This window comes from Streptomyces sp. NRRL WC-3742 (genome assembly GCF_000720635.1).
Taxonomy (GTDB): Bacteria; Actinomycetota; Actinomycetes; order Streptomycetales; family Streptomycetaceae; genus Kitasatospora.
In genome coordinates this window covers 56,589-143,122 of record NZ_JOCF01000009.1, presented here as the reverse complement: position 1 = coordinate 143,122, position 86,534 = coordinate 56,589, and the positions used below count along the sequence as shown (strand labels likewise).

98 protein-coding genes, 2 pseudogenes and 1 riboswitch (1 of these 101 only partly in view) are annotated in these 86,534 nt (G+C 71.9%); of the genes and pseudogenes, 41 read left to right on the top strand and 59 right to left on the bottom strand.

The window, feature by feature from the left end:
* Positions 1–174 precede the first annotated feature (174 nt).
* A complete protein-coding gene (locus IH61_RS0108220; RefSeq protein ID WP_031067182.1) occupies positions 175–738 on the top strand; it encodes an EF-hand domain-containing protein in 564 nt (187 codons plus the stop codon).
* A 344-nt stretch (positions 739–1,082) separates the two neighbouring features.
* On the opposite strand, the gene IH61_RS0108215 is transcribed toward IH61_RS0108220, so the two are convergent.
* On the bottom strand, positions 1,083–1,658 hold the full coding sequence (locus IH61_RS0108215; protein ID WP_031067180.1) for a TetR/AcrR family transcriptional regulator: 576 nt from the start codon (positions 1,656–1,658) through the stop codon (positions 1,083–1,085).
* Positions 1,659–1,823: 165 nt separating this feature from the next.
* Between IH61_RS0108215 and IH61_RS0108210 the strand changes: the two genes are divergently transcribed.
* The 7 genes from IH61_RS0108210 (at position 1,824) to IH61_RS46835 (ending at position 9,914) form a co-directional block, all read left to right on the top strand.
* Positions 1,824–2,417, top strand: coding sequence for a dihydrofolate reductase family protein (locus IH61_RS0108210; protein ID WP_031067177.1), 594 nt, complete (start codon positions 1,824–1,826; stop codon positions 2,415–2,417).
* Between the two features lie 105 nt (positions 2,418–2,522).
* Positions 2,523–2,972, top strand: coding sequence for a gamma-glutamylcyclotransferase family protein (locus tag IH61_RS0108205; RefSeq protein ID WP_031067174.1), 450 nt, complete (start codon positions 2,523–2,525; stop codon positions 2,970–2,972).
* Positions 2,973–3,161: 189 nt separating this feature from the next.
* Positions 3,162–4,463, top strand: coding sequence for a bifunctional cobalt-precorrin-7 (C(5))-methyltransferase/cobalt-precorrin-6B (C(15))-methyltransferase (locus IH61_RS0108200; protein ID WP_031067171.1), 1,302 nt, complete (start codon positions 3,162–3,164; stop codon positions 4,461–4,463).
* Positions 4,460–5,221, top strand: a complete 762-nt coding sequence (gene cobM, locus IH61_RS0108195; protein WP_031067169.1) for a precorrin-4 C(11)-methyltransferase — start codon at positions 4,460–4,462, stop codon at positions 5,219–5,221. The genes IH61_RS0108200 and cobM overlap by 4 nt, the downstream gene beginning before the upstream one ends.
* Positions 5,218–5,958, top strand: coding sequence for a cobalt-precorrin-6A reductase (locus IH61_RS0108190; protein ID WP_031067166.1), 741 nt, complete (start codon positions 5,218–5,220; stop codon positions 5,956–5,958). Before cobM ends, IH61_RS0108190 begins: the two co-directional genes overlap by 4 nt.
* Before the next feature lie 81 nt (positions 5,959–6,039).
* Complete coding sequence (locus IH61_RS0108185) at positions 6,040–9,396, top strand: S1 family peptidase (RefSeq protein ID WP_031067163.1); 3,357 nt, start codon at positions 6,040–6,042, stop codon at positions 9,394–9,396.
* Entirely contained in the window at positions 9,393–9,914 is a 522-nt protein-coding gene (locus IH61_RS46835) for a DUF4913 domain-containing protein (protein WP_063763160.1), read from the top strand. Before IH61_RS0108185 ends, IH61_RS46835 begins: the two co-directional genes overlap by 4 nt.
* Positions 9,915–9,999: 85 nt before the next feature.
* Here the strand turns inward: IH61_RS46835 and IH61_RS0108175 are convergent, their stop codons facing one another.
* Together IH61_RS0108175 and IH61_RS0108170 are read right to left on the bottom strand one after the other, a co-directional pair.
* On the bottom strand, positions 10,000–11,529 hold the full coding sequence (locus IH61_RS0108175) for a UDP-N-acetylglucosamine 1-carboxyvinyltransferase (RefSeq protein WP_031067157.1): 1,530 nt from the start codon (positions 11,527–11,529) through the stop codon (positions 10,000–10,002).
* 161 nt (positions 11,530–11,690) lie between these two features.
* Positions 11,691–12,875, bottom strand: coding sequence for a cobalt-precorrin-5B (C(1))-methyltransferase (locus IH61_RS0108170; protein ID WP_031067154.1), 1,185 nt, complete (start codon positions 12,873–12,875; stop codon positions 11,691–11,693).
* 290 nt (positions 12,876–13,165) lie between these two features.
* Between IH61_RS0108170 and IH61_RS0108165 the strand changes: the two genes are divergently transcribed.
* Positions 13,166–14,914 (top strand): TIGR03767 family metallophosphoesterase, encoded by a 1,749-nt coding sequence (locus IH61_RS0108165; protein WP_031067151.1) that lies wholly within the window; start codon positions 13,166–13,168, stop codon positions 14,912–14,914.
* Positions 14,915–15,007: 93 nt separating this feature from the next.
* Here the strand turns inward: IH61_RS0108165 and IH61_RS0108160 are convergent, their stop codons facing one another.
* The 3 genes from IH61_RS0108160 to IH61_RS0108150 are packed head-to-tail and all read right to left on the bottom strand — an operon-like array spanning position 15,008 to position 18,437.
* Complete coding sequence (locus IH61_RS0108160; protein ID WP_031067148.1) at positions 15,008–16,528, bottom strand: precorrin-2 C(20)-methyltransferase; 1,521 nt, start codon at positions 16,526–16,528, stop codon at positions 15,008–15,010.
* A complete protein-coding gene (locus IH61_RS0108155) occupies positions 16,525–17,151 on the bottom strand; it encodes a precorrin-8X methylmutase (RefSeq protein WP_031067141.1) in 627 nt (208 codons plus the stop codon). The genes IH61_RS0108160 and IH61_RS0108155 overlap by 4 nt, the downstream gene beginning before the upstream one ends.
* Positions 17,148–18,437: a hypothetical protein gene (locus IH61_RS0108150; protein WP_234327073.1), complete on the bottom strand. Its 1,290-nt coding sequence runs from the start codon at positions 18,435–18,437 to the stop codon at positions 17,148–17,150. The genes IH61_RS0108155 and IH61_RS0108150 overlap by 4 nt, the downstream gene beginning before the upstream one ends.
* Positions 18,438–18,626: 189 nt before the next feature.
* Positions 18,627–18,711, top strand: a riboswitch (cobalamin riboswitch).
* A 47-nt stretch (positions 18,712–18,758) separates the two neighbouring features.
* Between IH61_RS0108150 and IH61_RS0108145 the strand changes: the two genes are divergently transcribed.
* The 3 genes from IH61_RS0108145 to lnt all read left to right on the top strand — a co-directional run bounded on the left by IH61_RS0108145 (position 18,759) and on the right by lnt (position 24,341).
* Positions 18,759–18,959 carry a hypothetical protein gene (locus IH61_RS0108145; protein ID WP_031067136.1) on the top strand — a complete coding sequence of 67 codons (201 nt, stop codon included), beginning with the start codon at positions 18,759–18,761 and terminating at the stop codon, positions 18,957–18,959.
* Positions 18,956–22,594 carry a cobaltochelatase subunit CobN gene (gene cobN, locus IH61_RS0108140; protein ID WP_031067133.1) on the top strand — a complete coding sequence of 1,213 codons (3,639 nt, stop codon included), beginning with the start codon at positions 18,956–18,958 and terminating at the stop codon, positions 22,592–22,594. The genes IH61_RS0108145 and cobN overlap by 4 nt, the downstream gene beginning before the upstream one ends.
* A gap of 118 nt (positions 22,595–22,712) precedes the next feature.
* Complete coding sequence (lnt, locus tag IH61_RS0108135; protein ID WP_078910926.1) at positions 22,713–24,341, top strand: apolipoprotein N-acyltransferase; 1,629 nt, start codon at positions 22,713–22,715, stop codon at positions 24,339–24,341.
* Here lnt and IH61_RS0108130 read toward each other — a convergent pair.
* The 4 genes from IH61_RS0108130 to gdhA form a co-directional block, all read right to left on the bottom strand.
* A complete protein-coding gene (locus IH61_RS0108130; protein ID WP_031067126.1) occupies positions 24,317–25,081 on the bottom strand; it encodes a VOC family protein in 765 nt (254 codons plus the stop codon). The two genes, lnt and IH61_RS0108130, sit on opposite strands and share 25 nt — an antisense overlap.
* A gap of 46 nt (positions 25,082–25,127) precedes the next feature.
* On the bottom strand, positions 25,128–26,036 hold the full coding sequence (locus IH61_RS0108125) for an NADP-dependent oxidoreductase (RefSeq protein ID WP_031067125.1): 909 nt from the start codon (positions 26,034–26,036) through the stop codon (positions 25,128–25,130).
* 245 nt (positions 26,037–26,281) lie between these two features.
* Complete coding sequence (locus IH61_RS0108120) at positions 26,282–27,157, bottom strand: AraC family transcriptional regulator (RefSeq protein WP_031067123.1); 876 nt, start codon at positions 27,155–27,157, stop codon at positions 26,282–26,284.
* Between the two features lie 144 nt (positions 27,158–27,301).
* Complete coding sequence (gene gdhA / locus IH61_RS0108115; protein ID WP_031067122.1) at positions 27,302–28,693, bottom strand: NADP-specific glutamate dehydrogenase; 1,392 nt, start codon at positions 28,691–28,693, stop codon at positions 27,302–27,304.
* A 243-nt stretch (positions 28,694–28,936) separates the two neighbouring features.
* On the opposite strand from gdhA, the pseudogene ribA reads away from it, so the two are divergent.
* Both ribA and IH61_RS40545 read left to right on the top strand, forming a co-directional pair.
* Positions 28,937–29,284 (top strand): annotated as a pseudogene (gene ribA / locus IH61_RS0108110) (GTP cyclohydrolase II RibA); the annotation flags it as partial.
* A 64-nt stretch (positions 29,285–29,348) separates the two neighbouring features.
* On the top strand, positions 29,349–30,938 hold the full coding sequence (locus IH61_RS40545) for a recombinase family protein (RefSeq protein WP_037971900.1): 1,590 nt from the start codon (positions 29,349–29,351) through the stop codon (positions 30,936–30,938).
* Between the two features lie 74 nt (positions 30,939–31,012).
* Here IH61_RS40545 and IH61_RS0108100 read toward each other — a convergent pair whose 3' ends face one another.
* The 43 genes from IH61_RS0108100 to IH61_RS46815 all read right to left on the bottom strand — a co-directional run bounded on the left by IH61_RS0108100 (position 31,013) and on the right by IH61_RS46815 (position 63,007).
* Complete coding sequence (locus IH61_RS0108100) at positions 31,013–31,207, bottom strand: hypothetical protein (RefSeq protein WP_031067116.1); 195 nt, start codon at positions 31,205–31,207, stop codon at positions 31,013–31,015.
* Complete coding sequence (locus IH61_RS0108095) at positions 31,204–31,788, bottom strand: hypothetical protein (RefSeq protein WP_031067115.1); 585 nt, start codon at positions 31,786–31,788, stop codon at positions 31,204–31,206. The genes IH61_RS0108100 and IH61_RS0108095 overlap by 4 nt, the downstream gene beginning before the upstream one ends.
* Positions 31,772–31,942, bottom strand: a complete 171-nt coding sequence (locus tag IH61_RS46830; RefSeq protein WP_158844800.1) for a hypothetical protein — start codon at positions 31,940–31,942, stop codon at positions 31,772–31,774. The genes IH61_RS0108095 and IH61_RS46830 overlap by 17 nt, the downstream gene beginning before the upstream one ends.
* A complete protein-coding gene (locus tag IH61_RS0108085) occupies positions 31,939–32,247 on the bottom strand; it encodes a hypothetical protein (protein WP_031067111.1) in 309 nt (102 codons plus the stop codon). The genes IH61_RS46830 and IH61_RS0108085 overlap by 4 nt, the downstream gene beginning before the upstream one ends.
* 15 nt (positions 32,248–32,262) lie before the next feature.
* The gene (locus tag IH61_RS46825; protein ID WP_158844796.1) at positions 32,263–32,439 is read right to left on the bottom strand and encodes a hypothetical protein; all 177 of its coding nucleotides are present in this window, start codon (positions 32,437–32,439) and stop codon (positions 32,263–32,265) included.
* A 64-nt stretch (positions 32,440–32,503) separates the two neighbouring features.
* Entirely contained in the window at positions 32,504–33,559 is a 1,056-nt protein-coding gene (locus IH61_RS0108075) for a sigma-70 family RNA polymerase sigma factor (RefSeq protein WP_031067109.1), read from the bottom strand.
* 769 nt (positions 33,560–34,328) lie between these two features.
* Complete coding sequence (locus IH61_RS40540) at positions 34,329–34,775, bottom strand: endonuclease domain-containing protein (protein WP_051836534.1); 447 nt, start codon at positions 34,773–34,775, stop codon at positions 34,329–34,331.
* A complete protein-coding gene (locus IH61_RS0108065) occupies positions 34,765–36,624 on the bottom strand; it encodes a DNA polymerase (RefSeq protein WP_031067104.1) in 1,860 nt (619 codons plus the stop codon). Before IH61_RS0108065 ends, IH61_RS40540 begins: the two co-directional genes overlap by 11 nt.
* 11 nt (positions 36,625–36,635) lie before the next feature.
* Entirely contained in the window at positions 36,636–38,186 is a 1,551-nt protein-coding gene (locus IH61_RS47670) for a DNA primase family protein (RefSeq protein WP_199823284.1), read from the bottom strand.
* Complete coding sequence (locus IH61_RS47665; protein ID WP_051836527.1) at positions 38,168–39,070, bottom strand: toprim domain-containing protein; 903 nt, start codon at positions 39,068–39,070, stop codon at positions 38,168–38,170. The genes IH61_RS47670 and IH61_RS47665 overlap by 19 nt, the downstream gene beginning before the upstream one ends.
* Positions 39,071–39,090: 20 nt before the next feature.
* Positions 39,091–39,495, bottom strand: a complete 405-nt coding sequence (locus tag IH61_RS0108055) for a hypothetical protein (protein ID WP_051836525.1) — start codon at positions 39,493–39,495, stop codon at positions 39,091–39,093.
* Entirely contained in the window at positions 39,495–39,674 is a 180-nt protein-coding gene (locus IH61_RS0108050; RefSeq protein WP_031067098.1) for a hypothetical protein, read from the bottom strand. Before IH61_RS0108050 ends, IH61_RS0108055 begins: the two co-directional genes overlap by 1 nt.
* Positions 39,671–39,850, bottom strand: coding sequence for a hypothetical protein (locus tag IH61_RS40530; RefSeq protein ID WP_037971897.1), 180 nt, complete (start codon positions 39,848–39,850; stop codon positions 39,671–39,673). The genes IH61_RS0108050 and IH61_RS40530 overlap by 4 nt, the downstream gene beginning before the upstream one ends.
* Before the next feature lie 3 nt (positions 39,851–39,853).
* The gene (locus IH61_RS0108040; protein ID WP_031067095.1) at positions 39,854–40,150 is read right to left on the bottom strand and encodes a hypothetical protein; all 297 of its coding nucleotides are present in this window, start codon (positions 40,148–40,150) and stop codon (positions 39,854–39,856) included.
* An 85-nt stretch (positions 40,151–40,235) separates the two neighbouring features.
* The gene (locus tag IH61_RS0108035) at positions 40,236–40,988 is read right to left on the bottom strand and encodes a hypothetical protein (RefSeq protein ID WP_051836523.1); all 753 of its coding nucleotides are present in this window, start codon (positions 40,986–40,988) and stop codon (positions 40,236–40,238) included.
* Between the two features lie 79 nt (positions 40,989–41,067).
* On the bottom strand, positions 41,068–41,865 hold the full coding sequence (locus IH61_RS0108030) for a hypothetical protein (RefSeq protein WP_031067088.1): 798 nt from the start codon (positions 41,863–41,865) through the stop codon (positions 41,068–41,070).
* A 107-nt stretch (positions 41,866–41,972) separates the two neighbouring features.
* Positions 41,973–42,161 carry a hypothetical protein gene (locus IH61_RS46820; protein WP_158844793.1) on the bottom strand — a complete coding sequence of 63 codons (189 nt, stop codon included), beginning with the start codon at positions 42,159–42,161 and terminating at the stop codon, positions 41,973–41,975.
* Between the two features lie 479 nt (positions 42,162–42,640).
* Positions 42,641–42,829: a hypothetical protein gene (locus IH61_RS0108020; RefSeq protein WP_031067087.1), complete on the bottom strand. Its 189-nt coding sequence runs from the start codon at positions 42,827–42,829 to the stop codon at positions 42,641–42,643.
* Positions 42,826–43,326 carry a hypothetical protein gene (locus tag IH61_RS0108015; protein ID WP_051836521.1) on the bottom strand — a complete coding sequence of 167 codons (501 nt, stop codon included), beginning with the start codon at positions 43,324–43,326 and terminating at the stop codon, positions 42,826–42,828. The genes IH61_RS0108020 and IH61_RS0108015 overlap by 4 nt, the downstream gene beginning before the upstream one ends.
* 182 nt (positions 43,327–43,508) lie before the next feature.
* Positions 43,509–44,204 carry a hypothetical protein gene (locus IH61_RS0108010; protein WP_031067080.1) on the bottom strand — a complete coding sequence of 232 codons (696 nt, stop codon included), beginning with the start codon at positions 44,202–44,204 and terminating at the stop codon, positions 43,509–43,511.
* 128 nt (positions 44,205–44,332) lie between these two features.
* On the bottom strand, positions 44,333–44,617 hold the full coding sequence (locus IH61_RS0108005) for a hypothetical protein (RefSeq protein ID WP_031067078.1): 285 nt from the start codon (positions 44,615–44,617) through the stop codon (positions 44,333–44,335).
* A gap of 41 nt (positions 44,618–44,658) precedes the next feature.
* Positions 44,659–44,901: a hypothetical protein gene (locus IH61_RS0108000; RefSeq protein WP_031067075.1), complete on the bottom strand. Its 243-nt coding sequence runs from the start codon at positions 44,899–44,901 to the stop codon at positions 44,659–44,661.
* On the bottom strand, positions 44,901–46,550 hold the full coding sequence (locus tag IH61_RS42685; RefSeq protein ID WP_051836515.1) for a LysM peptidoglycan-binding domain-containing protein: 1,650 nt from the start codon (positions 46,548–46,550) through the stop codon (positions 44,901–44,903). The genes IH61_RS0108000 and IH61_RS42685 overlap by 1 nt, the downstream gene beginning before the upstream one ends.
* Positions 46,551–46,640: 90 nt before the next feature.
* Positions 46,641–47,162 carry a hypothetical protein gene (locus IH61_RS0107990; protein ID WP_031067069.1) on the bottom strand — a complete coding sequence of 174 codons (522 nt, stop codon included), beginning with the start codon at positions 47,160–47,162 and terminating at the stop codon, positions 46,641–46,643.
* Positions 47,159–48,328, bottom strand: coding sequence for a hypothetical protein (locus IH61_RS0107985; RefSeq protein WP_031067066.1), 1,170 nt, complete (start codon positions 48,326–48,328; stop codon positions 47,159–47,161). The genes IH61_RS0107990 and IH61_RS0107985 overlap by 4 nt, the downstream gene beginning before the upstream one ends.
* On the bottom strand, positions 48,328–49,479 hold the full coding sequence (locus IH61_RS0107980) for a hypothetical protein (RefSeq protein WP_031067064.1): 1,152 nt from the start codon (positions 49,477–49,479) through the stop codon (positions 48,328–48,330). The genes IH61_RS0107985 and IH61_RS0107980 overlap by 1 nt, the downstream gene beginning before the upstream one ends.
* A gap of 14 nt (positions 49,480–49,493) precedes the next feature.
* On the bottom strand, positions 49,494–50,288 hold the full coding sequence (locus IH61_RS42680; protein ID WP_051836514.1) for a phage distal tail protein: 795 nt from the start codon (positions 50,286–50,288) through the stop codon (positions 49,494–49,496).
* A gap of 418 nt (positions 50,289–50,706) precedes the next feature.
* Entirely contained in the window at positions 50,707–52,941 is a 2,235-nt protein-coding gene (locus IH61_RS0107970; protein WP_031067060.1) for a phage tail protein, read from the bottom strand.
* 11 nt (positions 52,942–52,952) lie between these two features.
* Complete coding sequence (locus IH61_RS0107965) at positions 52,953–53,492, bottom strand: hypothetical protein (RefSeq protein ID WP_051836512.1); 540 nt, start codon at positions 53,490–53,492, stop codon at positions 52,953–52,955.
* Positions 53,453–53,650 (bottom strand): hypothetical protein, encoded by a 198-nt coding sequence (locus tag IH61_RS0107960; protein WP_031067055.1) that lies wholly within the window; start codon positions 53,648–53,650, stop codon positions 53,453–53,455. The genes IH61_RS0107965 and IH61_RS0107960 overlap by 40 nt, the downstream gene beginning before the upstream one ends.
* Before the next feature lie 707 nt (positions 53,651–54,357).
* Positions 54,358–54,954 (bottom strand): hypothetical protein, encoded by a 597-nt coding sequence (locus IH61_RS40520; protein ID WP_051836510.1) that lies wholly within the window; start codon positions 54,952–54,954, stop codon positions 54,358–54,360.
* Between the two features lie 20 nt (positions 54,955–54,974).
* Entirely contained in the window at positions 54,975–55,403 is a 429-nt protein-coding gene (locus IH61_RS0107945; RefSeq protein WP_158844789.1) for a hypothetical protein, read from the bottom strand.
* Entirely contained in the window at positions 55,400–55,687 is a 288-nt protein-coding gene (locus tag IH61_RS0107940) for a DUF5403 family protein (RefSeq protein WP_031067047.1), read from the bottom strand. Before IH61_RS0107940 ends, IH61_RS0107945 begins: the two co-directional genes overlap by 4 nt.
* On the bottom strand, positions 55,668–56,021 hold the full coding sequence (locus IH61_RS0107935) for a hypothetical protein (RefSeq protein ID WP_158844785.1): 354 nt from the start codon (positions 56,019–56,021) through the stop codon (positions 55,668–55,670). Before IH61_RS0107935 ends, IH61_RS0107940 begins: the two co-directional genes overlap by 20 nt.
* A gap of 26 nt (positions 56,022–56,047) precedes the next feature.
* Complete coding sequence (locus IH61_RS40515; protein WP_051836507.1) at positions 56,048–56,482, bottom strand: hypothetical protein; 435 nt, start codon at positions 56,480–56,482, stop codon at positions 56,048–56,050.
* 3 nt (positions 56,483–56,485) lie between these two features.
* Positions 56,486–57,463 carry a P22 phage major capsid protein family protein gene (locus IH61_RS0107925; protein ID WP_267884001.1) on the bottom strand — a complete coding sequence of 326 codons (978 nt, stop codon included), beginning with the start codon at positions 57,461–57,463 and terminating at the stop codon, positions 56,486–56,488.
* 116 nt (positions 57,464–57,579) lie between these two features.
* The gene (locus tag IH61_RS0107915) at positions 57,580–58,080 is read right to left on the bottom strand and encodes a hypothetical protein (protein WP_031067035.1); all 501 of its coding nucleotides are present in this window, start codon (positions 58,078–58,080) and stop codon (positions 57,580–57,582) included.
* 7 nt (positions 58,081–58,087) lie between these two features.
* Positions 58,088–58,939: a hypothetical protein gene (locus IH61_RS42675; protein WP_158844782.1), complete on the bottom strand. Its 852-nt coding sequence runs from the start codon at positions 58,937–58,939 to the stop codon at positions 58,088–58,090.
* Positions 58,899–60,359: a phage portal protein gene (locus IH61_RS42670; RefSeq protein WP_031067031.1), complete on the bottom strand. Its 1,461-nt coding sequence runs from the start codon at positions 60,357–60,359 to the stop codon at positions 58,899–58,901. Before IH61_RS42670 ends, IH61_RS42675 begins: the two co-directional genes overlap by 41 nt.
* Positions 60,359–61,837: a hypothetical protein gene (locus tag IH61_RS0107900; protein WP_051836502.1), complete on the bottom strand. Its 1,479-nt coding sequence runs from the start codon at positions 61,835–61,837 to the stop codon at positions 60,359–60,361. Before IH61_RS0107900 ends, IH61_RS42670 begins: the two co-directional genes overlap by 1 nt.
* 327 nt (positions 61,838–62,164) lie before the next feature.
* Positions 62,165–62,389 carry a hypothetical protein gene (locus tag IH61_RS0107895; RefSeq protein ID WP_031067025.1) on the bottom strand — a complete coding sequence of 75 codons (225 nt, stop codon included), beginning with the start codon at positions 62,387–62,389 and terminating at the stop codon, positions 62,165–62,167.
* A gap of 13 nt (positions 62,390–62,402) precedes the next feature.
* Positions 62,403–62,753 carry a hypothetical protein gene (locus IH61_RS0107890; protein WP_031067023.1) on the bottom strand — a complete coding sequence of 117 codons (351 nt, stop codon included), beginning with the start codon at positions 62,751–62,753 and terminating at the stop codon, positions 62,403–62,405.
* Entirely contained in the window at positions 62,750–63,007 is a 258-nt protein-coding gene (locus IH61_RS46815; RefSeq protein WP_051836500.1) for an HNH endonuclease, read from the bottom strand. Before IH61_RS46815 ends, IH61_RS0107890 begins: the two co-directional genes overlap by 4 nt.
* Positions 63,008–63,644: 637 nt before the next feature.
* Between IH61_RS46815 and IH61_RS0107880 the strand changes: the two genes are divergently transcribed.
* The 15 genes from IH61_RS0107880 to IH61_RS0107805 all read left to right on the top strand — a co-directional run bounded on the left by IH61_RS0107880 (position 63,645) and on the right by IH61_RS0107805 (position 70,566).
* A complete protein-coding gene (locus tag IH61_RS0107880; protein WP_031067018.1) occupies positions 63,645–63,923 on the top strand; it encodes a hypothetical protein in 279 nt (92 codons plus the stop codon).
* Between the two features lie 30 nt (positions 63,924–63,953).
* Positions 63,954–64,160, top strand: a complete 207-nt coding sequence (locus tag IH61_RS0107875) for a hypothetical protein (protein ID WP_031067015.1) — start codon at positions 63,954–63,956, stop codon at positions 64,158–64,160.
* Positions 64,161–64,191: 31 nt separating this feature from the next.
* Positions 64,192–65,025: a hypothetical protein gene (locus IH61_RS0107870; protein WP_031067011.1), complete on the top strand. Its 834-nt coding sequence runs from the start codon at positions 64,192–64,194 to the stop codon at positions 65,023–65,025.
* 53 nt (positions 65,026–65,078) lie between these two features.
* The gene (locus tag IH61_RS0107865) at positions 65,079–65,258 is read left to right on the top strand and encodes a hypothetical protein (RefSeq protein WP_031067009.1); all 180 of its coding nucleotides are present in this window, start codon (positions 65,079–65,081) and stop codon (positions 65,256–65,258) included.
* 47 nt (positions 65,259–65,305) lie between these two features.
* Positions 65,306–65,614: an antirestriction protein ArdA gene (locus tag IH61_RS0107860; protein WP_031067002.1), complete on the top strand. Its 309-nt coding sequence runs from the start codon at positions 65,306–65,308 to the stop codon at positions 65,612–65,614.
* Positions 65,615–65,722: 108 nt separating this feature from the next.
* Positions 65,723–66,055 (top strand): hypothetical protein, encoded by a 333-nt coding sequence (locus IH61_RS0107855; RefSeq protein ID WP_031066998.1) that lies wholly within the window; start codon positions 65,723–65,725, stop codon positions 66,053–66,055.
* Positions 66,056–66,148: 93 nt separating this feature from the next.
* Positions 66,149–66,568, top strand: a complete 420-nt coding sequence (locus IH61_RS0107850; protein ID WP_031066996.1) for a hypothetical protein — start codon at positions 66,149–66,151, stop codon at positions 66,566–66,568.
* A gap of 59 nt (positions 66,569–66,627) precedes the next feature.
* The gene (locus IH61_RS0107845) at positions 66,628–66,873 is read left to right on the top strand and encodes a hypothetical protein (RefSeq protein WP_031066992.1); all 246 of its coding nucleotides are present in this window, start codon (positions 66,628–66,630) and stop codon (positions 66,871–66,873) included.
* On the top strand, positions 66,870–67,124 hold the full coding sequence (locus tag IH61_RS0107840) for a hypothetical protein (protein ID WP_031066989.1): 255 nt from the start codon (positions 66,870–66,872) through the stop codon (positions 67,122–67,124). The genes IH61_RS0107845 and IH61_RS0107840 overlap by 4 nt, the downstream gene beginning before the upstream one ends.
* An 81-nt stretch (positions 67,125–67,205) precedes the next feature.
* Positions 67,206–67,676 carry a hypothetical protein gene (locus IH61_RS0107835; RefSeq protein ID WP_031066986.1) on the top strand — a complete coding sequence of 157 codons (471 nt, stop codon included), beginning with the start codon at positions 67,206–67,208 and terminating at the stop codon, positions 67,674–67,676.
* An 83-nt stretch (positions 67,677–67,759) separates the two neighbouring features.
* Positions 67,760–67,954 carry a hypothetical protein gene (locus IH61_RS0107830; protein WP_031066985.1) on the top strand — a complete coding sequence of 65 codons (195 nt, stop codon included), beginning with the start codon at positions 67,760–67,762 and terminating at the stop codon, positions 67,952–67,954.
* A 58-nt stretch (positions 67,955–68,012) separates the two neighbouring features.
* On the top strand, positions 68,013–68,519 hold the full coding sequence (locus IH61_RS0107825) for a hypothetical protein (protein WP_031066983.1): 507 nt from the start codon (positions 68,013–68,015) through the stop codon (positions 68,517–68,519).
* A gap of 94 nt (positions 68,520–68,613) precedes the next feature.
* Complete coding sequence (locus IH61_RS0107820; RefSeq protein WP_031066980.1) at positions 68,614–69,297, top strand: hypothetical protein; 684 nt, start codon at positions 68,614–68,616, stop codon at positions 69,295–69,297.
* A 128-nt stretch (positions 69,298–69,425) separates the two neighbouring features.
* Positions 69,426–69,596, top strand: coding sequence for a hypothetical protein (locus tag IH61_RS0107815; RefSeq protein WP_158844779.1), 171 nt, complete (start codon positions 69,426–69,428; stop codon positions 69,594–69,596).
* Between the two features lie 190 nt (positions 69,597–69,786).
* Positions 69,787–70,566, top strand: a complete 780-nt coding sequence (locus tag IH61_RS0107805; protein WP_420713859.1) for a DNA methylase — start codon at positions 69,787–69,789, stop codon at positions 70,564–70,566.
* Between the two features lie 164 nt (positions 70,567–70,730).
* Here the strand turns inward: IH61_RS0107805 and IH61_RS48280 are convergent, their stop codons facing one another.
* From IH61_RS48280 to IH61_RS44300, 3 genes are all read right to left on the bottom strand, one after another.
* On the bottom strand, positions 70,731–71,843 hold the full coding sequence (locus IH61_RS48280) for a hypothetical protein (protein WP_078910922.1): 1,113 nt from the start codon (positions 71,841–71,843) through the stop codon (positions 70,731–70,733).
* A gap of 106 nt (positions 71,844–71,949) precedes the next feature.
* A complete protein-coding gene (locus IH61_RS48275; protein ID WP_078910921.1) occupies positions 71,950–72,309 on the bottom strand; it encodes a hypothetical protein in 360 nt (119 codons plus the stop codon).
* Positions 72,310–72,323: 14 nt separating this feature from the next.
* The gene (locus IH61_RS44300) at positions 72,324–73,580 is read right to left on the bottom strand and encodes a helix-turn-helix domain-containing protein (RefSeq protein ID WP_031066967.1); all 1,257 of its coding nucleotides are present in this window, start codon (positions 73,578–73,580) and stop codon (positions 72,324–72,326) included.
* A gap of 149 nt (positions 73,581–73,729) precedes the next feature.
* Between IH61_RS44300 and IH61_RS0107790 the strand changes: the two genes are divergently transcribed.
* The 10 genes and pseudogenes from IH61_RS0107790 to IH61_RS0107750 form a co-directional block, all read left to right on the top strand.
* Positions 73,730–73,954 carry a hypothetical protein gene (locus tag IH61_RS0107790; protein WP_031066963.1) on the top strand — a complete coding sequence of 75 codons (225 nt, stop codon included), beginning with the start codon at positions 73,730–73,732 and terminating at the stop codon, positions 73,952–73,954.
* A 54-nt stretch (positions 73,955–74,008) separates the two neighbouring features.
* On the top strand, positions 74,009–74,179 hold the full coding sequence (locus tag IH61_RS46810; protein WP_158844776.1) for a hypothetical protein: 171 nt from the start codon (positions 74,009–74,011) through the stop codon (positions 74,177–74,179).
* Between the two features lie 134 nt (positions 74,180–74,313).
* Positions 74,314–74,454 carry a hypothetical protein gene (locus IH61_RS46805; RefSeq protein ID WP_158844773.1) on the top strand — a complete coding sequence of 47 codons (141 nt, stop codon included), beginning with the start codon at positions 74,314–74,316 and terminating at the stop codon, positions 74,452–74,454.
* Between the two features lie 132 nt (positions 74,455–74,586).
* Positions 74,587–74,787 (top strand): DUF397 domain-containing protein, encoded by a 201-nt coding sequence (locus IH61_RS0107780; protein ID WP_031066961.1) that lies wholly within the window; start codon positions 74,587–74,589, stop codon positions 74,785–74,787.
* Between the two features lie 466 nt (positions 74,788–75,253).
* Positions 75,254–75,433: a hypothetical protein gene (locus IH61_RS0107775; RefSeq protein ID WP_031066958.1), complete on the top strand. Its 180-nt coding sequence runs from the start codon at positions 75,254–75,256 to the stop codon at positions 75,431–75,433.
* Between the two features lie 122 nt (positions 75,434–75,555).
* Positions 75,556–76,482 carry a hypothetical protein gene (locus tag IH61_RS0107770; RefSeq protein ID WP_031066956.1) on the top strand — a complete coding sequence of 309 codons (927 nt, stop codon included), beginning with the start codon at positions 75,556–75,558 and terminating at the stop codon, positions 76,480–76,482.
* Between the two features lie 35 nt (positions 76,483–76,517).
* The gene (locus tag IH61_RS42665; RefSeq protein WP_031066954.1) at positions 76,518–77,771 is read left to right on the top strand and encodes a tetratricopeptide repeat protein; all 1,254 of its coding nucleotides are present in this window, start codon (positions 76,518–76,520) and stop codon (positions 77,769–77,771) included.
* A 58-nt stretch (positions 77,772–77,829) separates the two neighbouring features.
* Positions 77,830–78,015, top strand: a complete 186-nt coding sequence (locus IH61_RS0107760) for a hypothetical protein (protein ID WP_031066952.1) — start codon at positions 77,830–77,832, stop codon at positions 78,013–78,015.
* Between the two features lie 132 nt (positions 78,016–78,147).
* Positions 78,148–78,339 carry a hypothetical protein gene (locus IH61_RS0107755; RefSeq protein ID WP_031066950.1) on the top strand — a complete coding sequence of 64 codons (192 nt, stop codon included), beginning with the start codon at positions 78,148–78,150 and terminating at the stop codon, positions 78,337–78,339.
* 72 nt (positions 78,340–78,411) lie between these two features.
* Positions 78,412–78,696 (top strand): annotated as a pseudogene (locus IH61_RS0107750) (GTP cyclohydrolase); the annotation flags it as partial.
* Positions 78,697–78,869: 173 nt separating this feature from the next.
* Here the strand turns inward: IH61_RS0107750 and IH61_RS49510 are convergent.
* The 3 genes from IH61_RS49510 to IH61_RS0107735 all read right to left on the bottom strand — a co-directional run bounded on the left by IH61_RS49510 (position 78,870) and on the right by IH61_RS0107735 (position 85,414).
* Positions 78,870–82,199 carry a protein kinase domain-containing protein gene (locus IH61_RS49510; protein WP_158844771.1) on the bottom strand — a complete coding sequence of 1,110 codons (3,330 nt, stop codon included), beginning with the start codon at positions 82,197–82,199 and terminating at the stop codon, positions 78,870–78,872.
* Positions 82,200–82,416: 217 nt separating this feature from the next.
* Complete coding sequence (locus IH61_RS0107740) at positions 82,417–84,558, bottom strand: putative bifunctional diguanylate cyclase/phosphodiesterase (protein ID WP_051836499.1); 2,142 nt, start codon at positions 84,556–84,558, stop codon at positions 82,417–82,419.
* 49 nt (positions 84,559–84,607) lie between these two features.
* Positions 84,608–85,414, bottom strand: coding sequence for an SAM-dependent methyltransferase (locus IH61_RS0107735; protein ID WP_031066938.1), 807 nt, complete (start codon positions 85,412–85,414; stop codon positions 84,608–84,610).
* Positions 85,415–85,633: 219 nt separating this feature from the next.
* Between IH61_RS0107735 and IH61_RS0107730 the strand changes: the two genes are divergently transcribed.
* Positions 85,634–86,155 carry an SRPBCC family protein gene (locus IH61_RS0107730; protein ID WP_063763158.1) on the top strand — a complete coding sequence of 174 codons (522 nt, stop codon included), beginning with the start codon at positions 85,634–85,636 and terminating at the stop codon, positions 86,153–86,155.
* A 115-nt stretch (positions 86,156–86,270) separates the two neighbouring features.
* A protein-coding gene (locus tag IH61_RS0107725) for a MalY/PatB family protein (RefSeq protein WP_031066930.1) crosses the window boundary here: on the top strand, positions 86,271–86,534 show its 5' end (the start). Its footprint extends 888 nt past the window's final position; the window shows 264 of its 1,152 coding nt (coding positions 1–264); its start codon is at positions 86,271–86,273; its stop codon lies off the right edge, out of view.

Genomic DNA, 86,534 nt, shown 5'->3' with positions numbered 1-86,534 from the left:
GGGCCGGGCCGGGCGGGGCCGGGCGGGGCCGGGCGGGGCCGGGCGAGCAGGAACGAGTGGTGCACCCGTTCACTCGTCGTTCTGCTGCGCGGGGGCGGGCCCGCAGGTTAGCGTGCTGGCGATGTGGCGCACGCGCGACGGCGCGTGAGCAGTGGTCACCGCCAAGGAGGCACATTGTCGGACGATCTGCTCATCGCGAAGATCAACCACGGCTTCGACCACCTCGACGCCGACGGGGACGGGCTGATCACCGAACGGGACCACATGCTGATGGGCCAGTCGGTGGCCCGTTCGCTCGGCCACCGCGAGGGGTCGGAGGCCGAGGCCGTCATCGTCCGGGCCTATCTGACAATCTGGCAGGACCTTCACCTGTCCCGCCTGCCCGTCGGCACGGAGGAGGTCACCCGCGAGCAGTTCCTGCGCACGACCGCCGCCGTCGCGGACGACCCGGAGGCCGCCCGGAACTGCTACGGCGCCCTCGCCACGGCCTTCCTGACCGTCGCGGACGCCGACCGCAGCGGGACAATCGACGCCGGCGAGTTCTTCGTCTTCCAGCGCGGCCACTTCGCGGGCCTCTCGCGCGACGACGCCGACGAGGCGTTCCGCCACCTGGACCTGGACGGCGACGGCGTGCTCTCCGCGGCCGAGTTCCAGCGCGCGATCATCGAGTACTGGACCAGCCGCGACCCGGACGCGCCCGGCAACTGGTGGACGGGAGTGGCTCCCTCCGAGCTCTGAGCCGGTCTTCCTTCCCGGTCCGCGGGGCGGCGCGACGGCGGGGGGCGACAGCGGCGACCGGCCCGGGGCAGTCGGGCCGGATGTCCGAATTGCGGCTATGGTTCCGGCCATGTGCACTCGCGTCCCGTGGCAACGGGACGCCCAGCCGGTGCCGGTCGGCCGGAACACGGGCCGGAAGCAGAGCCTCGGCACCAGCCTGTGGGTGCTCCCGCGCGGCATCGAACGCACCGGGATCGGAGCCGAGGACCCCAACCCGCTGACGTGGACGGCCCGTTACGGCGGCCTGGTGGCCGCCGCCCACGACACGGCCGGTCGGCCGGGCGGGCGGTCAGGCGGCCGGTCGGTCAGGCGGCCGGGACGATCCGCTCGACGATCGCGTCGATCAGCGCCGTGAGGCCGTCCGTCCCGAGCACCTCGGGGAGGGTGAGGTGTTCGAGGATCAGGCCGGTCATCGCGAGGTAGAGCACGACGACGGTCTCCCGGTCGCCCGGCAGGCCCTGGCCGAGGTGGTAGCCGACGTTGGCGTCCAGCTCCTCCCGGACCGCCTCGGTGAGCCGGGCGCGCAGTTCGGGGCGGCGGGTGGCCTCCAGGCGCAGCTCCAGCAGGGCGACGTAGCCCGCGCGGTCCTCGGAGATGCGGCGGAAGATGTCGCGCACCAGGGCCTTGACCAGGTCGCGGTCGTGGGGGGCCAGCAGCAGCTCGGCGATCATCACCGGGTCCGGGGTGAGCCGGTGGTGGATGTGCCGGGCGGTCTGGTTGAGCAGGTGGTCGCGGTTGGTGAAGTAGTTGGAGGCGGTGCCGTTGGGCACGCCCGCCTGCACGTCGACCGCGCGGAAGGTGAGGCCGCGGGCGCCCTCGCGGGCGAGGACCTCGATGGCGGCGTCGGCTAGGGCGGTGCGGCGGGCGGGGTTCTGGACCATGGGCCGATTCTCTCTTCCACGGGTTCGGGGGCTCTTCCCGGCCCCGGAGTTTCGTGCGGCTGGACAACCACTACAGATGGAGTACTCTAACTGGAGTGGTTGGCGCGGCGGGCCGAAACGCCCTGCCCGGCCGACCGATTCGCGTCCCCGACCCCAAGGACCTGTATGCGCAAGCTCACCTACCTCATCGGCGCCACCATCGACGGCTTCATCGCGGACCCGAACGGCGGCTTCGACTTCTTCAACCCCTTCGTCACCGAGGACTACGCCCCCACGCTGTTCGGCGAGTACCCGGAGACCATCCCGACCCCCGCGCGCGCCGCGGTCGGTATCGCGGAGGCGCCCAACAAGCGCTTCGACACCGTCCTGATGGGGCGCGGCACCTACGAGCCCGGGCTGGCCGTCGGCCTCACCAGCCCGTACGGGCACCTGCGGCAGATCGTGCTCTCGCGCACCCTCGACCCGGCCCTGGAGCCGGAGGTGGAGATCACCTCGGAGGACCCGCTCGGGCTGGTACGCCGGCTCAAGCGGGAGGAGGGCGGGCTCGGGATCTGGCTCTGCGGCGGCGCCGACCTCGCGGGGCAGCTGCTGCCCGAGATCGACGAGCTGATCGTCAAGCAGTACCCGGTGGTGGCCGGGGAAGGCGTCCCCCTGTTCCGCGCGGGCTTCGAGCCGCGGGCCTTCACGCTCACGGACAGCCGGATCTTCGAGCGGGGGAACGTGGTGCTCACGTACGAGCGCGCGGCCGCGCAGTCGTGACGGGCGGCGGGACCTGCCGGCACCGCCGACACCGCCCGGACCGCCCGTACCGCCGGACGGGTGCGGGGCGTACCGTGGACGGCCCCGCCCTGGAGGTCCGCACCCGTGTCCCGTGTCGCGTCCGTCTCCGGTGACGCCCTGCCGTTCTTCGTCTACGGCACCCTGCGCAGCGGCGGGCACAACCACGCCGCCCACCTCGCCGGGCGCTGCGCGGACGTCCGGCCGGCGGTACTGGACGGAGCCGCCCTGCACGAGGGCCCCGGGTACCCGTTCGCGGTGCCGGACTCCACGCCCGGACGCCGGGTGCTCGGCGAGCTGATCACCGTCCGCCCCGGCGCGTACGCGCAGGCGCTCGCCTCGCTGGACCGGCTGGAGGACTGCCGCGAGGACGGCACGGGCCTGTACGTGCGGCGGCGGCTCGCGGTGCGGATCGGGAGCGGGACGGGCGAGACGCGGGAGGCGTGGGTGTACCTCGCCGGGCCGGTGGTCGCGGCGCGGCTGCACGAGCGGCCGGCGCTGATCGCCTCGGGGGACTGGTCGGCGGCGAACGGCTGACGCCTGACGAATGACAGCCGACGGATAACAGCCGACGGATGACAACCGACGGATAACAGCTGACAGATCACAACCGACAGATGTCAGCGAACAGCTTTCACCTTTCGTTCGCTGAACTCTGTCCGCCAGGTAGGCTGCCCCGACCAGCAGGAATGCGGGAACACAGGACCGATCGACGAGGAGCCCCCGGTGCCCGAGCAGCCACCCCCGATCACCGTCGTCGGGATCGGGGCCGACGGCTGGCCCGGCCTGGCACCCACCTCCCGGGACGCCCTGCGCGAGGCCGAGGTGGTCCTCGGCGCCACCCGGCAACTGGACCTCCTCCCCGCAGGCGAGGTCGAGGCCGAGCGCATCGCCTGGCCCTCCCCCCTGCGCCCCGCCGTCCCCGGCCTGCTCGCCCAACACCACGGCCGCCGGATCGCCGTCCTGGGCAGCGGCGACCCGATGTTCTACGGCATCGGCCGCACCCTCACCGAGGTCGTCGACACCCCCGACCGGCTGCGCTTCCTGCCGCACCCCTCCTCCGTCTCCTACGCCTGCGCCCGCCTCGGCTGGCCGCTGGAGTCCACCGAGGTCGTCAGCCTGGTCGGCCGCCCCCTGGACACCCTCACCCTGGCCCTGCACCCCGGCCGCCGCCTGCTCGTGCTCAGCGCCGACGCCACCACCCCGGCCGCCGTCGCCGCGCTGCTCACCGAACGCGGCCACGGCGCCGCCCGCCTGACCGTGCTGGAGAAGCTCGGCCACGCCTCCGAACGCCGCCTCCTCGGCCGCGCCGACGACTGGCCGCACACCCCCGGCGACCCGCTGAACGTCATCGCCGTCCAGCTCGGCGAAGGACCGCACAACTCCCTCGTGCCGGGCCTGCCCGACACCGCGTACGAGAGCGACGGCCAGCTCACCAAGCGCCATGTGCGCGCCGCCACCCTCGCCGTCCTCGCCCCCTCCCCCGGCGAACTGCTGTGGGACGTCGGCGGCGGCTCCGGCTCGATCGCCGTCGAGTGGCTGCGCGCCCACCGCGACTGCCAGGCCGTCAGCGTCGAGCGCGACCCCGTCCGCGCCGAGCGGATCAGCCGCAACGCCGCCACCCTGGGAGTCCCCCGCCTGCGCGTGGTCTCCGGCCGCGCCCCCGCCGCGCTCGCCGAACTCCCCGCCCCCGACGCCGTGTTCATCGGCGGTGGCCTCACCGCACCCGGCCTGCTGGAGAGTTGCTGGTCGGCGCTGCGCCCCGGCGGCCGGCTGGTCGCCAACACCGTGACGCTGGAGTCCGAGGCACTGCTCGCCGAGTGGTACCGGCGCCACGGCGGGGACCTCGTCAGGCTCGCCGTCGCCCACGCCGTCCCGGTCGGCGGCTTCACCGGGTGGCGCCAGGCGATGCCCGTCACCCAGTGGTCCGTCGTCAAGCCCCGAACCCCGGCCGAAACCCCGCCCGAAACCCCGGCCGGCGCCCGAGCCGACGCGCCGTCCGACACCCCTCAGGAGAACGCCTCGTGACCGTCCACTTCATCGGAGCCGGCCCGGGCGCCGCCGACCTGATCACCCTGCGCGGCCAGCGCATCCTGGCCCGCGCCGAGGTCTGCCTGTACGCGGGCAGCCTGGTGCCGCGCGAGCTGCTCGACGAGTGCCCGCCCGGCGCCCGCCTGATCGACACCGCGCAGCTCAACCTCGACCAGATCACCGCCGAGCTCGTCGCCGCACACCGCGCCGGCCAGGACGTCGCCCGGCTCCACTCGGGCGACCCGTCCGTCTTCTCCGCCGTCGCCGAGCAGATGCGCCGCCTCGACGCGGCCGGTATCCCCTACGAGGTGGTCCCCGGCGTGCCCGCCTTCGCCGCCGCCGCGGCCGCGCTCAAGCGGGAGCTGACGGTGCCGACCGTCGGCCAGACCGTCATCCTCACCCGGATCTCCAAGCGCGCCACCCCCATGCCCGAGGGCGAGGACCTCGCCACCCTCGGCCGCAGCGGCGCCCTGCTGGTGCTGCACCTGGCCGCCGGCTACGTGGACGACGTCGTCGAGCAGCTCCTGCCCCACTACGGCGCCGACTGCCCCGCCGCCGTGGTCGCGATGGCCAGCCGCCCCGAGGAGCTGGTGCTGCGCGGCACGCTCGCCGACATCGCCGGGCAGGTCAAGGAGGCGGGCGTGGTGCGCACCGCCGTCATCATCGTCGGCCGCACCCTGGCCGCCGAGCAGTTCCGCGACAGCCACCTCTACTCGACGGAGCGCGAACGCCCGCACGAGCCCTGCGGCGCATGACGCGGCACATCCTGGTCCTCGGCGGGACGACGGAGGGACGGGCGCTGGCCGCCGCGCTCGCCCCCTCCGGGCACCGGGTCACCAGCTCACTCGCCGGGCGCGTCGCCCAACCCCGCCTGCCCGCCGGGGAGGTGAGGATCGGCGGCTTCGGCGGCCCCGAGGGCCTGGCGGACTGGCTGCGCGCCGAACACGTCGACGCCGTCGTGGACGCCACCCACCCCTTCGCCGCCGGGATCTCCCGCAACGCCTCCCTCGCGGCTGCCGCCACCGGCGTCCCCCTGCTCGTGCTGCGCCGCCCCGGCTTCGCCCCCGCCCCCGGCGACCGCTGGCACCGGGCCGTCTCCCTCGCCGAGGCGGCGGACCTGCTGCCCGGCCTCGGCCACCGCGTCTTCCTCACCACCGGCCGCCAGGGCATCGCCGCCTTCGCCCACCTCCACGACCTGCACTTCCTCGCCCGCTCGGTCGACCCGCCCGAGCCGCCGATGCCGCCCTCGCTCGAGGTCCTCCTGGACCGGGGCCCGTTCACCCTCGACGACGAACGCGCGCTGCTGCGCACCCACCGCGTCGACGTCCTCGTCACCAAGGACAGCGGCGGCGCCGCCACCGCCCCCAAACTCACCGCCGCCCGCGAACTCGCCCTGCCCGTCGTCCTCGTGGAACGCCCCCCGGTCCCGGAGGGCCTGCCCGTCGCCCCCGACGTGGAGGGCGCCCTGCACTGGCTGGAGCGCCTCGGGTAGTTTCGGCCGCGCCCGTCCGGGGATGACGCCTGCACGCACGAAGTCACGTACGCGGCAGAGCCGTTCGGCCCAGGGGGACGTGTGGCAGACAGGCGGCTCGCCTTCGTCCGGGTCAGGTTCGCCAACGGGGTGAGGAAGCGCGCCTCCGGGTACCTGGTCGCGCCCGACCTGGTACTGACGGCCGCCCATGCGCTCACCGCGACGGGCGGCCCGGACCTCGAGTCGGTCACCGTCCGCTTCCCCCACGCCGGGAACGACCCGGTCGCCGCCGAGACCCTCTGGCAGCGCCGGGACGAGCAGGTGGACGCCGCCCTGCTCCGCACCGCCGGCCGCCCCTTCCTCGGGGCCTCGGACCTGCCGCCGCTGCGCTGGGGCGTCTTCGTCACCGACCGGCCCGGCTGCCCGGTCACCGCGATCGGCTTCCCGCGGGTCGACGCCACCGAAAGCACCTACGACACCCGGCAGTTGTCCGGGGTGATCGACCCCGGCACCGGAGCGCTGACCCACCGCTACGAGGTCCGCAGCGCCCAGCCCCTGCCCCCGCAGCGGTTCCCGGCACCGGGCGCCACCCCCTGGTCGGGCATGTCGGGAGCCGTCCTCTTCCACCAGGACCAGGACCTTCTCCTCGGCGTCGTGCGCACCGACCGCCGCCCCGCGCACGGCAGCCTGCTCACCGCCACCCCCGCCCAGGCCCTCCTCGCCGACGACGGCTTCCGCGCGCTCCTCGAGGCCCGTGCCGGCGCCCCCCTCCTCCCGGAACCCATCGAGATCGCCCACCTGCTCGCTCCCCTCGCCCCGGACCACCGCCCGCTCTCCCCGGCCGGCCTGCTGAACGCCGAGTTCGAGGTGGTCCCCCTCCACGGGCGCGAACCCGAGCAGCGCGAACTGCGCGACTGGTGCCGCCCGGACGGCCCGGACGTCTCCGTGCGCATCCTCGCCGGTACCGGCGGCACCGGGAAGACCCGCCTCGCCCGCTGGCTCGTCGCCCACATGCGCCGGGAGGGCTGGACGGCGGGGCAACTGCGCCAGAACGCGCTCGCCGACGACACCGGGCGGGCCCTGAGCCGCGTCGAGGGCCCGCTGCTGCTCGTGACGGACTACGCCGAGGCCGAGGCGTCGCAGATCCGCGGCTTCGTCGAGGCGGTCCTCGCCCGGCGCAGGCAGCGGCCCACGATCCGTCTGCTGCTGGTCGCCCGCGCCGCCGGCGCCTGGCGCACCGACCCGCTGCTGTCCGGCTCCTGGGCCGACGAGCTGGTCCGCGGCGCGCCCGTCCGCGAACTCCAGCCGATCAGGGACGGCCTCGCCACCCGCCGCGCCCACTACCGGCAGGTGCTCCGCGCCCTCGCCCCGCAGCTCGAACGGCTGCCGGGCCATCCCCTGCCCGTCGACGAAACCAGCCGCCCCGCGCACTGGCAGGCCGTCGCCGAGATCGTCCAGCCGCCCGAGGACCTCGCCGACGACGCGTACGGCGTCCCGTTCAACCTCCAGCTGAGCGCCCTGGTCGCGCTGCTGCGCCACGCGCCGCTCCCCTCGGCCGACACCGTCCGGCAGTTCTCCCCCGCCACCCTGGAGGACGCCCTGCTCGACCACGAGAGCCGATACTGGGCCCAGGCCGCCAGGCGCAACGGGATCGCCGTCTCCCGGGAACTGCTCAGCCTCGCCGTCGCGGTCGCCACCCTCTGCGGCGCGCCCGGCCGGCGGGAGGCCGTCGACACGTTCGCCCGCCTGAGCGTGCTCCCCGCCCACCTCCACGTCGAACTGGCGCTGCTCGTCAGGAGCCTGTACCCGTCGCCGAGCGAGTACTGGGGCCGCGTCCAGCCCGACCGCCTCTCCGAGCACCTCGGGGCGAGGATGGTCCTGGACGACGAGGACCTCCTCCCCGAGATCCTGGCCGTCGCCTCCCCCGCCCAGCAGAAGCAGGCGCTCATCGACCTGATGCGCGCCGTGCTGGCCCACACCCTGGCGGGGCGTACGGCCACGGCCAGGCGGCTGCTCGACCTGCTGGGCGGGGCCGTCGAGGAGGACCGCGCCTGCCTGGAGGCCCTCACCGCGCTGTACCTGGCGATGCCCCCGGGGATTCCGGTCCTCACCGGATTCGAGATCACCCTGTCCCGCAAGCTCGTCCGGTACCACCGGGCCCGGGCCGCGGACGCCCCCGAGCACCGGGCCGACCTCGCCTGGGCGCTGAAGCAGCAGTGGGCCTGCTCCCTCACCCCGAGCCGTCCCTCGGGCGACCTCGCGCCCCTGGAGGAGGCCGAGCTCATCCTGCGCCGGCTGGCCGTCCAGGACCCGGAGGAGTACCTCCCGCCGCTCGCGCGCTGCCTGACCAGCCTCGCCCACGCCCTCCGGCGCTCCGGGACCGCCGAGAAGGCGATGGAGGCCGCCCGCAACGCCGTCCACCTCAACACCTCGCTGATGACCTGGGGCACCGGCCCGACCGAGGAGGTCCGGGCGGCCCATCTCGGCGACCTGGCCGACGCCGTCCACTCCCTGGCACTCGCCGCCCACGTCTCCGGGGACCGGGCCACCGCCCGGCGGCTGCTGGAGGAGGCGGGCAGGCACTACACCGAGCTGATGCGCCAGGACGGGGACCGCTACCGCGGCGACGTCGCCGCCGTCCTGATGGACCTGGCCGAGGACTACGCCCTGGCCGGCTACCACCGCCTCGCCCTCGCGGCCGCCCACTTCGCCGTCCGCCACCACCGCGACCGCGCCCGGCACGATCCGCTCGCCTCGGAGGCGTTCCTGGCGGACGCCCTCGACGTCCTGATGGAGCGGCAACTGGACTCGGCGCGCTGCATCGACCTGGCCAGGGGCTGGACGGCACGGAGCCACGGACGGGCCGAGCCCGCGAGCACGGCATGGGTGTACCGGACGAACGGGTCGACCCCCGCCCAGGCCGCCGTGCTGCGACGGCGCATCGGCGAGCAGTACCCCGAGGAGTACCTGATCGTCCGGGCCCGCTCGCTGGCGTTCCTCACGAGGTACGAACTGGGCCTGAACCACGTCGAGGCCGCGGTGCGCCACGCCCGGGAGGGCGTACGGGTGTGGAGGCTCCTGGCCGACCGCGCCCCCAAAGGCGGCGACACCGACCTGGCCTACGTGCCCGACCTCTCCGTTGCGCTCCAACTGCTCGCCCGGGTCCACCTTGTGACAGGGGACCTCCCCCGGGCCGTCGCCGCGGCGCGCAAGGCCGTGTCGATCCTGCGCCGCCTGCCCGGCGGCCGGGCCGCGCTGGTGCGGGCCGAACTGGCCGACGCACTGCTGACCCTGTCGGAGATCCGGCGGGGCGCGGCCCCGCGCGGGGACCGACGGGTCCACGGCGTCCGGCCGGCGCAGGAAGCGCTCCGCGTCGCCCACCGGCTCCATCGGGAGCCCCAGATCCTCAACCGGTCTCTGTACGATGCGGCGTTCGCCGTGAACAGGGGTGGAACATGAGCAACGACGAGTCCGCGCAGCGCGACCTCGACGACTGGCTGGAGCCCGAACCGGAGGAGGCCGTACAGACGCTGCTGTTCACCAGTCTCGACTCCTTCGTCCGCGAGTACCTCGTCGTGATGCTGGCCGAGCACCACGACGGACGACGGGGCACCTGGTGCCGCCAGTGGTGGCGGCACCCCGACGCGGTCGCCCGGCTGGCGACGATGTGGCGGTCGTTCGAGTACCTGAGCGCCGACGCGGCCCTGGGCCTGTCCACCTGGTGGACCCAGCACGCCGACCCCCACCTGGCCGTCCTGCGGGACCCCGACACGGGCGCCTTCGCCGGCTGCGCCGGCGGCCACGTCGACCCCGAACCCCTCCCGGTCGACCCCGCCCCGGACGAGCTGATGAGCCACCCGGCGTTCTCCCTCATCGCCGACCGCTCCGCCCTGACCCCCGAAGCCATCCGCCACTCCCAGAACCCCTGGCTCGACTGGATCGCCTACACCCACCCCAACCCCCCACCCCTGCCCTGAACACCGGGATGGATGCGACGAAGCTGCCCCTCCGGCCTCAACAGGTGGGGCGGGAGGGGCAGCTGACGGTTGATCAGACCTCTGCTCAGATGTCGCGGAAGGTCTCGATCTGGGCGCCGATGGAGTTGAGGCGCTCGGCGAGGTCCTCGTAGCCGCGGTTGATGACGTACACGTTGCGCAGCACGGAGGTGCCCTGGGCGGCGAGCATCGCGAGCAGGATGACCACGGCCGGGCGGAGCGCGGGCGGGCAGATCATCTCGGCGGCGCGCCAGCGGGTGGGGCCCTGGACGAGGACGCGGTGGGGGTCGAGGAGCTTGACGTCCGCGCCGAGCCGGGTGAGCTCGGTGAGGTAGATGGCGCGGTTGTCGTAGACCCAGTCGTGGATCATCGTGGTGCCGTGCGCGGCCGCGGCGATGGCGGCGAAGAACGGCACGTTGTCGATGTTGATGCCGGGGAAGGGCATCGGGTGGATGGTGTCGATCGGCGCCGTCAGCTTGGAGGGCCGCACAGTGAGGTCGACGAGCCGGGTGTGGCCGTTGTGGGCGGGGTACTCGGGGGTGCGGTCGTAGTCGAGGCCCATGCCCTCCAGCACCGCGAGTTCGATCTCCAGGAACTCGATCGGCACCCGGCGGATCGTCAGCTCGGAGGAGGTGACGACGGCGGCGGCGAGCAGGCTCATCGCCTCCACCGGGTCCTCGGCCGGGGTGTAGTCGACGTCGCGGGTGATCTGCGGGACGCCGTGCACGGTGAGGGTGGTGGTGCCGATGCCCTCGATCCGCACGCCGAGCTTCTCCAGGAAGAAGCACAGGTCCTGGACCATGTAGTTGGGCGAGGCGTTGCGGATGACGCTGACGCCGTCGTGGCGGGCGGCGGCGAGCAGGGCGTTCTCGGTGACGGTGTCCCCGCGCTCGGTCAGCACGATGGGCCGGTCCATCGGGGCGCCGGGCTGGACGGAGGCGTGGTAGGCGCCGCCGGTGGTGGCGACCTCCAGGCCGAAGCGCTGCAGCGCGGTCAGGTGCGGCTGCACGGTGCGGGTGCCGAGGTCGCAGCCGCCGGCGTACGGGATGGCGAAGCGCTCGGCGCGGTGCATCAGCGGGCCGAGGAACATCAGGACGCTGCGGGTGCGGCGGGCGGCCTCGACGTCCATGGCGGCGAGGTCGAGCTCGGCCGGCGGGGTGAGTTCGAGGTCGCGGCCCTCGTTGATCCAGCGGCTCTTGACGCCGATGCTGGTGAGGACCTCGAGGATGCGGTAGACCTCCTCGATCCGGGCGACGCTGCGGATCGTGGTGCGGCCGGTGGTGAGCAGCGAGGCGCACAGGATCGCGACGCAGGCGTTCTTGCTGCTGCGGACGTCGATGGCGCCGGAGAGCCGGGTGCCGCCGGTGACGCGCAGGTGCATCGGGCCGGAGTAGCCGAGGGAGACGATCTCGCTGTTGAGGGCTTCGCCGATGCGGGCGATCATCTCAAGGCTGACGTTCTGCTTTCCCTGTTCGATGCGGTTGACCGCGCTCTGGCTGGTTCCGAGGGCCTCGCCGAGCTGCGCCTGGGACCAGCCGCGGTGCTGGCGCGCGGTACGGATGAGGGTGCCGATACGGGTGAGATAGTCGCCTGTCACTCGGCAGACAATATCTCATGGGTGAGATGACGACAGAATCAAGGGCGGACACGGCACTACATTTGTCCGTTTCTCTCTCCGTATGGCCGTCAGATCTTCACATCACCGCGCGATATTACTGAGCTTCTGCTGTACCAACGGGGCGTCCGGGGCGACGCCGTTCAGAGCCCCAGCGGTTCCGCGCGGCCCACGATCGTGCCCGCGCGGTCGATGCAGATCACGTCCACCGCCACCGGCGAGCCGAGCAGCACGCCGAGCGCCGTCGCCCGGGCCGCCTCGGCGACCAGGTCACCCAGCGGCACCCCGGCGGCCCGGCACAACTGCACCGCCTCCAGGCCCGTGTTGGCCTCCGCCACCGCCCGCGCCAGCTCCTCGTCCGCGCCGCCGCGCCTGGCCAGGCCCGCCAGGTACCCCTTGTCCACCTGGGAGCGCGCCGAGTGCAGGTCGAGGTGGCCGGCGGCGAGCTTGGAGAGCTTGGCGAAGCCGCCCGCGATGGTCAGCCGGGCCACGGGGTGGCGCTTGAGGTACTTGAGGACGGCGCCGGCGAAGTCGCCCATGTCGAGCAGCGCGTCCTCGGGCAGGCCGTGGACCGCGACCGCGACCTTCTCCGAGGTCGAACCGGTGCAGCCCGCCACGTGCGTACGGCCCGCGGCGCGGGCCACGTCCACCCCGCGACGGATCGAGTCGATCCAGGCGGAGCAGGAGTAGGGGACGACGATGCCCGTGGTGCCGAGGATGGACAGGCCCCCGAGGATGCCGAGGCGGGGGTTCCAGGTCGAGCGGGCGATCTCCTCGCCGTGGTCCACGGAGATCTCCACCACCACGTCCCCGCTGCCCCCGTGCGCGGCCGCGACCTCGGCGACCGCGTCGCGGATCATCTGCCGGGGCACCGGGTTGATCGCGGGCTCGCCGACCGGCAGCGGCAGGCCCGCCTTGGTGACCGTCCCCACGCCGGGGCCGGCCCGGAACACCACGCCCGTACCGGGCTCGCCGGCCCGGACGGTCGAGCGGATCAGCGCGCCGTGGGTCACGTCGGGGTCGTCGCCGGCGTCCTTGACCACCCCGGCCATGGCGGCGGCCGTCTCCTCGGCCCGCGCGTCGGCCCGCCCGTCCGTCAGCTCCTCGCCCCGCCCGTCGGTCAGTTCCTCGGCGGCGAGCGCGAAGGCCGGCTGCTGGCCCTTGGGGAGGGTGATGGTCACCGGGTCGGGGAAGTCGCCGGTGAGCAGGGCGGTGTAGGCGGCCTTGGTGGCGGCGGTGGCGCAGGCGCCCGTCGTCCAGCCCGGCCGCAGGCCGCTGCTCTTCAGCTGGCCGGCCCGGCCTCCCGCTGCTGCTCCCGCTGGGGCCACCTGTGCCTCGCCTCCGACCGCGTCGCGCCGCGGCCACCGCGGCCGCACCCGCCGATTTTCCCCCATCCGCCCTGATGGGCGACGACCGGGGAGGAGATGGGGCCGGGCGAGAGGAGGAGAAGGGGACGGGCGCCTCCGCCCGTTCTCGAACTGTTCCCCGCACGGGGCTCCCCGTACGGGCTACCAGCCAGTAATCTTTCGCTCCGTTACTCACGGGTTCAGACAGGTTCATGACGTGGTCCGGCGGCGGGGACAACCCGGCCGGGCCTTCGGTTTGTGGGGGTATTTTCATGGCAGGGATGAAGCGGCGCACGTTCCTCACCGGCACCTCGGTGGCCGCGGCCTGGTCGGCCCTGTCGCTGAGCGGCGCGCAGCTCGCCTCGGCGGCGGTGCGCGAGAAGGCGCTGGCGGCCACGGCCGCGCGGGCGGTCTCGGTGACCGGCACGACGCTGGAGCAGGTGGCCACGCCCGTCGGCACCGGCGGCTACAAGCGGCTGACGGCCGGACCGGGCTGGCCGCTGATGGTCCGCGGGGACCTCGCCGCGCCGGGCGCCGGCCGGGACGACCGCCGCACCGGGCTCGCCAGCTTCGTGCAGTTCAGCGACCTGCACCTGGTGGACACCGAGTCCCCGGTGCGCTTCGAGTACCTGGCCAAGTTCAACGGCAGCGCCTACCGGCCGCAGGAGGCGCTCAACGCGCGCGGCGTCTCCTCGCTCGTCGAGCGGGTCAACTCGCTGGCCGGCGGCCCCTACACGGGCCTGCCGTTCAGCATGGTGATGGCCACCGGCGACAACACCGACAACCACGAGCTGGCCGAACTCGACTGGTACCTCACGGTCATGGGCGGCGGGCGCCTGGCCCAGAACACCGGCGACACCAGCCGCTACGAGGGCGTGCAGAACTCCGGCAACGTCGGCTACTGGAACCCCGAGCTCTCCTACGCCGACGTCTACAAGGCGGCGGGCTTCCCGCAGGTGCCCGGCTTCCTCTCCGCCGCCGGGCGGCCCTTCGACGCGCCGGGCCTGCGCACCCCCTGGTACACCACGGTCGGCAACCACGACGACAGCATCGAGGGCTCGCTGCCGGACTTCGGCCTGCTGAACGAGCTCTACACCGGCCGCTACAAGCTGGAGGGCTGCGACGACGCGACGGCGGCGCAGCTGATGGACTCCCTGCGGCGGGACCCGGCGGGCGCGGTGCTGCTGCTCGCCAAGCTGATCGTGGACGGCGAGGCGGTGCGCGAGGTCACCCCGGACGCGCGCCGAAAGCCGTTCACGCTCAAGGAGTTCGCCAAGGCCCACCTCAACCCGGCCGTCACCGGCGCCGGGCCGTACGGGCACGGGTTCACCTCGGACATGGTGGGCAGCGGCAAGCTCTACTACACCTTCCGCATCTCGGAGAAGGTCGTCGGCATCAGCCTGGACACCACCAACCAGGCCGGATTCGCGGACGGTTCGCTCGGCAGCGCCCAACTGCGCTGGCTGGAGCAGCAGTTGCAGGCGCACAGCGGGCACTGGTACGACGGCAGCGGGCGCCGGGTGACGGGCGGGAGCACGGACGACCTGGTGCTGGTCTTCAGCCACCACACCAGCACCAGCATGGGCAACCTGCTGCCGGACCCGCGCAACATCTTCGAGAAGCGGCACGACGGCAACGAGCTGGTGGCGCTGCTGCAGCGCTACCCGAACGTGGTCGGCTGGGTGAACGGGCACACCCACATGAACAAGATCACTCCGCACGGGCACGCGGTGCCGGAGCGGGCGTTCTGGGAGATCAACACCGCCTCGCACATCGACTACCCGCAGCACGGCCGCATCATCGAGGTCGCGGACAACGGCGACGGGACGCTCTCGCTGTTCACCACGCTGATCGAGTCCTCCGCCCCGTACGGGACGGACTTCACCAGCACCTCGGACGCCAACCTGGCGGCGCTGTACCGCGAGCTGTCGTACAACGACCCGAACGGGCGGCCGACGGCGCTGCTGGGCTCGGGCCAGGACCACAACACCGAGCTGCTGATCGCCAAGCCGACGCGGTGACGAAGGACAGATGACGGCGAACAGATGTCACCATCTGTTCGCCGTCATCTGTCGACTGTTATCTGTTAGCTGTTCGCTGAACCCCGTCCGCCGTCAGTCCTCCGGGTACCGCCGGGGCGTCCAGACGACCTGCACGCCGCCGCCCCGTTCGACCGCCTGGGTCTGCGAGGAGCCGATCAGCAGGATCGTGCGCATGTCGACCAGCGCCGGGTCCAGTTCGCCGAGGCGGACGATCCGGACGCGCTCGGTCGGGCCGCCGACGTCGCGGGCCATGACGACCGGGGTCTCGGGCGCGCGGTACTCCAGCAGCAGGTCCCGGGCCAGGCCGACCTGGGTGATGCGGGACTTGGAGCCCGGGTTGTACAGGGCCAGCACCAGGTCCGCCTCGGCGGCGGCGCGCAGCCGCTTGGCCACCACCTCCCAGGGCTTGAGCCGGTCCGAGAGGGACACCACCGCGTAGTCGTGGCCGAGCGGGGCGCCTGCCCGGGAGGCGGCCGCGTGGGCGGCGGTCATCCCGGGGACGATGCGCACCGGCACGTCCCGGTAGTCGGGCTCGCAGGCGACCTCGAGGACGGCGGTCGCCATCGCGAACACACCCGGGTCGCCCGAGGAGACCACCGCCACGCGGTGCCCGCGCCGGGCGAGGTCGAGGGCGTACTCGGCGCGCTCCGACTCCACCTTGTTGTCCGAGCCGTGCCGCCGCTGCCCGGGCCGCTCGGGCACCCGGTCCAGGTAGGTGGTGTATCCGACCAGGTCGGTGGCCTCGGACAGCGCGCCGCGCGCCTCGGCGGTGAGCCAGAGCGGCCCGGCCGGCCCGGTGCCGACCACGGTCACGCTGCCCATACCGTCCGCCAGCCGTACGACCGGCTCCAGGGGCGCGACCTTGCTCGGCAGCACCGCCACCGAGAAGTACGGGACGCTCTCGCCCTCGACCTCGACCAGCGGGGCGATCCGCTCGCCCTCCATGAAGGCGCGCTCCACGTACTGCGCGTCCTCCAGCCGCCCGGCCCGCTCCAGCGCGCGGCGCACGGCCGGGAAGGTGCGGCCCAGCTTCATGATCACGGCCGAGTCCGCGGCGGCTATCCGCGCGGTGAGCTCCTCCTCGGGCAGCGTGCCCGGGATGACGGTCAGCGTCTCCTCGGCCTCGGTCAGCGGCTGCCCCAGCCGGGCCGCCGCCGCGCTCACCGAGGTCACGCCGGGCACGACCTCGGTCGGGTAGCGGTGCGCGAGGCGCTTGTGCATGTGCTGGTAGGAGCCGTAGAAGAGCGGGTCCCCCTCGGCGAGGACGACGACGTCGCGTCCGGCGTCCAGGTGGGCGGCCAGCCGGGCGGACGCCTCCTCGTAGAACTCGTCCAGCGCGCCCCGGTAGCCGCCGGGGTGGTCGGTGGTCTCGACGGTGAGCGGGTAGACCAGCTTCTCCTCGATCTGACCGCCCGTCAGGTACCGCTCGGCGATGGAACGCGCGATGGAGCGGCCGTGGCGGGCGCTGTGGTACGCCACCACGTGGGCCTTGCCGATGAGTTCGGCCGCGCGGACGGTCACCAGCGACGGGTCGCCGGGGCCGAGCCCGACCCCGTACAGCCGTCCGGTGGGGGTGTTCTGACGGTCCGTCACTCTACTTCGCTCGCAATCGCGTTGACGGCGGCGGCGGCCATCGCGCTGCCGCCGCGCCGGCCGCGCACCACCAGGTGCTCCAGGCCCGAGGCGTGCTCGGCCAGGGCCTGCTTGGACTCGGCGGCGCCGATGAAGCCGACCGGGACGCCGATCACCGCGGCCGGTCGCGGCGCGCCGGCCTCGATCATCTCGAGCAGCCGGAACAGCGAGGTCGGCGCGTTGCCGACGGCCACCACCGCGCCCTCCAGCCGGGGCAGCCACAGCTCCATGGCGGCGGCGCTGCGGGTGTTGCCCATCTTCCGCGCGAGCTCGGGCACGGACGGGTCGGTGAGGGTGCAGATCACCTCGTTGTCGGCGGGCAGCCGCTTGCGGGTCACTCCGCTGGCGACCATGTTGACGTCGCACAGGATCGGCGCACCGGCGTTCAGGGCGGCGCGCGCGGAGGCGACCACGCCGGGCGAGTACACCAGGTCCTCGACCAGGTCGACCATCCCGCAGGCGTGGATCATCCGCACCGCGACCTGGGAGACGTCCGCCGGGAGGGCGGCCAGGTCGGCCTCCGCGCGGATGGTGGCAAAGGACTGGCGGTAGATGGACGCGCCGTCCTTCTCGTACTCGATCACTTGGTGGTCCTCCTGGCCGCGGCGACCGCCTCGGCCGTCTGCTCGTTCCTCACGTCGACGGCCGCCCCGGAGGCGCCCGCCGGCCCGTTCACCGTCACCCGGTAGCCCTGCCCCGTGGCGAGCACGTCCACCCACCGTCCGGCCGGGTGTCCGCAGCGCCGCTCACAGCCGGACCAGTGCACGGGAAGTCCTGTCGCCGCACCCGCGGCGTCCAGCGCCGAGGCCGCGTCCGCCCGGACGTCGGCCAGCGACTTGGCGCAGCCCGGCAGCCCGGTGCAGGCGCTGGCCCGCTCCCAGGCCGAGCCCGCCTCCGTACGGAAGCCGGCCTGCGCCAGCTTCGCGAGCCCGGGGGCCGCGGCCCCCGGCAGCACCACGCCGCGCCAGGGCGTCAGCCGCAGCCCGCCCGCCGAGGCGGCGACCAGCGCCCGCCACTGCGCGGCGCTCGCCCGGCCGAAGCGCAGGCCCACCGAGAGCGCGCCGGGCAGCACGCCGAGGGCGGGCGCCTCACCGGCGAAGCCGGGCAGCGCCACGGTGCCGGCGGGCAGCAGGTCGGGCACCTCGCGCGGGTGCCAGGCCCGCCGGCCGGTGGTGCGCAGCGCGTCGAGGAAGGCGCGGGCGGCGTCGAGGACGGCCGTCACCTCCCGGCCGGGCTCCACGGGGTGGCCGTACGCGTCGCGCCCGAGGCGCAGCAGCGGGGCGGCGCTCCCGGAACCCGGGCCCGGGCCCGGGCCCTCGCCCTCGCCCTCGCCCGCCGAGCCTGCGATCAATGTCACATCGGCGTCGAGCGCGGCGACGTCGCCCCGCCCGTCGTCCAGGGCGAACAGGAACTTGCCGGAGAGCCCGGCCGCCCAGTCGCTCGCGCACAGCCGCGCGTCCAGTTCCCGCACCCAGGCCCGCACGTCGGGCCCTGAGGCGTCGGGAAGCCCGGCCAGCGGCGAGGCGACGATGTTGCGCACCCGCTCGTGGGTGTCGGAGGGCAGCAGCCTCACCGCCCGCAGCCGCTCGGCGAGTTCGCCCGCGCAGTCCGAACCCAGGCCGCGCAGTTGGACGTTGCCGCGCGAGGTGGTCTCCAGGGCGCCGTCGCCGAGCGCTTCGGAAGCCTCCGCGAGGGCGAGCGCCTGACGGTCCGTCAGCTCACCTCCGGGCAGGCGGATGCGCGCCAGGGCGCCGTCGTCGGCGGCGTGCAGGCGCAGCGCGCCGGGGCAGACGTCCGCCCGGGCCCGGTCGGACACCGCCCGCCCTGGCACCGGGGCGCCCGGCGGGGTGGGGTCGGGTGTCGGTGGCATGGCGGCGAGCATACAGATGATCCGATCCGTTGCCTCCGTCCGTCGCGTCACATCCCCGCCCGCCCCGGGCCCGTTCACCCCGGCCCGCCCCCGTCGAGCTCCGGCGGGCTCTCCCGCAGGTCAGCCGCACCCCGTACGATGCTGGGCGGGCGGTCCCGGCGGACCGTCCACGCCAGCGACGGCGCAGGGGAGGAAACCGGTGTGAGCCCGGTGCGGTCCCGCCACTGTGACCGCGGCGCACCGGACGACCGGTGGCCGCGGGAGCCAGGAACTCCTGCCGTCCTCCACCGGCCCGGGGCGCGGACCCCGAGGAAGGCAGCTATGCACCAGCGCCGTCGCCTGCGCGCGTCCGCGTCCCCGGACGCCTGTCCGGCACCCCGTGCCGTCACCGCGGCCCACCGTGCCGTCACCGCGACCGCCACCACAGCCGTCACCACGGCCGCCCAGGCCCAGACTTCGGCCACCCCGGCCATCACCGCGGCCATCCTGGCCACCGACGAGGCCGGGAGGGCCTTCCTATGATCCTGCTGCTGTCGACGTCCGACACCGACCTGCTGAGCGCCCGCGCCTCGAGCGGCCCCGTCCCCTACCGCCTCGGCAACCCCGCCCGGCTCTCCCCCGAGGAGCTGCCCGCGCTGCTCGAGGGCGTCGAGCTGGTCGTGGTCCGCCTCCTCGGCGGGCGCCGCGCCTGGCAGGAGGGCCTGGACGCGCTGCTCGCCGGCCCCCGCCCGGTGATCGTGCTGACCGGCGAACAGGCCCCCGACGCCCAGCTGATGGAGCTGTCCACCGTCCCGGCCGGCATCGCCGCCGAGGCGCACGCCTACCTCGCCCACGGCGGCGCCGCCAACCTGGCCGAGCTCGGCGCCTTCCTCTCCGACACCGTGCTGCTCACCGGCCACGGCTTCGCCCCGCCCGCCTCCGCGCCCGCGTGGGGGCCGCTGGAGCGCGAAGCCCGTACGACCGACGGCCCGACCGTCGCGGTGCTCTACTACCGAGCCCACCACATGAGCGGCAACACCGCCTTCGTGGAGACGCTCTGCCGGGCCGTCGAGGACAAGGGCGCGCAGGCCAGGGCCTACTACTGCGCCTCGCTGCGCGGCGCCGAGCCCGAGCTGCTGGCCGCCCTCGGCGAGGCCGACGCGATCGTCACCACCGTCCTCGCCGCCGGCGGCACCCGCCCGGCCGACGCCCAGGCCGGCGGCGACGAGGAGGCGTGGGACGCGGGCGCGCTCGCCGCCCTCGACCGGCCGATCCTCCAGGCGCTCTGCCTGACCTGGTCGCGCGCCCAGTGGGAGGCCAGCGACGACGGCCTCTCCCCGCTGGACACCGCCACCCAGATCGCCGTGCCGGAGTTCGACGGCCGCCTGATCTCCGTCCCCTTCTCCTTCAAGGAGCTCGACGAGGACGGCCTGACCGTCTACGCCGCCGACCCGGAGCGCGCGGCCCGCGTCGCCGGAACCGCCGTCAGCCACGCCCGGCTGCGCCACGTCCCGGCCGCCGAGCGCCGCCTGGCGCTGGTCCTGTCCGCGTACCCGACCAAGCACGCCCGTGTCGGCAACGCCGTCGGCCTGGACACCCCGGCCAGCGCGGTGCGCCTGCTGGAGCGGCTGCGCGAGGAGGGCATGGACCTCGGGGACAGCATCCCCGGGTTCTCGCGCGGCGAGTCGGAAGGGGAAGGCCACGACGAGGACGGCGGCCACGAGGGCGACGCGATCATCCACGCCCTGATCGCCGCCGGCGGCTACGACCAGGACTGGCTGACCGAGGACCAGCTCGCCCGCAACCCCGTGCGCATCCCCGCCGCCGACTACCGCCGCTGGTACGCCACCCTCCCGCAGGCGCTGCGCGAGCGGGTCGAGGAGCACTGGGGCCCGGCCCCCGGCGAGCTGTACGTCGACCGCTCCCAGAACCCCGACGGCGACATCGTGCTCGCCGCGATCCGCTCCGGGAACCTGCTCGTCCTCATCCAGCCGCCGCGCGGCTTCGGCGAGAACCCCGTCGCGATCTACCACGACCCGGACCTCCCGCCGAGCCACCACTACCTGGCCGCCTACCGCTGGATCGAGGCCGCGCAGGAGGACGGCGGCTTCGGCGCCCACGCCGCCATCCACCTCGGCAAGCACGGCAACCTGGAGTGGCTGCCCGGCAAGACCGCCGCGCTGTCCGCCGAGTGCGGCCCCGACGCCGTCCTCGGCGACCTGCCGCTGATCTACCCCTTCCTGGTCAACGACCCGGGCGAGGGCACCCAGGCCAAGCGCCGCGCCCACGCCACCCTCGTCGACCACCTCGTGCCGCCGATGGCCCGCGCCGACTCCTACGGCGACATCGCGCGCCTGGAGCAGCTCCTCGACGAGCACTCCAACATCGCCGCGATGGACCCGGCCAAGCTGCCCGCCATCCGTGCCCAGATCTGGACGCTCATCCAGGCAGCCAAGCTCGACCACGACCTCGGCCTCGACGAGCGCCCCGAGGACGACGGCTTCGACGACTTCCTGCTGCACGTCGACGGCTGGCTCTGCGAGATCAAGGACGCCCAGATCCGCGACGGCCTGCACGTCCTCGGCCAGGCGCCCGCCGGCGTCGACCGGGTCAACATCGTGCTCGCCATCCTGCGCGCCCGCCAGATCTGGGGCGGCGTCAGCGCCCTGCCCGGCCTGCGCGAGGCGCTCGGCCTGGACGAGGCGGCCCTCACCCTGGGCGCCACCGACGCCGCCGAGGCCCAGGCCCGCGCCCTGGTCGAGGCGATGGAGGCCGAGGACTGGTCCCCCGAGGCCGTCGAGAAGGTCGCCGCCGGGCACCCGGAGGCCGTCCGCGAGGTGCTGGCCTTCGCCGCCACCCAGGTGGTGCCGCGCCTGGCCGCCACCACCGACGAGCTGGACGCCGTCCTGCACGCCCTCCGGGGCGGGTTCGTCCCCGCCGGGCCCTCCGGCTCCCCGCTGCGCGGCCTGGTCAACGTGCTGCCGACGGGCCGCAACTTCTACTCCGTCGACCCGAAGGCCGTCCCCAGCAAGCTCGCCTGGGAGACCGGCCAGGCCCTCGCCTCCTCGCTGATCGAGCGCTACACCGCCGACAACGACGGCGCCTACCCGCCCTCGGTCGGGCTCTCGCTGTGGGGCACCAGCGCCATGCGCACCGCCGGCGACGACATCGCCGAAGCCTTCGCCCTGCTGGGCGTGCGCCCGGTCTGGGACGACGCCTCGCGGCGGGTCACGGGCCTGGAGGCCATCGGGCTGGAGGAGCTGGGCCGCCCGCGCATCGACGTGACGCTTCGCATCTCCGGCTTCTTCCGCGACGCCTTCCCGCACGTCGTCGCCCTGCTGGACGACGCGGTGCGCCTGGCCGCCGCCCAGGAGGAGCCCGACGCGGACAACTACGTCCGCGCCCACGTGCAGGCCGACCTCGCGGTGCACGGCGACGAGCGCAAGGCCACCGTGCGCGTCTTCGGCTCCCGCCCGGGCACCTACGGCGCGGGCCTGCTCCAGCTGATCGACAGCCGCGACTGGCGCACCGACGCCGACCTCGCCGAGGTCTACACCGTCTGGGGCGGCTACGCGTACGGGCGCGGCCTCGACGGCCGCCCGGCGCGCGAGGAGATGGAGACCGCCTACAAGCGGATCACCGTCGCCGCGAAGAACACCGACACCCGCGAGCACGACATCGCCGACTCGGACGACTACTTCCAGTACCACGGCGGCATGGTGGCCACCGTCCGCGCCCTGACCGGCAGGGCCCCCACCGCCTACATCGGCGACTCCACCCGCCCGGAGACCGTCCGCACCCGGACGCTGACCGAGGAGGCCGCCCGCGTCTTCCGCGCCCGGGTCGTCAACCCGCGCTGGATCGAGGCGATGCGCCGCCACGGCTACAAGGGCGCCTTCGAGATGGCCGCGACGGTGGACTACCTGTTCGGCTACGACGCCACGACGGGCGTGGTCGCCGACTGGATGTACGAGAAGCTCACCCAGGAGTACGTCCTCGACCCCGTCAACCGCGAGTTCCTCGCCGGCGCCAACCCCTGGGCCCTGCACGGCATCAGCGAGCGCCTGCTCGAGGCGGCCGGCCGGGGCCTGTGGGAGCAGCCCGACCCGGAGCTGATCGAGCAGCTCCAGGCCGCGTTCCTGGAGACCGAGGGCGACCTGGAGGGCGAGGAGGGCTGACAGCCCTCGGGGCCGGCCACCACCCGCCGCTGTCCGGGCGGCAGGTGGTGGCCGGTCCGCGTCAACCTGGCGCGCTTCCGTCTGGCACGGACGGCGGGGCGGGCGGACAATACGGGGCATGTCGCGCCGCACCGCTCCCTCCAGCCCAGCCCTGAGCACGGCCCCCGCGCGAGAGCAGGCGCCGCGCGCGCCGCATCCGCATCCGCACCGGTACCGGGGGCGGGTGGGGGCGCTGGCGTGCGGGGCGGTGCCGGTACTGGCGTTCCCGGCGGCCGGGCAGGCGTGGCTGGCATGGGTCGCGCTGGTGCCCGGGCTGCTGCTGATGCAGCGGGCGCCGGGGCCGCGCGAGGCGGCGGTGCGCGGATGGTGGTTCGGCGCCGGGTTCATCCTGACGGCGATGTACTGGCTGCTGCCGTCCATCGGCCCCGGACTGCCGGTGATCGCCGTCCTGTTCGGCGCGCTCCAGGGCGGCCTCGGGTACGCGGTGCACCGGCTGCTGAGCCCGCCGCTGACCACCCGTCGGACGCTGCTGGCGCTGCTGGTCGTCCCGGCGGTGTGGGTGACCGCCGAGTACGCGCGCTCCTGGCACGCCCTCGGCGGCCCCTGGGCGCTGCTCGGCGCCACCCAGTGGCAGCACCCCGCCGTCCTGGCGCTGGCCTCGGCGGGCGGGATCTGGCTGGTCAGCGCGGCCGTCGCGGCCGTCAACACCGGGGTGCTGGTGCTGCTGACCGCCGTGCACCGCGCGCCCCGCGCCGTCGCGGCGCTGAGCGTGGTGGCCGTGCTGGCGGCAGGACCCCTGCTGTTCGCCCTGCGGGAGGCGCCGGTGCGCACCGGGGCGGTGACGGTGGCGCTGGTCCAGCCGGGCATCGTGGAGGACCCTCAGGAGCGGTTCGACGCGAGCGCCCGCGCCACCGCCGCGCTGGCCGGGCGGCCGGTGGACCTGGTCGTCTGGGGCGAGAGCAGTACCACCGCCGACCTCGACCAGGACGCGGCCTCGCTGGACCGGCTGCGCGAACTGTCCGCCGCCACCGGCGCCCAGCTGCTCGCCGGCGAGGACGCCCGCAAGGCGGACGGGCGGATCTCCAAGGACGCGGTGCTGGTCTCCCCCTCCGGGGTGCTGGACCGCTACCGCAAGATCCGGCTGGTGCCCTTCGGCGAGTACATCCCGCTGCGGCCCCTGCTGGGCTGGATCTCCGGGGTCAGCCGGGCGGCGGGCGAGAACCGGGCGCCCGGCACCGCCTTCCACCTGCTGCCCGTCACCGACCGGTCGGGCGGGCCGCTGCCGGTGGCGGCGCTGGTCTGCTTCGAGTCGGCCTTCCCCGACATGTCGCGCACCGCCGCGCGGGACGGCGCCCGGGTGCTGGTGTACCAGTCCTCGACCTCGACCTTCCAGCACACCTGGGCGCCCGAGCAGCACGTCTCCCTGGCGGCGATCCGGGCCGCCGAGACGGGCCGCCCCGCCGTACAGGCGTCGCTGACCGGGGTGTCGGCCGCCTTCGACGCGCAGGGGCGCGAGCTCGCCCGGCTCGGCACCGGCGACACCGGGGCGCTGACCGTACGGCTGCCGCTCACCGAGCCCGGCACGCTGACCTGGTACGACCGGATCGGCGACGTGGTGCCGATGGGCGCGCTGCTGGTCACGGCGGGCGCGGGGGTGGCGGCCTGGCGCTCGCGCGCCGGCGGCCGGGCCGCTGATCGGGCCGCTGATCGGGCCGCCGCCGCTCAGCCCTCGGCGCCCGCGAGGTAGACGCCGAACGCGGCGCCCTGGCCGTCGCGGAGCACGGCGATGCGCGGACCGTCCGGCACGTCGGTGGCGGGCATCAGGACGTCCGCGCCGAGGCCCGTGGCCCGGCCGACGGTGAGGTCGACGTCGGCGACGCTGAAGTACGGCAGCCAGTGCGGCGGCACCTGCGGCGGGAAGTTCTCGCCCATGACCAGCATCCCGCCGAAGTCCTGGCCGGCCAGGCCCCACTGGGTGTACTGCTCGGAGGGGGCCACCGACCAGCCGAACACCTTCGGGTAGAAGGCGAGGGCGCTCTCCGGCTCGCGGGTGAGCAGTTCGACCCAGCCGAGCGAGCCCGGCTCGTTGAACACCCCGGCGCCGGGGAAGGCGCGGGCCTGCCAGAGGGTGAAGACGGCGCCCGAGGGGTCGGCGGCCACCGCGAAGCGGCCGAGGTCGAACACGTCGGCGGGCCCCATCAGCAGGCGGCCGCCGGCGCCCTCGATGCTCGCGGCGGTGGCGTCGGCCTCGGCGACGGCGAAGGAGACCGTCCAGGCCACGGGCTGCTGCGGGGCGTAGATCGGGGTGATGGCGGCGGCCGGGGCCTCGCCCAGGTGCATCTGGGTGTAGCCGCCGGCCTCGGGGCGGACGTCGGTGACGGCGCGCCAGCCGAACAGTTCGCCGTAGAACGCCTTGGCGGCGGCCGGGTCGGAGGTGCCGAGCTCGACCCAGCAGGGGCCGTTGGTGGTGACGGTGTTCTGCTTCACTGTTCTGCCTCATTCGTCACTGACGTATCGTCAGCATCTTGTGTCTTCAGGAGACTTCGAGGACGACCTTGCCCTGTGGGTGGCCGGACTCGACCAGCGCGACGGCCTCGGCGGCATGGGCGAGCGGGTAGCGGGCGGTGATGTGCGGGTCCAGTTCGCCGGCGGCGACGAGGGCGGCGAGGGCGGCCAGCGTGGCGGGCGTGGTGGAGCGGGTGATGTAGCGGCCGCCGAGGTCGGCGGCGGTGACCGGGTCGACGGTGCTGACCAGGTTGGCGCGGTCGGTGAGGGCCGGGGCCACGGCGCGCAGGGCTTCGCCGCCGACCAGGTCGAGGATGGCGTCGACGCCCTCGGGGGCGGCGGCCGCGAGCCGCTCGGCGACGCCCTCTCCGTAGCGGACGGGCACCGCGCCGAGGGATTCCAGGTACGGGCGGCCCCTCTCGCCGGTGGTGCCGAGGACGGTCAGGCCCTGGCGGCGGGCGAGTTGGGCGGCCGCGCCGCCGACGCCGCCGGAGGCTCCGACGATCAGCAGGGTGCGCCCGGGGGCCAGGCCGAGGTCGCGCAAGGCGTCGTCGGCAGTGGCGGCGGCGACGCCCAGGACGGCGGCCCGGTCGAATCCCACGGCGGACGGCTTGCGGGCGCTCGACTCGGCCCGCAGGAGGGTCTGTTCGGCGAAGGCCCCGGCGGCCACGACGCCGAACACCTCGTCGCCCGGGGCGAAGCCGTCCACTCCGGGGCCGACCCGCTGGACCACGCCGGACGCCTCCTGCCCCATCACGGCGGGCAGTTGCCGCTCACGGCCGAGCAGCCCCCGGCGGACCTTCCAGTCCACCGGGTTCACCCCGGCCGCGCGCACCGTGATCGCGATCCGGCCGGGGCCCGGGGCGAGCTCGGGGCGGTCCAGGAACTCCTGGGTCTCCGGGCCGCCGTAGTCGACGAAGCCGAACGCCTTGGCCATCGGTGATCCCACTCCTCGGATAGCGGCCGCGCCGCCGCGCGCCCTCGCTCTCCCCCGCCCCAGCATGCGGGGCGGGCGGGAGCGGCGACGGGCGCTGGTGGGCCGAACGGGGTGGGCGGACGGATGGCGGGCGGCGGACGGGGAACAGAGAACAGAGAACGGATGACAGCGGACAGATTGCAGAATCTGTCCGCTGTCATCCGTCATCCGTCATCTGTTATCCGTCGACTGTCCGCTGTCAGCTGTCAGCCGCGCGCCGCCCGGGCCACCGGGATCCAGAGCTCGGCCTCGGCGTCGGCCGTCCCCGGCACGAACCGGACCTGGAGGATCTCCGGGCCCTGCCTGGCCTCGTACGGGTTCGACGGGAACCACTGGCTGGCCACGTCCCCCCACATCTCCTGCAGCGCCTGCGGGAACGCCCCTGTGTTGATGAACACCGCCCAGGTGCCGGCCGGGACGGGCAACACCTCCAGGTCGTCCGGAACGACCGCGTCCTCGCGTGCCACCACCGCGTGCCAGTAGTCGAGTTCGGAGCCCTCCTCCCGGTTGGGCGAGAAGTCGTCGCTCACCGTCACGATGCCGACCGGGTCCGACCCGGTCAGGGCCGTGATCCGCTCGACGGTCTCCTTGCCGAGCCCCTTGATGAACTCGGCGATGTGCGGGTTGACGCCCTGGTAGATCAGGGGGACCCGCGCCTTCCGGCCGACGACCCGGAAATCGGGCTTCTCGACGATCCGGTAATCCATGCTGCTGCTTCCCTCCACGACGAGTCGGAAGGACATCCGGGGCTGTGAGGTGAGCACCGCGCCGTCGCGCCGGGCCTCGCCGGGGCCGACCCCGTGCATCGCCCGGAACGCCCGGGCGAACGCCTCGCCCGACGTGTAGCCGTAACGCACCGCGATGTCGAGCAACGTCCGCCCGCCGTCCAGCACTTCGGCTCCCGCGACGGTCAGCCGCCGGCGCCGGACGTACTCCGACAGCGGCATCCCGGCGAGCATCGAGAACAGCCGCCGGAAGTGGTACTCCGACGTCATCGCGATCCGCGCCAGCCCGGCCACGTCGATCTCGCGGTCGAGGTCCTCCTCGATCCGGTCCATCGCCCGGTTCAGGTGCTCCAGCACTTCGCCCCGTCCTTCCCTTGTTGATCTCCACCGTAGGAAGGCCCCACCCTGCCGTACCCGACCATCGGTGCCCGCTCCGGTCGGGTACGGCAGGGTCGGGTGCAGCAGGGTGGGGTGCAGCAGGGTGGGCTCAGGCGTACGGGATCAGACCAGGCCCTGCGCCAGCATCGCGTCGGCGACCAGCTCGAAGCCCGCGATGTTCGCGCCCACCACGTAGTCGCCCGGGTGCCCGTAGCGCTCGGCGGTGGTGAAGCAGGACTCGTGGATGTGCCGCATGATCGAGGCCAGCCGCTCCTCGGTGCGCTCGAAGCTCCAGGAGTCGCGCGAGGCGTTCTGCTGCATCTCCAGCGCGCTGGTCGCCACACCGCCCGCGTTGGCCGCCTTGCCCGGGCCGAAGGCCACGCCCGCCTCCCGCAACACCCGCACGGCCTCCGGGGTGGTGGGCATGTTGGCGCCCTCGGCCACGGCCAGCACGCCGCCGCGCACGAGCGCGATCGCGTCCGCCTCGGTCAGCTCGTTCTGGGTGGCACAGGGCAGCGCGACCTCGCAGGGCACCGCCCACACGCCCGGGCCCTCGACGAACTTCACGTGCGGGCCCCGCAGTTCGGCGTAGTCGGAGACCCGGCCGCGCCGGACCTCCTTGACCTCCTTGAGCAGGGCCAGGTCGATGCCCTTCTCGTCGACCACGTAGCCGGAGGAGTCCGAGCAGGTGAGCACCGTCGCGCCGAGCTGCTGCGCCTTCTCGATCGCGTAGATCGCCACGTTGCCGGAACCGGAGACCACCACCCGGCGGCCGTCCAGGCTCTCGCCCCGGCTGCGCAGCATCTCGGCGGTGAACAGCACGCAGCCGTAGCCGGTGGCCTCGGTGCGTACCCGCGCGCCGCCCCAGCCGAGGCCCTTGCCGGTCAGCACGCCGGCCTCGTAGCGGTTGGTGACGCGCTTGTACTGGCCGAACAGGTAGCCGATCTCCCGGCCGCCGACGCCGATGTCCCCGGCGGGGACGTCGGTGTGCTCGCCGAGGTGGCGGTACAGCTCGGTCATGAAGGACTGGCAGAACCGCATGATCTCGGCGTCCGAGCGGCCCTTGGGGTCGAAGTCCGAGCCGCCCTTGCCGCCGCCGATGGCCAGCCCGGTGAGCGCGTTCTTGAAGATCTGCTCGAAGCCGAGGAACTTGACGATGCCGAGGTTCACCGAGGGGTGGAAGCGCAGCCCGCCCTTGTACGGGCCGAGCGCGCTGCTGAACTCCACCCGGAAGCCGCGGTTGACGTGGATCGCGCCGGAGTCGTCCGTCCACGGCACCCGGAACATCAGCTGCCGCTCGGGCTCGCAGATCCGCTCGACGATCCGGGCGTCGATCAGCTCGGGACGGCGGGCGAGGACCGGGGCGAGGGTCTCCAGGACCTCGTGGACGGCCTGGTGGAACTCCTCCTCGCCGCGGTTGCGGCGGACCACGTCCGCGTAGAGCGACTCGATCGCGCGCTGCTCGGCCTCGAATCCGGACGGGGTGGTGGTGACGGTGGGGCGGCTGGTGGGCATCCGTTGGGGACCCTTCGATGGTCGTCGGGGTTTCGTCGGCGGTCGCGGTCGCTCAGGTGTTCCCGCGCACAGGAAACGGGACGAAGCGGTGCCGTGTCCAGCGAAACGCCCACACCCGTCCACACGCCGGAACATACGGCGAACCCCTCGTGCACCGGTGGCATCCAGTTGTTCAAATTGGAACTAAAGAGTACGGTCGACACCCGATCGACCCGATCCACCCCGAACGACGGAGGCACACCCATGCCGCAGCCCGGTCCCGCCACGGTGCGCTCGCGCGTGCGCATCCCGCTGACCTTCCCGGACGGCTACCGCGCCGAGGCCGAGGCCACCACCTTCCACGGCCTCGAGGACGGTGCGGAGCACCTCGCGCTCGCCTTCGGCACCGTCGCGGAGGGCGCGACGCCCCTGGTGCGGCTGCACTCCGAGTGCCTGACGGGCGACGTCTTCGGTTCGGACCGCTGCGACTGCGGGCCGCAGCTGCGCGAGGCCGTCGAGCGCATCGCCGAGGCCGGCGGGTACCTGCTCTACCTGCGCCAGGAGGGCCGGGGCATCGGGCTCTACAACAAGCTCGACGCGTACGCCCTCCAGAGCGCGTAACCAGACTGCCACCTCCCCGGGTGCGGGTGCGCGCCGCTGACCGGAGAGTGAACATATGGCGCGCACGGCTGGGAGTGAGATCCGCTATCTGGACCTCCTGCTGCGGAAATCCGAGGTGGTGAGAAACACCGCCAAGAAGGACATTCTGTCCCTGAAAGCCCAGGAGACACGGGGCCGAGCCTGGGGTGCGCGAAACGGCTACACGATCCGCCGCATCTTCCGCGAGAACGTGTCTGCGTACAAGACCACCGTGAAGCGCCCCGATTTCGATGAAGCGGTCCACGCCCTTCTCGAAGGCGAGTCGCACTGCCTGTGGGCCTACGACTCATCGCGGTACAGCCGCAGGGGCGCGGGCGACGTACTGAAGATCCTGGACAGCCCCGGCAAGCGGCTCGTCTTCGATATCAACGGGCTCGACACCGAGCGACCCGAGGACCGTCGCCGGATCATTGAGGACGCCGAGCGCGACCGCGAGTACAGCCGTGTCCTGTCCGAGAAAGTACGGGACACCAAGGCAGAGCAGCGCGACGAGGGCAAGTGGCTTGCCACCGTGCCGTACGGACTCAAGGCCACGAAGAAGCGCAAGCTCAAGGGCAACAAGTGGTGGCCGGTAGTCGAGCGGATTCACTACGAAGCCTCGGAAGGGAGATCTCAACGCAAGATCGCGGCCGGCCTCACCGCAGACGGGTTCACCGCGCCCCGAGGCGGCCCCTGGAGGGCGACCACCGTTGGCAAGATCCTCCGAAACCCCGTCTACCTGGGCTGGCAGACGGTGACCGTCAAGGGCGCTCCTGTGATCTACCTCAACTCCAAGGGGAAGAAGGTCCGCGTCTTCGCCAAGGGCTTCAACGGCATCCCCCAAGCTATTTGGGACAAGCATCGCCGTTTGGCCGCCGGGGTCGAGATGCCAGCAGGCTTCGGCCCTCCTCGCACGGAGGACCAGGCTCCTGCCGAGAACAACCCCGTCGCCGGCCTGACCTGGTGCGCTGGTGGCGGCCTTGCCGAGCAGACGGGTCACCGCGCGACCTCTAACGGGAACTCCTTCCGGTGCGCTGCACACCTCGCGGGGATTCCCTGCAAGGACCCATGCACCGCTACGCGCAGTGGCGTCCTTCGCGTCGTCCTGGCTGAGTGGAAGAAGCGCCTAGCGGCAGCAGACCCGCTGGACCCGACGATGCTGGCCGTAAGCGAGCGCTGGGTCGTCCTCTCGCACCCAACGGAGAGCGAGGCGGAAGCCGAGGCTCGGGGCCAGCTCAAGGTCGCGGAAGAGGCGGTCGCCCGGCTCGACCGGCTCAACGCCGCCGGGGCCTACCCCGGCAGGGACGGCGAAGCCACGTTCGTCAAGCAACGGCTGGTAGCGGTGGCTGACGTTGAGAGCGCGCGAGAGGAGTGGGAGAGGCTGGCCCAGCCGCTCGGCGACATCTCGGTCCTCACTGACCCCGACCGCTGCACGGAGTTGTGGGACTCATCCAGCGAGACGTTCCGAGGGCAACTTTTGCGCCTCGCCATCGACAGGGTCTTCATCCGGAAGGCCGACTACTCAGGCCAACGAGTGACCCCCCAACGGCTCGTCATCGAGTGGGCGAAGCCTCGCGACTGGAAGCCCCCGAAGATGGGCGAGCAGTCCGCGCCAGAGGAGTCCTGAAACGCAGAAAAGGCCCCCGGTCAGCACTGTGCGAAACAGTGCCGGCCGGGGGCCTTGGCGTGGGTGGACGGGTGTCACCAGCCGATGGACTCGATGCTGGTGACAAGGTCGAGTGCGGCGTAGTCCGGAAGGGGGACTACCGTTCGGGTGAGCTGTCCGGGTGAGGAGTGCTCGGTCTCGATGACGATCACGCGCTCGCCCGCTGGCGTGCGGGCTTCGTAGGCGCGGGCGGCCTGGTGGACGACAGCATGGACGACGGGCAGGGTCACGCCGCCCCCTTCAGCAGGTAGTTCGCCATGGCGATTTTGGAGGCCACACCAGCGTCCGGGCCGAGCAGTTCGGCGGCGCGCAGGAACGCGCGCTCGCGGTCCGCGGTGCCGGTCTGCGGGAGCATCACGTCCGCGAAGGTGGGCGACTGCGCGGTGCCGGGAATCATTGGCTGCGCGGCGGTGAGCGCGTCGGCCAGGACCGGCTGCGGGAGCGCGGTGGGTGAGGTCGAGCCGCCTGCCGCGAGGTAGGGCTGTCCGGCCTGGCGGGCCTGCTCGGCCTGGCGTGCGGCTTCCATCTCGCCGAGTCGTCGGGCGGCTTCGGCCTCCTCCTGGCGGACGCGTTCGATCTCCTGGGCGGTGGTGCGGGACTGGGCTGCGGCCTGGACGAGGGTGCTGCCCAGGGACTCGGCGACCTCGGGGTTCAGGTAGACGGACGCGGCAGTGTCACCGGAGTGGACCAGCAGGCCGATGTCGCCCTCGGCGTCCACATGGGTGCGGGCGTAGTCGCGGGGGCCGTCGTACTTGCAGGGGAAGCGGTGCTCGTCCAGGTGGACGGTCTGCTGCTCAGGTGCGGTCGTCATCGGTGTTCTCTCCGGTGGTCGCGGTCAGGAATTCGGCGATGCGCAGGACGGCGCTCACCCGGGCGTCGAAGGGCTGGTCCTGGTAGCCCCGGGCGTTGGTGGACATCTGGGTGACGGTCTGCTGGGCGAGGGCCAGGGCCTCGGTGCGGGTCACCGCTTCTCCCAGTGCGAGTCGATGCCGGCCAGGGGTCGGCGCTCGAACGGTGCGTACAGGCCGCGCGGTTCGCTGCGCTTGGGGGCGGAGACGCGTTCTACCTTCTCCGCGCGTTCCAGCTCGGTGGCTTGCCGGTTGAGGTAGGAGGCCAGTTCGCGGCACTGGGAGGCGGTCAGCTTGGCCGGCGGGCCGGTCTCGGAGCCTGCGGTCAGGGCCAGCACCGCGCCCATGCGGTCGGTGCGGACGCCGACAACGGAGCCGTGGCGGACCGTCAGGGTGGCCTTGTGCTCGGTGGTCTCGATCACGGGGTTCTCTCCTCGTCAGGTGAACAGGCCCAGGAATGCCTGGACTTCGCGGGCGGAGTGCCCAGCGTCGTAGCGGACGGTGCGGCCGTCGCGGGTGATCTCCAGGCCGTAGCCGTCGTTGTCGTCGTGGTCGGCGAAGACGCGCAGGGTCGCGCCGCCGCGCAGTTCGTAGGTTCCGACTGGGGATTTCATCGCTCCGGGGCCTCTCCGTGGGGGTTCGCCGGGGTTGAGGCAGCACGGTTAACAGCGGCGGCGTTCACGCGGCGGCCCGCATCTTCTTCAGGGCCCTGGACCAGGTGGCCTTGACGGTGCCGGGGGTCTTTCCCAGGACTTCGGCTATCGCGGTGGCGTCGAGCCGCCCGTCCTCGGTGAGCATCGGGGGCTCGCCGTCGAAGCCGAACGCGCACCGGGCGATGGCCTGTTCGGTCGGGGACATGCGTTCCAGCAGTTCAGCGGCCTTGACCTGGGCGGCGGCGGCGAACCGGGCGCTGGTCTCGGCCTCGGCGTCGCGGTCGATGATCGCTCCGGTGGCGTGCTTGCCGCGCTTGGTGCCGGTGACCTTCACGCCCTTGCAGCGCACGGCGTCGCGGCTGATGGCGATCGGGTTGTGGGCAAGGGAGGGCTGAAGGTCGGTGCACCACCCGGCTGTCGTCTCCCACGCAATGACCGGCCGGCCGCCGATGACGGCCATGTGGGAGCGCTGGGGTCGGGGTGCAGTGCCGAGTGCGGTGTACTCCACCAGGTTGTCCGGGTCCTGCGCGGAGGAGGCTTCAAGTGCGCTGTCCGCCACGGTGGCGATCGGCGCGGGGCGTACGAAGGCGGCGGCGACGTGGTCGGCCCGTTCGGGCGTGAACCTGCGCTTGGCGTCGGGGTGGTTGATCAGTTCCTCCTTCGCGGCCTCGAAGTCTCCGCCGGAGCGGGAGAGAGCACCCATGAAGGCTCCGGCGGCCGAGCGCGGCGCGGCGGGGGCGATCTCGCGGGCGGCGGCCGAGCGGCCGTCGAGCTTGGCCCGCTGGAACGCGTAGCTCGTGAACTCGGCCGTGTTGGGGCCGTCCACGTCCCAGTCGTTGAGGGCGCGCCAGAAGCTGAGGCGCATCTCCTGGGCGATGTCCTGGGCGGCCTGGTGGCTGTCGCCCTCCATCTGCTGGGCGCGCTTGCGGGAGACGGACAGTGCGATGCCTTCCAGCCCGTTCAGGATCTCCTCGGTGGCGACGCGGCCCCGGTCGAGCTTGCCCATGCCGGTGAGGGCGGGCAGGGGCTTGGGGGTCTGAGCCTGGGCGATCAGGGCGGGGGTGATGCAGGGGGAAGACATGGTGGTTCCTTGACATGTACAGAACAACGAGATGGACGTGCGATATCGCCGCGCGGCGAGGCGCAAGAGGGCATGGCGAAGCCCACGGCCGGCGGATCGGCCGCGTCAGGGCATGGAGAAGCCCCGGCGGGCCCGCTGGCCGCGTCGGGGCATGAAGAAGCCCCTGCCGGTTCGGATCAGCCGAAGAGCAGGGGCAGGCGGCAGCCTGACGTCAGGTCAGGCTGCGGAAGATCCCCAGCGGCATCGGCAGGATGCCGATGCTCCGGAGAGGGTGAGACGCCGGGAGAACAGCGCCATGCAGCGGGCAAGGCGCGTGACGGTGGCACGGAGGGCCTGCGTCCTGCGAGAGGGCGGCAGGCTGGTGCGGCGGGCCTTGAGCCCGGCTTGTCGCGCCCTCATCTTCCGGGCGCGAGCGTGGCGAACCCTCGCCGGGGTCCGCTTCTTGGGACTGAAGCGTCTGCTGTTCGGCACGCCAATGGCGCGCCGAACAGCTAACGACGCCTCGGGGGTGATGGTCTGGGCGTACTCCTGGCAAAGGCGGGCAATGCGGGCCACGTGCCACTGCACGCCTGCAAGCCGGGACCACCCCCCTCGCATTGTCACTCCTGGTTACTGGCTGCGCGTCCCTCGGCGCAGCGTGTGATACGAGCTTAAGCAGAGTCTTTTATGTGCTCAAACGGTGAAGAAGATGCGAAACGGGGCCCTTAGTCCCGATCAGGGTCACTACCTGGTCTTTTATTGGCAAAGAGAAGGTAATGTGACCCGTATCTCATTTGCCGTGTTCGCGTAGATATGTCGCTCCTCGGTCGAGCCGGGCGGAGGAGTCCCCGAAGTGCCCCAGAGCACTGTTCTCGCCCCTGCACAACAGTCTTCTGACGGCCTGTCCATGCGGCTTGTCGTGGTCGTGGTCGACCACCAGGCGGTCCCCGACGGCGGCCTTCTGTCCGCAGATCGCGCACCGCCACCGCTGGCGTCGGCCCATCCGCTCGTACTCACTGAGGGTGATGCCGTAGACGCGGCGCAGGCGGGCGTCGCGGCGCTTTCGGATGACGGCCGGGTCCTTGCTGGCCCGGTTGTTCGCCGCCTTCACACAGGCCCGGCAGACGTTCGCCCGCCCGTTGGGGGCGCGTTTGCGCTTGCCGAACTGGCCGAGCGGCTTCTCGTCGTCGCACACCTCGCAGAACTGGGTGTGCTCGCTCTCGGGCTCACGCCGCATAGGCCCACTCCTTCGGCAGGCCGTAGCCGTCCGCCCAGCTCGGCCCGTAGACCTCGGCGTCGGTGTCCAGCGGCACCCCCAGCAGGGTCATCTTCATGGCCTGCGCGCACGCGTGGGCGACCTCCGGGGCCTCCTTCTTCGGGGCGGTGCCCACCACCTCGTCGTGCACCCACATGGTCAGATACGGGGTGAGGCCCTGGTCGTCCATCTTGATCAGCGCCTGGCCCATGGTGTCGCGGGCCGTGGACTGGCACGCGTACGCGACGGACTTGTACAGCTTGTCGCGGTCCAGGTGCATCCGGCGGCCGGTGACCGTGGTCATCGTGCAGCCCTCGGCGAGCGCCGTGCGCTGCATTCTGCGGGCCCACCGCTTGATGCCGGGGAAGGCCCGGCCGTAGCGGGACAGGGTGTCGCGCATGACGTCCACCGGTTGGCCGGTCTGCTTGGCCAGCGTCGCGGCTCCGCCCTGGTAGGCGGTGCCGAGACCGGCGATCTTGGCCAGGGTCCGCTGGGCCTTGGTGAAGTCCGGGCCGAACATCATCTCGGCGGCGAACCCGTGCAGGTCCTTGCCGGCCGCGATGGCCCGCACCATCCGTGACTCCTGCGACAGCGCGGCCAGCACCCGCAGCTCGACCGCCTGCTGGTCCACCGAGAAGTACGCGTGCCCCCGCTCCGCGACGACGCTGCGGCGCACCTCCCACCCGTGGGAGGGAAGCTGTGCCATCGCGGGGTCGGAGTGCGAGGCACGCCCGGTCTGGGCGCCCAGCGGGTTGATCTTCGGGTGGATGCGGCCGAAGGCATCGCGGTTGTTCAGCATCGCCTCGGCGTAGGACGTGGACCACTTGCCCGCCCGCTTCGCGCGAAGGACCGCGTCGGCCAGCGCGTTGGGCTCGCGCATACCGAGCCGGTTCCAGTCCGGATCGAGATCGGCCAGCGGCAGCAGCACCTCCTTGGCCACCGACAGCGCGCCGCTGTCGGTCTTCTCCGTCAGCCGCTCGCCCATCCCGAGCAGCGCGCCGGCCACCTGGTCGGAGGAGTTCACCGACGACACCCCGAAACGCGCCGCCACCGCAGCGAACCGCTCCTTCTCCCGGCCGAGCCGGGTGACCAGGCCCTCGGTGTACTCGGGGTCGATCAGCATGCCCGTGCGCTGGAGCTTGGCGCACACCAGGGCGAGCCGGTGCTCGTAGGGCAGCAGCGCCGAGCGCAGGCCCTCGGCCCTGTACCGCTCCAGCAGCTTCGGCAGCAGCCGCGCGGCGAGCAGGGCGTCGAGCCCGGCGTAGAGCTCGTAGACGGGGTGCGAGAGGCTGATACCCGCCCACCCGGTCGCCTTCGTCAGGCCGAGCCCGTTGAACACGCGCGTCAGGTCGCCCTGCGTGTCGGGCGCGGCCGGGTCGACGTACCAGGCCGACAGCGGCTTGAGACTGAGGCCGACGCCGCCCTCGTAGTCGTGGCGGCTGTCGAGCAGGTGGGCGGGGATACGGGAGTCCTGCGCGCGGGGGTAGAGGTCTTCGAGCCGGATACCGAACTCGGTGTCGACCTTCAGCGCGTCGAACGCGAGATTGTGCGCCACCAGGTTCGGCAGCTTGGCCAGAGCCTCGCGGGCGGCCTCACGGAACGGGCCGCCCAGTTCGACGGGGATCACCCACGCGGTGTGGGTGTCACCGAGCTGGACGAGGCGTATCCGGTCCGTCCACGCCAGGCCGGTGGTCTCGGTGTCGAAGCCCAGCAGGGTGCCGGCGTTGGCGTGGCCGGTCCACCAGGTGCGGAACTCCCGCAGGTCGTCACCGTTCTCGGCGACCTTGATCTCGACCGGCTCTCCGGCCAGTCGGTACGGGTGTACCCGCATGTGCTCTTTTCCTAGTCGTTGGTGGTGTCGAAGACTCCCGGCCCGGCGGGCGGCTGGTCGGCGAAGCGCACGCCCAGCAGCACCCGGCCCTTCGTCATCCGGTGCTGGCGGATACCGCGCTCGTCCAGCGCGGAGATGAATCCGCGGCGGGTCCACGCCTTCTCGCCCTGGGCCTCGCACCAGTCCCGGTACGCGGTGTAGGCGTCCTGCGAGGGGACGTGGCTCTTGTCGCTGTCGACCCGCACCAGGACGTCCGTCAGGAACTCCGCCAGCGCGTCCGAGTTCTCCTTGAAGTTGCTGGTCGCGGTCTTGATGCAGTCGGGCTCCTTCAGGCCCTCCGCGTACCACGCGACCGCGCCGGCCACCGCCCACGCGGCGATGCCCTCGGCCTCCTCGCGCAGCTCGGCGAAGATGCCGTGGTCCCGCTCCTCCGGCCGGAAGTACCGGTCGAACTTGATCAGCTTCACCCGACGCCAGAGACCGGCGTCCTGCGAGCGGAAGGCTGGGGTGTGGTTGGAGGCCAGCCACAGCAGGAAGGTCGGCTGGTAGGTGAAGAAGTTCTCGCGCATGAAGCGGGCAGTCAGCTTGTCGCTGCCGGTCGCGCGCTTCAGCACGGACTCGCTCATCGGCTTCCCGGCCTCGCCCTCGCTCGCCATCACCATCCGGGCCCCGCGCAGCGCGGCCAGGTCGGCGGGGATCGAGCTGCCCCGGTCCTCGAACGTCTCGAAGCGTGTCGTCTCGGACAGCGCGGCGAACACGTACGACAAGGTGTCCAGGAACACCGACTTGCCGTTCGCGCCGACACCGACCAGCACGGCGAACGCCTGCTCCGCCGTGGAGCCGGTGATGCCGTACCCGCACAGGCGGTGGATGTAGGCGGGCATCGACGGCTCGCCAGGGAACACCTCGTCCAGGAACCGCAGCCAACGCGGGGCCTTCGCCTGCGGGTTGTAGTTCCACGGCAGGGACTTGGTCAGCATGTCCTGCGCGTCGTGCGGCTGGAGCCGGCCGGTGCGAAGGTCAACGGTCCCGTTGGCGAAGCTGAGCAGGTGCGGCTGGTTGTCGAAGTCGTCCACCGAGCAGTTCACCCCGCGCACCGACGCCAGCTCGCGCATCAGGTCGTCAATCCGCCTGGCCATGGTGAAGCCCCGTGCGGCCTTCGCCAGCGGGAGCGCCTGCACCTGCTTCTCGTACTCGGCCTCCAGCGCGTCCCCGGCGAGCTTCAGTGCCAGGGCCTCGCGGATGACCGCCTTCTCCCGGGCCAGCGTCTCCACCATCGCCGCCCCAAGGTCGTGGGCGGCCTGGCGCACCAGCACCTCGGACCGCACCCAGTGCGTCCCCGACCAGACATGGAAGCCCACGCCGTCGGCGTAGCGGATGCCGCCCTTGGTGTACTGCACCAACGCGTGGGCGTTGACGATGTCCGAGGCCCCGTAGCGGGACGCCGCCTCGCGGTAGGCGGCCACCGCCTGATCCGGGGGCAGCGTCAGCGCCGCCTTCTCCGGCTCGTAGGGGGTGGTCAGGCTGTCGATGGCGTACGCCGTCATCGCTTCTCTCTCCATACTGCGTAGTCCTTGAAGCCCTCGGGCAGCGTCAACTGCCGGGCGTGCACCTCCCGTTCGTGGAGGGCGGCGAGAATCGTGCGGGTGAACTCCCGGCCGGAGCGGTCGTTGTCGCCGCACACCCGTACATCCCGGCCCGCTAGGCCGACGGCCAGCGCGTCCAGCGTCGCGGGGTCGTTGTTGAGCAGCGCGGCCCCGCGCACCCCCACCGCGTTGTAGCCGTCGGCGACGATCGCCAGCGGGTCCGACAGGCCCTCGGCGATCACCCACGGCGCGGACAGGGCCGGTCCGGGGAACACCCCGAACCGCTGCCACTCGAAGCCCTCGGGGTTGGCCAGCGAGATCCACCGGCCCAGGCAGCGCCCCGTCAGGTCCCGGCCCTGCGCGCCCCTGGCCACTCCCGCGAAGTCGGCCATCGGCACGACGAGGCGGGGATACCGGACGAACGAGCCGGGGACCCACTCGGGGCACGGCTGCGGGCCGGGCCACCAGCGCAGCCCCAGACGGTCCTGCTCGGCCGGGGACAGGCCGAATCGTTTCTGCGCGTAGGCCACGGCCGGGGCGGCATCCTCACCGGCCGGCAGACTGTCCAGCCACACCCGCAGCCCGGCCGTCAGGTACGGCGAGACGGGCTCCGGCCGCGCCTCCGCGACCGCGACCAGGCCCTCGGCGTCCACGTTGAACAGGTGCCGGGGCAGCAGGCCCATCCCGGCGACGATGTCCTCGAAGCGGCACCCGGCGCGGCAGGCCAGGCCCACCATGCCGGACGTCTTCAGGTTGATCCACAGCGACGGCTTGCCGTCGTCGTGGGCCGGGCAGCGGGCGACCCACTCACCAGGCTGGTAGTCCCGCCACTCCTCCAGGCGGTCCAGGATCGCCGACATGCGCACGGCTCTCTCCTCTCTCAGTAACCGGCCTCCCGCAGGGCCTTGACGATCGCTGCGTGTGTGCGGATGGACGTGACGGCGTACCCGTCCTCGGTCTTCGCCCGGGGGCGCTTCACGTACGCGACCCCGAAGGGCTGGCCGGCGTTCTTCGCCTCGGCCTCGGCCTGGCGCACGTACGAGGCGAGGTCGTACGACCGCTCGGCCTTGCACTCGCCGGTGAAGGGGCGCACCCCGAGATCGCCGATGTCCGCCGCGCCCTCCTGGACGTTGCGGCGGACGTTGTCCGGGTCCAGGGGGTCCTTCCAGCGCACGGCGCGGTCACCGTCCTTCCAGTCCGGCCGGTACTGGCCGAGCTGTTCGTTCAGGTAGTCGGCTACCGCCGTCTCCCAGGTGGTGCCTTTGGCTTTGTTGCGGTTGGCCACTAGGCGGTCACCACCGTGACGGCTGCGCCTCGGAAGACGGCGACCGCTGCGGCCTCCCAGTAGCGGGCGAAGTCCGTGCGGTCGCGCGCGTCGTGCAGGAAGAGCAGGGTGTCACCGGGCCCGGCGAGCCGGAGGTCACCGAGGGCCGGGGCGATGCCCGCTCCGATGCGGAAGGTCACGTCTCGCCCTCCCCCTGGCGCGGCTCGCGGAAGTCGACGGTGTGCGCGGCGTCGGATGCCCGCAGCAGCCGGCGGGGGTTCGCGCCTTCGGCGCTCAGGGCCCGTGCTCGGGCGTGCAGGAAGGCCCGGCGCTGCTCGGGCGGGATCTGCCAGAGCGGGGTGGTGTAGTCGCTCAACGCTCAGTCCTTCTCCGGCAGATGGGCCCAGGAGGTCCGGCGGGCGATGTGGCGGCAGGCGCGCTCCGAGATGTCGAACGCCTCGGCGAGGGCGGACAGGCTGGCGCCCAGGTCGGCGGCGCGGCGGATGGCGTAGACCTTGCGCTCGGTGAGCCGGGCCTGCGAGTTGCGGGTGCCGGCCGACGTCGAGCGGGCCGTCACGCGGAACGCGGAGCGCATGATCTCCTGCGCGCGGTCGGTGCCGGACAGGGGGTTGATCAGCCGGGCCGGGATCGGCTCGGCGCTGGTCGGGGTGTGCACGGGGTTCTCTCTCCGGTGAAACGGGAGCGGGACCGGCCTCCGAAGAAGCCGGTCCCGCTGGTGTGTTGGTGGGGTGGAGCGCCGGTTAGAACGGCGGCTCCTCTTCGATCGCGGCCGACCGGCTGTCCGCGATGGCGTCGCCGTACGGCTTGATGACCTTGACTGTGGCCTTCTGGTAGTCGACGTCCCGTCCGGCCTTGCTCGTGTACTGCACCCGCTCGTTGATGAGGTGGGCCAGTGACGGGCCGCCGGAGCGGGCCAGCGCGCCCTTCAGCGCGGGCAGTTCGGGGATCAGCGACCAGCCCGACGACTTGTAGCGGAAGCGGCCCAGCTCCAGGGCGTGGGGCAGGGTGAAGTCGATTTCGAGACTGGGCTTGGGGCCCCGCTCCGCCTTCGCGCGGTCCTTCAGCTCGGCGATGGTGCCGGGGCAGCGGCACGGCACGCCGACGTCCTCCGGCGGCGACAGGAAGGTACGGGTGTCGCAGTGGTGGGCGAGCTTGCCGTTCACCCACTGCTTGAAGTCCAGCTTCACGGCCTCGGGGCCGTCGATGACGATCTCCACCCGGTCGGCGTCGGTCTTGACCGCCATGGCGTCCTCCGCCTCGGTCTCCCGCTCGTACGGGGTGCCGCCCAGCAGCTCGGCCACGGCCTCAGCGGTGACCGGCAGTGCGGTGGTCACCATCCACTGGTGCTGGGCGATCGGGAAGCCGCCGTCGGGGGCCGCCTCGTAGTTGCGGAAGACGCCGGCCAGGTCCGGGCGGGCGGCTGCTTCGGCGCGCTCAGCGCGCTCGGCCAGCTCGGGGTCGCTGGCGAAGATGTTGTCGAGTGCGTCGCTCAAGTGTGGTCCGTTCTGTCGTGGGCGGGGCCGCCGGTCGGTCGGCCCCGTGATGAATGAGGCGGGAGGGTTAACAGCCCGGTCAGGCAGCGCGGCGGGCGGTGCCGGTCAGGTGGCCGGCCTCGTTCTTCCACGCGACGCGGCCGATGATCCCGGCGTCGGAGGCGCGGTCGTCGGCGAAGCGCCTGCGCAGGGTCAGGAACCGCTCGAAGATCTCGCGGTCGATCTTCACCGGTCGGAACTCGGCCCGGTGCGGGGTGATGTGCAGTACCGCCCCGGCGTCGACCTTCGGGAACGCCTGGATCGTGCGGTCCACGGTGATCAGGTCGTCCGCGTGGGCGTAGGCCGCGAGCTGGGCCGCCACCGACAGGTACACGGACTTGGACGTCTTCAGGTCGCCCAGGATCGTCTTCCCGTTGATCCGGACCATGAAGTCGAAGGAACCGGCGTACTCGTGCTCGCGCGACCAGGCCACATCCTCGGCGTACAGCAGCTCGGGCTGGTAGCGGTCGAGCCACGCCTCGATGTGCGGCACGTACGGCTCGACGTCGTGATGGGGGTAGGGCACCTCTTCGCCGCGCAGCCGCAGCTCGAAGTAGTCGTGCACCAGCGAGCCGACGTCGGCTCGGACCTTGGTGTACCTCTTCGCCGCGAACTTCAGGAAGTCGATGGCGGCCTGGCGGTCGCGGGCGGCGATGCGCTGGACCACCTCAAGGTCGGTCACCGCGCACTCGGCCGCCATGCCGGCCGACCAGTCCTGAAGGAAGGGCTTGGCCTCCATCGACAAGATGGACGTCACCGACGGCGCGAGGTCGCCCGACTCCGGGTGGACGTAGTAGCGGGAACCCCGCTGGTGGACAGTGCGGACGCCTTCGGACATGTGGTCTCTTCTCTGTTGCGGGCATGCAAAAGCCCCGACCGTCTCGAAGACAGCCGGGGCTGATGGTTAGTTACTTACTTACTTATTTCACCCATGGTCGGGGGTGCCTACCGCCGCCGGAGCATGGCCCACAGCACCGGGCCCGTCATGCCGACCGTCATGGCCGTGTCCATCGGCCAGCCGAGCTGGTGGTGGAGCGATGCGGCGACCAGGGCCCCGTGACCGTACACGGCGGCGTCCTTCCAGGTGATCGGGCGGTCGCCGCGCGAGGGGGCAGCAGGTGGAGGCTGTGACATGATGGGGTGTTCCCTTCTGTGGATGTCAGTCCGCACGGAACTCGCGGGCCACTCCCATTGCGCGGGGGTGGCCCGTTCCGCTTGACGGCAGCCTACGACCCGTCAGCCCCTATTCCAAATCACGCTTGTTCGGCTACGCATTGAGCCAGCTCAGAGGCCCTAGCGAGGTATTGGGTACCGTGAAAAAGACATCGAGTGCCTTGTCCTCGCCTGGCCGGTCAGCGTGCGAGCGCGCCAGCGCGCCAACACGCTGGCGATCAATCCATTCGAGCAGGTCAGCCGCCTAGTCGACATCCACTCTGCTCATATTGCAATGCAGCACCATAGGCCCACTCATAGAGTTAAGCAATGCGCAGCGGAAGTTATATAACTTTCGCTGAATAGCGTCTAGGCACTAATGCTTCAAGAGCCTTCACTGGGCGCTGCCAGAGAAATCCGACAGCGTCCAAAATAGCAGCTTTTGAATCGTTCGGCGACAGTTATCGGAACAGCGGCAGGGTGTCCGAGTAACCGGGCACCTCTGCCTCGACGCGGGCCGTCGCGGCCTGCTCGTCGGCCTCGCGCTCATCCGCTGTGAGCACGTCCGGCACCGGGTTGTAGATGAACAGCACGCTCTCGATGGCGGTTGCGGTGCGGTCGATCGAGTCGAAGCGGTCGCGCAGGGTCATGTGGTGGCCTCCAAGGCTTGGCGGATGCGATCGGCGAGGTCGGAGAAGGTACCGGTGTTGCGGATGACCAGGTCGGCGCGGCCGGGCCCCAACTGCTCGCTGGAGTGATCGCCGGCCGGGGTGCCTCGGTCGATGAACCAGACCTTGAACCCGGCCGCCCGCAGCGCGCTCAGCTCATTGTCGAAGCGCACGTCCGTCACCACGACGGGGCCGAGCACCAGGCGCGCGTCTTTGAGACAGCGGTCGATCCAGTGGTCCGGATCGACGTGGTGGCGGATGCCCTCGGTGCCGAGCCGCTGGAGGAACCGGCGCGCTTCCGGGAACCGGTCCTTGACCTCCTCCCATCCGTAGCGGTTCACGGCGTCGGCCAGGGTGAGCGGTACCGGAGCGTTGACGCCCAGCAGTTCGTAGCTCACCACCGGGTCGACCGCGTAGGCCATCTCCTTCAGGGGGTCGGCCAGCGCGAGCCGGGTGAACCCGTACTCCCGCAGGATCAAGGCCGTCGTGTCCTTCCCGGACCTAGCCCGGCCAATCAGGGCAATCCCGTTCATCCGCGTTTCCTCTCTCCGTGGTCAACCGGGTTGAGCCGCCCCGGTTAACAACCCGGCCCACGGAGCGCCGAGAACGCGAAAAGGCCCCGCCCTCCCTGGTGGGGAGAGCGGGGCCCGGGGTGCTGGCGTCAGCTGAGTTCATTCTCCAGCGCGAGCAGCGCGGCACGGGTGTTCTGAAGCTCCTCGCGGAGCTGGTCACGGGTCTCGGTGTCCAGGGACGCCAGAGTCTGCGGGGTGAGGGTGTCCAGCGCCAGCCGGAAGCTGCGGACCACCTGTGGACTGCGAGCCGGGGGGATCGCCAAGTCGTCGCCCTCGGCGAAGGCGATTCGGCTGGCCACCTGGAGAGCCCGACGGTTCGCGGAGACGATCTCCTTCTGGGCCTGCGGCACGATCCGGTAGTACGCGAAGATCTCGTCGGCTGACGCCAGTCCTGGGAACCGCTCCTCCCGCTGCACCGGGTCGTCGTCCAAGCTGCGGATGTAGTCGACGCGGACCTGGGACATTGCGGCACGGACGGCCCGCGAAGCCGTATCGCGGTCCTCCTTCAGCTTCTTCCGGTGCTCTGCGGAGTCGCCCGGAACGGGCTTAAGGCCCATGCCGTCCAGGAGGTCTGACATCCACATCCGGGCCGCATAGCTTTCGCGGCGCAGGTCGGGAAGGCCGTCCGCGTTGGTGAAGAGCAACGCAGTCTCGAAGACGACGGTCGCAAGGGGCCCGTACTCGCGCGCTTGCACGGAGCGGGCCAGAGGCAGGGCCCGGTCCATGACCTCTTGGGCTCCGGGGACGTCCTGCCAGCTCGCCTTGGACAGCTTCCTCGCGGCCATGGATTCCTCTCGTCAGTCGGGCGGGACCGTGCTGCAACCAACGGTGCCAGCCTTCCATTCCACCACAGGCCCGTGCAGCAACGAGAAAAGGCCCCGCCCCGTCCGAAGACGAGCCGGGGCCACGGTTCTCACCGCTTGCTCTTCATGCCGTCGCCCTGCGGCGGGGCGGCGGGTTCCTGGTCGGCGTGCGGGCACGGGCAGCACTCGGCGAGCGCTGCCGTACGAGCGGCCTCGGTGCGGGCGGCGTCGGTCTCGTGCGTGACGACCCGCTTACCCGCGGAATGTCCGCCGGCCATCGCGGCGACGGCCAGCAGCAGGCCGATGACGGCTTCGTTGGTCTCGATCCCGGCGAGCCTCGGTACGACGGTGCCCAGCACGGTCAACGCCGCGACGATGGCTGACCGTGCCTTCACCGGGTTCTCGGTGATCCAGGTCTTCAGGTTCTCGATGGTGCTCAGCCCTTCAGTCGTGCGACCACGTCAGTGATCAGTGCGGTGCCTCCGGCGAGTCCGGAGGCGACGACGCCGTAGCGCCAGCGCTCCAGAGCGCGGACGCGGTCCTCGTGGTCCTTGAGCGTCTGCTCCACGGCCTGGCTGCTCTGCGCCAGCGAGCGGACGTCCTCACGGACACCGACAAGCTGGTCGTAGATCTCGCGTGGCCCGATGACCACGCCGCCCAGCCGCTCGTCGTCGGCCATCAGTAGCCCCCTTCATTCCAGGCGATCGACTCGAAACTGCCGTACTTCGCGTTCGCGTAGCGGACTCCGGCGATGATTGAGTCGACCGGGTTGAGGATGTCTCGGTGGCCGGGCAGCGCGTAGGTGTCGAAGGTCGGCCGGATCGTTTGGAGCAGGCCGTAAGTCCCGCCGTACGCCGCCTCGTTGCTGTCCCAGTGGTTCTCGGCGAGCGGGTTGCCGCTGGACTCGGCCATCGCGCGGTGCTCGATCGCGGCGGCGGACGGCACGAGGTCACCGTTCGCGCGCAGGATGTCGCGGGCCTCCTCGATCCATCCGGGGAGGTCGTTCGAGTAGCCGGTGCTCGGGGCGGCCGGTTCGTCGGTGGCCGGTGCCGGGTCGGCCGGTTCCTCGGACGCCGGGGCGGACGGCTCGGGGGTCGGCTCGCTGGCCGTCACCGTGTCCGAGGCGGGAGCCGTCACGGGGCACAGAGCGGGGGCGGGTTCCGTGGCAGCGGCGGGGATCATGAGCTGCTGGCCGGGGAAGATCAGGTCCGGGTTCGCGGCAGTGGCCGGGTTCGCGGCGATCAGGGCTTCCAGGGTGATCCGCTGGGCGGCAGCGATGTCCCAGAGGGTGTCACCGGGGACGACGGTGTAGAGCTGCTGCGCGTCGCCCGGCACCGACGGCTCCGCAGGCGTCGCGGGCTCGGCCGGGGCCGGGTCGCCGCTCGGCTGCGGGGCGGCGGTCGCCGGAGCAGCGGGCGCGGCGGGGACGGTGACCTGCTGGCCCTCGGTGATCCGGTCGGGGTTGCTGATCTGGGGGTTCAGGGAGAGCAGCCCGGCCACGGTGGTGCCGAGCGCCACGGCGATGCCGCCCAGGGTCATGCCCCGGCGGACGGTGAAGGTGCGGGTGGCCGGCGGCTGCGGCGGGTTGCCGTACTCGGTGAGGAGGCGGGCGAGCTGCTTGGGGCCGGGGATGCCGTCGGCGCTGTCGGTGTCACCGAGCTTGAGCTGCCAGGCCCGGAAGGACTCGGTGTCCGCGTTGCCCCAGACGGGGCCGGGGCCCTCCGTGTAGCGGGAGCAGCCCGCGCGGACGAGGGCGCGGCCCATGGCGGTGATGTGCTCGCCGCGTGCACCCGGGCCGTACAGCTTGCCGTTGATGGTGACGGCCTGGCCGCTCGGGGTGCTGGTGCCGCCATTGGTGGTGTAGGCGGGGCGGCCGACGCCGAGCACGACGGAGCGGGGGCGTATCTTGCGGGCGACGTAGCCGCCGGAGCCCTGGCCCGCGCCGTCGCCCCGGGCGGTGTTGCCTTCGACGGTCTTCACGCTCTGGCCGGGGGCGGAGTCCTCCAGCACGATGCCGACGTGGTCAGCGGTCGGGCCGCCGTCCCAGGTGAAGAAGATGACGTCGCCGCGCCGGAACTCCTCGTCGCGGCCGTGCCACTGGCCCTTGTTGCGGAAGTACTGGACGTGCGAGGGGCAGAAGGCGAAGCGGCCGACGGCTGCGGCCTCGCCGCCCTTGTCGGCGCACCAGCTGACGAACATGTCGCAGAAGGGCTCGTGGTTGAAGCCCGGGGCGTACCAGCGGCCGAACACGGTGTCGTAGTACTTGCCGTTCGGGCTCAGGCCGCCCCGGTAGTTCTGGTCAGCCCACTTGGTGGCCTCGGTGATCATTGCTTCGCGGGAGATGAAACGGGTCCTTTCAACAGGGAAGCCCCGCCCGGGAGTTCAGGGCGGGGCTGCTGCGCGGGTTGCAGCTGTGGGTCAGGCGTAGCCGGGTGGGATGGGCACGGGGGTCCAGGTGCCGGCCTCGGTGGCGGCGGGGGCCTGGTTGAGGGGCAGCGCGATGGCCACGCCGGGGTCGACGGTGCCGCCTCCGGTGACGTCGGTCTTGGTCTGGAGGAGGAGGCGCTGCCACTCGCCGGGCTGGCCGCCTCCGGTGGGCAGCAGCCAGTCCAGGCGGACCCATCCGTTGTTCAGCGCGCCGCCGGTGTACTGCCACTCGGCGGTGACGGCGCGGGCCTTGTCGACGTCGAACAGCCGGAGCCAGACGTTCGCGCCCTGCTTGGCGGCCACGCGGCAGTCCAGGCGGATGACGGGGTGGGCGATGCCGGCGGTGGGGATGGTGGCGGCGGCGCGCCACGTGGTGGCGACGTCCAGGCCGGGCCGGTAGGGGGTCATCGGCAGGACAGCGCCGAGCGCGCTGGCGGTGCGCTCCATCGCGGACAGGCGGGTGCCGATGGTCTGGAACTCGTCCGCAAGGGTGGGGCGGCCGTAGACGGTCATGCGGCCATCACGAGGTCTCCCTTCACCCAGTCGTCCACGCGCTCGAAGACGGTGGTCGGGACGAGGGCGAGGGTGGTCTCCTCGCCGTTGCGGGTGACCTTGGTGTTGATCTCCTGGATGACGTACTGGGCGTCGATGCCGGGCCAGCGGGCGGTGCGGGCCCGCACGCGGATCTTGTGGCCGACGCGCAGTTCGGCGGCGGTGTACTCGCCGCCCGGGTGCAGGGTGACCTCGGGGACGATGAGCGGGAACGCGCCGACGGCGGTCATGCGCTCGGCCTGGGCGGTCAGGGTTTCGACGCGGACCACCGAGTTGTTGGTCTCGACGGCGGACAGGCGCGGGATGCGGCGGCCCTCGGTGGTCTCCAGCGGGCCGTTGTACCACCAGCTCTTGAGCTGGCTCCAGCCTTCGCCAGCGCCGTTGACACCGGTCTCGGTGCACATCTTGTCGCCGTCGGCGGTGACGGTGGTGACGGTGCAGTTGGTGCCGTGCTCCAGGACGATGCCGGTGTCCACGCCTCCGGCCGGGTGGAGGAACCGGAAGCGGTTGCGGATCACGCGGGCGTCGATGTCCCAGTCGTGGTCGATGCGGAAGTCGAAGCCCTTGATGACCGCGCCGAGCTGTTCGACGGCCTCGCCGACCGACTTCCACTCGTACCAGGGGTAGGTGCGCTCCCGCTTCATGGTCACCAGGTCGGGGTCGAAGGTGAGCGCGCCGGGCCCGTTGCTGCCCCAGTAGCCGGGCTGGCCGGGGGCGACCGGCGAGGGGGTGTCGGCGAACTGCTGGATCAGCTCGCGGGCGATGGTGGTCTGCTCGCGCGCCGTGGTGCCGGTGGAGTACCCGAGGTTGACGACGTTGCGGCGGTAGTACTCCCACAGGCCCACGCAGTCGAGCGTCATCTCCTCGGCGGCCAGGTCGACCGACCAGGTGAGCAGAGGGCCGCCCCACAGGACGCGGCTGCCGCGCTGGACGTGGGCGGTGATCCGCCACGGGGAGATCAGTGACCAGTCGAGCCCGGCGAGGGGTTCGGCGGCCAGCGGCACGCTGAAGCTCGCGGAGCCGGGGGCGTTGAGGATGGAGCTGAAGGACAGGCCCGAGACGGGCAGCTCGGCGAGCAGCCGGCCGCCCTTGAACTCGGAGAGGATCACGCGGTACTCGTCTGCCATCAGGCCGCCTGGACGGTGACGGCCTCGGCGTAGGAGGTCCACGCCGCCTTGAGCTTCACGTTGTTGGTCGCGGTGTTGTCGGGGCGGCACGTGGTGCTGACGCTCATCGGCGTCCCGGCGGGGACCCTGATGGTGCCCGATCCGCGCGCGTCGCGGGCATCGCCCGCGCGGACGTACTGCGGTCGCCCGGCGCGGCGGCTCTCCCCGTGCCCGAACACCACGGGAGTGATCCAGCCTTCGCCGAAGTCACCCTGGTAAGTGCACTCGAACCTGATGGTCACCAGGCGCGGGTACGAGGCGGCCGGGGCCGTGAACGTGTGCCAGCCCTCACCTCCCCACGCGTTCTCGGGAGCCTGGTACGAGGCGTCCAGGCGCACGGCTCCGGGCACGACCGGCGCGGTGGTACCAGGGCCGGTGACCTTGTGCAGGGCGGTGCTCACCGAGTCGTAGACCAGGCTGCCAGCCGGGGCACCGACGGCGGCCTGGGCGATGCCCTGGGCCCCGGCGGTGCGGAGCTGGCGCAGCGGGGTGGTGTCGAGCTGCCCGGCGACGACGAAGCGCTGGTCCTCGATGCCGGTGATGCCGGTGGCGGCGATGTTCACCACGGCGAGGCGGATGCAGTTGGACGGCACCGGCCAGTCCTTCGCGCCCGGGGTGGACTCGGCCAGCACGGCGACCGACCAGCCCTTGCCGCCCTCCTTGGTGACCTGGGTGCCGGAGGCCGCCCGGGGGGCGTAGGGGGTGCCGTCGGCGGCGAAGCTCACGGGCTGCATGAAGCGGTCCGCGGTGGTCTTCACGTCCATCAGCAGCGGGCCGGTGGGGGCGGCGTCGGGGTCGGCGAAGGCGACCACCAGGTCTTGGCGGGCGGCCTCGCCGGGCTTGGGGGTGGAGCACTGGAGCTGAATGCTGGCGTCCAGGTTGGCGAAGTGCACCGCGCCCTTGTGGGACACGGCCACGTCGTCGGGCAGCCACACGGAACCGGCCGCGACGGACACGCGGGGGGTGGGGTTGTCGACCTTCTCCACCAGCAGGGCGGCGGGCCCGGCGACGCCGACGTGGGCGCCCCGGGTTCCGCCGATCATCGTGCGCAGGTCGAGTGCGTCGTAGCGGCCCTGCTGGACGAACAGCGGGGCACGGAGTTCAACAGCCAAGAGAAATGGGGTCCTTACATCCAGGCGGAGCGCCATGCGACGTCCGCCGTGACCCCGTCGGGGCCTTCCAGTACATCGAGTTGGATGGTGCTGCCGCCGGGCGGGACGGAGAACCAGAGCGAGGTCGGGTCGACCTGGCCGAAACGGCTCGCGCCGTTGAGGGTGATGCGCCGCCGCCCCATGTCGATCACCAGGGCATCGCCCCGGCCGACGCGCAGTCCCCGGGTGGCGAATCGCTGGCGCACTCCGTTGTGGACGAGGGTCAGCGACGGGTCGCGGATCTCGCCCGTGGCGGGGGTGATCCGGATGACGGGCCAGGTGTCGACCGAGCCCCGGTTGTCGATGTCCGGGACCAGACCGGCGGCGGGGCCGGTGCCCATGTCGAAGGGGAACGTGAGGGGGAAGATCGGCCGGCCGCCTCGGGGGACGGCCACCGCCACACTCGCCCGCGCCTCGTCGGCGGAGTACAGCCTCGGGTCGGTGGCCAGCAGCTCGACCGTGACGCGGCGGCGGCCCGCGTGGAACTCCTTGTCCAGGGTGACGGCGCGCTTGCGCACCCGGGCCATGATCCGGGACCGGCCGCCGGCCACCCCGGGGAACGCGAACTCCAACGGCTGCTCGTCGCCGCCGGGGGCGAACGCGGCCAGCAGGTCCGGGACCTCGGTCTCGTCCAGGGCGAGCATGGTCAGGGTGACCGTGCGCGCGCCCATGTAGTCGGTGCCCGGCATCAGGCCGTCGCGCTGAAGCAGCTCGGCGTCCGAGGTCCGCACGTCGGGTGCGTCCAGGAGGCCGGCCACCTCCTCCAGCACGACGGAGGAGTCCTCACCGAGCAGCAGCCCGCCCCACGACGCGGTCCAGGGCTGGCCGGTGTAGGGGTTGCGGGCGCTGGGCTGCGGGCCGATGTCCGGGCGCTTCGGCGGGGGCAGGTCGGGCAGCGTGCGGAAGGTGACCGCCTCGGACCAGGCGTCCAGGCCGGTGCCGGTGGTGTGGTAGCGGACCCGGTACTCGGTGTCCGGCTCCAGCGGCGGGTCGTCGCCCAGCGGGCCGCCGTCGCCGACCAGGGCGGTGCCCGGCCACGTGGGGTCTTCGGCGTCGTAATGCGCCTTGCCGGTCTTGGTGTTGGTGGTTTCGACGTCCGTCCACGCGCCCGGCGTCTTCGTGTAGAAGACGCGGGCGGTGTGGGCGGTGACGTCGCTGACGAACGGTGGGGGAACAGCCCCGATCTCGCTACCTCCCCGAGGTCTTCAGCTCCCACGCGATGGCCTTGCCGATCTCGTGGGGGTCCGCGTCGGTGCGGGCGTTGACGGTGATGTGCGGCCCGTAGCGGGCCTGGCCTGCGACCTTGGACGCGGGGTCGGGGTGGCGCAGGCCGGCGGCGGCGCGCTGGCCATAGCTGTAGGTGTCCAGCGAGCGCAGCCCGGAGGTGACCGGGCGAAGGGCCTGCTCCAGCGGGCTGGCGAAGGCGGCCGGCATCGGCGCGGCCTTGCGGGAGGCGAGCATGAGCGGCGCGGCCTTCGGCGCGAGCGGCACGGCTGCCATCGGCGGCGGCACGGCCGGGGAGGACGGGGCGCTGGACTTGAACGGGTTGATCGCGTCCACGATCCCCGAGGCGATGCTGCCGACGTTGATCGACTTCATGCCGTTGACCAGCCCCTGGATCGCGGACTTGCCCTTCTCGTACAGCAGCGAGCCCAGGTCGCCGATCGCCGAGACGATCTTGCCCGGCAGGCTGGCGACGTAGCCGACCACGGTCTCGATCCCGGACGACACTCCGCCGGAGATGTCCGACCAGGCCGACCCCACCGCCTCGACGCAGGACCGCCACGCGGTCGACGTCCACGACTGGACGTTGCGCCAGGCCGTGGCGACGGCGGAGCCCGTGGAGCTGGCCGCCGACGACACGGTGGAGGTCACCGACCCCCAGGACGAGGAGGTCCAGGAGGTCACGGACCCCCAGGTGTCGGACGTCCACGAGCGCACGGACGACCAGGCCCCGGCCACGGCCGAGCCCGCCGACGACGTCGCGTCCGAGACCCAGGACGTCACGGACGACCAGGTGTCGGACGTCCACGAACGCACGGACGACCAGGCGGACGAGGTGGCGGAGGTGACTCCGTCCCAGGCTGACTGGACGGCGTGCCAGGCGGCCACGGCCCCCTGGGCCAGCAGGTCCCAGGCTTGCATCGTGACCGAGAAGCTGACCACCAGGGCGCGAAGCCCGAGGTCAACCAGGCGCATCATGGCGGCAGTTGCCTGCGCGTTGTCCTTGAAGACGGCGAAGAACTGGCGCAGCGTGTCCGCGAACCAGCTGATCGACGCGGCGATCTCGGGCGCGAAGGCGACCGCCAGGGAGGCGATCCCCTGAAGGAAGGCGTCGAGCAGACCGACCAACGGGCCCAGAATGAGCTGGAGTTGACCTCCCCCATTGGACAGGGTGAGGAAGAAGTCCCCCAGGGCGGCCCCCAGGGCGACCAGCGCCACCGGCAGCTGCTCGGTGAACGCCTTCATCCCCGGCGAGGTCATCGCCGCCGTCAGCTTGGGGAACAGCGTGTCGGTGAAGTCGGTGACCGACTTCACCATGGGGCGGACGAACTGGGCCCCGGCGTCGAAGAACGCCTTGAACTCGGGCTCGGCCTGGCGGAACCAGCGCGTTACGTCCTTGACCGCACCGCCGAGTTCGTCGCGAATGCGCGCGGTGGCGGGTTGCAGCGCCTCCGAGGCGCTGGTCATCGCTGACTCGGCGGCCTTGCCGAGCTTCTTCATGTTGCCCGCCGCCGCGACGGCGGCCAGGCCCAGCGGCAGGACCGGCAGCGCGGCCAGCGCCAGGACGGCGATCAGCCCGGAGGCGACGACCGTCACCCAGGAGGCGATGGCCGTGACCAGCACCAGCAGCGGCAGCGCGGCAGCGGCAGTCTGGGCGAACCCGGCCGCCATCCCGACGGCCCCTTGGGCTGCCGAGCTGATGCCCGACCCGATGCCCTGAAGAGCGGAGGCCGTCTGCTCGATCGAGAGGGTGAAGAGCCGGCCGAAGTTGCGGCCGATCTCCGCGACCCCCGAACCCAGGGTCGCAAGGCCCGACTTGACCCGCTCGAACCCGCCCCGGGCGAGATGGACGTTGACGCCCAGCCGCCAGCGGCGGCCGGTGAACCGGCGGATCTGCCCGTCCGCCGGGACCGTGTCGACCTCGGCCCGGATGCGGACCGTTCGCTCGCGGGTGAGCGCGGCGATCCTCGCGGCGGCCTCGGCCGTGTCCGCGAAGACATTGACCCGGACACTGCGGTCGTGGGTCAGCTCCCGCAGCCGGGCGTTCACGCCCGTGGTGTCAAGGTCGAGCTTGACCTTCAGCTTGGTGTACTTCTCCAGCATCTCCAGGTACTGCTTCAGGCGCTGGCGGAAGCCGTCCGTGTCCGGCAAGACGCGCACGTGGACGCGCCCGACTTCCTTGCCGCCGGGACCGGCCATCGGCTCACCTCCTACGTGAGTCGGACCGGTGCGGGCCGTACCTGCTCGGCGGAGCGCGCGAGCACGGCCGCCGGTAGGCGGAACGTTTCTGCAAGAGGGGCTGACGCCTCGGCGAGCACCGGGCCCCCACCCTGGCCGACCTCGCGCTGGAGGGCGGCGGCGAAGGGGCTGGTGCCGGAAGGCCGGCGGGTCTTCTGGGCGTAAGGACGCGGGTAGGGCTTCGGCCGCTCCACGCTGCGGGGGTTCTTCGCGGCCTTGGCGACCTGCACGTGGGTGAGCGCCTGGACGGCGTCCACCAGGTCCGCGAGAACGTAGGTGGCCGCGTCCCAGCCCAGGGCCTCACGGCCACCGCGGAGTGCGGCCAGCGTCGCCGAGTCGTCGGGAAAGGTCCCGATCAGGGCGAGGATCAAGCGGGCGGAGTGCCGTCCCCGGAACCAGTCCAGGACGTCCACGCCGCAGTAGCGGCGCAGGTCGGCGGTGATCTCCGCGCCGTGCTCGTCCAGCAGCCTGATCAGGCCGCCGCTTCCCCCGGCGCGGCCTCCTCCATCCACCGCTCGACCACGGTCATGGTCTGCTCCAGCGGCAGCGCGTCCAGAGACTCGCGCATGGCCTTCTTGTCGGAGGCGACCGCGACCAGCAGACCGCTCATGGCGTCGATCCGCTTCTCGTTGCTGACCTTCTTCGACTGCACGACGTCCAGCAGGGCCATCGCGGTCTTCAGGTCGCCGCCGGGCAGAGCCTCGATACGGCGCAGGCGGACCTTCCTGCCGTTCTTGGCGACGAACTTGACGCCCTTGCCGGTGTGCTTGCGCTCGGCCTCGGCGGCGAGAGCGGCGTAGTCCAGGGTGGTGCTCAGGGGGATCTCCAGGGAGTTTGACAGAGGTGACGAATAGTCACGAAACTATTGGTGTGGGTGGGGTTGGCTGCCTCACACATTCAACCGAACTGCTCAGGGCGCAGGGCAAAGCGTTCTGACCCCGCGCATTGCTGTTCGAGAGCCGGTGTTCTCGGTCAGTGGTCGCGGGGGAAGCGATCACCACGGACCGAGAACAACCCCCTTTGGGGGTGCTTGAAGGGTGCTGGTCGGTACTCAGCGCCTCCCCGAGAACCTGCACCGGCAGGTCTCGATTCACTTACCGTTCGCGGTAGGTCGGATCGAGCCTGCCCTTGAACAGGTCGACTCCCGATCTGCTGCCAGATCTGGGGAGTTGTGGTGAACGTTCCTGGCTGGCTGGCACCTGTTGTCTGCGGTGCCGCTGTCCTCCGCTTGGTGCTCCGGCGGTGGATTCCTTCGTTGCTCGAAGATGCGATCGTCTCGGTTCGGGCGCTCCGCAAGTTCAAGGCGGAGCTGCGGAAAGGCCAGGTTCCGGCCCGAAGGGGGCTGCCGGAAAAGGAGGAGCTGCCCGACAGGGAGGATCAGGCGGCCTGAAGCCCGGCGGCCAGGTCGAACACCGGGCTGACCGTGCCCAGCGGAGCGGACTGGTTGAGGGCCACGACGGTGGCCTTCACCGGCATCTCGGTGAGGGCGGCGGGGTCGACCTTCACCGCGTCCGCGCCGATGATGCTGGTCTTCGGGTAGTGCCAGACGACGGCCTTGCCGCCGTCCACGGCGGCGATCAGCAGCGCGCGCGGCTGCGCAGCGGGGCTGCTCGGGATCGAGAACAGGCCCTTGCTGTCCAGGCCCTTGTCGGTGCCGTAGTACAGCTTGTAGGACTCGGCGGTGAAGTCGGACAGGTTGATCGTCACCGCGTAGGTCTTGCTCGGGTCGGTGGTCTTCAGGCTCTTGTTCTGCCAGGACCCCAGCACCTCGGGCTCGTCGCCGTCGGCGCTCATCTCGATGCCGTTGTCCAGCGACGTGTTGCCGATGGACTTCCAGGTCAGGCCGCCGGGGCCCCACTTGGACGAGTCCTTCGGGTCGAAGCCCTTGCTCAGGTCCGGCAGTGCGGTGCCCGGCGGGGCGACGTAGATGTATCCGGTGCCCGGTACCAGGACCGGGGCGTCGTCAGCAGCCAAGCTGACTCCCTTCCGGCCCGTCAGCGGGGCCTTGTAGCGATCATGTAGTTGGCCGAGAACCGGTAGAAGTCCGGCTGGGCCTCGGTCATGGGGTCGGTGGTCATGAACGGCCCCGTGGCCTCGCGGAAGTGCGAGAGGTAGCCCTCGGCGTTGCCGAACTGCTCGAAGGTCAGGCGCACCAGCCCGGCGCGGGCCCGGCGGGCGAGCAGCGAGGCGTCCGCCCGGGTGGTGGCGTAGGTCTGGACGGTGAACATGCCCTCGTCCACGTACCGCTTGTCCTTCATCACCCCGCCCACCCGGCGGGCGATCACCAGGCCGCCGGCCGCTCGCAGCGCGGGCTGCCAGTCGGTGGGCAGGTAGACCGCGCACCGGATGCCCGGCAGGGCGGCGCGCAGGGCGTCCAGGACGATGCGCTCGGAGTCGGGCATCAGGTACGGCTCGCCGCTCACCACAGGGCGGCCTCCATCGCGTGGATGCCGTCCACCTCGCGGTGGGCGCGGTGGTTGAAGCCGCCCCAGTTCTTGTGAGCCGCCAAGGGGTCCTCGTTGACGATGGCGTAGCCCTTGGCGTGCCGCTTGATCTTCAGTCCGGCGATGAACTGGCCGGTGTCGATGTGCAGCGCGGCCTTCGCGGTGACGCGGGCCTTGCGCTCCTCGGCCTCCAGCTTGAGGGCGCCCATCACGCCGGGAAGGGCGGCGATCACGGCGTCCAGGTCAGGACGGGTCTCCGCCACTTTGGCCACCGCCCTCCACGATCACGGTCACGAACCTCATCCGGTCGGAAGCGCCGTGGTGGGCGCGGGGCGGGTCGACCACGGCCCAGCGGGTGCCGGGGTCGCCCTCGTCCTCGAACGTGACGGCGGACCACTTGTCGATCACCGCGTCCGCAGGGAACACGATCTTGCGGCGGATCGGCGGGGACCAGCCGACCTGCGCGCCGACCGGGGCCCGCCAGCCTGCGGCGTCGCCAACCGGCTGGACCCACGCCGCGTAGGTGGCGCTCGGCCCGGGTGCCGGCCGACGGTCGCCGTAGCCGTCATCGACGTAGCGGACCGTGTGGACGCTCACGCGGGTGCGCCCGCGCTCCAGCAGGCTCACACCAGCCCCCAGGAGTCCTCGGGGTCCGGGAACGGGTATCCGGTGCGCAGCCCGCGCGAGACGGCAGAGCGACGGCCCTGGACGGACTTGAGGCCACCGCGGCCTGCCACCCGCTCGATCAGGGCCTGCTCGCCCCGGGTGAGGGCAAGGCCCATCGGGGAGCCGTCCGGCATCCGGTAGGAGACCTCTCCGGCCTGCTCCTGCACGTACCCCTCGGGGTTGCGGAAGCGGCGGTCCGCCACGGCCAGAGCCAGCGAGCGGATCACGGCCGGGTGGCGCTGCGGGGTCCAGGCGGGGTGGCCCTGCGCGGCGATCACCCAGAAGGCGTCTTCGAGCGCGGCGTTGGCTCGCTCCCAGTCCGGGGTGCCGGTGGGGGGAGCGGGCTTGCCCAGGCGTTTGAAGAGGTCGGCGACGTCCAGCGCCACGCTCACCCCTTACTTCGTGGCGGTGGCGGTCGGCTCGCCGGTGAAGGTGACGCGGATGCCCCGGACCTTGACCAGGTTCTTCGGGTCCTGCCAGTTGGTCTCGTTCTTCTTCAGGTCGGTGACCAGGGTCGCGCCCCAGTACGAGCTGAGGAACGAGCGCTCCATGGCCGCGCCGCTGTTGTAGTCCTTGATCCAGCGCAGCGCGAAGCCGTCGGCCGTCTGCCGGCCGCCCTTGGCGGACTCCGGGACCGACGGCGCGCCCGAGACGAGCTGGATCGCGGAGCGGTGGAAGGCGTAGACGCCGAGTGGGGCGAGGACGTCGTTCGTGGACTCCACGATGTCGAAGCCGTACAGGTTGCCGATGGTCGCCTGGCGCAGGGCCGCGCCGTTGTTGGCGGACTCGTTGGCCTTGGTGATGTTCGGGTCGTTCAGCAGGTAGTACGCGGCCTCGGAGCCGACCACGGCGGTGCGGCCCTCGGCGGGGATGTTCTCCTTGTTGAGCTGCACGCGCAGGCGCGCCAGGCTCTTGCGGATCATCTGGCCGGCCTGCTCGTCGCTGGTGGCCTTGGTCAGGTCCACCGGGATCTTCGCGGTGGCGGCGACGTCGGGGAACTCGTTCATCGCGCTGGCGACCTTGTCCTCAAGGCGCTCGGTGATGGAGTCCACCTGCGGGACCATGACCTGCTCGCCGAAGGACAGGAGGTCAAGGGACAGCTCCGCGTCGGAGAGGTCCACCGCGGAGTAGGCGTGGGTGTCGAGCTTGACCGTCAACAGACCCTCGTTCAGGTTCTCCGACTGAATCCACGTGGTCGGGTCGGCGAACTTGCGCTTGGCGTCGATCCGCTCCTCAGCGCCCTTCAGACGGGCGGGGCGGCGGATGTTGATGACCTGGCCGGTGGCGTTGACGAACTCCTCGGCGGCCCGGCGGTCGAACTTGTGGGCCAGCAGGACGGTGTCCTTCAGGTTGGCGATGGCCTGAAGGACCAGCTTGTCCGGGTTCTGGAAAGCGTTGGCACGTGCGGGGTTGAGAGAGATGGCGCTGTTCCTCGGGAAGACGGAAGGCCGCCCCGGGACAGGGCGGCCTCATGTGCGGATGGGGAAGGTCAGATACCGAAGCGGCGCAGGCGCAGCTTCTCGGCCAGGCCCTTGTACGGGTCGGGCTCGGAGTGCGGGGTCAGGCCGCCCGCGCCCAGCAGCGGCTTGGGGGCGGCGACGGCGGCCAGCTGCTCGGCATGCTCGCGGACGGCAGCCTCGTCGGAGCCCTGGACCAGGGCGGCGAGGACCGGCGGCAGGGCGTACTCGGCGGCGATCCGGTCCCGAAGGGCCTGCTCCTGGAGCTGGGCGACCTGGGCGCGCAGCTCGTCCGCCTCGACGCCGGCCTCCTGGCCGCGCTCGCGGGCGGTGTCCAGGTCGGCCTGCATCTTCTCGTACAGCGCCTTGTAGTCCGGCTCCCCCGGCTTCGGGACGATCGGCTCGCTCGAGTTTTCCTGAGCATCCGTCAGCTCAACCGGAACGGGAGCTGCGGGCGGGGTGGCCGGGTTCACCACGCCGCCGGGGATCGCCTCGGCCGGGGTCGGCGTCTCGGGCGTGAGGGTCTCGGGCACGTCTCTCCTAGGTCTTGGTGTAGTGGGTGCGCCAGTCGGCCAGCGAGCCGCCCCCGAACTCGCGCCACATCCGGGCGAACATCTCGTTCTCGGCCGGCAGGCGGTAGCGGCGGGAGAAGATCGGGACGGCCTGGCAGTGGCAGTGCGGGTGAGCGCCGAACGCGGCCGTGCGCTTGGACTTGTAGACCGCGCCTCGGGCGGCCATGAGCGCGCAGAAGTAGCAGGGCGAGCTGTCGGTCTTGCGGTAGTAGCCGATCGCCCCGGGGTCGTCCTGCAGGGCGGTGTGGATCATGGTCCGGCCGGCGTCCTGGACGAGCATCCCGCCCGCTCCGGTGCTGCCGGTCTTCAGCGAGTCCAGGAACTCGCGCTCCCAGGCGATCAGCTCCGGGTCGTCCAGTGCGGCCGAGCCCTGGCGGCCGGCGCGTTCGCGCTCGTGCTTCTCGACACGGGCGGTGACCTCCTGGCGGAACGTTTCTTCAACCCTGCGGGCTTCGCGCGCCAGGTCGGCGGCGGGGAAGGGGTTGCGGGTGTCCACGGGCAGCACCTCGCGCGGGCCGGAGCCGGTCCGCTTGCCGGTGGCCTGGTTGAAGTCGGCCCACAGGGAGCCGAGCGAGGAGTTCGGGCGGTAGCCGGGGCCGCCGATCACGCGGCCGGTCTCCAGCGCCCGGACCAGCCGGTAGAAGGCGGCCGACAGCGCGTGGGAGGCCGCCGCGGATTCGCGGATCGCCGCCGACCACTCGGCTTCCAGCTCGGTCAGCGACGCGGCGACCTGGCGGGCCTCGACGGCGGCCAGCACCTCGGCCCAGCGGGCGGCGAACTCACCGGCCAGCGCTTCCTGCGCGAGCTGGTACGCGGCCACCGCCCGCAGGATCTCGGCGGTTCTGGGAGTCCACGCCACTGCTCGCCTCCTTCTGCTGCTTCAGTGCCTCGGCCTCGGCGGCCTCCGCCTTGCGGGCGGCCTCCTCGGCGGCCTTCACCGCCTCGTCAATGTCGGCCTGGCTGAAGCCCGGCACCTTGCGCAGAGCGACGCTGAGCGGGACGCCCTGCTGCATGAGCTTGACCATCGCGTCGGCGGCCTGGGCCAGCGAGCGCGTTGCCTTCTCGGCCCACTCGACCTGGCTTTCGTCCTGCTCGATCTCGCCCCGGCCGGCCGCGACGGCGCACAGCCGGAACACCGACTCCCACGACTCGCCCAGCGAGTCCTGGAGCGTGGACAGGAACCGCTTGAACGAGGTCTCGGCTGCGGCCAGCGCGTCCGCGCTCAGGTTCACCAGGTTCGACCCGGCGAGGTAGTGCGGCGGCACGTCGGCCAGGCCCATCATCTCTTCGATGGTCTGGCGGCGGGAGGCCAGCAGATCCGAGGTGGGCATCGCCGGGAGCTGCCCGAACTTCGCGTCGCTGTTGGGCGCCATCAGGAGGGTGGACGGGTCCAGCGAGGGCACGTCGTAGACCGGTTCGCCGGTCTCCGGGTCGCGCAGCGGATCGCCGGTCTCCGGGTCCAGGCGCTCGCTCGGGGCGAGGCCGGTGGCGAAGCGGATCGCGTGGGCGCCCCAGTGCTCGGTCAGCAGCAGCGACAGCGAGTGCTGGTTGAGCCGGTCCTGCGGGGTGATCAGCGGTTCCACCAGGCCCCGGGTGCGGCCCCGAAGGTCCACCGCCGGGGAGAACCGCACCACCGGGCAGACGTTCATGCCGTGCGGCTCCGAGGTGAGCACCGCCGAGTCCGGTTCGGCGTCCAGATCGACGGTGTACTTCGCCACGTCGTCCCACAGGTACGCGAGCGTGCGGTCCTCGTCGGGCTGCTGCTCGGGCACGTGCAGCGCGTACACCGGGTGCTCGTCCCACGCCGGATCGGCGTAGACGGCAACGGTGTTGATCGCGTCGTAGGCGCGGATCACCGGCTCCTTGCGGCCCTTGCGCGGGTCCGGGGTGACGACGACGTACGCGGCCCCCGAGGTGAGGGCGGCGCGGTGGACGGCGTTCTGCCGCTCGTCCAGCCGGTTCTTCTGCCAGTACCGCCACTCGTAGGCGTTCTCACCGCTGCCCGGCTTGCGGAAGCCCTGCACCCGCAGGGCGTTCAGCGGGGCCTCCACCGCCAGGCCGGAGACGTTCACGATCGAGCGCTTCACCAGGTCCTTGAACTCGGCGTTCGCCTTGGCCGGCATCCACGGGGCGCGGTGCAGGCCACGGGCGTACCGATCGACCAGGTTGAGCCGGTCGTAATCGCGGTCGATCAGCGACTTCGCGTGGCGGGCACGCTTGATCACGACGGGGAGGGACATCAGAACCCTCCTCGGGTCTGTAGCGTTCCGGGCTGCTTCGGGGGCTTGAGCTTGCCGCTCTCGGTCAGGCGGCGGTGGGCGATCCAGGCCAGCACCATGGCGGCGTAGAGGTCCACCTTCAGCTTCGACTCGCGGCTCTCCTTGCCGAAGGAGAAGCCGTACTGGTTCGGGCGCTTGCGGGCGTTGAGGGCGTGGCGGGTGAGCGAGTAGTCCCGCACGTGCGGCAGGGCCACCGTCTCGATCGCCCCGACCAGCGCCATGTGCTCGGTGGTGATCTCGCGCTGGTTGGCGCGCATGTCGAACCCCACCGAGGACTTGCCGGACGCCTTGATCAGCAGGTGCTTGCCGTACTTCTCCGACCAGTCGGCGACGTAGGACTCCCACCCGGCGACGTCGGCGAAGAACGCCACGACGGTGTACTTCTGGAAGACGTGGCCGACCATATCGTTGACCTCCTGGCCGTCCACTTCCCAGTGCTTGCCGGCCGGGCCGTCGGGCTTCTCCCACAGCGCGAGCTTCTGGACCAGCTTGTCCCGAACGCGCATGGCCAGCAGGCCGGTTGAGTCGTCGGTCTTGCCGCCGTCGAAGGCGAGCACGATCCGCTCGCCCGGCTTGATGCCGTCGGCGGGCTCGACCGTGGCCAGGTCCCAGGTGTCGCGCTCCACCAGCGCGTCATCGTGGCTGGAGAGCTGGTTGAGGTACTTGCGGCGGGACTCGTCCTCGGACGTGGATGCGGACCAGATGTCCTTCATCACGCGGTCCGGGTTGATCCACACCGAGTCACCCCGGGCGCACAGGATCGCGGCGCGGAGCTGCTGCTCGTCGGCGAGATCGACCCCGGGCGGGGCCTCCACCGAGTCGTAGTAGATACCGGCGTCCCTGTTCACGCCGTCGCGCTGCTTCTCCCAGGCGTACCAGGTGCCTTCGGCGACCGACTCTTCGCCGATGACCGGGGCGTTGGTGATCTCCATCGTCCGCCCGCCGACCTTGGTGGCGTTGGGTCGGATGGTGGCTGCGAGGCGTGGGCCTCCGGTGGCGGCCACCCAGTGCCACGTCTCGTTGAGCAGTGAAAACGATGGGCGCCCGCCCTCCGCAGCGCGGAAGGAACTGGCCTTCGCCTCCAGGCGGCACTGCCTTCCGTCGGTGTCGGTCTGCGAGGCGTAGCAGACCTCCTGGCCGAGCTTGATCGCGTACCGGTCGACGGCGGCCTGGCTGAAGATCGTGGAGAAAGCCGACATCGTGTTGACGTTCTGGCCGGCGGCCGTCGCGAAGATCTGCACCCAGCTCTCCGCCGGTGGGCCGCCGATCGGCGAGCCGTCGGCACGGAAGCCAACCAGGCGGCACGGGCCGACGAACTCCAGCGCGCAGACCGAGGCCATGGCGGGGTCCTTGCCCCAGCCCTTGAGGCGGCGCAGGGTGCCGGACTCGTAGCGGAAGGCCCGGCCCCAGGTCTCGGGGTCGTTCGGGTCCTCGGGCACGGCGTCGTCGCGCAGCTCGTACCAGCGCGCGAGGATGCGGCACTGCTCCGGGGTGTACTTCCAGTCCGGCCGGAATGCGTGGGCGCTCCAGCGCAGCAGTTCGCCCGCGAGCGTTCTGTTGCGGTCGGGGACGGTGTCCGCGATGGTGCGGACCGGCTCGTAGGTGAGCAGCGCGCCACCTCCGAGTCCAGTAGCATCACGGGTCGGTAGCCCGCATGGCGGGGATCACCAGCACGCGAAGGCGGCCGGATGTCGGTCGGGCCTCATCCCCCGCAGTGCGGGAATCCTGGTGGGCTCCCCCAAGCGGGGAGCCCACCGCGCGGCTGATCAGCTGCTGGCTTCCCGGCGGGCGCGCTCCTCCAGCAGCCGGGCAGCGTCCACGGAGACGTGCGCACCGGCTGCGAAGGGCAAGTTCATGTCGTGGGCCCACAGTTCGCGGGCGACGGCGTGCGGGACCTCGCGGTCAAGACACGCTTCGTAGTAGACGATCGTCCGGGCGATGCGCAGGGACTCGTCTGAGGGCCCGGCGGCCCGGGTCTTGCGGCGCGCCACGGCGGCCCCCTTCTCAGACTCGGTTGCCCCAGCGGGCGGCAATGGCGTCGCGGGCGTTGTGGCCGCGCTTGGCGCCCTCGCCCTCACCGCGGATCTTGGCGAGGTAGCTGGCTGCGCTGGCCCGGTTGGTCTGGGCCTGCGCGATGCCGGGGTGGAGGACGAACATGCCGGCGCGGTTGCCGCCGGGGATCATCTGGCCCTCGCGCTTCACCACGGCGTCGAGCTGGGCGGCGCGGGCGAGCATCGGTGCGGCGATGTCGATCAGCGCGAGGTCGGTCGGCTCAAGGTCGAGTTCGGTCTCGTACAGCTCGATGAGCGCGGTGCGGATCATCGTCGGGTTCTTCTCGGTCGGATCGACGTTCAACGGACCTCCCCGGGGTGCGGTCGGCGGGTTCGGGCTGGCTGCCAGCGCTGGGCGGCGGCCCGTCGGCGGGCTCGGCCGGCGTCGGCCGCGTCCTTGCGAAGGACGTGCCAGTCGCATAGGGCTCGGAGGTTGGCGGGGTCGTCGGAGCCGCCTTCGGAGGCCGGGACGATGTGGTCGCAGTGGCGGGCGGGTTCGCCGCACAGCTCGCCCGTGTCGTAGCGGACGTGCTGGCAGCGCCAGGCGTCGCGGTTCATCACCGCCCGGCGAAGGCGGGCCCAGTGCGGGGGAAGTGGGACTGTCCGGCGCGAACTCGCCGACACGGCAGCCTCCTTGAACGCTGGGCCCCGCCAGGTGCTCGACCACGACCGGGGAGAGAGGGCCAGTCGGGGAGCGTTGCCCTGGCGGGGCGATCGGGAGGCCGGCCGGGGTGCCGCAGCAACGGGTGCGCGCACGCGCGCGAGCCGCCTCCACATGTATTTAGGCCGCCCGGTTAACACCGCCGACACCCGCGGCCTCACCCTCCGCAATCAGTGCGTGGCGATGAGTGCATATCTGCTGGTCACGTTGCGTTATTGATCCGGAAGAAGGGGTCGGCCGGCGTTCGTATCGGATCTCGGCTGCTATGACGCTCCGGGCAATAAAGGAACGCGCGCGGGAGGCACCCCCCGGGCACCCCGCGACGCGCGCCAAACGGCCGCGACCGAGCCCGCCAAACCCCTTGTGCAGCAAGCGCTTTCGCGCTGCTTCGCGTACGCGCGCGTCTTCCGATCTCGCGAGATTGAGCGCCCAATCAGCATGTGATGGGCATCACGCAAAATGCGTTTGACTCGGGCGCATCTCGACCCGCAGTGTTGGTCCTGCAAGCGACGGACCGACCGAAACGAGATCACGATGCGTAACCACGTCACCCCCGCCGCCCTGGGGCTGGCCATGCTGCTCGCTGGGTCGCCCTGGCAGACCCACAACTGGGGCGGGGGGCTCGCGGCGGCCCTGCTGACCGGCCTTCTCGCCCACGGAGTCCGGCAGGTGCCCGCCCTGGTCAAGCGGGCCGTACAGGGCCCGGCGCAGGCCGACGAACCGGAACCCGTGGCCGACGCTCCCGCCCCGGTCAACGCCTACGACCGCGACCGCGCCGAGATCCCCACCCGCCGCCGCAACCGCCGCCGCTGACCGCCCCACCTCACTCCCGGAGACACCCCGATGCGAATCCGCGTCGCCCTGGCCGCGCTCACCCTGTCCGCCGCAACCGCGTTCGGCGGGTGGCTGGTCGGCCACACGACCGCTCAACCGGCCACGCCCGAATCTGTCCAGGTCCAAGCGTTCAACGACGGGTGGACCGACGGCATGGCCGACGCCTGCGACCAGGGCAGCGCCTACGCCTGTAAGTGGCTCACCACCACCCGCTGACCACCTCCCGCACCACTGCAAGGAACGCACCATGAACGCCATGCTCGCCCCCGAACTCGCCGACGCCGTAGACAAGTTCGGCGCGCGGTACGACACCGCACAGAACCTCATCAGCGAGTGCGCCGCCCACGACTGGGCCCGGATAGCCCTAGTGATGGACGTCTCGGGGTTCCTGGAGGACGGGGACCACTGGTACGCCACCGAGGCGGAACAGGTGCTCGCAGCGTCCAACTACGAAGCGGCTAAGCGGATGTTCACGGAGGAGTGCGGGCCGATCGGCGGCGCGTGGGACGACACGGGGTGGCTCATGTACGACGCGGACAACCCGAGCGCCGTGGCGGTGGCCGAGCGCATCACGGGCGCGCTGCACGGATACCCGATCTTGGACGAGGAAGACCACAGCGAGCGCGAGCACGCCGCCATGATCGAAGAGATCGAAGGCTCACCCCTCACCCTGCCGGACGGGGTCGGCGGTGAGGACGTGCTGAGCGCGCTCGACTTCCCCCAACTCGGCTGCATCACGATGGACATGGTGGAAGAGGCCCTGTCCGGCATGGGGTACGTGGCCTGCTCCGACTGTGAGGAGTGGTTGACCCCGATGGACTCCCGGCGCGGTGAGCCGCTGTGCCGTGAATGCGCACTCGAAGAGTCGCGCCCGGTTGAGACGTCGGTGGTCCCGATCCCCGGCGGGCAGCCGTGGCAGGCCCGGACCGTGTACGAGCACGGCGAACCGCTGACGGCCGTCCTGACGCCGTACCTGGACGGCTACGCCGCCAAGCAGGGGGCCGCGTACCGCGAAGACGTGCGCGCCATCGTCCGGGGCTCCGCGCAGGGCTACCGCGCCGTGTACGGCCGGGCCGCGTAGGCACCAGGCCCCACCCCCCTCCAACTCCCGCACCACAGAACGGAAGCACCACCATGACCCGCGCCGACATGATCCGCCTGTCCGGCTACTGGCCCAACCTGGCCAAGCTCGGCATGGACCACCCGGACGACGTGCACGCGATGTTCGACGCCTTCCGCGACATGCGCGCCGAAGGGGAGACCGGCCTAGACCTCCTGCTGGATGAGCTGTTCGCCGACCCACACACCGTCTGACACCAGGCCCCACCCGCCCCCTGCACCTACCCGAGAGAGACCCCACCGTGAGCCGCACCGCCGAGTACCTGACCGAGCTTGCCGAAGACGCCGGAATCGTCGCCGAGTTGGAAGCCCTCACCGACTACGCCGCGTACGTGGGCAGCGCCGAGTATGCCGTCGAGTCCTTCGAAGACGCCTACGCGGGCGAGTGGGACAGCCTGGAGGACTTCGCCCATGACCAGCTCATGGAGACGGACGACGAGTACCGCGCGGCGTTCGAGAGCTGCCGGGGATGGACTCCCCAACTCGACATGATCGCGTGGCAGTGCGACTACTTCCACACCAGCAGCGGGCACGTCTTCCGCTCCGTCTGAGCTGTGCCCCTTTGGTGAGGGCCCAGCGCCCCCGCCGGGCCCCCGCCATGGGTGCACAGACACCAGGCCCCACCCCCTCACCCCAACCGCGACCACGGAGGCACAGCCATGCCCGAGAACGCCCCCAAGCCCACCCCCGCCGAGACCGCCGAGCAGTTCGCCGCGATCGTCGCGGACCTGCCGGACCACGAAGTTGCAGCCAGCGCAGACGAGTTCGGCTGTGAAGACTGCGGCGGAGTGCTGGAAGCGGCAGCGCCCCTGTGGTTCGAGGTCTACCGCCGCGCCGACGGTACCCCGGGCCTCTACGCCCACGGCGTCGGCGTTGAAGCAGCCACCGTCAGTTGCAAGGACTGCGGCCGGGACGCCGGGGACCACCTGGACCGGCTGATCACCGACGCCATGGAGCCGTGGGACAACGCGCTCTCCGGCTTGGAGGTCTGAGCCGCCTCGGTGGCGGCCGGACTCTCCGGCCCCTGCCGTGGCCGCTCTGGCACCAGGCCCCACCCCCTCACCCCGAACGCAAGGAACAGCGCCATGCCCACCATCACCTACGCCCTTGACCTGTTGGAGCCCGCCGGAGACTGGGCCGGGTTCATGAGGTCCGGCCGCAACACCGTTCACCCCGCCGCACGCGGTGCCGCGTGGGACGTCCTGGAGGAACTGGAGGGCACCGGCCGCGCCGCCGTGGTCTACACCCTGGCCCGGGACCTCACCACCACCCCCTACGCCCTGGTTGCGTGGCAGGACGGCGAACCGGTCGCGCTGGTGACCGACACGGCCAACGGCGGGGCGTACGTGGTCGCGTGGGAGGACACGGACAACGGCCGCCGGTACTGCCGGAGCTACCCGCACCCCCGCGACGCCATGGGAGCCGTTGACTCCGCCCGGAGCTACGTCAACGTCCGGTTGGTCGGCTACAGCCCGAACCTGGACGAGCTGGAGTGGCGGCGGTGACCGCCCCCGCGCCCGCTGACACCAGGCCCCACCCCTACCCCCACGCAAGGAACAGCGTCATGTCCGCCGCACATCTCCAGACCCTCGTTGACCGCGTCCGCCGCCACGAACGCGACTGGGAAGCCACCTTCCGCGAGAACATCCCGACGTACGACCCCGACCACCCCGACCAGCCCGCCGAAGACCGCTACATGGGCGACTACGACGAGATGGACGACTCCCGGGCGTACGACAGCCGGGACCTGCTGCTCGACCTCACCGCCGAACTCGAAGCGCTGATCCGCGAAATGGAGGGCCGCCGGTGATCAGCGCCCAGGACTTCGCGCTTCTCTCGCACTGGTCGTTCTGCGACCGGATCGGGGCCGACGTCGCCGACCCCGACGGCACCGAGACGGCCCGGCTCGCAGCGGCCGGATACCTCACCTCCGGGGCCCTGGCCGGGTACTGGCGCGTCACCCGGGCCGGACAAGCCGCCCGCGCCGAGTACACCAGGGCCCACCCCGTCGGGCGGCGCGTCGGCGGCATCCCGCTCGGTGACCGCCTCCGGCTCGACTGAGCCGCCCCGCCCGGGGGGACACCAGGCCCCACCCCGGGCGGCTGGCACCAGGCCACCCCCTCCCCAGAGAACAGAGCACTGATGAACACCCGCGACCAGTACGACGCACTTGCGGCCCAGCTCCGCGAGCACGCCAGCACTCACGGCGTGAAGGCGTACGCCACCGCCGACGATTCGCCGTCCACCCCGCCGGACACCCTGGCCCAGCGGCTCGCGCGCCACGCCACCCACCACGGCGCGACCCTGACCCCCGGCCCCGGCGGAGCCGTCACCGTCGAATGGCCTCGCCCCGGCCGCGTGGTGCGGGTGGTGTGGTTGCCGGTCGTCCAAGCCGCGTGGGTCAGTGACCCTGACGACCTGCCCGAGTGGACCCCGGACAGCCGGGCCTACGGCAAGGGGGCCGAAGACGCGAGCCGGATGCGCGGCTGGCGGCTCAGCCGGGACGGCTACCGGGCCTGGGCCGAAGCGGTCGACCTGAGCGGCGACGACGGCGAGTGGTTCGCCTACGAGACCGGCCACACCGACTGGTGGATCTCCTACGAGGGCCGCTGACACCAGGCCCCACCCCCGGCCGGCCGAAGGGCGGCCCTTCGGCCGGCACCCGCCCCGACTCGCGCCACCCGCAGGAGACCGCAGTGCCCCGCTACACCGTCCGCATCGACTTCACCGAGACCTACGAGTACGAGGTCGAAGCCGACACGCCCGACCAGGCCGAGGCCGAAGCGCTGGACATCTTCGACAGCGACGCCCGCGAAGACGGCTACAGCCACGGCCACGAGCCGGAAGTCCGCGACGCCGAGCTGGTCACCGCGCACGCCCTCGCCGCGTGACCACCCGCCGCTGACACCAGGCCCCACCCCCGCCCAGCACCGCCCGCAGGAGACACCAGTGCCCACCCCCGCCGCCCTGACCACCACGCTCCGACTGCCCGGCGAGGACGGACACGAGACCGTCACCGTCACCACCCCAGCCGGTCGCGGCGCTCAGAACAAGCACACCAAGGCCGTACAGACCGCGCTGGACCTGCCGACCGTCAGCAGCCCCGGCCGCGCCGTGAAGATCGGCCCCGGGCCCCGACTCGCCACCAAGCCCAGCAGCAAGCGAAGCGCGGGAGCCGGGTGGCAGCGCTGGACCGAGTCCGACGGCACCGTGCGCTACGGCGTCGTCAGCGACACCCACCCCAGCGTGCTCGACCTCGTCTGCCCGCCCGTGCGCCCGGAAGTCGTACGCGCCCGGTTCCGCGTGGTCATCCCCGCCGACGGCGGCGAGCCGTTCGCCATCGCCACAGCCCCCGGCCACCCGTGGATGCGCGACCGCGACACCGAGATGATCCCCGCGTTGCTCCAGGACTGCCTGCCCGGCCTGCTCATCCGCAGCACCGAACTCGCGGCCTGACCCGCCCCGGTGCGGCCCGGACCACCCTCCGGACCGTGCCGAGGCCCGGCCAGACCCCAGGCCCCACCCCCCGAGCACCGCGCAGGAGACACCAGTGCCCACCCCCGACTGCAAGATGACCACCCTTCGCACCGCCCTGCTGTCCCTCGCGGAAGGGCTCGCCCAGGCCCTGGGCACCGACGAGTGGACCGTCGAACCGCGCCGGATACCCGACTGGACCCCGGCCGTCGAACTGATCCGCACCGAAGACCAGGCCCGGGTGCTGATCCAACAGCACTTCCGCAGTCACGATCGCTGGCGGGTGCACGGCGTCCTCCCCGACGCCAGCACCTACTACTACCGCAACGACATCGAAGCCGGGGACATCACCGTCACCGGGGCCAAGACCCCGGCCCAGGTCGCCCAGGACGTCCAGCGGCGACTGCTGCCCGTCCTCAACGCGGCAGTAGCCGAGATGAGCCGCAGGCAGCACCAGCACCTCACCGACGTCCACGAGGTGACCACCGTGGCCCGCCGGTTGAAGGCCCTGCCGCTCACCACCGGCCAGCCGCCCGGCGAGTACAACCGGCGCAACGGCGAGGACACCACCCGCACCCTGCGCTGGAACCAGGGCCCCGGGACCTCCTGGACGTCGCCGCACGCCGAGGTCAAGGTCAGCCGCGCCCGCTTCAGCGGCATCGAGATCACGTGCTCCCACCTGACCCCCGACATGGCCGAGGCCGTGCTGCTCGCCCTGACCGCCTCGCTGCCGGCCGCCGCACCCGCGAAGGCCGCGTAGGCACCAGGCCCCGCCTCTCGCCGGCGGCCGACCACCAGCGCTGGCACCAGACCCCACCCTCGGAGACATCAATGCCCGCCACCCGCTACACACTCACCTGCCCGCAAACCCGCCCCGGGCAGCCCCCCATGGCCGTCAGCTTCATCCTGTCCCCCGACGCCAAGGGCACCTGGACCGTCGAGCGGCAGCCGTACGGAGCGTGCGGCCGGATGCTCACCGGGGACAGCCCCCGCCGCTACTTCGGAGACGAAGCCCAGGCCCGAGCGGAAGCCGCCTACCGGGGGGCTCGTCGTCCGTGAGTGCCTGCACGTCGCGCGGATGCTCGGCCTGGAACTGGAGCCCCGCGACGTCCGCTTCCGCGACGGCTGCCCGACCCTCGACGGGATGGACGCCAGCCAGTGGCTCGAAGCCGTCGGAGCGAGCTGACCGGCCCCAGCTGGCACCAGTCCCCACCCCCGCCCACCGCACCACCCGCAGGAGAACCACGCCTTGACGCCCCGCACCACCGGCCGCCGCCCCCGCGTCCTCGACCTCTTCTGCTGCGCCGGGGGCGCGGGCATGGGCTACTCGCGCGCTGGCTTCGACGTGGTCGGCGTGGACATCGTGCCCCGGCCGAACTACCCGTTCGCGTTCATCGAAGGCGACGCGCTCGACGCGATGAGGGAGCAGTGCCAGGACTTCGACCTGGTCCACGCCTCCCCGCCGTGCCAGGCCAGTTGCACCCTGACCAAGGGCACCAACAAGGGCCGCCGCACGTACGTCGACCTGATCCCTGAGATGCGCGAGCTGTGCCGCTGGTACGGGGTGCCGTGGGTGATCGAGAACGTTCCCGGCTCCAGCATCCGACGGGACCTCAGCCTGTGCGGGGAGAGCTTCGGACTCGGGGTCATCCGCCACCGCTACTTCGAGATCGAGTGGTGGGGCAACGAGCCGAAGCAGATGCCCCACCCCAAGCACCGGGGCCCCGTCCGGGGGATACGCCACGGAGTCTGGCGGGACGGCCCGTACATAGCCGCCTACGGCAAGGGCGGGGGCAAAGGGACCGTCACCGAGATGCAGGCCGCCATGGGCATTCACTGGACCGACGTGCACGAGGAACTGACCGAGGCGATTCCGCCGGCCTACACCGAGTACATCGGCCAAGCCTTCATGGCCGAGTGGGGCGCGGCCCTCCGGGGCGAGCCCGACACCATGCCCATCCCCGAGATCATGCGCCCCTACCTCACCCACGACGACGCCGGCCGCCTGCGCTACATCCCCGCCGCCTGAAGCACGCCCTGGCACCAGGCCCCACCCCGGCCGTGTCGAAGTGCCGAGTGCCGGAACCCGAATCGGGTTGAACCCACCATCAGAGCCTATGTCTCTATGTTTTTTATAAATGTCAATAAAAAAGACATTATGACATAGGCCCCTACGCCGAGTAACCAGCCCACTCACCCTGAGCAACCACTCCCGCACCACCCACAGGAGAGACACCAGTGCCCACCACCCCCGACCGCGCCCTGTGGGTACCCTGCGCCGGGACCGTCCTGGAGTGGGGGCTGCGCAACCCCTGCCCCGTCGCGGTCAGCGCCCACACCCACCCCCGGGGCCGCTGGTGGACCGTCTGGTGCCTCACCTGCGGCGACCCCTACACCGGGTACCCCGCCGAGATCGGCGACCGCCACCACCACGAGGACGACGCCCAGCACGCCGCCCGCCTCCACGCCGACGACCACGAAGGCGAGATCCGCCGCTTCCTCGCCTCCGCGCGCCACGCCGAGACCCGCGAGAAGTCCGGGTGGACCACCCGCCTCTACACCCTCGTCGCAGCGGCCAGCGGCGAGGACCCCGACGCCGTGGTGTGGCGCGCCGGCACCGGCTACCGCTTCATCCCCGCCGGGGCCCGCTTCGGGGCCAAGGGCCGCCGCATGCGCCGCAAGGTGGTGGAACTGGCCATCGCCGCCGGGTTCCTCTTGGAACAGGCGGACGGCGACGTCGTTGCCACCGCCGACGGCCGCGCCATGCTCGCCATCTGGTGGCACCACCGCGCCGACCTCGCCGAGCCCTGGCCCGCCCGCCACGAGCCCGAAGCCCTGCCCCCGCTGCCCGGCGGCCAGGAGGCCGCCCGCCGCCGCGAGGCTGCCCGCCAGCGCGCCGTCGAGCTGGAACGCCAGGCTACCCAGAGTCGGACCGAGTTCCTGCGCCGCCGCGAGGAGGCCGAGCAGCGGCACCAGGCCGAGCTGGCGGCCAAGCGGCAGCGCCTCGCGGACGAGCAGGCCGAGCGCGAGCGTGCCGAGCGGGTCCGCGCTGGGGCAGACATCGACCTCACGTGGTCCGCGGTGGGTGCCGGCCGCTGGACCGTCACCGGCTCCGGCCACGACCGCCACCTCGAAGTCACCCTCAACACCACCGACTTCGCGGCCGACATGTACGAGATCCGGGAGAACGGACACTTCATCTCCCGCCACCCGTACCGCCACCAGGCCGACGCCGCCGTGAGGCAGATGCTCGCGGACGGAGTCGAGATCGGCGAACGGAAACCAGAGCCCATCCCGGCCCCGCACACCGCCACGCCCGCCTCCCACCGCTGCGCCACGAGCCCCGCCGGCCGATGGCACCAGGCCCCACCCCGACCCACCAGCCTGAGAGCTCAGGGCTGGGGCACTGCGCTCAGGATTGCGCCTGCTCGATCACTTCGAAGATGTCTGCATCGGTCTCCTGCTGCCAGGTCGGCAGGTCGTCCCAGTCAGCGACGTAGCCCGGTTTCGGGTTCTCAATGTGCTTGTAGATCTGCGCGATCCAGCACGTTGCTACGAAACGGCCCTTCTGTTCGCGGGTCAGCTTGGACGTGTTACCACTGCTTACGTTGACGAAGTCGCGGACTTGGCCGAACACACTGGCGGCACACTCGCGTTCCCACTCGGGGGTCTCGTCCCACGGAGCGATGTAGCCAGCCTTTGGTGTGCCCGGGTAGTGCTTGAGCACTCCCGCGATCCACGCTTCGCGAAAGATTCGGCCGTCAGTCGACATGCGTGACTCCTTCATCAGACAGCACTTTCAAGCGCCGTGATCTGTTGGTGTAGTGCGGAAGCGCGACTATCGGCCAGGAGCGGAACGAGACGACTCTTGACGCCTTCCAGCTTTCTGCCGATATAGCCCGAACCAGTCTGATCTGCCAGAGCCAGAGCGGCGCGGGTGTAGTGACCTGCTTGATCGAGATCACGACGCTCGGCACCGAGGGCTGCCAACTCCGCAAGCACCGCTCCCCGACGGCGAGTCGAGAGCTGCTGCGAGAGTGCAGCGGTTAGTGCCTCCTCCGCCAGATCAGGACGGCCGAGTGCGAGGTAGCAGGTTCCACGTTCCTCTGCGAGGCGGGAGCCGTCGAAACGGAGCCATCCGCCGTTGTGAGGCTTACCAGAGAGATCGTGGACCTGCTCTGCGGTGTCGAGCGCATGCTTGGTCGCATCAAGGTCACCAAGACCTGCGTGTACCTCTGCCTGAACGGCAGCCACCCAGTGCCTAGTCGAGAGCTGACGGTCACCCCGCTCGGCGACCTGAGAAGCCGCTGCCAGGATCGGAGCCGCCACGGAGAGACGCCGCTCGTAGAGTTCCACGAAGGCATGCCGCGTCAGTGCGCAAGCCCACATGTCGAAAGCGCCGGCTTCCTTGCTAGCGCTGGCAGCCAGGGTGTAGCAATGTGCCGCGTCGGTGTACCGATTGGCGTCGAAGAAGATCTCGCCGGCAAGCTGATATAGGTCTCCAACTAGCATACAGAGCTGCCGGCGAGAGGCATCGCTCTGTCCTTCTCCTAGCCCCTTGGCCAGGAGCCCGAGTTGGTGTCGGACCATCGGGTAGACAGCCTGTTTGGAGTCCGAGAGGCCGAAAACCCTCCAGAGATGCGAGTTCAATTCCGGCCCGGTTTCCGCCAGTCCCACAGCTACCCCGCAGCGTGTCGAGGGCGAGCCGGTACCAGGTAGGGCGATGAGCGCCCCAGTCACGGCGAGAAGGCTCAGTACATCGCGGCGCTTCATGTCGTCAGTATCACCAGGGGGTGGGGCAGCAGCGTAGACCACCGAACGGTCAGGGAGATTCACCTCTGGTGCGAGGAGGTCCGCCAGCTCTTCAGGGGTGACCCTGAGGAGCTTCGCCATCTTGGGGTGCACGTACCCCTGGGGGTCGGTCGTACCGGCCTCCCAACGGGTGACTGTGGAGACCGCCACTCCCAGCTCAGTGGCGAACGACTCCTGACTGTAGCCCAGCGCCTTACGACGCTCCGCGAAGCGTGTCCTTCTCGGAGCCACGGGCTGCCTCCGCTCGGATCGAGGCCCCAGGTCAGGCCGGACAGTGCGTTGATTATGCCTGACATGTGCTCACCTTCTGCTCTGGTTTCGCCAACTCTGGGGCCGTTCACTGGAAGCAGCCACTCCGAGTGACGAAGGAGGACAGAGCGATGGCGAGACGCGCCCCGAAACGTGAGTACCGCGAGGTCGCGGCCGGCCCGAGCAAGTACGAGCTGCTCCGGCTGCCCCCCGGCTGGAGCCCGCTGGACGATTACCGGGCGGCCAAGGCGGCTGGGCAGGCCGCGACGGTGAGCACGCAGCTCCAGATCGACGCCGTGCGCGCCACCTGCCCCTGCCCGAACTGCACGGCCTCCCGCTCTGGCCTCTCGGCCTGAACCGCGACCAGCACCACCACATCGCACGCCCCGACCCGATGGAGAGGCGCAACTGTGAACAGTGTGATCCAGGGAGACCCGGTCCGGCACCGCACCGGCGGATGGACGGGCACCGTTGCCGAGACCCCGAGCAAGCTCGCCAACCACGTCTGGGTGAACCCGGACGGCTCCAGCGACCCCTACCCGCAGATGGTCCCGCTGGAGGACTTGGAGGCTGCGGAGTGAGCCGCCCCTCGCTGCCTGTACGAGGGAGCACCCCGCCGCCGCTACCCGTCCGCCTCCCGGCTGAGGGATTCATCGCGGACAGGCCCGATGGCTACCGCGCGGGAACCTGCTGGGTCTGTCGTCGGGACACGCTGGTGTGTGCTGGCAGTTCGCTCCAGGCCCCCGGCGACGCTCGGAGCACCTGCCACCTGATCTGTGAGGACTGCATCACCCGCGCCCGAAGCCCCCAGCGCCTCGCCGCGCTGCGGGCCGCGCTCGACAAGCGCCCGGCGTAGACCTGGCGCGGGCAACCGCGCTGCCACCACTCCCGTCCTGGCACCGGGCGTGCCGCTCTGCCGTGCCAGGACGGGGCACCACCCCTGTCAATAAGGGGCACCAATACCGTCAAGGCAGCTAGGAGGAACACCTTGTCCATACCGGAGTTCGAGTTCTCGACCGTCGCATGCCGGGACAAGAGGGTGAACAACTGCCCGCAGGTGGCCACTAATGTGGTCGGCGTAGTCGCTGTCCGAGACAGCGAGCGCCCCAACGAGGTGGTCACCATGAGCCCCGAAGGGTGGACGGACCTGATTCGCGCCGAGTCCCAGCGCCTCGGCCTCGCCTCATGAGGTAGCCCATGGATTGCCCAATTTGCAAGCACCCTATCGCTTTCGATCCGGAAAGCGATCTTGGCTATTGCTTTCAATGCGGGCAATGGGTGAATTCGGCCGGCCCCGCCCCTTGTGAGGGGGTGCGTCCCGACCGCGCGCGGTCCTCCCGCGCCACCAACCAGCCCCGGCAGCACCATGGAGAGCCACCAGAGGAGGCCCCTGCTTCTGCACGTTAGGAGACAGGGGCTTCTGGCCTGCCATTCCACCTCTGCTTTGACACCAGAGCAGAGGATATAGCTATGCCGAAAAACTAGCGACACTGGCGGAAAAAGTTTTCCCCTGAAAGGCGAGGGAAACTCTTCAATTGATCTCCGGTGCCAGCTACATTGATTTTCGGATTCAGGGAGCCGGCGCAGATCTCCCGGGAAGTTCCTTGATGACACCACGCATTTCCGATGGCACATTCACCTGAAAGGGGAAACCTATGTCCTCGATCGACGCCCCCGCCGCCCCGGCGGCCTCCGTCGCGTCCCTGACCCGCCGCCTGGACCACTCGGTCCCGGACGGCGACTTCGTCCCGGCGGCCTCCGTCGCGTCCCTGACCCGCCGCCTGGACCACTCGGTCCCGGACGGCGACTTCGCCCCGGTGAGCACCGAGGTCTGACCTCCGGCACCGAAGTGAAGCCGTCTGGCTGACGGCACGGCGGGTCGACTCGGCAGCACCCTGGGTCGGCCCGCCATCCCCTGATCCACCCATCTGCACGTTTCGACCAAGGAGAGTCCATCGTGTCGACCACGATCGCCACCCGCGTCCCCGCCGGCTCCTTCTTCGACCTCGACCGTAAGGACCCGGCGCTGACCCGGCTCCGGGAGGAGGGTGCTAGCTTGGCCCTCCCGTTCGCACTGATGGAGACCCTGGTGAAGTCGGGTACTCCTTACGCGGATCACGCCCGGTCGCTCCGCGCCGAGTCCGTGACCGTGGCCGGCGCGCGCTTCGACTGGTTTGACGCCGAGCTTCCCAGTGGGATCGCCAACGAGATCAACCTGACGGACTACGAGATCGTCAAGCACACCGACGAGCGGCGAACGGCTCTGTCTGCGGCCCTGGACCGCTTGTCGCTGGTCCACCCCGAGGGGTTCGCCCGCGTCGCCGAGTTCGTCCGTGGGCTGCTGTGGGTCGGCCTCAAGCCCGGTGTCCGCAGCTCGTCGTTGACCAGCTCCAGCGACCCCGCACTCCCGTACGTCATCGTGTTCTCCGAGAAGGCCAGGCACCACATCCCGCCGAACACCGTCAGCCCGGAGGCGTCCGCTCTCTTCCTGGCAGAGAACCTGCTGCACGAAGCTGTCCACCAGTCGGTCAGCTTCCACGTGATCCAGAACCAGGTCTTCGCCGACGGCTACTCGTCCCAGAAGTCCCCCAAGATCGAGATCAAGTGGCGGGCCGGACAGGGCAGCGCGCGCAACCAGTTCTGGGAGGTGGACAGGGCATTCCACGCGACCTGCGTGTACAACCAGCTACTGCGGTTCCGCCAGACGGAGCTCGACCGCCACGACCTGACCGCCAACGAGCGTGACTGCATCCAGACGGCCTACGACGAGGGGCTGCCGGCCGTCCGCTACCTGACGCGCGAACTCGAACTCCTGAGTGACCAGTTCTCCCCGCACGGGGTTGAGCTGCTGGCCGACCTGCGCCACCAGACCGACCAGCTGTAGTACCCGCTGAGCAGAACCGAACGAGGGAAGGTCCAGTGCTCCAGCACCTCATCACTCAGGACGATCACCTGCGGATGGTCCCCACCGACCGGGTCGCGCTGACCGCTGCGGTCGGCGAACTTCACGAGGAACTACGCAAGTTGCCGGAGGGGACCGACCCCGCTCGCGCCCGGGTCCTGACCCGCTGGATCGGCATCGGCCAGCTGAGCCTGGGCTACTACGACGAGGCCCGGACGGTCCTGCGGCAGTCGCTCGACCTGGCTGCCGCGATCGGAAACAGCCGTGCCGTCGTCGCCACCGGGCTCAACCTCGGCGACGCACACCGCTACGCCGGGGACATGCAGGCGGCGGATGCGCTCTACCGCAGCGCGTTGGACACCGCACGGAACCAGCATCCGGAACTCGTGGACTTCGCGCTCCAGCACACCGGCAAGCACCTCCTGGAGCTTGGTGACCTCGCAGGGGCCCAGGCCCACCTGCGAGAAGCGCTGCGGCTGCGGACCGCCAAGGACGACAGCGAGCTGGTCAAGTCGACACAAGACGCGCTCGATCGGGTCGAGCTGCTGATCAGCCAAGCCAGGTCGAAGGCGGCACCCGGCCGGGTGGTGGCCGACTGGAGCAGCAAGTGGACCACGTGGCTCCAGTCGCGCAGCTCGGCCCGAGTGCCGGCCCGGTGGGCGGAGGACTTCCCCGGCCTGCGCGACGCAGTCCGAGCGCTCACCGCACATCAGCGAGTGCACCCACGCCACCTACGTCACCAGCGTGATCAGTCGCTTCCCGACGGGCTGATCGCTGCCATGGCGGAGGAGGCCGAGAAGGCAGTTGCCTCAAGCGGATACCTCCACAACGGCAAGTGGAACGCGGCTGCTGGCGAGGCGGCGGAGCACTTCGCCGGACAGATCGACCTCGCCTCTGTGGTGGCCAGGTCCACGGGCCTGGACGTCGAGCAGCCGCACACCGCCGTTTACATTGCGTACACGGAGGAAGGGCAGTTCCTCAACTTCCACCTGGACGAGCTGGGCTTCGGTGAGGCGAACCTGATCCTTTGCCTACGGCACGAGTACCCCAGCGGGGCGCCCCAGGTCAGCACGACCGTCTTCATCGCCGCCGACGGCTACCTCGAATGCGGCCTCGAAGCAGGCGACTGCGTTGTGTTCGACGGCGCGCTCACGCCGCACGGCCGGACGCCCCTCGGTGCCGGCGAGCGCGTCACCCTTATCAGCTTCGGCTTCCGAGCGCGGGATGAAGCTCTGCGCACTCCCACGAACCTCCCGTCGACCCCTCACTAGTCGGGGGCACTTAGCCAACTCGGCCCGCCTGCCCACCCCTGCACAACCGGAGCACCCCATGGAACGCGCCGCTTTGATCCTCGTCCTTGTCGTCTACATGGTGACCGGCGTCAGGTACTACCGAACGCCCCTGGCCGAGAGCGATCCTGGCAAGCTCGTGTACGCCCGCATCACCGAGCGCCGAACCGTGGAGATCTGGCGGCGCGGCCTCTCCCTCGACGTCCGCGTGATCGACACGCACTGACCATCTCGCACCCCTGCTGCCTTCACCCCCAGCAGCGGGCCTGGTCCCGTTCCGTGACTGACCCATTGTCCCGCAACGGGGCCTTCTCGGCGTCGTGTCGCCAGAAGTCGATCACCGGATAGGCTCCCCCGCGTGACGTCTACGAAGCAGCGGGGCCTGATGGGGCTCGAAGTCGAGATAAGCCACGGCGGGCCTGAGGCCCCACGGGTGGTCTATCTGCCGTCTGAGGAACTGGCCGGAGCCGAGTTGACCATGGCCCGCCTGCGCGCCTACTCGGACAAGATCCGGCGCGAAGCAGTAAGCAAGGAGAGCACGACCGTGTAGACAGGTACATAGCCATCCACCTCCCGCCGTTTCCGCAGGTTGGGAACAAGGTGGAGGGGTGTACCGTTACCCCAGGACTCGGGCCTCGACACGTACGAGGCCAACGCTGCCCTGGGCCTGCCCGAGGACGGCCGGGACTACACCGCCGCCGCCCAGATGCTCGCCGCCCTCGGCGCGACGGACGTCGACCTGCTGAGCAACAACCCCGACAAGGCCGAGCAGTTGGCCGGACTCGGCGTCACCGTGCACCGCCGGGTGCCGACCGGCGTGCACCTGTCGCCGAGCAACGTGCGCTACCTGACCGCGAAGGTGGAGCGGACGGGGCACTCGATCGAGCTGCCGCGCCTGGTCGGCTGAGGGCCGCGAACGGATCACGGATCACGGATCACGGGTCACGGATCACGGGTCACAGATCACGGGTCACAGATCACAGGTGACGGCGAACGGATGACAGCGGACGGATGACAGATGACAGCTGGCAGATTTCATCATCTGTCCGCTGTCATCTGTCATCTGTCATCCGTCCGCCGTCAGTCCCCCACCTCCGGCCACCGCATCGTCCGCAGCACCCCGTACCCCGCGAGCGGCAGGGCGATCAGCAGGGCCGCCCAGAACGCGGCGTGCCCCCACCACTCGGCGATACCGCCGAACCACCCCTGGAGCACCGGGATCCGCAGGGCCTCGATCGGGCCGAGCGCGCGGGGCCAGGCGCCCAGGAACAGGGTGCCGAGGATCCAGGCGCCGAACAGCACCCGCGCGGTGACCGGCGTGCCGAAGGTGCAGGCCAGCGAGGCCACGGCCAGCAGGATCACGAATCCCGCCTGGTAGGCCGCGCCGGTCTGGCCGGTGCCCCAGGAGTGGGCGGTCGGGTGGTGTCCGGTGACGGCGAGCCGCACCTCGACCGCCGCCCACAGCAGCAGGACCAGCACCCCGGTGGCGACGAGCGCGAACCGCAGCCGGTCACGGGTGCCCGCGCCGCCCGGGCGCCACTGCTTCTGCCTCTGCTTGCGCTCGCCGGCCGACGCCACCTTGCGGCCCGCCGGGCCCGCGCCGCCGCCCGACCGTCGCTCCAGCTGCCGCCAGGCCGCCCGCACCAGCCGCCGCGCCTCGTGCGCGGGCTTCAGGAAGCGCCGGGCCGCCCGGTCGATCAGCGCCAGGGACAGCACCACCGCCACCACCGCGATGATGCCGGCCCAACTGCCCATCCCTCCCTCGAACATGACCACCCGGTCCGCCACCGGCCCCGGCGCCTCCACCACGAGCAGCGGCGGCCCGAGCCGCAGGTAGCCGATGGCGAAGGCCCCGGCGCCGGTCAGGAAGGCGGTGCCGACCCCCACCCGCGCCGGGAAGAACGCCAGCAGCACGGCCGCCGTGAACGCCGCCCCCAGCTGCCCGACCACCTGCCGCGCCGCCTGTTCGCCCGCCGTGCGCAGCGGCCCGCCGAAGGCCCCGTTCGGCAGGATCTTCAGCTGCTCGCCCGCTTCGACGGGGTGGCGGATCACCGCCCCCGCCCACAGCAGCAGCCCGAACCCGAGCAGGAGCAGCAGCGCGGCCACCGCCCGCCGGGGCAGCGCCCGCCGCGCGTGCGGCCACCAGGCGCGCACCCGGCCGCGCAGGTCCACGGGCGGTCGCCGCCGGTCCTGCCACCAGCGGGCGACGCGCCCGGGCCGGCCCGTACCGGCCACGCCCTCGGTCCGGCCGGCGGACTCCTCCCGCGCCCTGGAGCGGGGGCGAAGCGTTTCGGCGGCGATCAGCGCCGCCCGCCCGCCGGCCTCGGCGGGGTCGGCGCCCAGGGCCCGCCGTCGCAGGGCGGACCAGCGCCGGCGCACCTCCGGGCGGGCTTCGGCGCCCTCCGCTTGCACCGGTCGGCGGGCCGCCGCGCGCACCGCCGTCCGGGTCCTGGCTCCGGCGGCGAGGGCCGCGTCCACCACGGCCGAGGCGACGACGGCCGCGATCTCCGAGGCCCGTACGGGCAGCGGCAACCGGTGGAGGGCGGCGGGCAGTGGGGAGAGCCGGCCGAGGACGCGCTCGCGTTCCCGGGGCCGCAGGCTCAGCCAGACGGCGAGGCGCCGCGCCTCCTCGCGCTCGCCGGGGCTGAGGCCGTCCCCGCCGCGCCGCCCGCCGCCGACCGTCCGCGCGGCCCGTTCGACCTCGACCATGACCTGTGGCAGCGCGGCCAGTGCGAGCAGCCTCGAGCAGTGGTCCCCGGCGCACTCGGGGTGGAAGCAGTCGTAGCGGGCGGCGACGGAGGCCGCCCCGCAGGCCACCAGCTGTTCGATGAACGCGTAGCCGTCCGTCGCGGTCTCGGCGGCGATGTGTTCCAGCCCGGTGGTGTCGACCTGCCGGCCCAGGTACTGCGGGGTGGCGGCCTGGAGGAAGGCGACGCCGAGGGCCAGGACGGCGACGCCCGCGCGTTCGGTGCGCAGGGCGCCGGGCGCCTGGACGACCTCGGTGAGGTAGTGCAGGTCGAAGACGGTGTCGCGGACGTCCTCGCTCAGCCAGGTGCGCAGCCGCTGCGCTCCCCCGGTGGCCAGCCACTCGGCCGAGGCGAGGGAGTCGCGCAGCAGCACCTCGACGAGGCGGGCCGGGTCGCTGTACGAGGCGCCGTGGTAGCTGATCGGCCGGTGGGACTGCGGGCGGCGGCGCACCACCGGCGGGCTGGCGCCCTCCAGCCAGGAGCGGACCTCGGCCGCCGTCCAGCGGTCGTCCGGCTGCCTGGTGAACAGCCCTTGCAGGAGGAGGAGTTGGCGCGGGTCGGTGACGGCGCTGAGGTCGGCCTCCTCGCCGACGACGAGTTCGAGCTCCATCTCGCGGTCCGGCGCCGCCCGGCCGTCGGCGCCGACGAACCGGGGGCGGCCGACGAAGAGTTCGTAGAGCACGTTGCCGAGCGCCCACCAGGGCCCGGCGCGGTGGTTGTTGCCGGCGAGCTGCTCGGGCGCCATGTAGGCGATGGTGACGGTCATCTGGGAGGTGAAGCGGCGGCTGGCGGTGAGCCGGTCGACGCCGCCGAAGTCGGCGATCACGAACTGGCCGGGGCCCGAGCCCTCACCGGGGCGCACGAGGATGTTGGCGGGCTTGAAGTCCAGGGGGTTGCGCTCGATGGAGCGCTGCCAGAAGTCGAGCAGGGAGACGAGTTCACGGACGATCTGCTCGGTGAGCCAGCGGTCGGTGTGGTGGCCGCCGCGCCGCAGGGCGGCGAAGTGCGCGGAGAGGGTGACGGGCAGGTACTCCATCGCCACCCAGTCGACCTCGGCGCCGTTGTGGCGGACCTTGCCGTAGTCGATCAGGTGCGGGACGTGCCGCCGGAACCGGTCGTTGCCCAGGTGGGCGAGGAGGGTGGCGTCCATCGGGTGTCCGGCGGCCGAGACCTTGACTGCGGCCTCGCCCCCAGCGGCGCGCCGCACCCGCCAGACGGTGCCCTCGGAGCCGGAGCCGGCGCGTTCCAGCGGGGCGAAGCGGCCGCGCAGCGCGTCCGGGAAGCTCCCCTCGAACGGCCGGCCCTTGGGCGGCTGCTCGGTGAACGGCTGCTCGTCGAACGGCCGGCCCGGGGCGGGGGCCTCCGGCGCGGTGTCGGCCCGGTGCGGCCCGGGGCCCATGCCGGCGGCCCAGCGGGGCGGCGGAAGGACGGTGGTCGCCGCCTCCGGGTCCGCGCGGTCGCCCGGGCGCCGGATGGTGGTGGCGTCGGGGTCGACCCTGGTCGCCGGGTCGGGGCGGCGGCCGAGCCGGGACGGGCGGTCGGTGCCGGCCGGGTCGGGCCCGTGGCCCTCGCCGGGGACGTCCCGGCGCCACCACGGCCGCCGGTCCACCCTGGTCCTCGCCGTCTCCCGAGGCCCCGGCCCGTCGTCCCCCGGTGTGCGCATGAAAGGCGTTCCCTCCCGTTCCCCGGGGCCGGTGCGGGGCGGTGGTCGTCCTCGCGCGCACGGGAGCCGGGTCGTGATCCAGACGCGCCATCATGCCGCAGACGGGGCAGCGTGTCGGCCCTTTCCGGGAACCGGGACGGAACCCGGACGGACACCCGCCGCACGGCCTCCGGGCAGGGCGCGGCGCCCGCCTCGGCCCGCCGCTCGGCCCCGTCCCTCAGCCCCGCTCCTCAGCCTCGCTCCCGCCCCCGCCGACCGGCCGCCCCTGCGGCTCCTCGACGATGCGCCGTGCGATCTCCGCCGGCCGCACGGGCCGGCCGAAGTGCCAGCCCTGCGCCCAGTCGCAGCCGATGGTGCGCAGCCGCTCGGCGTCCTTGCGGGTCTCCACGCCCTCGGCGGTGACGGTCAGTCCGAGCGTGTGCGCCATCGACACCAGGCCGCTGACGATCCGCCAGCCCGTGGACTCGTCCTTGGCGGGGTCGTGCAGGTCCCCGACGAAGGAGCCGGCGACCTTGAGCCCGGAGACGGGCAGGTCACGCAGGTAGGCGAGGTTGGACCAGCCGGTGCCGAAGTCGTCCACGGCCAGCGACACGCCGAGGTCGACCAGCCCGTGCAGGGTGCGCAGCGCCTCGTCCTCGGGCCCGACGACCGTGGACTCGGTGATCTCCAGCTGGAGCCGGGCCGGGTCGAGCCCCGTGCCGTCGAGGATGCGGGCGAGGTCGGTGACCAGCGCGGCGCTGCGGGCCTGGCGCACGGCCAGGTTGACGTTGAGCTGCGGGGCCGCGTCGCCGTAGCGCTTGACCCATTCGGCGGCCTGGCCGCACGCCTGTTCCAGCACCCAGCGGCCGAGCGGCATGATCAGCCCGGTCTCCTCGGCGGTGGTGACGAACTCGTCGGGGCCGAGGACGCCGAGCTGCGGGTGGCGCCAGCGCACCAGCGCCTCCACGGCGGCCATCCGGCCGTCGGCGAGCCTGTAGAGCGGCTGGTAGTCGATGAAGAACTCGCCGCGGTCGAGGGCGGCGGGCATCCGCACGGAGACGGCGTAGCGGCTGACGGCGCGGGCGTTCTCCTTGGGGTCGAACAGGGTCCAGCGGCCGCGGCCGGCCTCCTTGGCGCGGTAGAGGGTGAGGTCGGCGGCGCGGACGGCGGCGCCCGGGGTGGTGGTGGAGACCCGCCGTTCCAGGACGCCGACGCTGGCGCCGACCGCGAGCTTGTGGTCGCCGATCAGCACCGGCCCGGCCAGGGCCTTGAGCACCGTCTTGGCGGCGGCGACGGCCTCCTGTTCGCCCCGGCACTTCTCCAGCAGGACGACGAACTCGTCCCCGCCGAGCCGGGCGACGAGGTGGCCGAGCGGGGTGAGGGCGGCCTGGAGGCGGTCGGCGACGGCGGAGAGCAGTTCGTCGCCCATGTCGTGGCCGAGGCTGTCGTTGACGACCTTGAAGCCGTCGAGGTCGACGTAGCAGAGGCCGAAGCGGGCGCCGGGCTCCGGGTCCTCGAAGACCTTCTCCAGGCGTTCGAAGAAGGCCGCGCGGTTGGGCAGGCCCGTCAGCGGGTCGTGGGTGGCCTGGTGGCGCAGCCGCTCCTGGAGGCGGTAGCGGTCGGTGATGTCCTCCAGCATGGCGACCTGGTAGACCGGGGCGCCGTCGTCGTCGCGGATGAGCGAGACGGTCAGGTGGGTCCAGACGATCTCGCCGTCCTGGCGGTAGTACGGCTTGTCGACCTGGAAGTACTCGCGTTTGCCGCTGATCAGCTCCTCGTACGCCTCCCAGACGCCCGGGGTGTCCTCGGGGTGGACGAGGTCGCCGACCCGGCGGCCGATCATGTCGGCCGGGCCGGCGCCGAACAGGTCCTGGAGGGCCTTGTTCACGGCGAGGATGTTGCCGTCGGTGTCGCCGATGCCGATGCCGATGGCGGCGCTCTCGAACAGGGCGCGGAAGCGGGCCTCGGAGGCGCGCAGCGCCCGTTCGGCCTCCTTGCGGGCGGCGTCGGCGGCGGTGCGGATGGCCTCCTGCTCGCTGAGGGTGCGCTCGCGCAGGGCGGCGGCCCAGCCGGCGGCGAAGGCGCCGGTGAGGGCGGGGCCGCGCTCGTCGGCGGCGGTCTGGGCCTGGAGCAGTTCGACGGCGCGGGCGAGCAGGTCGGGGTCGGTGAAGTGGGCGTCGACCAGTTCCGCGCCGGCCCGGGAGGCGAGGCGGGGGTCGAAGGGCTCGCCCCGCTGGGCGCGGTGGAGCAGGTCCGCGGTGCGGGCCGTGAGGCGGCCGAGCAGGTCGGGGCGTACGGCGATGCCGTGGTCCGCGGAGAGCAGCCGGGACCAGTCCTCGTGGAACCGCTCGGCGCTGCCCGGCACCGAGGGGGTGCTCATGCGGGCGCTCCGGTCACGCTCGCGCGGGGGCCGTTCGCGCGGGGGCCGTTCAAGGGAGCAGCCCCACGCCCGCCACCCCGGTCATCCGCTCGGGGTGCTCGCCGACCGACTCGGGCTGGTCGGGGCGCCACTGCGGCAGGTAGACGACGCCTGGCTCGAGGAGCTCGAAGCCCTCGAACATGGCGGTGATCTGCTCGTGGTTGCGCATGGTGAGCGGGGTCGGGGTCATGCGGTAGAGGCGCTGGTGGTCCTCGGCCTGGTCGGGGCGGCCCTCGAGGGAGGCGTGGGAGAGGACGAGGGCGCTGCCGGGCGGGAGGGCGTCACGGACGGTGGCGATGAGCTTCCACGGGTCCTCCTCGTCGGTGACGAAGTGCGCGACGGCGACCAGCAGGACGGCGACGGGCTCGCCGGCGGCGAGGATCTCGACGACCTCGGGGCGGGCGAGCAGGTCCTCGACGTGGCGCAGGTCGGCCTGGACGACGGCGCAGCCGTCGTCCTCGGCGAGCAGCAGGCGGCTGTGGGCGACGGCGACGGGGTCGCGGTCCACGTAGACGACCCTGGCCTCGGGCCGGACGGTGCGGGCGATCTCGTGGACGGCGCCGAAGGTCGGGATGCCGGAGCCGATGTCGAGGAAGCGGGAGATGCCTCGTTCGGCGAGGTGGACGACGGCGCGGCGCAGGAAGGCCCGGTTGGAGCGCATGATCTGCGGGAGTTCGGGCCACAGGGCCAGGGCCTTGCGGGCCATCTCGCGGTCGACCTCGAAGTTGTGGGAGCCCCCGAGGTAGTAGTCGTAGACCCTCGCGGCGTTCGGTTTGTCCAGGTCCGTGCCCTCCGGTACCCAGCTCGGTCGCCGCATGCCTGTGACTCCTTCACTCCGGTTACGGGGGCGCAGTGCCTGATGACTACCGCTGTGACAGATGAGACTACAAGCACACAAGATGCTCCCTCGCCCCCCGAACGGCTGCAAGCGGAATGCCCTGCTCCCGACGGTTCACCATCACGGGGTGTTCACCCGCCGTCCCTCCGCTTTCCGGGGCGGCGCATGGACGGCTCCCAGCCGGGGCAGGGGGAGCACGTGGACCCCAATCACTACCGCTTCCGCGGCCTCTGGCACCTCCCCGCGCCCCCTCCCGCGGTGTACGCGGCACTGGAGGACGTGGCCGGTTACCCGCACTGGTGGCCGGAGGTGCGCGAGGTGCGGCAGACCGGGCCGGACACCGGGGACGTGGTGATACGCGCGGTGCTGCCGTACCGGCTGGTGATCGCCCTGGCGACACGCCGCCGCGACCCGGCGGCCGGGGTGCTGGAGGTGGCCATGAGTGGCGACCTCGCCGGCTGGACGCGGTTCACCGTCACCCCGGACGGGCCCGGCGGCGGGGGGAGCCGGGTGCTGTTCGAGGAGGACGCCCGGCCGGGCAAAGCCCTGCTGCGCCGCCTCGCACTGCCGCTGCACCCCGTGTTCCGCGCCAACCACGCGGTGATGATGTGGCGTGGGCGGCGCGGGCTCGCGGCGCACCTCGCGGGCGGCGCGATTCCGGCGCAGCGGGACGGGTCACGGGCGGCGGATCGCGGCCTGCGGCGGACGACCGGCGGATGACGGCGCGCAGATGACGGTCCACAGATGACAGCGGACAGACGACAGTGGACAGATGACGGCGGACAGATCACAGTCGACGGACGACAGATGTCAGATGACGGATAACAGCGAACAGATGTCAGCGGACGAATTTCCACCTCTGTTCGCCGCCCCCTTCGACCGCTCCGGCACCGGCAGCGCCAAGTGGGCCCGCGCCACCGCCCCCGGGGTGATCCCCCTCGGGCTCGCGGACATGGACCTGCCCGGCCCGCCCGCCGTCGCCGAGGCCCTCCACCGCCGGGCCCGCCACCGCGCGTACGGCTACACCGTCTGCGACCCGGCCGGGCGCGAGCTGGTCGCCCACTGGTACCGCACCCGCCACGGCGCCGAGGTGGACCCG

Coding starts and splice junctions, on each gene's coding strand:
- IH61_RS0108215 (WP_031067180.1), bottom strand. CDS start 1,658: ATGGTCCAGAACCCCGCCCGCCGCACCGCCCTAGCCGACGCCGCCATC.
- IH61_RS0108210 (WP_031067177.1), top strand. CDS start 1,824: ATGCGCAAGCTCACCTACCTCATCGGCGCCACCATCGACGGCTTCATC.
- IH61_RS0108190 (WP_031067166.1), top strand. CDS start 5,218: ATGACGCGGCACATCCTGGTCCTCGGCGGGACGACGGAGGGACGGGCG.
- IH61_RS46835 (WP_063763160.1), top strand. CDS start 9,393: ATGAGCAACGACGAGTCCGCGCAGCGCGACCTCGACGACTGGCTGGAG.
- IH61_RS0108165 (WP_031067151.1), top strand. CDS start 13,166: ATGGCAGGGATGAAGCGGCGCACGTTCCTCACCGGCACCTCGGTGGCC.
- IH61_RS0108150 (WP_234327073.1), bottom strand. CDS start 18,437: ATGCCACCGACACCCGACCCCACCCCGCCGGGCGCCCCGGTGCCAGGG.
- IH61_RS0108145 (WP_031067136.1), top strand. CDS start 18,759: ATGCACCAGCGCCGTCGCCTGCGCGCGTCCGCGTCCCCGGACGCCTGT.
- cobN (WP_031067133.1), top strand. CDS start 18,956: ATGATCCTGCTGCTGTCGACGTCCGACACCGACCTGCTGAGCGCCCGC.
- lnt (WP_078910926.1), top strand. CDS start 22,713: ATGTCGCGCCGCACCGCTCCCTCCAGCCCAGCCCTGAGCACGGCCCCC.
- IH61_RS0108125 (WP_031067125.1), bottom strand. CDS start 26,036: ATGGCCAAGGCGTTCGGCTTCGTCGACTACGGCGGCCCGGAGACCCAG.
- gdhA (WP_031067122.1), bottom strand. CDS start 28,693: ATGCCCACCAGCCGCCCCACCGTCACCACCACCCCGTCCGGATTCGAG.
- IH61_RS40545 (WP_037971900.1), top strand. CDS start 29,349: ATGGCGCGCACGGCTGGGAGTGAGATCCGCTATCTGGACCTCCTGCTG.
- IH61_RS0108095 (WP_031067115.1), bottom strand. CDS start 31,788: ATGACGACCGCACCTGAGCAGCAGACCGTCCACCTGGACGAGCACCGC.
- IH61_RS46825 (WP_158844796.1), bottom strand. CDS start 32,439: ATGAAATCCCCAGTCGGAACCTACGAACTGCGCGGCGGCGCGACCCTG.
- IH61_RS0108075 (WP_031067109.1), bottom strand. CDS start 33,559: ATGTCTTCCCCCTGCATCACCCCCGCCCTGATCGCCCAGGCTCAGACC.
- IH61_RS40540 (WP_051836534.1), bottom strand. CDS start 34,775: ATGCGGCGTGAGCCCGAGAGCGAGCACACCCAGTTCTGCGAGGTGTGC.
- IH61_RS0108065 (WP_031067104.1), bottom strand. CDS start 36,624: ATGCGGGTACACCCGTACCGACTGGCCGGAGAGCCGGTCGAGATCAAG.
- IH61_RS47670 (WP_199823284.1), bottom strand. CDS start 38,186: ATGGAGAGAGAAGCGATGACGGCGTACGCCATCGACAGCCTGACCACC.
- IH61_RS47665 (WP_051836527.1), bottom strand. CDS start 39,070: ATGTCGGCGATCCTGGACCGCCTGGAGGAGTGGCGGGACTACCAGCCT.
- IH61_RS0108030 (WP_031067088.1), bottom strand. CDS start 41,865: ATGTCCGAAGGCGTCCGCACTGTCCACCAGCGGGGTTCCCGCTACTAC.
- IH61_RS46820 (WP_158844793.1), bottom strand. CDS start 42,161: ATGTCACAGCCTCCACCTGCTGCCCCCTCGCGCGGCGACCGCCCGATC.
- IH61_RS0108020 (WP_031067087.1), bottom strand. CDS start 42,829: ATGACCCTGCGCGACCGCTTCGACTCGATCGACCGCACCGCAACCGCC.
- IH61_RS0108010 (WP_031067080.1), bottom strand. CDS start 44,204: ATGGCCGCGAGGAAGCTGTCCAAGGCGAGCTGGCAGGACGTCCCCGGA.
- IH61_RS0108000 (WP_031067075.1), bottom strand. CDS start 44,901: ATGGCCGACGACGAGCGGCTGGGCGGCGTGGTCATCGGGCCACGCGAG.
- IH61_RS42685 (WP_051836515.1), bottom strand. CDS start 46,550: ATGATCACCGAGGCCACCAAGTGGGCTGACCAGAACTACCGGGGCGGC.
- IH61_RS0107990 (WP_031067069.1), bottom strand. CDS start 47,162: ATGACCGTCTACGGCCGCCCCACCCTTGCGGACGAGTTCCAGACCATC.
- IH61_RS0107985 (WP_031067066.1), bottom strand. CDS start 48,328: ATGGCAGACGAGTACCGCGTGATCCTCTCCGAGTTCAAGGGCGGCCGG.
- IH61_RS0107970 (WP_031067060.1), bottom strand. CDS start 52,941: ATGGCCGGTCCCGGCGGCAAGGAAGTCGGGCGCGTCCACGTGCGCGTC.
- IH61_RS0107960 (WP_031067055.1), bottom strand. CDS start 53,650: ATGGCCCTGCTGGACGTCGTGCAGTCGAAGAAGGTCAGCAACGAGAAG.
- IH61_RS42670 (WP_031067031.1), bottom strand. CDS start 60,359: ATGTCCCTCCCCGTCGTGATCAAGCGTGCCCGCCACGCGAAGTCGCTG.
- IH61_RS46815 (WP_051836500.1), bottom strand. CDS start 63,007: ATGAACCGCGACGCCTGGCGCTGCCAGCACGTCCGCTACGACACGGGC.
- IH61_RS0107880 (WP_031067018.1), top strand. CDS start 63,645: ATGCGTAACCACGTCACCCCCGCCGCCCTGGGGCTGGCCATGCTGCTC.
- IH61_RS0107875 (WP_031067015.1), top strand. CDS start 63,954: ATGCGAATCCGCGTCGCCCTGGCCGCGCTCACCCTGTCCGCCGCAACC.
- IH61_RS0107870 (WP_031067011.1), top strand. CDS start 64,192: ATGAACGCCATGCTCGCCCCCGAACTCGCCGACGCCGTAGACAAGTTC.
- IH61_RS0107865 (WP_031067009.1), top strand. CDS start 65,079: ATGACCCGCGCCGACATGATCCGCCTGTCCGGCTACTGGCCCAACCTG.
- IH61_RS0107855 (WP_031066998.1), top strand. CDS start 65,723: ATGCCCGAGAACGCCCCCAAGCCCACCCCCGCCGAGACCGCCGAGCAG.
- IH61_RS0107850 (WP_031066996.1), top strand. CDS start 66,149: ATGCCCACCATCACCTACGCCCTTGACCTGTTGGAGCCCGCCGGAGAC.
- IH61_RS0107845 (WP_031066992.1), top strand. CDS start 66,628: ATGTCCGCCGCACATCTCCAGACCCTCGTTGACCGCGTCCGCCGCCAC.
- IH61_RS0107835 (WP_031066986.1), top strand. CDS start 67,206: ATGAACACCCGCGACCAGTACGACGCACTTGCGGCCCAGCTCCGCGAG.
- IH61_RS0107815 (WP_158844779.1), top strand. CDS start 69,426: ATGGCCGTCAGCTTCATCCTGTCCCCCGACGCCAAGGGCACCTGGACC.
- IH61_RS48275 (WP_078910921.1), bottom strand. CDS start 72,309: ATGTCGACTGACGGCCGAATCTTTCGCGAAGCGTGGATCGCGGGAGTG.
- IH61_RS0107790 (WP_031066963.1), top strand. CDS start 73,730: ATGGCGAGACGCGCCCCGAAACGTGAGTACCGCGAGGTCGCGGCCGGC.
- IH61_RS0107775 (WP_031066958.1), top strand. CDS start 75,254: ATGTCCTCGATCGACGCCCCCGCCGCCCCGGCGGCCTCCGTCGCGTCC.
- IH61_RS0107760 (WP_031066952.1), top strand. CDS start 77,830: ATGGAACGCGCCGCTTTGATCCTCGTCCTTGTCGTCTACATGGTGACC.
- IH61_RS49510 (WP_158844771.1), bottom strand. CDS start 82,199: ATGCGCACACCGGGGGACGACGGGCCGGGGCCTCGGGAGACGGCGAGG.
- IH61_RS0107740 (WP_051836499.1), bottom strand. CDS start 84,558: ATGAGCACCCCCTCGGTGCCGGGCAGCGCCGAGCGGTTCCACGAGGAC.
- IH61_RS0107735 (WP_031066938.1), bottom strand. CDS start 85,414: ATGCGGCGACCGAGCTGGGTACCGGAGGGCACGGACCTGGACAAACCG.